We start from the raw sequence: 113,688 nt of genomic DNA on the forward strand, positions 1-113,688 counted from the left end.
CGACTCCAGGCGCTACGGAACCCTCTTCTCCTACGTCAAGTCCACTGTGGGCAAGCACGGAGTCTGTGTCGTGTTCGACAACAACACGAGCAGCGCGAAGAAGATGAAGCTGAAGCTCTGCCCCAACCTGACGGGGGCGACCTGCAAGGTCGACGAAGGCACCTTCAGTCAGTACGCGGGTCCCCTGAAGTACGAGAGCAGCAACGGCCTGCACGTGATGTGTTCCGAGGTCACGGCGCTCATGTGGGACTCCAACGGCAAGGCGATCATCGACCGGGTCCGGTCGGCCACGCTCTGCGACTGACGGCAGATCACGACAACCGCCTCCCGGGCGCCAGGCCGGCCTCCGGAAGGCAGTTCTCGGGGAGTGGATCAGCGCCCCCGGTCACGGGCATTTCTTCGCCGCCTGCAAACGCAGCTCATCGGACGCGTCGAAAACCGTTCCCGCCCGCGGTTTCTGCCCACACACCCGCCACTTCGCGGCCGGCTCGGGATCGATCACCCGGCCGGGATCGTCGGCCTCGACCACCTTGACGCGTTTCGGGTTGTATCCCGTCACCAACACCTCGACAAGGGATTCCTCCACCTGCTTCCCACCCAGATCAGGAACACGGGGAGCAGGGGCTTTGCCACCCAGTCGAGCTGGGCAGTTCTCCTTGTCCGGAACGGCATAGAGGTCCACTGCCTCCAGGTCGGGAACCTCTTTCTCGAAACACACGACGTACCCCTCGGCCGCGCCCGGGTAAATGTACCGACCGAGATTCGTCGCATCCTTGAGGGAGAAACCCTTCCCGGAATCGGCCGTCTCTTTCATAAAGGCCATCAGATCCGCCCTCCCAGGCACCGGATTCGCGCTCCCGGCCACCGGCGCCGATTTCCGGGTGCTGTCGGCCTTGCCAGGATCACCGCTGCCTCCACAGGCGGTGACCAGCACCGTTGATGCTGCGACCAAGGCAGCCCAGCCCGCACCCCGCACTCTCATCATGCCTTTCACCTAAACATTCGAGAGGCGGGAAAAACAACCCTCGACCCACCGGCGAGAAATGGAATATTCGATTCCATGATCACTTCTGTTACTGTCTCAACACCCAACATAAACAAGGGGGATCATCACGTGAGGTCACTCGCCCGTATAGCCGTTGTCGGCGTCGCCGCCGCGGTCGTCGCCGCCGCCACGTCCACGTCTGCCTTCGCCGAGGACGCGACGGTCAGCAGCGTCGGTCTCGACGCCAGGGCAGAGTTCGTGGCGAACGGAGACCACCTTTACATCAAGGACCTGCGAAAGGACGGGCATTCGGCGATCGGCATCATCGAGAGAGGCACCCAGTACTACTACTGGAACCGAGACGGAGTGGGCACCACCCGGCACGTGAACCTGGACCTGGAGGAGAACCGCGCCATTGCGCTCGGCGCCGTCATCGGCGACTGGTCGGGGACGCCCACCGGCGGGATCATCTGGTCCACCCTCAGCACGAGGACCATCTCGACCTCGTAGTCAGCAGGCGGTTCCGCTCGCGGACCAGAAGGGCGCCCGGTGGTCACCGGGCGCCCTTCGGCGTCTGCTACTCGTCCTCGCCCGGCTTGACCGGGTCGAGCGGATCCCGGCCGTCGCCCGGCGGGGTCGTCTGCGGGGCCGTGGGCGGGGTGAAGGTGGGCGGTGTCGTCGACGGACTCGGCGGCGGGGACGACGAAGGCTTCTCGGACGTCGGCGGCGGGGACGACGACGGCTCCTCGGTCGTCGGCTCCTGCGTCGGCTCCTTTGTCGGCGTCTGCGAGGGCGTCGGCGTCCACGTGGGCTGGACGGCCGCGCCCTGCTGGGTCTCCAGGTCGAACTTGGTGACGTCGCCCATCACACCGAAGGTGTACGCCGCCCAGATCTCCGCCGGGAAGCCACCACCGTTGACGCGGGGCTCGCCGCCCGCCTTGTACATCGGGACCTGGGCGTGGGTCTTGGCGTCCTCACCGAACAGGCCCACCGAGGTGACCAGGTTCGGCGTGTAGCCGGTGAACCAGGCCGACTTGTTGTTGTCGGAGGTACCCGTCTTGCCCGCCACCTGCTGGCCGTCGCGCCCGGGGTTGTTGGCCACGGACTTCTGGGCGGTGCCGTCGTCGACCACGCCGGTCAGCACGGAGGTGACGGAGTCGGCGGCCTCCCGGCTGATGACCTGGTCGCCGATCGGGTCGGGCAGGGTGACCGTCCGGTTCAGGTGCTCGGCCGACTTCACGAGGGCCGGGGTGACCTTTTTGCCGTGGTTGTCGAGGGTCGCGTAGACCCCGGCCATCTGCAGAGGGCTCGCGCCCATGCTGCCCAGCGTCTGGGCGGGCACGGCCTCCATGTCCTTGGTGTCCATCCCGAGCTTGCCGGCGACGTCCACCACGTCGGACATGCCGACGTCGACGCCCATCTGCGCGAAGACGGAGTTGACGGACTTGTTCATCGCCGTCTGGACGGAGATGGGACCGTAGTTCTTGTCGTCCTCGTTCTCGGGGGCGAAGCCGACCTTGCGGCCGTCCTCCACGACCGGGCGATTGCTCGTGCCGTCGTAGACGGTGCTCGCGGTGATCGGCTTGCCGTCCTGCGTCTTCGCCTGCTCCTCCAGTGCCGCGGCCAGGATGACCGGCTTGAAGGTGGAGGCCGGCTGGTAGTCGGTGCGGGTGGCGTTGTTCATGTAGTGCTTGAAGTAGTCCACTCCGCCGTACATCGCGACCACGGCGCCCGTCTTCGGGTTCACGGACGCGGCACCGGCCTGGACGTCCCCGTCGACCTTGCGCTTGTCGGGGTCGAGCCTGCTGGTCAGCTGCTGTTTGACGGACTTCTCCAGCGCCGCCTGCTTCTTCTTGTCGATGTTGAGCGTAACGGTCCAGCCGCCCCGGTCCACCAGCGCTTCCGCCTGCTTCGCATCCTCGGCGGTGCCCTGGGCGACCAGCTGCTTCTCCAGGACGGCGTTGGCGGCCTTCACCAGGTAGCCGGTCTGACCCCCCAGACTCGGGTCGGCCTTCGGCTTCTCGGGGGTCGGGAACGTCATGGCCTCCCGCTCGGACTTGCCGAGCCAGCCTTGCTGGACCATGTTGTCCAGGACGTAGTTCCAGCGGGCTTTCACCAGCTTCTTACCGGTGTCGGAGGCTATCGCCCAGTCGTACTGGTTCGGCGCCTGGAGGAGCGCGGCGAGGTAGGCCCCCTGCTCGACCGTCAGGTCCTTGGCGTCCACGCGGTAGTAAGCCTGCGCGGCGGCTTGGATGCCGTAGGCGCCACGGCCGTAGTAGCTGGTGTTGATGTAGCCGGCGAGGATGTAGTCCTTCGACTTCTCCCGGTCCAGCTTGAGCGAGATGACCAGTTCCTTCAGCTTGCGCGAGACGGTCTGTTCCTGCGTCAGGTAGTAGTTCTTGACGTACTGCTGAGTGATCGTGGAGCCGCCCTGCGCGCCCTTGCCGGCGACGGTGTTGAGGAGACCGCGGGCCGTGCCCTTCAGGTCGACACCGGCGTCCTTGTAGAAGGTCTTGTTCTCGGCGGCGACGAAGGTCTTCTGGACGGGCTTGGGCACCTCGGCCAGGCCCACGATCTCGCGGTTGCGGTCACCCGCGCGAGCCAGCAGCGAGCCGTCACTGTACTTGTAGACGTTGCTCTGCAACCTGGCGTCGGCGTTCCCCTTCGGGATGTCGATCACCATGTACAGCACGACGAAGGCGCCCATGCCGAGCAGGCACAGGCCGAGGAAGGTGCCGAGGATCTTCTTCCAGGTGAAGAGCCTGCGTATGCCGCTCTTCCCGGCCGTGGCCGATGAACGGCGGCTCTTGGGTGCCGCCCGGCGCCCACCGCGCTGTCTGGCGCGTCTCTCTTCCGCTCGCCCCATGGGTCCGATCCGCTCCGCTTCGTTCATGTGTGCTCATGCGTCACACAGGTTCGCCGCTCAGGTCAGCTCAGAAAGCTAACACCGGGAGATAAGAGATAGGGCTGCCGATCCGGCCCTTTGCGGACGTGACAATCAGCACCCATCCCAACGGAACCGACGTACGAGACACGCGGAGGGTTGCCAGGACGCGGTAAAGTGATATCACTTAGCTAGACAGAAGCTATGCAGGAGTGGCTTCGACGGAAGAACGGGGGACCACCCATGTCCACACACGACACGCAGGTCACGGCCGATGTGCCCGAGATGCCGGCGCCACGCGTGCGGGAGTTCACCGCGCACAGCATCGGCGGCGGCCTGGCCCTGCTGCTCGGCCTCCTCGGACTCCTGGCCGGCGCGGGACTGATCGCGCTCGCCCCCTCGGTGGAGGCGGGCGGCGCGAAGGCCGGGCTGATCATCGGCGGCATCCTGGTCGCGCTCGCGGCGTTCCTCGCCATGTGCGGGCTGAACATGGTGGCGCCGGGCGAGGCCCGGGTCGTCCAGCTCTTCGGCCGCTACCGCGGCACGATCCGGCAGGACGGACTGCGCTGGGTGAACCCCTTCACCTCCCGCACGAAGATCTCGACGCGCGTCCGCAACCACGAGACCGCCGTCCTGAAGGTCAACGACGCCTACGGCAACCCCATCGAACTCGCCGCGGTCGTGGTGTGGCGCGTCGAGGACACCGCCCAGGCCACCTTCGAGGTGGACGACTACATCGAGTTCGTCTCCACCCAGACCGAGGCGGCCGTGCGGCACATCGCCATCGAGTACCCCTACGACGCCCACGAGGAGGACGGCCTCTCGCTGCGCGGCAACGCCGAGGAGATCACCGAGAAGCTCGCGGTCGAGCTGCACGCGCGGGTGGAGGCGGCCGGGGTGCAGATCATCGAGTCCCGCTTCACGCACCTCGCCTACGCCCCCGAGATCGCCTCGGCGATGCTCCAGCGGCAGCAGGCCGGAGCGGTGGTCGCGGCGCGGCGGCAGATCGTGGACGGCGCGGTGGGCATGGTGGAGGCGGCGATCGCCCGGATCACCGAGCGCGACATCGTGGAGCTGGACTCCGAACGGAAGGCGGCGATGGTCTCCAACCTGATGGTGGTGCTGTGCGGCGACCGGGCCGCGCAGCCGGTCCTCAACACCGGGTCCCTCTACCAGTGACGGTCCCTCCTGAAGGCCAGGGACCGCAGCGCCGGCCGCAGCAGCAGCGCAAGCAGGTGCTGCTGCGGCTGGACCCGGCGGTGTACGAGGCGCTAGCGCGGTGGGCCGGGGACGAGCTGCGGTCGGCCAACGCCCAGATCGAGTTCCTGTTGCGGAAGGCGCTGGCCGAGGCGGGGCGGCTGCCGCGGGAGACCGGGCCGCTGCCCCGGCGGGGGCGGCCGCCCGGGGGGCCGGCCTCAGGGCCCCCGCCGGCCTGAACACCCTGACCGGACGGCTGTTGCGGAACCGTGACAACGCGTTCCGACCTGCACGGCCGCACCCCGTGCCAGGAGCTGCACACTCGGCGTATACATGCCGCGTATACACACCGTGTACAGTCCTGGCCATGTCCATCGGTCACACTCTCCTGGGACTCCTGGAGTCCGGCCCGCGTCACGGTTACGACCTGAAACGGGCCTTCGACGAGAAGTTCGGTCACGACCGGCCGCTGCACTACGGCCAGGTCTACTCGACGATGTCCCGCCTGCTGAAGAACGGGCTCGTCGAGGTCGACGGCATCGAGGCGGGCGACGGGCCCGAGCGCAAGCGGTACGCGATCACCGAGGCCGGCGTCACGGACGTCGCGCGCTGGCTCGCCACGCCCGAGAAGCCGGAGCCGTACCTCCAGTCGACCCTCTACACGAAGGTCGTCCTCGCCCTGCTCACCCACCGCGACGCCGGGGACATCCTCGACACGCAGCGCTCGGAGCACCTGCGCAGCATGCGGATCCTCACCGACCGCAAGCGCAAGGGTGATCTGGCCGACCAGCTCATCTGCGACCACGCGCTGTTCCACCTGGAGGCGGACCTGCGCTGGCTGGAGCTGGCCGCTGCCCGTCTGGACAAACTCCGTGAGGCGGTGACCCGGTGACGATTCCCGCTGGTTCGCTCCTCACCGCCCAGGACCTGCGCAAGGTGTACGGCCCGACGACCGCCCTCGACGGCGCCTGCTTCTCCATCCACCCGGGCGAGGTCGTCGCCGTGATGGGCCCGTCCGGGTCGGGCAAGTCGACCCTGCTGCACTGCCTGGCCGGGATCGTCATGCCCGACTCGGGCTCGATCACGTACAACGGGCGCGAGGTGACCGCGATGAGCGACGCCGAGCGCAGTGCGCTGCGGCGCTCCGAGTTCGGGTTCGTGTTCCAGTTCGGGCAGCTCGTACCGGAACTGACCTGCGTGGAGAACGTCGCGCTGCCGCTGCGGCTCAACGGCTCGTCCCGCAAGGAGGCCGAGCGGACCGCGCTGGCGTGGATGGAACGGCTGGAGGTCGACGACCTCCGCAAGAAGCGGCCCGGTGAGGTCTCCGGCGGTCAGGGGCAGCGGGTCGCCGTGGCCCGCTCGCTGGTGACGAACCCGCGAGTGGTCTTCGCCGACGAGCCGACCGGCGCGCTCGACTCGTTCAACGGCGAGCGCGTGATGGAGCTGCTCACGGACGCCGCCCGGTCGGCCAACACGGCCGTGGTGCTCGTCACCCACGAGGCGCGGGTGGCCGCGTACTCCGACCGCGAGATCGTCGTGCGGGACGGCAAGTCCCGTGACATGGAGCGCGTCGTATGAGCGTCAGGCAGTGGAGCCGGGACCTGGGCATGGGGGCCCGGTTCGCCCTCGCCGGCGGACGCGAGGGGTGGACCCGGGCGCTGCTCACGGCCGTCGGCGTCGGGCTCGGAGTGGCGCTGCTGCTGCTCACCACCGCCATCCCGGGCGCCCTGGCGGAACGGGACCGGCGCGAGGAGGCGCGCAGCGACCACACCTTCGGCCAGCAGGAGATACCGAAGGCCGACGACACCCTGATCGTCGTGGACTCGGACACCATCTTCCGGGACCGGGACGTGCGCGGGCGCATGCTGGAGCCCGAAGGCCCGAAGGCTCCGCTGCCCCCGGGGGTGTCGGCGTTCCCCGCGGACGGCGAGATGGTCGTCTCACCCGCGCTGAAGGAGCTGCTCGCCTCCCGCGACGGCAGGCTCCTGCGGGAGCGGCTGGACTACCGGATCACGGGCGCCATCGGCGAGCAGGGGCTGGTCGGCTCGCAGGAACTCGCCTACTACGCGGGCGGCAAGGGACTCGCGGAACGGCTGGAGGGCCCCGCCAGCGGGGCCCGGATCGACAGCTTCGGCAACCCGGACCTGGGGTCGCCCGACCCGTGGGACCCGGTCCTGCTCCTGCTCGTCCTGGTCGTCTTCGTGGTGCTGCTGATGCCGGTCGCCGTGTTCATCGCCGCGGCCGTGCGGTTCGGCGGCGAGCGGCGCGACCGCAGGCTCGCGGCGCTGCGGCTGGTCGGCTCCGACAGCCGGATGACCCGGCGGATCGCCGCCGGGGAGGCACTCGCCGGTTCCGTGCTGGGGCTCGTCCTCGGCACCGGGTTCTTCCTGCTCGGCCGGCAACTGGCGGCGTCCGTCGAGGTGTTCCGCGTCAGCGTGTTCCCGAGCTATCTGAATCCCTCTCCCCTGCTGGCCGTGCTGGTCGCGCTGGCGGTGCCGGCGGCCGCGGTCCTGGTGACGATCCTCGCGCTGCGGGGCGTGGTCATCGAGCCCCTCGGCGTGGTGCGCACGGCCAGGCCCGCGCGGCGCCGGCTGTGGTGGCGGCTGCTGCTGCCGCTGGGCGGACTGGCGCTGCTCTACCCGATGATGGGGCAGGGCGACGACGGCGGGAACTTCAACCAGTACCTGGTCGTCGGCGGCGTGATGCTGCTCCTGATCGGTGTCACGGCGCTGCTGCCCTGGGTCGTGGAGACGGTCGTCGCCCGGCTCGGTTCGGGCGGGGTTGCCTGGCAACTGGCTGTGCGCCGACTGCAGTTGAGCAGCGGTGTGGCGGCTCGCATGGTCAACGGCATCGCGGTGGCGGTGGCCGGGGCGATCGCGCTGCAGATGCTGTTCGCCGGGGTGGAAGGCAATTACACCAGGGCGTCGCAGTACGACGTCTCCCGGGCCCAGATGAGCGCGGACGTGCCGGAGGGCAGCGACGCCGCGCCGGTCGCCGCGCAGTACCGCGACACCGAAGGCGTACGCAAGGTCACCACCCTGTCGGACTTCCATCTCGGCGACCGGCGCGAGGCGGACGCCCTCATCCAGATCACCGTGGCCGACTGCGCGTCGCTGCGTGAAGTCGCAAAGCTCCCCGACTGCCGCGACGGTGACCTGTTCGCGGCCAAGGGCTCGGAGTACGACGGCGACAGCGAGCGCCTGGCCGTGCCCGGCACGCGCCTGTGGGCCGAATCGGAGGAATCCGGCCGCGCCGGCGACCGTACGGTCACCTGGACCGTTCCGCGGGGCATCCGGCAGGCCGAGTCCCGCGAGGACCCCACCGGATACGAGCGCGGCGGCCTCCTGATCACCCCCGGCGCGCTGCCCGGGAAGCTGAAGGCGCTCATGTCCACGCGGCTCTTCCTGAGCGTGGACCCCTCGGTGCCGGACGCCTACGACCACGTGCGCAACACGGCCGCGCGGCTCGATCCGACGTCCCAGCCGATGACCTGGCACAGCATCGAGAGCAACGACCGCTACGCCGCCATCCGCACCGGCCTGTCCGTCGGAGCCGCGTGTGTGCTGGCCCTGATCGGGGCGAGCCTGCTGGTCTCGCAGCTGGAGCAGTTGCGCGAGCGCCGCAAACTGCTGTCGTCCCTGGTCGCCTTCGGCACCCGGCGCCGCACCCTGGGCCTGTCGGTGCTGTGGCAGACGGCGATCCCGATCGGTCTCGGCCTGCTGCTCGCCGCGGCGGTGGGCATGGCCCTGGGCGCGGTCCTGCTGCGGATGACGAACACGTCGGTCCGGGTGGACTGGCCGAGCGTGCTGTCGGTGACCGGCATCGGCGCGGGCGTCGTCCTCGTGGTGACACTGCTGAGCCTGCCGCCGCTGCTGAAACTGATGCGGCCGGACGGGCTGCGGACGGAGTAGGTCCTCGTGCGGGGCGTCAGGCGTCCCGGTCGACGACCCGTACGGGCAGCGGCCGCAGCGCCTGGCGCAGGGCGGCCGCCAGCTCCTCGTACTCTCCGCCGCGTGCGGCCCCCGCGCGCATCGCCAGGGCGATCCGGCGGGTGGGGGCCGGGTCGGCGAAGTACCCGGTGAGGAGCTGGTTGCTGCGGGAGGTCTCGACCTTGAGGGCGGTGCTCGGCAGCAGGGTGACGCCGAGCCCGCCCGCGACGAGCTGCACCAGCGTGGACAGCCCCGCGGCGGTCGTGGTGACCGGCACGTCGTCGCGGCCGGCCTCCCGGCAGATGTCGAGGGCCTGGTCGCGCAGGCAGTGGCCCTCGTCCAGCAGGAGCAGGTTCAGCTCGCGCAGAGCCTGGCGCGGGATGCCCTCCCGGCCGCCGAGCCAGTGGTCGAGCGGGGTGACCAGCACGAAGTCCTCGTCGAACAGCGGCAGTTCGGTCACGCCCGGCACGCCCAGGGGCACGGCGAGCAGCAGGAGGTCGAGCCGGCCGCCGGCCAGGCCGTCGAGCAGGCTGGCGGTCTGCTCCTCGTGCACCTGGAGGTCGAGGTGCGGGTACCGCTCGTGGACGAGCCGCAGGACCGTCGGCAGCAGATAGGGCGCGACCGTCGGGATCACCCCGAGCCGCAGCACTCCGGTGAAGGGCGCCCGGACCGCCTCGGCCTCCTCCATGAGCGCTCCCACCTCCCCGAGAACCGCCTTGGCGCGGACGGCGATCCGCTCACCCTCGGGTGAGAGCAGCACTTTGCGCGTCGTACGCTCGAGGAGCGTCACTCCGAGTGTCTCCTCCAGGGCCGACACGGCGCCCGAGAGGGCGGGCTGGCTCATGCCGATCGCCGCGGCCGCGTCCCGGAAATGAAGGTGCTCGGCGACCGCCGCGAAGGCCCGGAGCTGGGCGAGGCTGGGCTGCCTGCGCTTATTACCGACCGTCACTGATAACTACCTCCGATCAACTCGACCGAGTGTAGCTATTTCCGTAATCAATCGAGCCTGTGCCAACATCAACACAGTCCAACCCATGGGAAACCCCCGCGATCCGGGAGTTTCTTCGCTGCAAGGAGTGTGTGTGCTCACCGTCGGTGACAAGTTCCCCGAGTTCGACCTGACCGCCTGCGTCTCGCTGGAGAAGGGCAAGGAGTTCCAGCAGATCAACCACAAGACCTACGAGGGTCAGTGGAAGGTCATCTTCGCGTGGCCCAAGGACTTCACCTTCGTGTGCCCGACCGAGATCGCCGCCTTCGGCAAGCTGAACGAGGAGTTCGCGGACCGCGACGCGCAGGTCCTCGGCTTCTCCGGCGACTCCGAGTTCGTCCACCACGCCTGGCGCAAGGACCACGACGACCTGCGCGACCTGCCGTTCCCGATGATGGCCGACTCCAAGCACGAGCTGATGCGCGACCTCGGCATCGAGGGCGAGGACGGCTTCGCCAAGCGCGCGGTGTTCATCGTGGACCAGAACAACGAGATCCAGTTCTCGATGGTGACCGCGGGCTCGGTCGGCCGTAACCCGAAGGAGGTCCTCCGGGTCCTGGACGCGCTCCAGACGGACGAGCTGTGCCCCTGCAACTGGTCGAAGGGCGACGAGACCCTCGACCCGGTCGCGCTGCTCTCCGGGGAGTGATCTGACATGTCGCTGGATGCCCTGAAGTCCGCCATACCGGACTACGCCAAGGACCTGAAGCTCAACCTGGGCTCGGTCATCGGCAACTCCGACCTGCCGGCCCAGCAGCTGTGGGGCACGGTGCTGGCGACGGCGATCGCCTCGCGCTCCCCGATCGTGCTGCGCGAGCTGGAGCCGGAGGCGAAGGCGAACCTGTCGCCGGAGGCGTACACGGCCGCCAAGGCCGCGGCCGCGGTGATGGCGATGAACAACGTCTTCTACCGCACCCGTCACCTCCTGTCGGACCACGAGTACGGCACCCTGCGCGCCGGCCTGCGGATGAACGTCATCGGCAACCCGGGCGTCGACAAGGTCGACTTCGAGCTGTGGTCCTTCGCCGTCTCGGCCATCAACGGCTGCGGCATGTGCCTGGACTCGCACGAGCAGGTCCTGCGCAAGGCGGGCCTGGACCGCGAGGTCGTCCAGGAAGCGTTCAAGATCGCCTCCGTGATCCAGGCGGTCGGCGTCACGCTGGACGCCGAGGCGGTCCTGGCCGAGTAACACCCGGCCGCACGTCGCATGGAACAGGGCCCCGTCCACCTGACCGGTGGGCGGGGCCCTTTCGGTGTCCCGCGCTCCTGGACTACTCCGGGGCGGAGGGCGTCTGCGGGGTCGGCTCCGCGCTCACCGCCGTGGCCCCGCGCGGCCGCACGGAGTGCCGGAGCGCCGACTTCTGCGAGTACGACCGCAGATACCCGGCGACCGTGTTCGTCACCGCCACCAGCGGCACGGCGACCACCGCGCCGCCGATCCCGGCCACCATTCCGCCGCACGCCACCGCCAGCACCACCGCCAGCGGATGCACCCGCACGGCACGCCCCAGGATGAACGGCTGGAGGATGTGGCCCTCGATCTGCTGCACCGCGAGCACCACGACCAGCGTCATGACGGCCGTGAACACCCCTTGGGTGACCAGCGCGACGACCACCGCCAGCGCCCCGGACACGACCGCACCCACCAGCGGGATGAAGGCGAACAGGAAGATGAACACCGCCAGCGGGACGGCCATCGGTACATCGAGGAAGTAGATGCCGAGGCCGATGAAGATCGCGTCGATCAGCGCGACGATCACCGTGCCCCGCACGTACGCCGTCAGCGTCCGCCACGCCGCCGGCCCGGCCCCGGCCACCCCGGGCCGCGCCGCCGCCGGCACCAGCTTCAGCGTCCACTCCCAGATCCGCTTGCCGTCGTAGAGCAGGAACAGCGTGCAGAAGACCGACAGCAGGATGCCGGTGAGCGCCTCGACGACGACCGTCACGCCCTCCAGGCCGGCGGAGGTGATCTGGTCGGTGTTCGCCCCGACCGCCTCGCGCAGGTTCGTGGCGATCTCGTTGATCTGCTTGTCCGTGACGTGGAAGGGGCTGTTCAGCAGCCAGTTCCGCAACTCGTCGATGCCGTCCTGGATCTGGCCCGAGAGGTCGTCGATGTTCTCCATGACCTGCCAGGTCACGAACCAGCCGATGAGGCCGATGACGACGAAGCCGAACAACGCCGTCAGCGCGGTCGCCGGCCCGCGGGGCACGCCGTGGCGCCGCAGCCGGGCCACCGTCGGCTGCAGGATCGCCGTGATGAGCAGCGCGATGACGAACGAGAGCACCACGAGCTGGACGGCGCTGATGACCCGCATCAGCACCCAGAGGGTGCCCGCGAGGACGAGGAGCCGCCAGCCGGCCTCGGCCGCGACCCGCACCCCCCACGGCACGGCCAGCGCGGGATCGGGGCGGGCGGCGACGTCGGGGGCGTAGTCCGGGGGCGGCGGCACGTGGTCACCGGCGAGCGTCCCCGGGTCGGGCTCGTCCTGCTCCCGTTCGGCCTCGGCGCGGCGTTCGTTGTACCGCTCGCTGATCTCGGTGAGCCCGGCACCGAGCCGGCCGAGCCACCCTGGCACTCGCGACATGATCCGTCCTTTTCCCCCGTCTTGGCGCACCACTCCCCCGGGGAGCCGTCCGTCCGACCGTACATGGCGCGAGCCCCGCACCGGACGACGGTGCGGGGCTCGCGCGAAGAACGGGTTCGGCCGTGGGCCGGCCGGCTCAGTACCAGTTGTTGGCCTGCCAGAACGACCAGGCCTCACAGGGGCTGCCGTAGCGGTCGTTCATGTAGTTCAGGCCCCACTTGATCTGGGTGGCCGGGTTGGTCCGCCAGTCGGCGCCCACGGACGACATCTTGGAACCGGGCAGCGCCTGGAACATGCCGTAGGCCCCGGAGGAGGGGTTGACCGCCTTGTAGTTCCAGTCGGACTCGTGGTCCACGATGTTGCTGAAGCACTGGAACTGGCCGGCCGGCACGATCTGCCGGGCCATCGCCTGGAGCTGCGCGATGCTGTAGGAGGTCGCGACGGGGAAGTCGGAGATGTCCTTGGAGCGGCTGGCGGCGGCTTCCTTGGCCTCCGCGCGCTCCTTGGCCTCCTTGGCCGCCTTCTCGGCGGCTTCCTTCTTCGCGATGGCCGTCTCGGCGGCGGCCTTGCGGGCGGCCTCCTCGGCGTCCTTCTTCGCGCTCGCGTCCGCCTGAATGGCCTGTGCGTCGGCCTGCTGCGTCAGCGACGCGGTCTGCACCTGGGCCTGCTGGCCCGCGGGGATGTCCGCGAGCAGCGTCGCGCCGCTTGCCGTCGCTTCGGCGTCGTTGTTCTGCGCGGTGCTGCCCGAGGCAACGCCGACGACGCTTCCGACAGCGGTGACCGCCGTGGCCGAAGCCACTGCGAATCCCCGGACCGAGATCCGGCTCACACGGTTTCCTTCCAGCATCGCCCGCTTCGGTGACCCTCGCGGACGCAATCGTGCCCCTGGCACTGGCCTCCCCAACTGCGGGGTCACGGGAGGCGCGGGCCCGGTGGGCAACTCCCCCGAGGGAAGCGCCGCGTGTAGCTCGGGCGGCATACGACATCGCTATGCAGTTGATGCTGATGCTTTTGTGGTGCCGTACCGCTGGGGGTACAGGTGTGTCGTATGCGGGGCCTGACAGGAGTGAGACTCTGCCGTAACCGGACGGGGCAAGGCAATTCCGAGTTGCGTGTGAAAGCTCACATCCCGTTTGACGCAGGAAATTCCACGGAACGGCCACACGCGAAGGCGCCGCCCGGCTAGGCTCTTGGCCTTTTCCGGACGGCGCCAACTATCGCATAACCGCCACTGTTTGGCGTGGTGCGGTCAGATGTGCCCGTCTTCGAGCATTTCGGTCACAAGGGCAGCGATCTGGGACCTCTCGGACCGCGCCAGGGTCACGTGCGCGAAGAGCGGATGCCCCTTCAGCTTCTCCACGACGGCGACGACGCCGTCGTACCGGCCGACCCTGAGGTTGTCCCGCTGGGCCACGTCATGGGTGAGAACCACCCGTGAATTGGCCCCGATCCGGGACAGAACGGTAAGAAGTACGTTCCGTTCCAGCGACTGGGCCTCGTCCACGATCACGAACGCGTCGTGCAGCGAGCGGCCACGGATGTGGGTGAGCGGCAGGACCTCCAGCATCCCGCGCGCGGTGACCTCCTCGATGACCTCGCGGGAGGTGACCGCCGACAGCGTGTCGAACACCGCCTGCGCCCAGGGGCTCATCTTCTCGGCCTCGGAACCCGGCAGATAGCCCAGCTCCTGCCCGCCCACCGCGTACAGCGGACGGAAGACCATCACCTTCTGGTGCTGCCGGCGCTCCAGGACCGCCTCCAGGCCCGCGCACAGCGCCAGCGCCGACTTGCCGGTGCCGGCCCGGCCGCCCATCGACACGATGCCCACGTCCGGGTCGAGCAGCAGGTCGAGTGCGATGCGCTGCTCGGCGCTGCGGCCCTTGATGCCGAACGCCTCGCGATCCCCGCGCACGACACGGATGTTGCCCTCGGGGGTGACCCGCCCGAGCGCCTTTCCCCGCTCCGACTGGATCATCAGGCCCGTGTGGACCGGCAGTTCGGCGGCCTCCGGGACGTAGACGTGCCCCTCCTCGAAGAGGATGTCCACCTGCTCGCCGGGCAGGGTCAGTTCGGACATTCCGGTCCAGCCGGAGGAGTCCGTGATGGCGAGCTCCGCGCGGTACTCCTCGGCGAGGAGTCCGACGGAGGACGCCTTGATCCTGAGCGGGAGGTCCTTGGACACGACGGTGACGTCGAAACCCTCGGCCTGCAGGTTGCGGGCGACCGCGAGGATGCGGGAGTCGTTGTCCCCCAGGCGGTAGCCGCTGGGCAGCACGCTGGGGTCCGAGTGGTTGAGCTCGACACGGACGGTCCCGCCCAGATCCCCGATCGGGATGGGGGCGTCGAGGCGGCCGTGCCTCACCCGGAACTCGTCGAGCAGGCGCAGGGCCTGCCGGGCGAAGTAACCGAGCTCGGGATGGTGCCGCTTGGCCTCCAGCTCCGTGACCACGACGATGGGGAGCACGACTTCATGCTCGTCGAAGCGGTTCAGGGCGTTCGGGTCGGCCAGCAGGACGCTGGTGTCGAGAACATAGGTGCGCCGGTCGGGCTTGTGGCGCTTTGTGCTGGTCACCACGGAAGGACGTACCCCCTCGGATGAGGTCGGGGAGCGACGGAGTGGAGCTGGACCGGTCGTCGGCCGCCCTGCGCGGGCCGAGAACCGGCCCTCCGCCTCTTCGTCCGTGCTGTGACCGCACGATCGGGCTGGTGCAAAGGGCCTCCCGGGCGGACGGCCCCGTGCCGTCCGCTGAGATCCGACACCCGTGGTTCGGGCGTCGACCTGTCTGGGTTATGCCCTCGAACGAGCGTCGCCATGCCACGGCATATGACGGCGAGCCGGTGAACTCCGTGTTACGCGCGTCCTCAAGGGGGTACCGGGAGGTGCCGTGACGTGGGACGTCCTGCGTCCGCGGTGCCCGGCAGCGGTACGTCAGCCGCCGTAGCGCCGGTGGCGGACGGCGTAGTCGCGCATGGCCCGCAGGAAGTCGACCTTGCGGAACGCCGGCCAGAAGACGTCACAGAAGTAGTACTCGGAGTGGGCGGTCTGCCAGAGCATGAATCCGGACAGCCGCTGCTCGCCGCTGGTGCGGATCACCAGGTCGGGGTCGGGCTGGTCGCTGGTGTAGAGGTGACGCCCGATCATGTCGGTGTCGACGGCGTCGGCGAGGTCCTCCATCGAGGTGCCCCGGTCCTTGGCGTCGAGCAGCATCGAGCGGACGGCGTCGGCGATCTCCTGCCGGCCGCCGTACCCGATGGCGACGTTGACCACTATGCCGTCGACGTGCGCGGTGGTCTCCTCGGCCTCCTTGAGGACCGTCTGCATCCCCGAGGGCAGCAGGTCGGGCGTGCCCACGTGGTGCACGCGCCAGCGGCCGTCGGCGGCCAGGGTGCGCACGACGTCCTCGATGATGCCGAGCAGGGGGACGAGTTCCTCCTGCGGCCGGTCGAAGTTGTCCGTGGACAGCAGCCAGAGGGTGACGACTTCGACGTCGGTCTCGGAGCACCAGCCGAGGAACTCCTCGATCTTCCCGGCACCGGCCCGGTGGCCGTCGACGGTGCTGGATCCGGCGGCCTTCGCCCAGCGCCGGTTGCCGTCCATGATGACGCCGATGTGCTTGGGCACCTGAGCGTGGTCCAGGTGACCTTCCACCCGGCGTGCGTACAGCCTGACCAGCAGGCCGCGCAGCTTGTCGCGCAGGTTCACGTGATCGTCAGCCCCTCCGTAAGGATCGGACAGGCCGCGGTGTGCGGCCCGGTCGTGGCCGCGGGCGGTCCCCGCCCGTGTGGCAGTCCCCGGAGGCGAAGCCTACCCCCGCTGTGGCGGTGGGCCGCCAATCGGGGCGGAATGAAAGGTTCCGGCCGGTGGTTCGAGCCGCCCGGCGGACCCAAGAAAAACGGGCCGGTCCGTGGGGGGGAGACGGACCGGCCCGAGGGGGGGGTTTCCACCATAACCCTTCGTAAGTGATGCTGCGCGCATCGGCGTGCCACAACTACTCTCCGGAGCCGTCCGGCGACGCGGCGATGACCGCGGAGGCCCTCGTTCAGGGCCCGTTCGTGGCCGAAACAGGGCGCATACGCAGGGGAATCGGGCGCCACGGGGGCAGGATCCGGAGGTTGTGCCGCACCTTGGGGCCACTCGGGTGGAATATCCCGGCATCCCCCCGACGGGTGACCCGGCCGCGAACGCCCGCTTGACCCGGAGTCGCCCCCCGGGTCGTCGCCGATTCGCGGCTTTGCCGTTCCTGCATCGCCGCTGCACAAGGCCCGGCGGGAGGCCTGGCACCGCGCAGCCCCCTCCACTGCGCGGTACCGCCCGCGCAGCTTTGCTCACGCGAATTGCCTGGCTCGAATCTACGCGAGTGGACGCCCGGAGGCGAGCCGCGGGCGATAACGATGTGAAAACCCTCGGCGGAAGATGCGCAAGTGCAGTGAGCGAAAGGGGTGACCCACGCCCACGCCCACGGCCGGGCGCGCGTCGGGTTACATCTAGGACAGGAACTGACCTCATTGCCGTCTAGCGTCGCACCATGACGACGAACGTGGGCATCACGTGGGACGCAGCGAGCGCACGCCGGGCGGAGCGGCAGTTCCTGGCCGGGCCGGCCGGGACCGGCACGCCGCTCGCCGAAGTGGCCGGCGCGATGCTGGGCGTGCACGCCCAGGTGCTCTCCGCGGCCGAGCTGTCGTTGGGGATGCGGGCGGGCGGGGTGACACGGGCGGACGTACGGTCCGCGCTCTGGGACGACCGGTCCCTGGTCAAGACGTACGGCCCGCGCGGCACGGTCCATCTCCTCCCGGCCCGGGAACTCCCCCTCTTCTCCGCCGCGTTGACGGCGGTGCCGGCCGGCCCGAGCCCGTTCCCGCCCGATGTGCGGCTCACCGAGGCGCAGGCCGCCCAGGTCGTGACGGCGATCGGCGAAGCGCTCGACGGCAGGTTCCTGACCCTCGACGAGCTGTCCGAGGAGGTCGTCGCCCGCACCGGACCGTGGGCCGGTGACCGGGTGATGCCGGCGTTCCAGGACCTGTGGCCGCGCTGGCGCCAGGTGATGCACCGGGCCGGCTGGGCGGGCACGCTGTGCTTCGGCCCCAACCGCGGCCGCAAGGCCACGTACACGCGCCCCGCCCCGGGGGACCGGACGGTGGGCGACGGGGAGGGCGACGCGTTGTCCGTGTTCGTCCGCCGCTATCTGCACGCGTACGGCCCGGCGACCCCGGCGCATTTCGCACGGTGGCTGGCTGCGCCGCCCGGCTGGGCCACGGCCCTGTTCGGTGAACTGGCCGCGGCGGGCCGTATCGAGGAGGTCCGCTTCGAGGGGACGCCGGCGTGGGTGGCGGCGGGCGACACCGGCTTCCCGGACGGCCCGGCGCGGGGTGTCCGCCTGCTCCCCTACTTCGACGCCTACGTCGTCGCCGGGCAGCCCCGCGAACGGCTGTTCCCCGGAGCGGCGTACCAGCGCGCCCTCGGGGGCGGACAGGCGGGCAACTACCCGGTGCTGCTCGTCGACGGTGTGGTGGCGGGGGTGTGGCACCAGCGGCGCCGGGGCCGTCGTACGACCGTCACGGTCGAGCCGCTCGTCCCACTGACGGCACGGCGGGAACGGGAGCTGGGCGAGCAGGTGGAGCGGGTGGGCGAGGTGCTGGAGGCGACGCCCGAGCTGGTGGTGGGAGAGGTGACGGTGGGCCCGCACGCGTGAGCACGGACCCGGGGTGCGTCAGCCCGGCTTACGCGCGTCGAAGAGGTGGCGGGTGCTGTGGGCGACGAAGGGGCCCTCGGCCCGGATGCGCTCGTGCAGCTCCCGCAGTCGCGGCTCGTACGCCTCGACGGTGAAGCCGGGGACCATCCAGACCACCTTGCGCAGGAAGTGCACGACCGCGCCGATGTCGTGGAACTCCACGCGCAGCCGCTCCGCCCGCAGCCCGACGACGTCTAGCCCGGCGGCCTCGGCGTCGGCCCGCTCCCGGTCGGGGTGGCGGGCACTGCGCACGCCCTCCGGCTGGGGTCCGAGGAAGTACTCGACGAGTTCGAAGACGCTGTTCGGCCCGATGTGCTGGGCGAAATACGTCCCGCCAGGCTGGAGGACGCGGGCGATCTCCTCCCAGCGCGGGCGGACGGGATGACGGCTGACGACCAGGTCGAAGGCGCCGTCGGCGAAAGGCAGCGGGTCGTCCTCGGCGGCGGCGACGACCGCGACGCCGCGCGGACGGAGCAGGGCGGTCGCCTTGGCGACGTTCGGGGGCCAGCCTTCGGTGGCGACGGTGAGGAGGGGCGGTTTCGGGGCGGTGGCGGCAGGGGCGGTGGCCTCGGTCGTGGACTGGGTGGAGGACTGGCCCGTCGTCGCGTCGGCGAGCCGGGAGAGGGCGAAGTCCAGCACCTCGCCGCCCCCGGTCTGCACATCGAGCACGGCACTCGCCCTGCCCAGCCGTCCGGCCATCGAGACGGCGTACCCCCAGGAGGGGCGTGCCTCGGTCGCCCGCCCTTCGAACCAGGAGAAGTCCCAGCCGTCCGTGGGAACGGAGGCGCCTTCGGCGACGAGGTCTTCGAAGGTGGCGGGGCGCGGGGGCCCGGGGTCGGGCAGGGACGTCACGTGGTGCTCCTTACGACAGGACGTGCTGGTTCCGGCGTGCTGGTGCTCACCGTGGCACGGAAACCAGGGGCCGCACTTCCTCGGCGGCGAACCGCACGAAGCCCTCCGGGTCGGGCTCGTCCGCCGTCGGTTGCAGTACGACGCTGTCGGCCCCGGCCTCGACCAGCCGCTCGACGGCCTTGGCGACGGCCCCGGCGTCCCCGGCGACGCCGAGGTCCGGAACGGCCTCGACCCCTTCGGCGGTGAGCTCCGCGCGCAGCCGGGCGGCGGCGTCGGGCCCGGTGGCGGTGAGGAGGTACACGACCAGACGATGGGGCCCTGCCTCACGGCCGGCCGCCGCGCGCCCCTCCTCGACGAGCCGCCGCGCCGTGCGCACGCCCTCGGCGTTCGTGGAGGCGGTGAGGATGGTCCCGTCGGCGGCCTCTCCCGTGAGCCGCAGGGACCGCGGCCCGGTGGCCCCGGCCAGCACCCCGCCGTGCGGGGCCTCGGGCGGCCAGTCCAGGGCGACGTCGTCGAGCTTGACGTACCGCCCGTCGACGGTGACGCGCTCGCCGCTCAGCAGAGCCCTGAGCGCGAGGAGATGCTCCCGCAGCAGTGTGACCGGCGACTCGACCCGGGCACCGACCTGCCCCATCCAGTCCTGCACGCCGTGTCCGACGCCGAGGATCGCGCGCCCCGGGAACATCCGGTGCAGCGAGGCCGCCTCCATGGCCGTGATGGCGACGTTCCGCAGCGGCACGGGCAGCAGCCCGACCCCGACCCGCACCCGCTCGGTCCACGCGAGGGCGGCTGCGGCGGTCGAGATCCCGCCCTCCCGGAAACAGTCCTCCCAGAGCCAGAGCTCTTCGAGCCCGGCGTCATCGGCCAGCCGGGCCACTGATCGGAGTCGTTCGGGGGCCAGTTGGGGGCGGAAGACTGCGCCTAGTGAGGTCATGGTGCTGTTCTTACCCGGGCCGGGCCGCGACGGACAACGCAATTCGCGTCGGCCGGGCGGGCGATCCCTCGCATGGTGGTCGTCCCGCCCGGCCGGGCCCCGCCCTCGCTCAGCGGTTGACGGCCTGGATCTCCTGCACGACCACGTCCTGGGTGGCGCCGAACGTGCCGTCCGGGAGGTCGCCGCCGGCGCCGCCGGAGCCGGTCCAGTCGATCTCCCAGGTGACGGTGCCGGTCACTTCGGGGCGTACCAGCTGGGGGCAGGGCCCAGGACGTGGACGAGGTGAGTATCAGGGCCGGCACTTCGCGCTCCCCCGCTGCGAGATCAGTCGCTCGGTCACCCATACGCCCTTGTCGTTCTTGCGCAGGGTGCCGGCGTATACGACATAGCTGTCCTTCGTCACCGGCGTGACATCAGTCTTTCCGGTCTTCAGGAACTTGTTGAACGCCTTGCTCTGGTCCTCGCAGTACACGAGTGCGGCCGTGCCGTCGTCCTTGATGGTCAGGCTCTCGTTGTAGTAGCGGGTCAGACCAGTCGTGCGCGCTTTGTGGTCGACGAACTCCTGAATGTACTTCTGGCTTTCGGCAGCGGCCGTGCCCTCCGAGTAGAAGCGGTAACCCTTGTCGAGAGGGTCCTGCTTGGCGATTGCCATGTCCACGGCCCTGATGCGCTGCTCGGCATCGTTGAGCACGGCGTCCTTCCGGGCGTCGCCGGTCTTCTTCCATTCGAACTCGTTGGTCACGTCCGACGGCAGGTCGATCTTCGGCCGCCCGGTCGTAGTCGGCTCGCTCGGTCCGGTTGAGGGCGACGCCTTGTCCCCGGTGTCGGCTCCCGCGACCTTGTCGTTGTCCTTGCCACCGGAGCTGTCGTCGCTCCCGCACGCGGACAGCGTCAGGGCCGCAGCGGCGGTCAGCGTGAGCGCTGCGAGGAGGGTGGGGCGGCGGGTCACGGTCGGCTCCCGGATCTCCTGGACGACGACATCTTGCTCCCCACCGAAAGATCCTTCTGGTAGGGGCTGCTCACCCGCCACACCTGTACCGGTCCAATGGATCTTCCAGGTGACCGTCGCCCTGAGCTGGTATGAGCCATCACCCGACGACCGTAGGTACTTCACGCCACAGGACGGTGTCTCATCGGCTTTTCCCTTGGTGTACGGCTCACCGATTCGGCCGTGCTCAATCTGACACACGCCTGAGGCGGGGTAGGTCTCCGCGTCCGTGGTGCCAGGTTCGATCTTCACCGATATCGGTTCGGCCGTTGTGGTCGCCTGGATGCCCAGGAGCGGAACGGAAGCCGTCACGGACACGGGCTTGAACTCCGCCGCATCCAGCCACGCCCAAGTAGGCAGATTCACCTTTGTGTTCGCCTGCGGGGCGAGATCCATTTCCGTGGAGGGAACGCGCACTTCGGCGTAGGCGAGCTGGGCGAGGACCTCAGTAGTGATGGCTTGGGGGATGTCGGCCGGCGGGTCGTCGTTCTCGTCCACCCAGAAGATGGGCTTGTCGCAGTCAAGCGCCCCCGGGTCCCCTTCCCGGCCCGGCGTGACGTAGAAATCCCACCAGTAGCCCTTGCCGGCCTTGTCCTTGTTGAAGTCTTTGTAGGGGTGCCCGTTGACGTAGCGATCGCGTTGCTTGGCATCCCACTCGTAGCCTGTCGAGCCGGCTTCCCATGTGGGCTCCAGGTACTTCTGCAGCTGCTCCGGCGTGTACTTCGGAGCGTAGTAACAAGCAGGCGGGGTCCAGGTCGTCGAAGACGTCACAGGGCCTGCCGACTCGCCTGAGCCGTTGTCAGAACGGTCGAAGACCACGACTCCTGCGGTGGACGACAGGGTGCCGCCGTCTGAGTTGCCGTCGACGTTCTTCTTCGGTGGAGGCACCTGGGATCCCCCACCAATGACGTTGTCCGCCCGTGCGGGGGCTCCACAGAGCAACATCGAACCGATCGCAGCGGACACGATCAGAGCCCGGGAAGCTGGCCTCAAGGCTGGCACCTGTCGCTCCCCCTCTGAGAAAGGATCTTCTCGATGACCCACACACCCTTGTCGTTCTTCTGCAGCAGGGTGTTGTAGAGCACGTAACTGTTCTTGGACACGGGGGTCTTGTTGATCTTCTTGTTCTTCAGGTACATGTCGTAGGCCTTGCTCTGGTCCTCGCAGTACACAAGCGACCCGCTGCCCTTACCCCTGACGCTGACGACGGGGTCGTAGAAGCGGTAGGCGCCCGTGACCCGTGCTTTGGCCTTGACATAGGCCTGGATGAACGTCTGCGTGCCTGCGGCGGCCTCGCCCTCGTAGTAATAGAGGTAAGGCTTGTCGAGCGCGTTCTGGTTCACGATCGCCAGGTCCACCGCCTTGATGGACTGCTCACTGTCAGCCAGGATCGCGTCCTTCTCCTTGTCCCCTGTCTTGGGCCAGTCGAAGGTGTAGGAGAGGTCTGAGGGCAGTTCGATGTCCGGCCGGCCGACGGAGTCCGCAGCGCTCGGAGAAGGGGAGGCGGACGCCTTGTCTCCGGTGTCGGCGCCCGCGATCTTGTCGTTGTCCTTGCCCTTGGGGCTGTCGTCGCTCCCGCACGCGGACAGCGTCAGGGCCGCAGCGGCGGTCAGCGTGAGCGCTGCGAGGAGGGTGGGGCGGCGGGTCACGGTCGGCTCCCGGCCGTAACGGTTGCATAACGCGTCAAGGAGCGGCACCAACGGCGTTGCCGCCAGGGGCGTTTCAGTCAGGAACGAGCAAAGGGCTTGGGTCCGTGGGCCCATGCGAGGGCCTGCCCTCTCCGGATACGTTCGGCCCGAGAGCCAGTATGGGCAGTGGCGCGGTCGGAGGGGGTCCGGATGGGGCGGCGTTGGCGGGACGGGCGTGGGGAGCTGGTCGTACAAGGGGAGGGCGGAGGGCCGTCCGTCGCGGTGCCGCTGGAGATCGCCACCTCCTACCGGGCCCGTACGAAGGGGCTGTTGGGGCGGGACTCCGTCGACGGTGCGATCCTGCTCTCCCCCGCCAACAGCGTGCACACCTTCCGTATGCGCATCCCCATCGATGTCGCCTACCTCGATCGCGGACTTCGCGTCATCGCCGTCCGCACCATGCGGCCGGGGCGGTTGGGGATGCCTCGGCTGCGGGCCCGGCACGTGCTGGAGGCCGGGGCCGGGGTGATGAATGAGTGGGGGGTTCGGAAAGGGGCCCGGGTGGAGGTCGTCGTGCCGGCGTAGGGAGCGCAGGACTTCGTTCCGGGGGCCGCCACGCTTCTACGGCAGGTCGCTCACCCGCACCTGCGGAAGTGCGGACACCGCTGAGCCGACCGCGTCGATCGTGTGCACGGGCGGTTCCTCGTCCGTCGAGTACAGCCGGGCGCGCACGGACCGCCCTGCCGAGGTCGCCAGCCAGTAGGCGGAGGGCGGGAGGTCTCTTTCGGCCGGGTAGAAGACGGGAACGCCCAGCGTCTCGGCCAGCCGGCGCGCGAGTTCCGGCTCCGTGGGCGTCTCGTCGACCAGGGCGTCCTCCACGTGGATGTCCAGGGACATCGACAGATCGCCGCGCAGCATGATGGAGCCGCACAGGACGGGCGCGGCCCAGTTCCGACCACTCTGGTCGCTGTCCCGGTCGGCCACGTCCACGTCGACGCCCTCGGTCCGCACCGCCTCCGTCAGGGTTTCGGTCAGCGATGCGGGCGGAACCGGCGGCCCGACCAGCAACAGGTCATAGTCCACTGGTTCCTTCGCTTCCCAGGTCGAAGAGCGTGTTCTGTGCCGCTTCCGCGTTCTCCCAATTGGCCGGCCCGCCCGGCTTCACCGACAGGCGCTCCAATGCCGCCCTGGCCTCCGGGCTCCCCATAGCGCCCAGCAATTCGACGGCCGGGTCTGCACCGATGTCCTCGATCACGCAACGCTCGGCCAGGTCCACCGCCCAGGGGGCGAAGCGCCCCGGATCAGGGTCGAGGGCCAGCCAGCGGAACACCGAGTCGGCGATGTCGTCCCGCAGCAGCGGGATCATGGCCAGCATCGCCGCTTCGACGTGCCGCACGACATGCCGGTGCAGCGGGTACGAATGCGGTCGGTCCCGCCACGCACGGACCAGCTCGTCCACGCCCGACCAGGTCACCTGGCTCGGACGCGGCATGCTCTCCCCGACGGCCTGATGGAATTCCTCCCACACGTGCCACAGCAGGCCGGGCGAGGGCGGCTGAGGCATCTGTGGGGCCAGGGCCTGATCCTCCAGGAGCACGGTCAGTACGTGCCGGGCTTCGGCCAACCGTTCGTCGGTCCGCGGCAGCTCCGCGACCCGCCTCCAGTCGCTCTCGTCCCAGGGCTGGGGCAGGGACCGCAGGGCGTGGGGCAGGACGTAGTCACCCTCCGGGTCGCTCCAACGCGCTACCTGCGGATCCCACATCTCCTCGGGATTCGGCTCCGTGCCTGACTCACTCATCCCCGCGTCCCACCAGCGTCTCGTCTCCGTCGTCTGCTCAGTCGATGCCCAGATAGCCCTTGGCGCTCTCCGGGTCCTTCATCCTGGACCAGTCCATCGTGCCGCTCGCGGTCCGTTCGTCGATGGCACGCTGCATCCTGCCGAGCTGGTCGGCGGACAGGCCTTGGCCCGCCACGGTCACGTCCACGTCGTTCTTCGCCATCTCACCGGCCGCCGTCCGGGTGTCCTTGGCCGGCTTGCCGTTCCTGGCGGGCTTGAACTCGCTGAAGATCGACGTCCAGCGGTCCGTCGTCTCGACCTCCACGGTGGCCTTCCGGCCGGGCTCCTTGCCCGCCCACTTCTTCAGCCGCTCGACCTGGTTGGCGAAGTCCGCCTTGCGCATGGCGGAGCCTGCGTTCTTGACCTCCTTGACGTGGACGGTGCCGCTCTTGTCCTTGTAGACCACGTCGGCGTCGGGAATCTCGTCGAGATTCACCTTCTCCCCGTTGCCCAGGTCGGCCTCCTTCCGGTTCATCTTGCCGCCGACACCGGCGTCCACCCGGGTGCCGGGGGCCGCGTCGTCGGCGGCGCGCCGTACAGCGTTCACCTCGGCACGGGCTTCCGCCAGCTTGTTGGCGTCCGGAGCGTTGACGACCTTGCCCTCCAGTGCCGCGGCGGCGTCGCCGTTGACGTTCTCGCGGCGCGCCAGGTCGGCGATCTCGTCGAGGGCGGCGGCCGCGTCCTCCTTGCCTATCTCGCCCTTGCCCGGCTCAGGGTGGTCCTTGGCCCGGTCGACGAGCCCGTCGATCTGGTCGTCGGGGACGGAGGAACCCCGCTCCCGCAGGGCGGCCTTCGCGGCCTCGGCGCGGGCCTCGAGCGTCTGCTGCTCCGCCGCGTCCGCCTGCTTCCGGGCCTCCTCGGCCTCCTGCTTGGCCTCCTCGTCGCAGCCGTCCTGAGCGAGGATGACGTACTTCGTGCCCTCGGCGCGTATGACGTGGGCACCCGAGGGTCCGGCGGCCAGGACCGTGGTCCCCGTGCCGGAGGAGCCGGTGAGGGGCGCCGGTTCATACGGGACGTCGCCGTACGGCGTCCTGCGGGCAGGGGAGGCGATGGTGCAGCCGGATTCGCGGGCCTTCTTCTCGGCCTCGTCCGCCGCCTCGTCGGCCTCCTTCGCGGCCTTCTCGGTGCCCTGGACGTCGCCTGCCTTGGCTGCCTTCCTGGCATCCTCCGCCGCGTCGGCCGCCTTCTCGCTGAGCTTGCCCAGCTTCCCGAGTTTGCCCAGCTTGCCGAGTTTTCCTACGACCTTCGCCTCGCCGTAGCCGGGGATGAAGAGGGAGCCGACGTTCCAGACGACCGTGGTGACGGCGCGCGTTTCGTTGCCCTTGTCCCACTGGTCGCGGACCTCGTCCCCGATGAACATGTCGTCGAGGATCTTGCCGCCCGAGTTCACGGTCGCGCCGCCCCAGTCGGTGAGCGCGTCGAGGTAGTCGCCCTTCCCCCACTTGTCGCCGGCGTCCTTGGCGTCCTGGGACCACTGGTCGGCTGTGACGCCGCCGTAGTCCTTCAGGCCGTCGAGGGTGTCGAGCGGGTTGGTGACCGTGTCCCAGATGCCCTTGAGGTCGCCGCCGACGCCGTCGACGACGAGGCCCTCGCCGACCTGCTTCAGCTGATCACCCGTGCAGCCGAAGAAGGCGCCGACGCCGCCGAAGCAGCCGTCGTCGTCCTTCTTCTCCTTCTCGTCGGCGTTCTCGTCACCGTCCGCCTGCGCGTCGGTCTTCTCGCCTTGGGTGTCCTCGGCATCGGCGGGGTCCCGCCGGGGAGGAGCGGGCTGGTCGGCGGGGCCGGCTGCGGTCGCGGTGTCCCCGGCTGCGGGGGCCGCGCATGCCGTGCCCGTGACCTTGCAGACGGCCGCCTGGAGACCGCCGTAGATCTGGGGGCCCAGGCCGCTGACGACGAGGGCCGCGATGACGGCGGCGACGACCGCGATGAGACCGGCGTACTCCACCGCCGTCTGCCCCTCGTCCCGGCGCCAGCGGATCATCCGGGGCAGGGAGAAGGGACGGCGTTCGGCGCGCTCCGTGTCGGGGAGGCGGTACCAGGCGCGGCTATCCTCGCGGGTGAGGAAGTAGAGGACCAACGCCGGGAGGAAGAGCTGGGTGTAGCCGCGGGGGGATCCGTCGGTGATGTTCGCGAACGCGCCGAGGATCAGCCACGTCTGTACGGCGATCAGGCCGGCCCGGGTGCGGGTCCCGCCCTGCCAGGTGCGGCGGGCGAGCCACCAGCCGAGGGCACCTGGGGCTGCCGCGTAGGCTGTCAGGGCGAGGAGTCGACCGTCGACGGCGTCGTACGAGGCCGCGGTGAGCAGCAGGCCGAGACCGCCGAGCACCGTGATCGCGAAGAGGGTGTGGACGAGGACCAGGGCCGTCGCGAGTGAGGCCGGTACCGGTCGGCGGCCGCCGTGGCCCGGTGGGTGCCACGCCGCTGCGGCCCCCGAGTTCGGTGGTTGCCCGGTCCAGGCCATGTCCCCGCCCCCTCCCTCGGTCTACGACACCGCCTGAGCGTAGGGAGGGACGGGCGGGGCGGGATGGGTCCCTGGCCCCAAAACAGGGCCCAAGTCAGCTCTCCGTACGCGGGAAGGAGACCTCGACCCGGCGGTTCTTCTTGCGGCCGGTTTCCGTGGAGTTGTCGGCGATGGGGTACTGCTCGCCGTAGCCGCGGACCTCGTAGGTGACGTTGGAGTCGGTCAGTTCCTGGTCGAGGACGTTCTGTACGGCGTCGGCGCGTTTGCGGGACAGGACGTCGCCGTGGGCGGACGAACCGAGGTTGTCGGTGAAGCCGAAGACACGGATCTTCGTCGCGTTCTGCGTCTTGATCTCCTCGGCGATCGCGGAGATACGGGCCTTCGCCTCGGCGCCGAGTTTCGCGCTGTCCTTGCCGAAGAGGACCTCGGCCTGGAGGGCGAACTTGACGTCCGCGTTGGTGTCTTCCCGGCGCTCGTCGCCGCTCTGGTCTTCGACGACCTGCTTGATGTCGAGGACTTTGGGTTCGGCGAGGGTGCCGCCCTCGGGCAGCTTGAGGTCGGGGTCGTTGGCGTCGACCTCGACGGGGGCGGAGGCGGAGGCCTCGGTGCCGGGCGGGACGCCGGGGGTTTCGTCGGCGTGGGCCGATACCGCCCCGTAGATGTTGGTGGCGACCATGAGGCCGGCGGCGGTGAGGACGAGGGCGAGGCGTGGAGTCGCCGTTCGGGTTCGGGTATGGGTCGTCATGTCCGGCCTCACCCGGAGACCTTGATGGTGCCGCTGGAGAACGTCGGGACCTGGAGTGTGACGTCGGTGGCGCTCGCGGGCGGGGAGGGGAACTGGATGAAGACAGGGATGGTCTGTCCGGATTCGATCGTGGTGAGACCCGTGGTGGTCAGCGGTCGTCCGTCGGTGTCGCGCAGCACGTAGTAGCGCTTCTTCCCCTTCGAGTCCACAAGCGTCGCGCCGCCGAGCGACGTGCCATGCTTCAGGATCTCGGTCTCGTCACCACGCAGTTCGGCAGGGATGGTCAGTGAACCGGAACCGTCGTTCTTAAACTGGCCGTTCACGGTGACAAATCCACCCGCGTCACGCTGCGCTGACGTGATCTGGAGGAGCAAACCGTCCTTCCCCTTGAGTTCCGCCAGCGGGGCCTCCGGCTTCCCCTCCTGAGCACTCGGCGCAGAGCCACGGTCCTTGGAAGCGGAGGCTGAGGTGTCAGGCTTCTTGTCGTCGCCGCCACCTCCACCGCCACAGCCGGCCATACCCAGGGCCAGCCCGGCCGCCAGGGTCAGCGTGACCGTCCTCCTGCGGGCCCTCTCAGTGATCCGCATGCTCATCTCTCCGCTTCCTTCATCACTCGTCGTTCGCTTCTCAGTCGGCCAGGTGGACGTCGAAAAGATCCTCGGGTTCCGGGAGCTCGGTGAGATCGTCCGGTTTCAGGTCCCAGTTCTTGCCGTCGCAGGTGAGGCGAGGGAGCACGTCGTCACCTGCATCCTCGGCAAGGGGCTTGAAGTCGCACAGGGGCTCAATGACGGCCTTGGCACTGGCCTTGGACCTCTTCTCCGCCGTGGCGGGGACGATGGACTCCCCCATGGGCTTCCGCGTCTGCACCGTGACCTCGTACCCCAGGGGCAATCCGGTGCCCGCGCACCCTTGGACATCGGCGTCGTTCTGGCCGGCGAGCTGGTAAGCGCGCGAGCACGGGTCGTTGGCCAGCGGTACGGCGCCGTCGAAGATGTCCTGCCACTTGGCGGGGTCGAGAACGGCCTCGACCCATTCGCCCGCAAGCTGATCCCGGGCGTCCTGGGCAGCAGCGAGTGCCGCAGCGTCGGCTGCCGTCTGGGCGCCACCCCTGTTCACTGTGGCCTGGCCGACCGCGAAGTAGGCGAGCGCAAGGAAGAGCAGACCCCCCACCACCGTGATGTAGATGGGGAAGGCCTGCCCTGCGTCGCCGTACCTGCGAGGTCGCGTCAATTCCCGACCCGGTTGATCAGGGTCGTGATCTTGTTGAGGATCGTCGTGCCGATGCTGGTACCCGTGATCGCCAACACGATCGCCACCACCACCGCGATGATGCCCAGGTACTCGACCGCCGTCTGCCCCTTGTCGCCCGCGCGGCGGCGCATCGCCTCGGCCGTCGTGTTCTTCCAGCCGTTCACGCGGACCTTGGTCGCGACGGCGGTCTTCAGCATCAGGTCGCTCATGGTGTTCCCCTCCGGTTGCGGCTGTGTCGCTTTCGACACGAGGAACGTACGGCGGAACGCCCTGTCCGCCAGAGGGCCCCTGGGCCCAATTCCGGGCCCAATCGGTGGGGCCCAGCCATCGGTTGTCCCCCCATCGCGTCACCGGAGGTCACCCCCGTCCCCGGGGTGCGTCCGGCGCCGTGCCGATCCACTTCGCGGCGGCCTCGGAGCGGCTGGTGCTGTGGAGCTTGGCGAAGATGCGGTTGATGTGGTTCTTGACGGTCTTCTCGCTGATGAAGCACGTGGCGGCGATCTGCTGGTTGTTCATGCCGGATGCGATGAGGTCCATGATCTCCGCCTCCCTCGTGCTCAGTTGGAACCGCGCCCTGTCGGGAGCGGCCGGACGGCCACTCGTCCACCCAGACGAAGACTGTCCCACATGCGGTTGCACTTGCGAAAGGTTTTCTGAGGAAGTGGGTGGGTCCGAGTGGGCGGGTGGACCGAAAGACCCTGTTCGAGCGGCATGTTGAGGTTGTCCATACGCCTGCGCGGAGGTGGAAATTCCGTATGCACTCGCACTCGACGACTGGCCGAGCCCTTCCGGCAGGGGCGGAGCCGGTGCCAGGTCCTGGCGGAGTTGGGCCAGCAGGGCGCCCGCCGCCGTGGGGGTGAAGTGGGCCCGGCCCTCCTTGATGTCCCGTACGGCATCGACCAGCTGGTCGGCCGTGAACTCGCCGTGGACCAGGTAGCCGCCCGCCCCCCGACGCAGGGCCTCCTGGACGATCTCCGACTCCCTGCTGTAGGTCAGCATCACCACGGGAGCGATCTGCACCAAGTACGGCAGCGCCGAGATGCCGTCCACGCCCGGCATGCGGACGTCGAGCAGGACGACGTCCGGGCGGTGCTGGTGGGCGGCCTCGTATGCCTGGCGGCCGTCGGCGGCCTCCGCCACGACCTCGATGTCCGGGCGGCCGGAGAGCAGGGCGGTGAGACCGGCGCGGACCACCGGGTTGTCGTCCGCCACGACGACCCGGAGGCGGCGGGCCGGCTGGGCCGGCGGCGGGAGCGGAAGGTCGGTGAACGGATGGTGCGGCGGCGGCTGCGGGGCGCCGGTGGAGTGGGGCGTCTGGTCCGGCATCGGGGGCCTCCTCTCGGGTCGTGGGGTCATGCGGTGGGGGTGGTCAGGGCGGCCAGGGGGAGTTCCAGGCGGACCTCCGTGCCCTGGGGGTGGCCGCCGCGGCCTATGCGGATGCGGGCGCCGACGGAGGCCGCGCGTTCGACCATGCCGACCAGGCCGAAGTGGCCCGCGCGCCGTAGTTGTTCGAGGCTGGTGCCGGGAGGCAGGCCGCGGCCGTCGTCGTGGACGCTGATGCGGAGCAGGTCGCCGTGGACCCCCGCGCTGACGTCGACGCGGGTGGGGTGGGCGTGGCGGTGGGCGTTCTCCATGGCTTCCGAGGCGATCGTGAGGAGCTGGCGCGCCACCGCCGGTGGGACGGGGGGAACGGCGTGGGCGCCGGTGGGGCGGTAGACCGCCGTCAGACCGGTGCGGGCGCTGAAGTCGCGGGTGCGGGCGGCCAGTTCGACCAGGACGTCCGTGGCGTGGGACGGGTCCGATTCGCGGCGCAGGTCGGCCAGGAGTTCGCGGGACTCGGCGGCGGCCCGGCGGGCCGAGCGGGCGACCAGTGCCGCCTGCTGTCGCATCAGGGCGGGGTCCATGCGGTCGGCGTTCGCCGAGGTGGTCAGGCCGTCCGCTGCCAGGGCCACGCCGTGCAGGGTCTTGGCGACCGAGTCGTGCATCTCGCGGGCCAGCCGGGCGCGTTCGGCGCTGACCGCCTCCGTCACGGCGAGTCGGGCCTGCACGGTGGTGAGGGCCTGGGTGGCCGCCCCGAAGCGGAGCATGAGGTTGCGCAGGCTGGAGCCGACGGCTCCGGCGATGACACAGAGGCCGGGCAGGAGGGCGGACTCGGTGATGCCGGGTGCCGGGTCCTCCTGTGCCGCGTGGATGAGGAGCAGCAGGAGCGCCTGGAGCGAGGCGAAGACAGCCGCCCCGCGCCAGCCGTAGACCAGACCGGCCAGGAGGGGGGTGCAGACGCTGACGTAGGCGAGGGTGCTGTCGGGGCCGGCCGCGATGAGGAGCAGGGCACCGAAGAGGGTGTCCGCGGCGAGGAGGGAGGGGTGGCGCAGCAGGAGCGGGCCGAAGCGTTCCCAGTCCCTGAAGAGGACGTAGGAGGTCATGAACGTGACGACCACGGCCGCGCCGACGAGGCGGGTGGGGAGCCCGTCGTTCGCGTTGACGAGGGCGGTGGGGGTGGCCAGGGCGATCATCGCAAGGCGGAAGCCGAAGACCTGGCGGCACATGGCTTGCAGGGCGTTGACCTGGATGTCGATCGCGGGACCCGTGGCGCCGGCCGGGCCCGTGGCAGGGACCGGGGCTTCGACCGGACCGCCCGTGCGGCCGTCGTCGTCGGGCGCGGGCGGCTCCTGCGGGGGCGCGACGTCGTCGGAGGCAGAGTGACCGTGAGCATGCCGCCGTGGACCGTCCGGCGCGGGCGGCTCCTGCGAAAGCGCGACGTCGTCGGAGGCAGAGTGACCGTGAGCGTGCCGCCGTGGACCGTCCGGCGCGGGCAGCTCCAGCGAAGGCGCGACGTCATCGAGGGCAGAGCGAGCGTGAGCGTGCCGGCGTGGGTCGTCTGCCGTCGGCATCGCCTCCGCCGCAGGGGCATTCGCCGCAGCGCCCCGGCCCGTCCCCGCCTGTCGGTGCCCGCCCCCCTTCATCTGCAGCGTCGGCCCTCCGGCCGCCTCCCACCCCGGTGGCAGCGCGGGCGTCACGGACGTCACCGGCACGTCCGGCGCGCCCGTGCGGACGTGCGCCGGCAGCACCGTCCCCGCCGGAGGCGTCGTGATCTCCGGCGTCTGCTCGGCGCGGCGACGGCGAAGGCGACGGCCCAGCAGCCCGGTGCGCTCCCCGGCCCGCTCCCCTGCCCGCTCCCCTGTCATCGACATGACGTCGCCTCCCCCCTACTTGCCCGTCACCGAGCCGAAGTCCGTGCCCGAGCCGAGGATCAGGCCCGCGCCGAGCAGCAGCATCGTGGCCGGGACCATGAAGGTCGTGATCATCATCGTGGCCTTGGGGACGGCCCGGGCCGCCTTGCGGCGGGCGTTCTGCGCGTCCGTGCGGCGCATGTCCTTGGCGAGGGACACCAGCGTGTCGACGATCGGCGCGCCCAGTTCCTCGCCCTGTTGCAGCGCCGTCACGAACATCGCCACCTGCTCGGAGTCGTTGCGGCGGCGCAGTTCCGCGAAGGCCTGGCGGCGGCTCATGCCGAGGTCCATCTGGCGCAGGGTGATGCGCAGTTCGTCGGCCCAGGGGCCCTCGTAGCGGGAGGCGACCCGGTCCAGCGCCTGGCGGAATCCGAGGCCGGCACTCACCACGACCGCCAGGACGTCCAGGAAGTCAGGCAGGGTCCGTTCGATGACGTCCTTGCGGATGCGGATCGCCGACCAGATGCCGACCTCCGTCCAGAACGCGCCGAAGGCCAGCAGGAGCAGGGCGACGAGCAGCTGGCCCCGCATGAGGAAGACCAGGAACCCCACGGCGCCCAGGAAGCCGTAGACCGCCCGCCGCGCCGCGTAGCGGTCGATGGTCAGGCCGCCGGGGTTGCCCGCGAGGTCGATCTTGCGGCGGTACTTGGCCACCTGCTTGGGGCCCATCAGCCGCAGCACCGCGGGCGCGTAGCGCATGCCCATGCGGTCGATGAGCGAGTCGACCGCGCCGGTGCGGGTGGAGCCGACCTCCAGGGCCAGGGCGAGGTCGCCGGGCAGCTTGGCCTCCGCCCGGTACATGCGGACGCCGGCGAAGACGCCCCAGACGCTGAGGCCCATCAGCAGGGCGAGGAGCAGTCCCATGGTTGCCTCCGGGCTCTCAGACGTCGATGCGGGACAGGCGGCGGATGAGGACGAAGCCGACGGCGTAGAGCGAGAAGGCGATGATGACCGCCCCCTGGCCGAAGGGGGAGCCGGTCATGCGGTCCAGGGCGCCGTCCTTGACCCCGTTCATGAGGAACAGGGAGCCGACGCCCAGCACCGGCACGGCGTAGGACGTCATGCTGACCTGGGAGAGCTGGGTGCGGACCTCGCGCCGGGTCTCCTTGCGTTCCTCCAGGGTCTCCGTGAGGTTGCGCAGGGCGCTCACCACCTGACCGCCGGCCCGGTTCGACAGGACCAGCGTGGTGACGAGGACGACCAGTTCGCGGGAGGGCAGGCGGTCGGCCAGTTCGCCCAGCGCGTCGTCCATCGAGGCCCCGACCGCCAGCTGGGCGGAGACCTTGCCGAGTTCCTCGCCCGCCGGGGCCTCCATCTCCTCCGCGGCCATGCCGATGGCCGTGCGCAGGGCGAGGCCGGCCTGGGTGGCGTTGGCGAGGATGCGGGCCATCTCGGGGAGCTGGTTGATGAACTTCTCGATGCGTTTCTGCCGCTGCCAGTTGAGGAACTGGACCGCCACCCCGATGCCCAGGAGGCCCGCCAGAGGGCCGAAGAACGGGGCCAGGGCCGCCTGGCCGATCAGCCACAGGCCCGCGACCGTGGCGAGCATGTAGACGAAGAACTCGCCGGGGGTGATGTCCAGGCCCGTCGCCGCCAGGCGCAGTTCCAGCTTCTTGCCGAGCTTGGTGCGCCGCAGACGGCGGTCGATCCCGCGGAAGTTGCGGCGCCGGCCGGCCACCGGGATCTGGCCGGTGGCGGACAGGCGGTCGACCAGTGCCTGCCGCTGTGCCTTGCCCATGGCGTAGGAGTGCAGGCCGACGACCGCGAGGACGCAGGTCAGCAGGGTGATGCCGGTGGTGAGCGTGATGAGCTGTTGCAGTTCCATCGGTCGGTCCTACCTGGCTTCTCGGGTGGCTAGCTGGTCCGCGGACCGGGCGATGCCGAACGCCTGCGGGAGGGGCTGGCTCGCCATGTAGAGGCGGTCGGCGGTGCGGCGCGGGAGGGGGTAGTACTCGAAGGCCCCGTGGATACGGCCGTCGGAGGTCATCGGCCGGGCGTTGAAGCGGGCGACGCTGACCAGCCGGTACGGGTCGCTGCCGTGGCTGTCCATCAGGGCGATCTCGGTGATGCGGCGGGCGCCGTCGGCGAACCTCGTCAGCTGCACGATGACGTCGACCGCGCTGTTGATCTGGTCGTGCAGCGCCACGAAGGGGATCTCCACGTCCGACATGGACGCCAGGGTCTGCAGCCGCATCAGCGCGTCCTCGGCGCTGTTGGCGTGGACGGTGGCGAGGGAGCCGTCGTGGCCGGTCGACATCGCCTGGAGCATGTCGAGGGACTCGCCGCCGCGGACCTCACCGACGACGATCCGGTCGGGGCGCATGCGCAGCGAGTTGCGGACGAGGTCGCGGATCGTGACCTGGCCCTTGCCCTCGACGTTCGGGGGCCGCGACTCCAGGCGGATCACGTGGGGCTGCTGGAGCTGGAGTTCGGCGGAGTCCTCGATGGTGATGATGCGTTCGCCCTGGGGGATGAGGCCCGACAGGGCGTTCAGCAGGGTCGTCTTTCCGGTGCCGGTCGCACCCGAGACGATGATGTTGAACTTCGCCTGCACCAGGCCCGCCAGCAGGTACAGCATGGGTTCGTCGAGCGAGCCGAGGCCGATCAGTTCCTGGAGCGTGAAGGAGCGCGGGAAGCGGCGGATGGTGAGGGTGGCGCCCGTCAGGGACAGTGGCGGGATGATGACGTTGACGCGCTCGCCGGAGGGCAGGCGGGCGTCGACCATCGGGTTCGACTCGTCGACGCGGCGGTTGACCGTCGAGACGATCCGCTCGATGGTCTGCATCAGCTGGTCGTTGGAGGCGAAGCGCAACGGCAGTTGCTCGACCCGGCCGCCGCGCTCCACGAAGATCGCGTCCGGGCCGTTGACCATGATCTCGGTGATGGACGCGTCCTCCAGGAGCGGCTCCAGGATGCCGAGGCCGAGTGCCTCGTCGACCACCCTGCGGATCAGCTGCGAACGCTCCACCGTCGACAGGACCGGGCCCTCACGGCTGATGATGTGCCCGAGCACGCGCTCCAGCCGTGCCCTGCGCTCGGCGGCGGCCAGGGAACTCATCTCCGCGAGGTCGATCTCCTCCAGGAGCTTGGCCCGGTAGGAGGCGACCATGTGGCCGTCCTCGCCCCGGTTGCCGTTCTCCTCGGGGGTGTTGATGCGTGCTCGCAGGCTCATGAGTGCGGTGCTCCTAGCTCGGTGCTCAGTGGTCGAGCGGCATCGTCGCGGTCTTGACGGCCGGGTCGAAGTTCCAGCCCGGCACGAGGGACGGGATTTCCACCGTGGCGGTGATGGTGACCTCGTCCGCGCCGTAGGAGGGGACGCAGCCCATGACATTCAGCCAACTGCTCACCGCCGCCCGGCAGTCCGCCTCGTACGGTCCTTCCAGCGACGCGCTGCGCGCCCCGGTCCTGGCCGCCGTGCCGGCTTGCTGGGCCGTGTAGGCGATCAGGCCGAGCTGGACGGCCGCCAGGGCGACGAGCAGCAGGATCGGCAGGAAGCCGATGTACTCGATGGCGACCTGGCCGCGGTCGCGGTGCTTGCGGGCACGGGTCATCTCAGTCCGCCTCCTCGACCGCGCCGGCGTGGCCCCGGACCGGGAACGGGAACGACAGCGTGCCCGGGAAGAGGATCGGGACCTCCAGCCTGACGTCGGCCGTCACATAGCCGGAGCCCGAGCAGGTCACCTCGGCACCGGAGCGCCACGCGTCCGACAGGTGCTTGAGCCCGGCCGCCTCGCACGCGCCCTGCCGCGCCCCCGGCTCCGCCGCCGTCGCCTGCCGTACCGCCTCGTCCGCGGCGTTGCCCGCGAGCGTGAAGGTGTAGCCGACGAGGACGACCTGCCACAGCGCGATCAGCGTGACGATGATCGTCGGGGTCATGCCGAGGAACTCGATGGTGACCTGGCCCCGGTCCCGTAAGGCCGGCGGCGCGAGAGCGGAGCGCACGCTCATGACTCCCTCCTGCGCCGGAAGCTCACCGGCCCGCGGCCCGCCTTGTGGGCGCCGTCCGCCGCTTTGACCAGCCCCAGCTCCCCCGCCAGCCCCCACAGGGCCTGCTTAACCGAGCTCTTGTTCTCCAGTTCGTGGATGCGGCCCGCGTCCACGACGCTCTGCAGTTCCTTGAAGTTGGCGGGGACGACGGTGGCCGCGACGGCCGTGCCGGTGATCTTCTGGATCAGGGGCGGCTGGATCTCCGTGGCGCGGCTGTGCCGGTTGACGACGACGGTCGTCTCCTCGGCCTTGCGGATCTGCAACCGGTCCCACATCCGCACGGCTCGTTTGGCGCCCCGTACGGCGACCACGTCCGGCGTGGTGATCAGCAGGGCCCGGTCGGCCATCTCCACGGCCGCCGCGCCGGCGCCGCCGAGCTGGGCGCCGCAGTCGATGACGACGACCTCGTAGCGGGAGCGCAGGGCGCTGACGATCTGCCGGGCGGCGCGGTCGGTGACGTCCTCGCCGCGTTCCCCTTCGGCGGGGGCGAGCAGGAGGGCGAGTCCGGTGTCGTGCCGGAAGACGGCGTCGGCCAGGACGCGCGGGGAGATGTCGGTGATGGCGGCCAGGTCGACGACCGAGCGGCGGAACTGGACGTCCAGGTAGGAGGCGATGTCGCCGGTCTGGAGGTCCATGTCGACCAGGGCGGTGCTGCGGCCGGAGGCCTGGGCGGCCAGGGCCAGCTGGATGGCGGTCAGGGTCGTTCCGGTGCCGCCCTTCGCGCCGCTGACCGTGACGACGGTGCCGCCGACGCCGGTGAACACGTCGCCGCCGGCGCCCAGGTGCCGTCGTACGCCGACGGACCACTGGGCGACCGCCTGGACGCGGCTGGCGAGTTCCTCGTAGCTGAGCGGCAGGGCGACCAGGCCGCGGGCGCCGTAGTCCATGGCGGCCTGGAAGAGGCCGGGGCTCGCGTCGGAGGTGACGAGGATGACGCCGACGGCCGGGAAGCGCAGGGCCACTTCGCGGATCAGCTCCAGCGCGGGGACCGGGCCGATCCGCTCGTGGACGATCACGACCTCCGGCAGCTCGTCGACCGACTCGGCGGCCAGCCGCGCGAGGGTGTCGATGAGCTGGGTGGAGTCGACCACGGGGGCGACGGGCTCGGCGTCCGGCAGCTGGCTGAGCAGCGTCGTGACGGACCGGACCGCGTCCGCGTCACCGACTGCCGGGAGGATCCTCGTGGGCATGGCAGCCTCTCACTTGTCCTTCGCGAGTTCGTACGTCCGGTCCCGCTCGGGGACAGTGGTGTCGCTGCCGGGCGCGACGAGGGCGAGCCGGACCCGCTTGGCGAACGACTCGGCGTAGGTGATGCGCTGGGCGTCGAGGGCGGACAGCGCGAAGGTGATCGGGACGGCGTCGGTGGGCTGCTGGGTGCGGTTGCCCTCGTCGGGCTTGAGCGCGGTCAGTTCGCCGACGTCGAGGACCTTGGCGTTGGTGACGATGATCTTCGACTGGTCGGGGTCGCCCTCGCGCGCGCCCTCGAAGGTGGCGTAGACGTTGACCGCGGCGCCGGGCGTGATCTTGCCGGCCACGCCGGTCGCCGAGTCGATCATGATGGCGACCTCCTGCTGGCCGGGCTGGAGGGCCGGCTGGCGGACGATCATGTCGGACTGGAGAAGGGAGCCCGCTTCCAGCGTGGTCACGGCGATCTTGCCCTGGATCTCCCGCAGGTCGGTGACCGCGTTGTCGGACAGCCACCGTTCGGGCATCTTGATCTTCTCGAACTGGCCCGTGCTGAGGGTGGTGTAGGGCGGCACGTCGGATTTCAGCCGGTAGGCGGTGACCTCGGGGCCGACTTTCGACTTCACGTCACTGATGACGGAGAGCACGCCGGCGAAGGCGCCGAGGGCGCAGACGACCGACAGGAGCAGGAGAATCACGCCGCGGCGCTGACGGGAGTTCATGAACCGGACAACCTCGTTGGGGATATCGGTCGGGCGGGATCGGAACAGTGCTGACGAGCGGTGTCAGGCCTCACCCGACGGCCGTCCGGTTCTCCAGCTGCTTGCGCGGCGGGCCGTCGTGGACGGGGGGCGTGGCCGAGCAGAACACGCACCGGTCGCCGATGACGTCGATGCCGCACCAGTGGCACTGGCTGCGCCGGACGGAGGTGACCAGCTGGTAGAGGACGGACAGGTCGGGCAGGTAGCTGCAGAACTCGACGAGCTTGCCGGTGCCCCACCAGGCGGGCGACTCGGCCGGCAGCTGGGTCTCGCGCAGCCCCTGCACCTTCCAGGAGGGGGCGAGGGTGGTGGTGACCCAGTCGGACGGGAGCTGGCCCTTGGCGAGCAGCATCCAGGTGCCGAACTCGGGGCCGGGGAGCCCGGCTTCGGGGGTGATCCGGACGAGGTGCGGTTCGGGGTGGGCCAGGACGCCGAACTGGCTGCCGGGCATCCAGGACTTGGCGTGCGACTTCAGGCCGACGGGGACGCGGTCGAGTCGGGCCACGGAGCCCAGCAGCGCGCCGGCGTGGATGTAGTGGACGAGCAGCCGGCCGGCCGAGGCGAGCACGCCGGGGCTGATGTCACAGGAGGCGAGCTGCCGTAACTGGCGGGCCAGGACGGCCAGTCCGAGGGGCGGCAGTTCCGGCCGGAACAGGGCGATCCGGTCGCTCTCCATGAGGGAGCGCAGGGTGTGCAGCCGCCGCTGCACCGCGGTGGGCGCGGCCGGTGAGCAGACCACGATCACATGGCCGTGGTGCTCGACCAGGGCCTGCATCTCGGCCAGGACCTGCTCCAGGGGGCGTCGTTCGACGTCCCGCAGCACGACGGCGGGCAGGGTGCGTTCGTCCTGTGGTGGCAGCGCCATGTCGGCGCTGGTCACGGCAATGGCAGTTGGCACGCGCAGCTCCCCGTTTCCCCATGCCCGTCGGAACGCCGCGTGTCACTCCGGCGCACCGTGTCGACTTCACTGCGTGACTACCTCAGCACTGTAACCACGGCTCTGTGACCGGAGAACAGCGTTTGTGTAGCTGGGGAGCAACTGTCGTTGCACAAGATGCGTCAAAACGGGGCAGGTTGAGCATCTTGCCGGTCGCGAGGGCGGTCCCGGGAGGCCCGGGGAGGTCCCGGGCGGTGGGCCCAGCGGGCCCAGTGTTGACGGTGGGCCTTCGTTTGGGCCCTGAGGCCCACGCCTGACGCGGCGTCGCCTCCCTACGCTCGCCGTCCCACAGGCACGTGGACCGGGCGAGGAGGGATGCCGTGTGACGGACGGGGGCGGCATACGGGCGTACGGACACCGACCGGTCTTCGACGACCGGGGGGCGACCGGCACCGAGTACCTCGGGATGGTCGTCGTCAGCGCGGCGGTCGTCCTGGCGCTCTCGGCGACCGGAGTCGGGCAGCTGGTCTACGACAGGATCGCCACGCAGGTCTGCCGGGTGGCCGGCGGCGGCGACTGCGGGACGGGCGGGCCCGGGCCGGACAAGCCGCTCACCGACACGGACTTCGAACCGGCGCTGTGCCAGGTCTCGTCCGTCACCGACAAGGCGGGCTCCAAGGCGAAGATCTTCTTCTGGGAGATCGGCAAGGAGTACGGCTTCCAGGAGCAGCACCTGAAGGCGAAGACGGACGTCAACGGCGACGGCAAGGTCGACGACAGCGACCAGTTGGTCTACCTGACTTTCACGGACGCGTCCTCGGTCGCCGCGAAGAAGGACTTCAAGCCGGGCATGAAGGTCGGCAAGTTCGGCGCCGACAAGGTGGAGCTGGGGCTCGGCATCAAGGTGACCAACGGCGACACCTGGGTGTTCCAGAGCCCGGAGGAGGCCCAGCGCTTCCGGGACGACGTGGAGAAGCTCCAGATGTACGAGATGCGGCGCACCATGCCGGGCGGCGCGGAGGCGAGCGTCGGCGACAGCATCCTCTACCTCTTCGGCACGGGACCCCTCAAGGACGAGGAGGACACCCAGAACCGGATCAAGGAGCACCTCGGCGACAACCGGAAGATCACCTACGGCAAGGTGGGCCTGGAGGCATCGGCGTCGGCGGGCCTGAAGATCTCGGCGGGCGACGAGAAGAAGCTGAGCGCCGCGCTCGGCGGCACCTTCAAGTACTCCCCCGAGGTCACCTGGACCGACAACGCCTACAAGAACACCAAGTCGTACACGTACTCCTCGTCCATCGAGTACGGCTCCAAGGTGGGGTACGAGGCGGGCCCGCTCAGCGGCGAGTACGCGGCGAACACCACGCAGACCGGCACCATCACGGTCACCTACGACAAGAAGACCGGGAAGCTGGTCCGCGTCGACATGACCCGCACCGTCGAGGAGGGCGGCCAGAAGGACGGCGCCAAGGCCGGGGGCGACAACGGGCAGAAGGACGGCGACAAGCGGGGCGGGAACGCCGGCGTGAAGGGCACCGACTCGCAGACCGGCATCGAGATCGTCACCAACACCCTGACCTTCGACCCGGGTCCGGCCGGGGACCGGGACCGGGCGGTCGCCGAGCGGTGGCTGGACAGCAGCAACGAGCAGGTCGCCACACCCTTCCAGTACATGTTCTCCGACCACGCGCCCACGGCCCGGCCGGGCGCCGACGACCCCTTCGGGCAGCTGATGTTCGACCGGGGCAAGTCGAGCCGGATGACGTACACGGGCGATGTGAACGCGGCCGAGTACGGCTTCGAGTTGAATCTGGGGCTCAGTCTGGGCATGACGATCAGCACGGAGAAGAAGGCGGAGACCCTGACCGACGCCCGGTTCCTGGGGGCGCCCCGCGGGGACGGCCGTTCCTATCTTCCCTACAGCTACTGTGCGAACTGACGAGACGGGAGCCCCTGCCGATGAAGACCCGCCGTGCCCGCCTGGCCGCCGCCCTGCTGACGACCGCCCTGGCCCTGACCGGCTGCGGCGGCACCGACTCCGGCGCGGGCTCGGTGCCCGAGGGCTGGGGGACGCTGAAGACGAAGGGTGTCGACGTGTCGTACCCGAAGGGCTACAAAGAGCAGAGCGCTGCCGAACGAGGCAAGCACAACGCCGCGGCGGCGGTGCGCACGGAGGGCGGGAAGAAGGTCTCGGTCATCACCGTGCAGCTCGCCTTCACCGAGGCGAACTCGGCCGAGCAGGCCGCGATCGCCGCCGAGGCGGGCATCCAGCTGGGTGCGAAGGTCGAGGGCCAGAAGGACGTCGACCTGGCCGGTGCGGACGGGGCGAAGCGGATCGACTTCTCCTTCAAGGCGACCGGCGAGGACGGCGGGCCGGCGGCGGGCACCCCGGTCGAGGGCGTGATCCTGGCGGGCCTGGACTCGGCCGACACGGCCTTCGCGATCCGGATCGACGCACAGCGCGGGTCGCTGCCGGACGCGGACCTGGACCGGATCATCGACTCGGTCGAGGTGCACTAGCCGTGGAGGTGCCGGGCGCCGGATACGTCGTACTCGCCCTGCTGGTGGCGTTGTTCGGGACCCTGTCATGGAGGTACACGCGGCGGCTGGTGACGGTCGCGCGGGTGCTGCGGCGCGGGGTCCGGGCCGGGGGCGAGTGCGTCCGGGTGGAGACCGAGCCCTACGGCCGCTCCGACGCCCGGCGGCACTTCTTCGCCTTCCGTACGTCCGACGGCGCCAGGATCGAGTTCGAGGACCTGGCGGGCCTGTCGACGACGGAGGGCAGCGCGGTCACCGTCACCTACGACCCCCGCGATCCCGAGGGCACGGCGACGGTGGCGGGCCGGGGCAGCTGGTCCCCGGTGCTCCAGGCGCTGGCCCTGGCCGCGGGCTGCGGCACGGCCACGGCCGGTTTCGCGATCCTGCTCTTCTTCGAGATCACCGGGGGCAATCGATGACGCTCGTGCGCTGCTGGGCCGTCGGCATCGTGGTGCTGGTCCTCACCGAGTACGTCCAGATGACGTTGATCCACGACCCGTTGGTCGGCCCGGACGGGGTCGGCTCGTTCGGTGCCGCGCTGGCGCTGGTGCACCTGCCGAACCTGGTGTGTGTCGTGCTGGCGACCTGGGCGGCAGCGCGGGTGCATCCGGAGCCGTGGCGGGAAACGCCGGTGCGGCACCTGGCGGCGGCGTGCGCGGCTCCGGCGGCGGCACAGGTGCTGCTGCTGGCGTTGCGCCCGGACGTGCTGGACCCGGCGGGTGCGGCGTTGTGGATGTCCACGGGCGTGCTGCTGGCGGGATGCGCGGTAGGGCTGCTGCTCGAACGGTTGGTCTGGACCTCTTGACAGCCTCTTTGGTCTGGACCATTTTCTTGTCATGTCCCCACACAGACGATCCCTGCGGTTCTGGTCGGGTGCCGTCACGGCTGCCCTGGCCCTCACTCTCACGACCGTCGGCCAGGCGAACGCCGCCGACGTCAACAACGCCAGGAACGCCGGCTTCGAGGCGGGCCTGAGCGACTGGACCTGCTCGGCGGGCAGCGGCACGACGGTCTCCTCCCCGGTGCGCACCGGCACGGCCGCGCTGCGGGCGACCCCCGCCGGCCAGGACAACGCCCGGTGCACCCAGACCGTGCGGGTGCAGCCCAACTCGACCTACGACCTGGGCGCCTGGGTGCGCGGCGGTTACGCCTATCTGGGCGTGACCGGCACCGGCACGACGGACGTGTCCACCTGGACGCCCGACTCCACCTCCTGGAAGCAGCTGTCGACGACGTTCCGGACCGGCGCGTCGACGACCTCGGTGACGGTGTACACGCACGGCTGGTACGGCCAGGCCGCCTACTACGCCGACGACGTGTCGGTGGTCGGCCCCGACGGGGGCGGCGGCACCGACCCGGGCCCCACGGTCCCGGCCGCGCCGAGCGGACTGCGCGTCTCCGGCACGACGTCCTCGTCCGTCTCGCTCGCCTGGACCCCCGTCTCCGGCGCCACGGGCTACACCGTCCACCGCGACGGCACGAAGGTCACGGCGGTCTCCGGCACCTCGGCCACGGTGACCGGCCTCGCCGCCTCCACGTCGTACTCCTTCCAGGTCACGGCGACGAACGCGGCGGGTGAGTCGCCGAAGTCGGCGGCGGTGACGGGGACCACGAACAACACGTCCGGTCCTGGCCCCGCCCTCCCCAAGCACGCGGTGACCGGCTACTGGCAGAACTTCAACAACGGCGCGGCGGTCCAGAAGATCTCGGACGTGCCGTCCCACTACGACATCATCGCGGTGGCCTTCGCGGACGCCACGGGCACGCCGGGCGCGGTGTCCTTCACCCTCGACTCGGCCGGGCTGAACGGCTACACCGTCGACCGGTTCAAGGCCGATGTGAAGGCCAAGCAGGCGGCCGGCAAGAAGGTCATCATCTCGGTCGGCGGCGAGCGCGGCACGGTCACCGTCAACGACGCGGCCTCCGCGACGAACTTCGCCAACAGCGTCTGGTCCGTGATGCAGGAGTACGGCTTCGACGGCGTCGACATCGACCTGGAGAACGGCCTCAACTCGACCTACATGACGCAGGCCCTGCGCGCCCTGTCCGCGAAGGCGGGCCCGTCGCTGATCATCACGATGGCGCCGCAGACCATCGACATGCAGTCGACGTCGAACTCCTACTTCCAGACCGCGCTGAACATCAAGGACATCCTCACCGTCGTCAACATGCAGTACTACAACAGCGGTTCCATGCTCGGCTGCGACGGCAAGGTGTACAGCCAGGGCACGGTCGACTTCCTGACGGCCCTGGCCTGCATCCAGCTGGAGAACGGCCTCGCCCCCTCCCAGGTCGGGCTCGGCCTGCCCGCCTCCACCCGGGCGGCGGGCGGCGGCTACGTGTCGCCGACCGTGGTCAACAACGCCCTGGACTGTCTGACCAGGGCCACCGACTGCGGCAGCTTCAAGCCGCCGCGGACCTACCCGGCCCTGCGGGGCGCGATGACCTGGTCGACCAACTGGGACGCCACCTCCGGCAACGCGTGGTCCAACGCCGTGGGACCGCACGTGGACGCGCTGCCGTAGCCGGCGTCCCCTCGCCCTAGAAGAACTCCCCCCACGGCTGGTCCCAGATCTGCTTGACGCACAGGATCAGGAACAGCAGCCCCGCGACGGCGAGCATCACGTTGCTCACCGGGCCGTTGCGCCACTCGCGGGGCGTGCGGGGGGAGTTCAGGAGCCAGATCAGGGTGCCGGCGAGGAAGGGCAGGAAGGCCGCGCCGAGCACGCCGTAGATGATGATCAGACGGAACGGCTGGCCCTCGAAGAGCAGGATCATCGGCGGGAAGGTCAGCCAGAGCAGGTAGGCGCGGAACGGCCAGGAGCGCTCCCGCTCGCCCGAGGCGACTTCCTCGCCCTTGGCCTGGCCCCGGCCCGACAGACGGGCCACGAAGTCGGCGAACATCAGGCTCACGCCGTGCCAGACACCGATCAGCGAGGTGAAGGACGTGGCGAAGAAGCCGATCAGGAAGAACTTGGCGGTGGCCGAGCCGTACTCCTTCTCCAGGATGTCACCCAGCTGGATCAGACCCTTGTCGCCGCTGGCGATGGCGACGTTCGCCGAGTGCAGCAGCTCCGCGCCGACGAACAGCATGGCGATGACGAAGATGCCGGTCGTGGCGTAGGCGACGCGGTTGTCCAGCCGCATGACCTTCATCCAGCCGGTGTCGGTCCAGCCCTTGGCATTCACCCAGTAGCCGTACGCCGCGAGTGTGATCGTGCCGCCCACACCGCCGATCAGGCCCAGCGTGTTGAGGATCGAGTCCTTCTCGTCCGGGAGGACCGGCAGCAGCCCGGCGAAGGCGTCAGGGATGTTCGGCGTGACCCGGATCGCCAGGTACACCGTCACCACGAACATGACGCCCACCAGGACCGTCATGACCTTCTCGAACACCGCGTACTTGTTGAACCAGACGAAGACCAGCCCGACCAGACCGCAGGCGATGCCCCACCACTTGAGGTCCATCACGTCGGGGAACAGCGCCTGCAGCGGCAGCGCGCTCGACGACATCGCCGCCGCGCCGTAGACGAAGCCCCAGACGACGACGTAGACCGCGAAGAACCATGTCGTCCAGCGGCCGAGGCTCGCCCAGCCGTCGAACAGGGTGCGGCCCGTGGACAGATGCCAGCGGCCCGCCGCCTCGGCCAGGGAGATCTTCACCAGGCAGCCGATGACCGCTGCCCACAGGAGGGTGTAGCCGAAATTGCTGCCCGCGATCAGCGTGGCGACCAGGTCACCGGCGCCGACACCGGTCGCCGCGACGACGATGCCCGGGCCGATGTATTTCCAACTCGTTTTCCTCGGTCGGGGTTGCTGCGTACCGGTGTGCTCCGTGGTGTCGGCCATGCAGATCAAGAAACCGCAAAGGGCCTCAGCCGACAAGAGGGCATGAGTGGCCCCGCCTCAGGGGCGCGGGGAACTGCGCGACCAACCACACTCGACCCGCGGCCCGGAGCCGGACCAAGGCGGCAGGGCATACCGCCAAGGCCCGGCCCAGCGGCAGCGTCACGGCTGTCGCCGACCACAGCCGTCCGCCCCGCACGTGCCGAGCTCGAACCACACGGTCTTGCCCGGCCCGTCCCGGTGGCAGCCCCAGCGCTGGGCGAGCGCGTCCACCAGGAACATTCCACGGCCGCTCTCCCCGGCGGCGCCCGCGTCCAGCACCCGCGGCACGCGGCGCTCGCCGTCGGCGACCTCGCAGCGCAGCACGCCGTGCGCGGCGAAGAGCGTGAGCCGGAAGCGGCTCCCGGCGTGCACCAGGGCGTTCGTGGCCAGTTCCCCGACGAGCAGTTCGGCCACGTCCGCGACCTCACCGCGCTCGGCGAGCCCCCACCCCTCCAACTGCCTGCGGACCTCCGCGCGTGCCTCGCGCACGGCGGTGGGCCGGGGTGCGTACTCGACCCGCAGATGGCCTGCTCCCAGCGGTGGTTGCGGGAACGGGCCGTAGCGGGCGTCGGGGTCGGGGAGGTGCCGCCCGGAGAGTTGCAGCATGGGTCCAGGGTGGTCCCCGGGGGCGGTCCGGCGCAGGGGGAGGACTACCCGATCCCCTACCTGCTTGTGCAGGTGGAAGCCCCCTGGGGGCTATGCGTACTGGAGGCGGACGGTGGCTCCTCCGGCGTCGTCGCGGATGTCGACGTACGCGCAGACCTGACGCGCGTACCACAGCCCCGGGGCCGGTTCGGGGCCGGCGGCCGGCGGGACGAAGCCGGCGAGCGGGTCGTCGAGGCGCCGGGCCGAGCGCAGTTCGCAGACGCAGGCGGGGGCCTCGCCCCACAGCAGGGCGGCACCACCGAGGGGCGCGAGGGCCGCCGCGGTCTCCGCCACGGCGGCGGCGAACAGCTCGGCGTCGGCGGCGGGCAGCCCCCGGCCCACCGCCCAGCTCTGCACGGCCGCGGCGTGCGGCTCCGCGAGGGACCGCGCCCCGGCCGGGGGCAACGGCAGGGGCACGCCGTCGAGTTCGGCCGCGAGGCGCAGCGGGTCCTCGTACACCTCGGTGTCCGGGTGGGTGCGGCGGGCCGCGGCGATGACGGCGGGCCCGGCGGTGCGGGTGTCGTAGGCGCACAGGGCGGTCGTGGCCATGGGGGCGAAGAGGAGGTTGGCGAGGGCCTCGTAACGGATCCACTCGGTGGTCTCGCGGGCCGAGCGGCCCGCCCGGCCGCTCCAGTCGGGCTCCATGACGAGGTGGATACGGCCGCCGGGTCCGGCGTGCGCGCCCAGGTACGCGGCGGCCTGCGCCACGGCGTTGGCGGCGGAGCCGGTGTACCAGTCGGTGTGCGGGATGCAGGTGACGTCCTTCGCGTCGAGGCCGAGGGCGTCTCGCAGGAGGTCCAGGTTGCGCGGGGCGGCGATGGCCACCGGCGGCGGTTCGCCGGAGGTGCCGAGGGCTTCGCCGAGGAAGGGCAGGGCGGCGGTGACGAACGCGTCGTCGGAGTCGAAGACGGCCATGCGGTGGTCGAACGGGCTGGGGTGTCCGGTGGTCATGTGATCCCCTCGGGTGGGTGGGTGTGCGGTGGCGGGGTCGTCAGCGCTGGGCCGTCATCCAGGCCGCGATCTGGCTGCGGTTGCTGAAGCCGAGCTTGCCGAGGATGCGTTCCACATGGCCTTCGGCGGTGCGGCGGGCGATCACCAGACGGTCGGCGATCTGCTGGTTGGCGAGCCCCTCGGCGACGAGCCGGGCGACCTCGGTCTCGCGGCGGGTCAGCGGGACCGCGGTGTCCTCGTGCGGCGTCGGGTCGGCGGCCTCCGCGCCGGGCGGGCGGCCCGGCTCCTGGAGCACGTGCCCGGCCAGCTCCCGCAGACCGAGCGCCCCGCCCCGCCGGTGGGTCCGTTCGAACACCTCGCGCCCGAGGGCCAGGACCGCCCGCTCCTCGCTGTCCCGGCGGACGGAGTCGAGGGTGTGGGAGCCCCAGCGGCCGGTGTCGATGTCGGCCCAGACGCGGTCGGCCCCGCCCAGGAGCAGCGCGGCGTCCTCGGGGGCGCCGCGCCGGGCCGCGATCGACGCGAGCAGGTCGAGGGTGAGGGCGATGCCGATGACGTCGTGGACGGCGAGTTTCAGCCGCAGCGCCTCGCGGGCGTGCCGCTGCGCCCGGGGCCAGTCGCCGAGGACGGTGTGGGCGAGGGCGAGCATGCGCAGCACGTAGGAGCGGACCCACTGCTCGCCGTGCCGCTCGCACAGCCGCAGGGCCTGCTCGCAGACCTCGACCGCCCGCTCGGCCTCGCCCAGGAAGCCCAGCGCGCAGGCGAGTTCGACCTGGTCGAGGCCGACGAGGCTGAGGTGCTGGCCGGGCACGGGGCCGCGGGCGACGGTGGCTTCGAAGTGCCGCAGCGCTCCGGGCAGGTCGTCGCCGAACAGCCGGATGACGCCGATGACGTACTCGGCGTGCGCGGCCTCGGCGCTGTCGCCGAGGGCTTGGGCGAGAGCGAGGGCGTCGGCGGCGTGGCGGCGGCCCCGGGGGAAGTCCCGGGTGGCGGCGGCCAGCAGGCCGGCGACCCAGAGGCCGCGGGCCCGTTCCCGGGTCGGTCCGGGGGCGGCGGCCAGGGCCCGGTCGAGCCAGTACAGGCCTTCGCGGGAGGCGCCGCAGGCGTGCCAGTGGAACCAGAGTGTGCCGGCCAGGCGCAGGCCGGCGAGGGCCTCGCCGGGGGCGGTGAGGCTGAAGTCGAGGGCGGCGCGCAGATTGTCCCGGTCGGCGCGCAGCAGGGCGGCGGTCTCCGGCTGTCCGGGGCCGAACCAGCCGCGCTCGTACTGCTCGGCCCGCCGCGCCATCCAGTCGCGCTGCCGCCGCCGGGCGGCCTCCTCCTGCCCGGCGTCCCGCCGCAACTGCTCAAGACCGTACTGCCGCAGGGTGTCGAGCAGCCGGTACCGCACGCCGCCGGGTCCGGTCTCCCGGCAGAGCACGGACTTGTCCACGAGCCCGGCGACGGCTTCGAGGACGTCGTCCCGGCGCAGGCCGGTGGGGTGGCCCGGGAGCCCCGTGGGCGATGCCACGGGCCGGGCGGGTGTGTCGGAGCCGTCCGGGCACCGGTCCGGCAGGGCGGGCACGGCAGCGCGCCGGAGCGCGACGAGCTGCCCCCGGCCCTGCGGAACCGGGACAACACCCTCCGGACAGCGGGTGCTCTCCAAAGGCCGGGCGCCCTCCGGACGGGGCGCACCGTCCGCAGGCCGGGCACCAACCGGACGCCGGGTGCTCTCCGGAGGCCGGGCACCGTCCCGACACGGGAGACCATCCGCAGGCGGGGCACCAACCGGGCACCCCGCCCCGTCCGGATGCCGGCTGCTTTCCGGGGCAGTGGCGCCCGCGCAGACCGCTTCCGCCGTCTCCAGGTCGAAGCTGCCCGCCAGGACCGACAGCCGGGCCCACACGGTCTGCTCGGGGAGGGTGCACAGGTCGTGGCTCCAGGCGACCGCCGCGCGCAGGGTCTGGTGGCGGGGCAGGGCGGCGGGGCTGCCGGTGGTGAGCAAGCGGTAGCGGTCGTCGAGGCGGTCCAGGAGCTGGTCGACGTCGAGGACGCGCATGCGGACGGCGGCGAGTTCGATGGCGAGGGGCAGGCCGTCCAGGCGGTGGCACAGCCGGGCGACGGAGGCGCGGTTGGCGGGGGTGAGGCGGAAGCCGGGGACGACGGCGGCGGCCCGGTCGGCGAAGAGCATCAGGGCCGGGTAGCCCTGGGCGGCGGACAGGTCGCCGTCCGGGTCCGGCACCGGCAGCGGCCGTACCTCCATGAGGTGCTCCTCGGTGAGGCCGAGCCGGTGCCGGCTGGTGGCGAGGATCCGGACGCCCTCGGTGCCGCGCAGCAGGGCCGCAGCCAGTCGCGCGCACGCGCCCGCCAGGTGCTCGCAGTTGTCGACGACGAGGAGCAGCCGCCGGTCCCGCACCTGTTCGACGAGGGCGTCCAGGGGCGGCTGGGCGGAGCGGTCGTGGAGGCCCAGCGCGTCGGCGACGGCGAGCGGGACGAGGGCCGGGTCGTGCACTCCGGACAGGTGCACGAAGCGCACGCCGTCCGGGAAGGCGCGCTGCACCCGGGCCGCGATGCGTGCGGCGAGCCGGGTCTTGCCGACGCCGCCCGGTCCGGTCAGCGTCACCAGCCGTGCGCGGGCCAGCAGTTCGCGGCCCTGGGTCAGTTCGCCACGCCGGTCGACGAAGCTGGTCGTCTCGGCCGGAAGGTGGTGGTCCCGTCGTGGCGCTGATCCGCCCATGATCAGCCAGTCCTTCGAGGGGTGGGGGTCCGGGGACACCGGGCACTCCGGCTCCCCTTGCGCGGACCCCCACCCTCTCCCGGTGCGTACATACATGCACGCCAGGGCCACACCTGTGGGTGTACTTCCGCCGGGACACCTCGACCGGGGTGCCGCACGCGTACACTGCGCGGCCGCTTTCAGTCTTGACCTGGTCATGCCATTGGCAGAACGATGTGCGCCACCCGCACCACGTACGTCGCACGGAACAACCCCACCTCCCACAAGGAGATTTCATGCGACTTCGCATACGAGGCTCCGGTGCCCGCACCGGCAGACGCACCGCCGCCCTGGCCGGCCTCCTCGCCCTCGCCCTCGCGGCGCCCCTGTCCGCGACGTCGGGCGACGCCACCGCCGACAGCGCCCGCAAGCCGGCCGCTTCCGCCGACGACGTCCGGCAGTACGAGATCCATCTGCACTCGACGGCCAAGGACCGCACGGCACTTCAGCGGGCGGGCGTGACCGTGGACGAGGTCCACGGACACGGCGTGGTGGTCTCCGGCCGCGCCGGCCAGATCAAGAAGCTGCGCACGCTGGGCTACGAGGTCACCCGGCTCGGCGCGGTGCCCGACCGGTCCGCCGGCGAGGACGACGTCCGGCTCCTCGACTTCCCGTCGGCCGACTCGAAGTACCACAACTACGCGGAGATGACGAACGAGATCAACTCGATCGTCTCGGCCAACCCGTCCATCGCGAGCCAGCGCGTGATCGGCAAGTCGTACCAGGGCCGGAACATCGTCGCCATCAAGATCAGCGACAACGTCGGCGCCGACGAGTCCGAGCCGGAGGTGCTGTTCACGCACCACCAGCACGCCCGCGAGCACCTGACCGTCGAGATGGCGCTCTACCTGCTGCGCGAGCTGACCTCCGACTACGGTTCCGACTCACGCGTCACGAACATGGTGAACAACCGCGAGATCTGGATCGTGCCGGACATCAACCCGGACGGCGGCGAGTACGACATCGCCACCGGCTCGTACCGCTCATGGCGCAAGAACCGGCAGCCCAACTCCGGTTCCTCGTACGTCGGTACGGACCTGAACCGCAACTGGAACTACCGCTGGGGCTGCTGCGGCGGCTCCTCCGGGTCGACCTCCTCGGACACCTACCGGGGGACCTCGGCGGAGTCCGCGCCCGAGGTGAAGGTCGTCGCCGACTTCGTGCGCAGCCGGGTCGTGGGCGGCAAGCAGCAGATCAGGGCGGGCGTGGACTTCCACACCTACAGCGAGCTGGTGCTGTGGCCGTTCGGCTACACGTACTCCGACACGACGACCGGGATGACCGCGGACGACCACGCGGCGTTCAAGACGGTCGGCCAGAAGATGGCCGCGAGCAACGGGTACACGGCGGAGCAGTCCAGCGACCTGTACATCACGGACGGGTCGATCGACGACTACCTCTGGGGTGCGCACAAGATCTTCGGCTACACCTTCGAGATGTACCCCCGCTCCGGTGGGGGTGGGTTCTACCCGCCCGACGAGGTGATCGAGCGGGAGACCTCCCGTAACCGCGACGCGGTGCTGCAACTGCTGGAGAACGCGGACTGTATGTACCGGTCCATCGGAAAGGAAGCGCAGTACTGCGGTTAGCCCGCGGCCTGCTCTTCCTTTTCCTCGCCCTTTTCCTCGTCCTCTTCCTCGAAGTAGGCGTCCAGGACGGCGTCCAGCTGCGCGTCCCACTCCTGGAAGCGGCTCCTGGCCGGCGCCTCGATCTCGATCGGGTACCAGCGCCGGTCAGGGGTGTGGACGGTGACGGTGTACCGCTTGCCGAAGCGGGCGGTCTCCGTCTCGACCGCGCCGATCTCGTCCCAGCGGAACTCGCACTCCTGGTCGTCCAGGGACAGGCGGACGCCTCTGTGGTCGGCGACCATCCTGGCGCGGCGGTCGGACGCCTCGAAGACGGGGCCGTCGGCGTCGGCTTCGGTGTCCTCCTCCGGCTCGGAGGGGGACACCCCGGCCGGCTCCTCCGACTCGGCGGCGGGCTCTTCGGCGTCCTCGGCGTCCGCGACCTCAGGCTCCTTCTCCGGCCCGTCCTCCTCCGTCCGTCCGGACGCGGGTGACGTGAGCCCGGGGATGAAGGCCGGGTCGAATCCGGCGCCTTCCAGGGGCTGGCTGCTCGAACCTATGCGCTGCTCCACAGGGGAGCAGTATGGTCGAGAAACCTGTGCGGCACACAGTCGACCCCGACTTCGTTATCAGACGCCTACACGAACAGGCTCAATACCGCCGCCACCGCGAACCCCGCCACCGACAGCACGCTCTCCAGCACGGTCCAGGTCTTGAGGGTGTCCCGTTCGCTGATGCCGAAGTACTTGGCGACCATCCAGAAGCCGCCGTCGTTGACGTGCGAGGCGAAGATGGAGCCGGCCGAGATGGCCATGATGACCAGGGCGACGAAGGCCTGGGAGTGGTCGCCCTCGGAGAGCAGCGGGGCGACGATGCCGGCCGTGGTGACGATGGCGACCGTCGCCGAGCCCTGGGCGACCCGCAGGACCACCGAGATCAGGTAGGAGAGCACGAGCACCGGCAGGCCCACGTCGTCGAACGTGTCCGAGAGGGCCTGGGCGACGCCGCTGGCCTTGAGGACCGCGCCGAAGACACCGCCCGCGCCGACCACCAGCAGGATGTTGCCGACCGGCTTGAGGGACGCGGTCGACACCGTCTCCAGGGACTTGCGGGACCAGCCGCGGCGGATGCCCAGCAGGTAGTACGCGAGGAAAAGGGCGATCGTCAGCGCCACGAACGGGTTGCCGAAGAACTCGATCACCGAGCGCAGCGATGGGGGTACCCCCTGCTCGGAGCTTGTCGGAGAGCCTGGGGGAGGGTCGAGGGCGATCGAGGAGAAGGTCGCCGCGAGGATGAGCACCAGCGGCGTGCCGATGATGGCGAGGACCGTGCCGAGGGACACCGGCTGCTCGCTGGGCGCGACACCGGCGGCCCGCTGCTCGTCGACGACCGCCTGCTTCGCCTCCTCCGCCGCCTCGACCATGTCCTGGGGCACGGGGACGAAGATGCGGCGGCCGATCCACGCCGAGTAGGCCCACGCGGCCACCACGGCGGGCAGACCGCAGACGATGCCCATGAGGATGACCCACCCGAGGTCCACCTTGAGGAGACCGGCCGCGGCGACCGGGCCGGGGTGCGGCGGCAGGAAGGCGTGGGTGACGGAGAGGCCCGCGAGCAGGGGCAGGCAGTACAGCAGGATCGACTTGCCGGAGCGCTTGGCGGCGGCGTAGACGATCGGGGCCAGGACGAAGATGCCGACGTCGAAGAAGACCGGGATGCCGAAGATCAGGCCGGTCAGGCCCATGGCCAGGGGCGCGCGCTTCTCGCCGAACAGTCCGAGCAGACGCTTCGCCAGCACCTCGGCCCCGCCGCTGACTTCGAGGATCGCGCCGAGCATGGTGCCCAGGCCGATGATGATCGCGACATGGCCGAGGATGCCGCCCATGCCCGACTCGATGGTGGAGACGGCGTCCGACTTCTGGACCGTGCCGAAGAGTTCGGTGACGGACAGCCCGGCGGCGAGGCCGACGGCTATGGAGACCGCCAGCAGGGCGACGAACGGCTGGAGTCTGGCCTTGATGATGAGGAACAGCAGCAGCAGGATGCCGAGCGCTGCGGTGAGCAGGAGTCCGGCGGTGCCGTCGACCAGGAGGAGGAGTCCTCCGGTGTGGGGTGGGGTCTCGGCAGGGGCGGACGCGGCGAGCGGATGGGACATTCGGGGGTCCTCTACGTAAATGCATGCGGCTTCTGGGTAGGGGGGAGCACGGCGCGGCGCGTGGAGCGGCGCCGCGCCTCGACAACGCGGGGTGGGGGTGGGTCAGCCGAGGACGGCCAGGGCGTCGATCTCGACGAGGAGGCCCGCGGGGAGACCGACGTAGACGGTCGTGCGCGCGGCGGGCGGCTGGGTCAGGCCCTGCTCTTCGAAGTACGCGTTGTAGATCTCGTTCATCTCGGCGAAGTGGGCCACGTCCGTCAGGTAGACGCGGATCATCATCACGTCGTCCCAGGAGGCGCCGCCCTCTTCGAGGATGGCCTTGACGTTGGCCAGCGTCTGGAGGGTCTGCTCGCGCAGGGTCGGCCCGGCGGGGGTGGGCGCCTTGCCCTCCTCGGCGGGCAGGAAGCCGACCTGGCCGGCGACCTGGAGGATGTTGCCCTTCTTCACACCGTGGGAGAACTTCGCCGGCGGGGTGGTGTGGGTCTTCGGGGTGAGCGCGGTCTTGTCCGTCATACGGTGCCCTTCACTGGTGTTCTGCCGGAGTACTCCCCGCTGATGGCGTCCGCCGTACGGCGCACCAGCGGCAGGAGGGTGAGGAGTTCGTCGGCGGTGACGACGACGTTCGGCGCGGAGACCGACATCGCGGCGACGACCCGGCCGTCGGCGCCGCGGACGGGCGCCGCGACGCAGTTGATGGACTCCTCGTGGCCGCCGAGGTCGGTGGCCCAGCCCTGTTCGCGCACCTTCTCCAGCTCCCGCAGGAACGCGCCGGCGTTGGGTGTCGAACGGGACGTGTAAGTGGGGTAGTCGAGCTTCTCCGCGACCGCCCGCCGCTCGTGCTCGGGCAGGTCGGCCAGCAGCAGCTTGGCGACCGCGGCGACGGTGATGGCGACGGGCTTGCCGATGCGGGAGTACATCCGCACGGGGTAGCGGCTCTCGACCTTGTCGATGTAGAGGACCTCGTTCTCCTCGTACACGGCGAGGTGCACGGTGTGCCCGCAGGTCTCGTTGAGGCGGACCAGGTGGGGATGGGCGATCTCGCGGACGTCGAGGTTCTCCATCGCCTCCTGGGCGAGGGCGAAGAGCCGGGCGCCGAGGCGGTAGCGCTGGTCGGACTGGCGGTAGACGAGCCCGTGCTCGTGCAGGGTGCGCAGCAGGCGCAGCGCCGTGGACTTGTGGACGCCGAGGCGGTCGGCGACCTGCCCCAGGTCGGCGGGGCCCTCGGCGAGCAGCGGCAGGATGCTGAGCGCGCGGTCGACGGTCTGGCTCATGGCGTACGTACCTCCTCGGCGGCCCGCTGTGTCTCCTCGGTCCAGCCCGGGCCGAGTCGCAGTCTCCCCCATGCCGCGTCGTCCAGGGCGACGAGCCGGTCGGCGTGGTCCCGGGCGGGCGGTGAGGCGAGGTCGCCGGGCACGGTCAGCGCGGCGGCGGCCATGAGGTGACCGTGCCGCAGCCGGTCCCGTACGGGCAGCGCGCGCAGGGTGGCGGAGAGGAACCCGGCGGCGAAGGCGTCCCCGGCACCGACGGCGGCGACGACGTCGACCCGGGGTGCCGGGACGAAGGTGACGTCCCGGCGCTCGAAGACGGTGGCTCCGGCGGCGCCCTGCTTGACGACCAGCACCTCGGGTTCGGGGAGGGCGGCGCGGACGGCGTCGGGGCTGTGCAGTCCCCAGGCCTCGTCCTGCCCGACGAACACCAGGTCCGCGCCCCGGGCGAGGTCGCGCAGCACCGCAGGGGCGTCCGTGTCGCGCCACAGGCCGGGACGGTGGTTGACATCGAAGGAGACCAGGGGCCGGCCGGGGCGGCGGGCGGTCAGGGCGCGCATCAGACCGAGGCAGTCCGGGGACAGGGCGGCGGTGATCCCGGAGAGGTGCAGCACGCGCCCGGAGCGCACCGCCGCCGGGTCCACCGTGTCGGCGGACATCGCCGAGGCGGCCGATCCGGCCCGGTAGTAGGCCACCTCGTGGGCGTCGCCGGCCCGGTCCCCCGCCGTGCGGAAGTAGATGCCGGTCGGACGCGTCGGATCGCGCCGTACGGACGCGACGTCGACGCCGTAGGACCCGATCTCCTCGACGAGGTGGTCGCCGAAGCCGTCGGCGCCGACCGCGCTGACCCACCGCACGGAGTGCCCCGCCGCCGCCAGCACGCACGCCACGTTCGACTCCGCCCCGCCGATCCCCCGCTCGAAGGACGGCACGTCGGCGAGGCGTCCCGGCCGGGAGGGCAGGAACGTGACCATGGACTCGCCGAGCGCGACGACGTCCACGACGTCGGGGGCGTTGCAGGGTCCGGTGGGGGTCACGATGCTCGTAGCTCCTCGGCGCTTCGGTGGGTGGCGGTTTCATTGACCGGCGGTGGCCGAGATGTTAGACAGCGTTGAGCGACATACGCAATGAAGGTTGCAAGCACTGCAACACCGCTGATCAGGAGGCTCCATGCCAGCCGACACCGCCGCCGAGTCCCTCGCACGGCTCGCCGCCGAGCGCGTCGACCACCGCTTCAAGGGCCTCCCGCCGGACGCCGACGGGCTGACCGTCGCCGAGCTGGCCGGCCAGCGCCGCAACCTCTTCACCGGCGGCTTCGCGACGCCCGTGCTCGCGCTGTCCGCCGAGCGCCTGGAGCACAACCTGAAGCTGATGGAGACGTACGCGGCCCGGCACGGGCTGGCCTTCGCGCCGCACGGCAAGACCTCGATGGCCCCGCAGCTGTTCCAGCGGCAGATCGAGCACGGGGCGTGGGGCATCACGCTGGCCGTGCCGCACCAGGTGCGGGTGGCGCGGGCCTTCGGGACGCGGCGCGTGTTCCTCGCCAACGAACTGGTCGACGCGGCGGCCCTGCGCTGGATCGCGGCCGAGCTGGACGCCGACCCGCGGTTCGAGCTGGTCTGCTACGTCGACTCGGTGCGCGGGGTCGAGCTGATGGACGCCGCCCTGCGGGGTGCCACGCGCCCGGTGGACGTCGTGGTCGAGCTCGCCGCCGGGGAGGGCGCCCGGACCGGGGTGCGGACGGAGGCGGAGTGCGCGGCGGTCGCCGACGCCGTGGCCGCCAAGCGGACGCTGCGGCTGGTCGGCGTCGCGGGTTACGAGGGCGAGGTGCCCAAGGCCGACACCGAGCGGGTGACGGCGTGGCTGCGGCGGCTGGTCGCGCTCGCCGCCGACTTCGACGAGGCCGGGCGGTTCGCCGGCCTGGACGAGATCATCGTCAGCGCGGGCGGCAGCGCCTGGTTCGACGCGGTCGCCGAGGTCTTCGGGGAGATCCCCGAACTGTCCCTTCCCGTACTGAAGCTGCTGCGCTCGGGCGCGTACGTCTCGCACGACGACGGCCACTACCGCAAGCTGACCCCGTTCAACCGGGTCCCCGAGGAGGGCGCCCTGGAGCCGGCGTTCCGGCTGTGGACGCAGGTGGTGTCACGGCCGTCGGCCGAGCAGGCCTTCGTCAACGCGGGCAAGCGGGACGCGGCCTACGACCTCGACCTGCCCTTCGCGCAGGTGATCCGCCGGGACGGCGCCGAGCGCCCGGCCACCGGCGTGTCCGTGACGGCCCTGTCCGACCAGCACGCCTGGCTCGCCACCACGCCGGAGGCGGATCTGCAGGTCGGCGACTGGGTCGGGCTCGGGCTGTCCCACCCGTGCACCTCGTTCGACAAGTGGCAGCTGATCCCCGTCGCCGAGGCCGACGGCACGGTCGTCGACTACGTCCGCACGTTCTTCTAGGAGGCCGTCAGCGATGGAAGAACTCGTCATCCGGGACGCCGACGTCGTCGACGGCTCCGGCTCGGACTCCTACCGGGCCGATGTCGTGGTCGACGGCGGCCGGATCGTGGGAATCGTCAAGGAGGCCGCGGCGGCCGGCTGCCAGCGGCCGAAGGCGCGCCGGGAGCTGGACGCCGAGGGCCTGGTCCTCTCCCCCGGTTTCGTCGACATGCACGCCCACAGCGACCTGGCGCTGCTGCGCGACCCCGACCACAGCGCCAAGGCCGCGCAGGGCGTCACCCTGGAGGTCATCGGCCAGGACGGCCTGTCGTACGCGCCGGTCGACGACCGCACGCTCGGCGAGGTGCGGCGGGCCATCGCCGGGTGGAACGGCCCGGGTGACGACATCGACTTCGACTGGCGGTCGGTCGGCGAGTACCTGGACCGGCTGGACCGCGGGATCGCGGTGAACGCGGCCTACCTGATCCCGCAGGGCACGGTCCGGGCGCTCGCCGTCGGCTGGGAGGACCGCCCGGCCACACCGCGGGAGCTGGACCGCATGCGGCAGGTGGTGGCCGAGGGCATGGAGCAGGGCGCCGTCGGCATGTCCTCGGGACTGACGTACACCCCGGGCATGTACGCGCGGGACGCCGAACTGACCGAACTGTGCCGGGTGGTGGCGTCGTACGGCGGCTACTACTGCCCGCACCACCGCTCCTACGGCGCCGGGGCGCTCCAGGCGTACGAGGAGATGGTGGCGCTCACCCGGGAGGCGGGCTGCTCCCTCCATCTCGCCCACGCGACCATGAACTTCGGTGTGAACAAGGGCCGGGCACCCGAGCTGCTGGCCCTGCTGGACGAGGCGCTCGCGGCCGGGTCCGACATCAGCCTCGACACGTACCCGTACACACCGGGCTGCACGACGCTGGCGGCCGTGCTGCCGAGCTGGGCGAGCGAGGGCGGCCCGGAGGAGACCCTCCGGCGGCTGGCGGACCCCGGCATCGCGGAACGCGTCCGCCACGACCTGGAGGTCACCGGCTCGGACGGCTGCCACGGCGTGCCCGTCGAGTGGGACACGATCGAGATCTCGGGCGTGGGCGACCCGGCCCTGGCCGATTTCGTCGGCCGGACGGTCCAGGAGTCGGCGGACCGGCGGGGCGAGGCTCCCTGGGAGACCGCGCGCGGCCTGCTGCTGGCCGACCGGCTGGCCCCGACGATCCTCCAGCACGTGGGCCACGAGGAGAACGTCCGGGAGATCATGCGCCACCCGGTGCACACCGGCGGTTCGGACGGCATCCTCCAGGGCGCGAAACCCCACCCGCGCGCCTACGGCACCTTCCCGCGCTACCTCGGGCACTACGTCAGGGAGTTGGGGGTGCTGTCGCTGGAGGAGTGCGTCGCGCACCTCACGTCCCGCCCGGCGGCCCGGCTGAGGCTGGCGGACCGGGGGCTGGTCCGCGAGGGATACGTGGCCGACCTGGTCCTGTTCGACCCGGCGACGGTGGCGGCGGGCTCCACCTTCGCGCAGCCGCGCACGCTCCCGACGGGCATCCCCCACGTCCTGGTCGACGGCCGGTTCGTGATCGAGGACGGCCGGCGCACCGACGTGCTGGCGGGCCGGGCGGTCCGCAGGACTCCTCCCGCGTGACCGCCCGGCCGGCACCCTGCCCGCCTTACGGCTTGGGCAGGGTGCAGCCGCTCGCACTCAGGTCGAGCTTGCTGTCGATCCCGACGCAGGCCGGGATCCCGTAGGTCTGCTGGGCGTAGTTGATGCCCTTGCGGACGGTCACGGTGCCGTTCGCGTCGACCTCGCAGGGGTTGTTCACCGTGCAGCGCTCACCGTCCTCGTTGCCGGTGTTGTTGATGGCGACGACCTTGTTGGTGGCCTGGTCGACGACGGGCGAGCCGGACGTACCGCCGATGGTGTTGCAGGCGGAGGTGTAACGGACCGAGTCCTTCCAGGTCCAGTCGCCCTCCTTCAGGGTGGGTACGAACCCGTCGATGGTGCAGCTGTAGATGCGCTTCCAGTAGCCGGAGGGGATGCCGATGGCGGTGCCGGCGACCGGGTGACTGTCGCTCAGCGTCAGCGCGTTGATGTTGTACGAGCTCTTGATCTGCCCGTACGTGGTGGTCAGCTGGTACAGCGCGACGTCCGTGTCGGTCATCGTGCCGTAGGCCAGCTTGGCGGCGCGCAGGGTGGCGACGCGCGAGCCGGAGGCGTTGAGCAGGCTGAAGGTGCGGCTGGACGCCTTGTCGACGAGGACCTCGCCGGGGCCGGGGAACCCGGACTCCAGGCAGTGGCCGTTGGTCATCACGAGCGCCGGGTCGTTGTCCTCGGCGTCCGGCATGCGGACGACGGAGCCGGAGCAGTTGCTGAGCGCGACGGTGCCGGCGAAGTTCACGGCCTTGGCCTGAGGGCCGCGGAGCCCGGACAGCGTCTGCTCCACGGACGTGACCACGCCGGAGACGGCGGAGGTGGCCGAGCCCGTGTCCGCGGCCTTGCCGACGCCCGTGGGGGCGGCATCGGCAGCGGTCGCGGGGGCCGCGCCGGCCCCGGCTATCGCCAGGGCGCAGAACGCGGCGGCGAGAGGTTTTCTCATGGGGGGTCCCCTCTTGCGACGGAGGCGACCGGAAATCCTCCGGCCGCCTGCACGATTGTCATGTGCATTGTGATCGCGCAAAGGGGGGCGGCACAAGAACCTGTTCCACAACCGGAATCCCGGCGTCCTGTCCGACCCTACTCAACCGCCCTCACGGGCCGGTCACTTGGGTCCCTTGGTGCCGCCAGGACCGTGTCCGGGTTTCCCGTCGGGCCTGCCGGGGGCAGAGGCCGTGGGGGTGGGGGTGGTGCCAGTGGGGGCGGTGTCCGTCGGGGCACCGCTCGTGGGGCCGGGGGCCGGGGGCGGGGCGCTGCCCGTGCCGGACGCGGAGGGGGTCCGGCCCGCTTCGGAGGACGGCGACGCGGACGCCGGGCCGGACGGCTCGTCAGAACCACCCGGCCCGGCGACGAGTGGAGCGTCGGAGGCCTCGGCCGGACGCGACGCCCCGCTCTCCGCCGTCGGCGACTCCCCCGCCGTCGGGCCCGTGCGGCCGCCCTCGCCGTCCCGCGTCCCGCCGGAAGGCGACCCCGAGAGGGCGAACCCGGCGATCAGGGCGACCGCCGACGCGGCGCCCACGGCACCGGCGGCGACCGCCGCGCGGCGCGCGAGCCGGGGAGCCGGCCTGCGCCGGGCCCGGTGTCCCCCACCGGCCCGGCCCCGCCCCGGCACCACGGGCAGCTCGCGTGTGTCACCGGCGCCGTCCGCGCCGCCCAGGCCGGCGGGGGGCGGGCCGCCGGGGTACGCCCGTGTGGCGCCCGCACCGTCGGCGGGGTGCGCACCGGGGCGGGAACCGCCCGGGTGGCCGACACTGCCGTCCCTCGTGTCGTACACGTCCTGCCATCCGTGCGCCGCCGCCGGATCCGCGTACGCGTCGTAGACGGGGGGCGCGGCGGCTTGCGGCAGGTACACGTTCGGCGCGCCCTGCTGCTCGCGACCGGTCACTCCGTCGGCGTAATCGAATGGCTTGAACATGGCGGCGAATTCTAGGGACCGAAGGTGCTGGTGGGACAGCGTGCGGCGATATCGCCCCAAATAGCCGCGTCTCACGTGGCGGAAAACACGACCCGGCAGCCATTACCGGGCCGTAAGCTCCCACACATGCAGGTGATCCAGTCGACCAAGCTCGCCAACGTCTGTTACGAGATCCGGGGCCCGGTTCTCGAGGAGGCGATGCGCCTGGAAGCAGCAGGGCACCGCATCCTCAAGCTGAACACCGGCAACCCGGCAGCGTTCGGCTTCGAGTGCCCGCCGGAGATCCTGGAGGACGTCCTCCGGAACGTGTCGTCGGCACACGGCTACGGAGACGCCAAGGGCCTGCTGGCCGCACGCCGGGCCGTCGTGATGCACAACCAGACCCTCGGCATCGAGACCGACGTCGAGCACGTCTTCATCGGCAACGGCGTCTCCGAGCTGATCGTGATGGCGATGCAGGGCCTGCTGGACGACGGCGACGAGGTCCTCGTGCCCGCGCCCGACTACCCGCTGTGGACCGCCGCCGTCTCCCTGTCCGGCGGCACCGCCGTGCACTACCGCTGCGACGAGCAGGCCGACTGGATGCCGGACCTCGCCGACATCGAGCGCAAGGTCACCGACCGCACCAAGGCGCTCGTGATCATCAACCCCAACAACCCGACGGGGGCCGTCTACGACGAGGCGATGATCAAGGGTCTGACCGACATCGCCCGCCGGCACAACCTGCTCGTCTGCTCCGACGAGATCTACGACAAGATCCTCTACGACGGGGCCACGCACACCCCGACCGCCGCCGTCGCCCCCGATCTGCTCACCCTCACCTTCAACGGCATGTCGAAGGCCTACCGGGTCGCCGGCTACCGGGTCGGCTGGATGTCGATCTCCGGGCCGCGCGCCCACGCCGACTCCTACATCGAGGGCCTGACGATCCTGGCGAACATGCGCCTGTGCGCGAACATGCCCGGGCAGCACGGAGTCGTCGCGGCGCTCAGCGGACGCCAGACGATCAACGACCTGGTACTGCCGGGCGGACGCCTGCGCGAGCAGCGGGACACGGCGTACGAGCTGCTGACCCAGATCCCCGGCGTGACCTGCGTGAAGCCCAAGGGGGCGCTGTACCTCTTCCCGCACCTCGACCCCAAGGTCTTCAAGATCAAGGACGACCGCCGCATGGTCCTGGACCTGCTCCGGCGCGAGAAGATCATGGTCGTCCAGGGCACGGGCTTCAACTGGCCGGAGCCGGACCACTTCCGGGTGGTGACCCTGCCGACGGTGGGAGACCTGACCGACGCCATAGGGCGGATCGGCCACTTCCTGGACGGCTACAGCCAGGCCTGATCCCGCCCGGCCGCGCCACACCGACTGCCCGCTCACGCTATGTGTGCGGGCAGTCCGGTTTTGTGAAGAACTCAACTTTAGACGAAATCTAAGCTAGGATGGTTTCCTGTAAGAACTCAGGAGGCCTTCCCATGTACGAACCGATCCGTACCAAGTCGGTCCACAGCACGGTGGACGGCCCCAACCCCGACTTCCCCCACCGCTCCCGCGAGGAAGAGCTGGACATCCAGCTCGCGGGCCACCTCGCCGCCCTGCTCGCGGTCACGGACGAGCTGCGCGCGACGGAGCCCTCGGCCGACCTGGACACGGCGGCGGAGCGGCTGGCGGAGCAGGTGGGCCGGCTGCGCGGCGGGCGCACCCCCGTGCGGGCGGCGACGAGCGGCCGACGCGAACGCGGCACCGCAGCCCTGCACCGGCGGGCGCACGCCCTGGCGGGCCGCGCGCTGGTCGTCGCCGCCTCCCGGGCCGACACAGCGGCCGCGATCCTGGCCGCCGAGCGGATGGACGCCCACTCGGCGGCTCTGGAGCCGCGCGAACTCGCGTCCCGCTGAGCCCTTCGGGGCTCCCTCACACGGCCCCGGTCCGCGCGCACCCGCAGCGACGCGCGGACCGGGAGCCACTAACCACTCCGTGAGGGCCATCGGGCACCCCCGCCCGATGGCCCTCACGCCTGTTGCGCACCAGCACCCGATCGCACCGGCTGTCGGCCGCCGGCGATGGGTATCGGTCAACGTACCCCTTACAAGTCGGGATAGAACCGCGCATTCCGCCAAGCCACACGGCAGTTGAGGTCGTATCGCCCTGGTTTGGTGCGAGGAAGCGGCGGGGCTGATTCCAGCCCGCATGCGAAGGGCCTTCAGGGGCACGCCGTCTCGAATTGTGCGCTTCTTGTGACAACTTGTGTGGCTCAGGTGACCGAATGGGTCACCGGTTCTGACTGTCTGTCTGACTTCCGTGGGGGAAGCTGATGCATTCACGTGCGCAGAGCACGTCCCTGTGGCGTGCCCGAAGAACACACAGAACCGCTCTCCTGTCCGCGCTCACGACCGCCGCCGTGGTGCTGTCGGCGGCACCGGGGCTGGCGGCGACGCCCAAGCCGGACTTACCGGAGCCGGAGAGTCCGTGGACGCGGCCGACGAAGGTGGAGGCTCCCGCGACTCCGGCCGGATCGGTCAAGGCACCGGAATCGCAGGCGGAGGCCGAGCCGTCGGCCGAGGTCGCCGCTTGGCGGGCGGCACAGCGGGCCCGTACTGCGGGCGGCAAGGCCGGCTCCGAGCGTGCGGCGGCCGCCGCCGAAGCCATCCCGTTCGTACCCGAAGGGCAGGGCCAGGTGCCCTGGCACCGGATCATCGACACCCGCCTGAACGACGCGCTCGTGGCGCGGGTGAACCTGTCCAACGGCAATCTGATGCTCGCCGCGACCGACTTCGACATCGCCGGCGTCGGTCGGAAGCTGCAGCTGACGCGGACGTACAACTCCCTGGAGGCGCCCTGGGGGAAGGTGTCGCAGCGTTGGTGGCAGGCGTACGAACGCTATCTCCAGTTCGGTGACGGGCAAGTGATCGTCTACGACGCCACCGGCGACGCCTTGCGCTTCAAGGAGACGTCCACCGGTGGCTACACCACGCCGACGGGCTACTCCAAGGACCTGAAGAAGAACGCGGACGGCACCTACACCCTGACCGACCGCAAGTCGGGCTCGAAGGACACCTTCGACGAGCATGGCACGCTGACGAAGGTCACGGACAAGAACGACGGCACGATCACGGTCGCCCAGCACGACGAGGGCGGCGAGCACAAGGGCTTCAAGCTGACCGAGACCCGCTCGGGCCGGTCGATCGATCTGGTGAAGACGAACGCCAGTCAGTGGCAGGCCAAGGACCACACGGGTCGCACGGCGGTGTTCGACCTGGACCCGGCGGGCAACCTGGCGAAGGTCACCGACACCGACGGCAAGGCCACGGCCTACGCGTACGACTCCTCGCGCCGCCTGACGAAGGTGACCACGCCCGAGGGCACCGTCACCCTGTTCACCTACGACGACCACAGCCGCGTCACCTCCATGCAGCGTGCCACCGAGGTGACCAGCGGCGGCCACATCGGTCCGACCTGGCGCTACGACTACACGGCCGCCACCCCGTCTGAAGCGGGTACGACGACGGTCACCGACCCCGAGGGCGACGAGACGCAGCACGCCCACAACGCGGACGGCGAGGTCACCAAGGTCACCGACCCTCTGAACCACTCCCGGCACGCCAAGTACACCAACCACCTGCTGCAGACCGCGATCGACGCCATGGGCACGGGAGCGGACGGCACCGGCGGCAACACCACCACCTACGGCTGGGACGGCCGCAACAACGCCGTCTCCCAGAAGCTCCCGCTCGGTGCGACGGCGTCCGTGACGGCCTACCAGACCGTCGCCGGCACGGACCTGCCCAACGACTTCACCAGCGCGGACGGCCGCAAGGACACCTTCAAGTACGACACCAACGGCAACACGATGTCGGTCACCACGTCCGGCACCGCCGGCGGCACCCGCGAGTACACCTACAACAAGGACACCCCGACCTGCGGCGGCTTCGAGGGCCAGCGCTGCACCGCCAAGGACGCACGCGGCAAGGTCACCTCCTTCGAGTACGACACCAAGGGCAACCTCAAGAAGGTGACCCCGCCCGCCCCGCTGGGCACGACGACCTACACCTACGACGCGCTCGGCCGGGTGGAGACCGTCACCGACGGACGCGGCATCAAGACCGTCTACGTCTACGACAACCGCGACCGCGTGACGAAGGTGTCCTCCACCAACGCCACGGTCACCTACGCCTACGACGGCGACGGCAACGTCAGGACCCGCTCGGACGCCTCCGGCACCACGGGCTGGACCTACGACAAGCTCAACCGCGAGAGCGTCCGCACCCTGCAGAACGGCGCCCAGACGGCGCTGGCCTACACCCCGGGCGGCGAGGTCGACCACTACATCGACCCGACCGGCAAGACCGACTACACCTGGGACAAGGCCGGCCGCCTGGACTACCTGACCGCCCCGGACGGCAAGAAGACCGACTTCGACTACGACGACAACGACAAGCGCACCAAGACCGTCTACCCCGGCGGCACGACGCAGTCGGTGACGATCGACGACAACGGCCGCCCCGAGGCCATCAAGACCACCTCGGGCACGACCACGCTGATCGACCTGACCTACGGCTACAAGAACTCCGCGGGCAAGGACACCACGAAGATCCGCACCCGCACCGACAACCTCACCAAGTACAAGACCACCTACGACTACGACTCCCAGGACCGCCTCCGCTACGCCCTGGAAGCCGACTCCGCGGGTGCCCGCAAGGCGTCGTGGCTCTACTGCTGGGACAAGGCCGGCAACCTCACCAGCCAGGACGGCACCAAGAACGCCTGCCCCGGCGGCACCACCTACACCTACGACGACGCCTCCGAGCTGACCGGCAAGAACGGCTCCACCACGGGCTGGTCCTACGACAAGATCGGCAACGAGACGGCGGGCGCGAGCACCACGGCTCGCACGAACGAGACGTGGACGGACTACAGCCAGCTCTCCGCCATCACCGCGGGCGGCAAGAACTACGACCTGGTCCACGCCGGCACGGACAACTCCGAGCGCACCAAGCTGGGTTCGACCTGGTTCCACCACACCGCGTTGGGCCTGGCCTCCACGACGACGAACGGCGTGGACACCGGATTCATCCGCGAACCGGCGGGCACCTTGAACTCCATGACGACTGGGGGGAAGTCCTACTACTACCTCACCGACGCCACGGGCAACGTCCTCGGCCTGGTCGACGACACGGGCAAGCGCACGCACACCTACGCCTACGGCCCCACGGGCCTGCCCCGCGGCACCACCACCGAGGCAGTCCCCCAGCCGCACCGCTACGCGGGCACGTACCTGGATCCGACCGGCCTCTACAAGATGGGCCACCGCTACTACGACCCGTCCCTCGGCCGCTTCACCCAGCCGGACCCGTCGGGGCAGGAGAGCAACCCCTACCTGTACGCCGCCGGCGACTTCATCAACAACACCGACCCCACAGGACTTTTCAGCCTCTCCGACGCTCTCGATACAGGGGAGAAGATCTTCAGCGCTGCCACCGGGTGTCTTGCCGGGATCGGCGCTGCGGGTGAAACCGGAATCCTCACAGCGGCGACGGGCTTCTTCGGAGCGCCAGGTGGCGTGGCGGCCGGGGCCCTCGCCTGTGGCGTGGGTGCAGGGTCAGCTTTGATCGGGGCAGACATCATCTCCTATGGGTGACAAGCGCATGAGAGGAATCAGGCACTGAGGCAACGAGAACAACAGGAAGCGTCGTCGAGTGATGGATCCGTCTCCGGACAGTCGACGACGGCGCTTCCTGCCCAGTCCGTCCGTCACGGAACGTAGAAGAGAAGGGTGCGATTTCCATGAGCCCGGCCACAAAGTTGACACTGTTCGTAGTAATCGGCACCGCCTTCGGACTGTTCTGCATCATCCTGGGCGTTCTCAATCAAAACTATGTACTCGTGGGAGCTGGAGTTCTTGCCGCTCTCGGAGGGCTGGCCCTCACCACCATGGCCTTTGCCCGCCGAAGGCAAAGTAGGTAAGAGCGCAGTCGATGGATTTCTCCGGCCCGCTAAGCTCGCACTCACCCTTCTTGACGGCCAGCGGTAACTACGTGGACAAGGTGCAGCGTTGCCCGAGTGCTGATCATCGAGGGTGTAGCCCTTTTGATCGTCAGCAGCTTGGTCTGGCTGGTCGGGCGACGCCGAACTTAGGCGACGACTTCGTCGTGGCCTCGACGGAATTGTGTGTCGAGGCCATAGTGGTGGGGCGCTGCCACACGGCGCAGCCACCTGATGCGCAGCATTGAGGAGTGAAATAGCGCTGGACAGCAAGTCCCAGAGCACGCTGGTAATCGGCCTCATTATCCTGATCCTTACAGGCCCATTCGTAATATCTCGGGTGGACTGGGGCACGGCAGACATACTCTGGCTCGTCGTATGGGGTGGAGTTGTCGGAGTGCTCGCCCACCCCGTCGCCGTCCTGTGGAATCGCCACACCACCAACCGACGAGGACCGACCAGCTGACACGAGCGAGTGTGAGCGGCGACAGCAGCGAAGGGCGGCGGTCTCGGCTGGGAAGGGGCGTTGGGATGAGAAGGAGGGACGTGTCGATGGGCGATGCGATCAGTGCAGTGCGAATTTTCTCGGCGGTTCTCTTATTCGGCGGAATATGTGCGTGCATGTCTGGAACACTTACTGGCGACACCGTGCCTATCGTGCTCGGAGTGATCGCAGCAGCAGGCGGAATAATTCTGACGGTCCTCGCCCTCCTGGCCCATCGAAAGACCCGTTCCTGACAGGGTGATTTGAAATTCGAGACGGCGGAGCGCGAGCATTACCGCCGGCACGAACGAGACGTGGACCGACTACGGCCAGTTCTCCGCCATCACCGCAGGCGGCATGGGCGGCGAGCTCGTCCGCGGCCCCCGGGTCGAGGCCCGGGCGGACCACTCCGAGCGCACCGCGCTGGGTTCGATGTGGTTTGGACACTGGAATCATCCGCGAACCGGACGGCCCCGCAACCCCCTTGCCTAAAGAGAGCAGGGTTCTTGAAGTGAATGGAAAACGAAAGCTGAAGATCTTCGTCGCTGTCAGCGGCGTGGTGTCAGTCGCCGCTCTTGTTCAAGGGTTTCTCACTGACGGATCCGGAAAAGTAACACTCATTGCGCTGGGCGCTCTGGGGATCGTTGGCATCGGAATGCTCACGTATGCCATGCAGGACCGAACGGGACGGAGACGGAATGGATAGGACCCACCCACCCTCCTGACCGCCGGATTCGTCGGCGAACCGGCGGGCACGTTGAACTCCGAGATGACGAGGGGGAAAGGCCCGCCACGCGGAGAGTCTTCCTTCTCACCCTGGCAGCTCTGGGGGTGGCGTCGCTCCTCATATGAACGATCGGGATCCGCAGCAAGGCCAGGGGAAACAGCTGATGCCCGTCAGCCAGGCCAAAAAGCTGACGCTGTTCGTGGTCATCGGCGGCGCATTCGGACTGTTCTGCCTCGTCCTGGGCGCTCGCGAACAGAACCCTGTGCTCATGGGTGCCGGAGCACTTGCCGGTCTCGGCGGGCTGGCGTTGGCCTTCATGACCATGGCACGCCGGAGACCGAAGAGATGAAGCCACCGACTCCGCCCTTCGCGGAGCCGATGGAGTCACGCAGCAGGTGCCGACTTGAGGGACGTGACGAAAGACGTCCAGGCCGGGGCCGTGATGGTGAGGACCGGGCCGTGGGGAGCCTTGGAGTCACGGACGGGGACGACGGCGGTGTGGGCGTCACAGACCTCGAGGCAGTTGCCGCCGTCCCCGTTGCTGTAGGTGCTCTTGCGCCAGACCGCTGTGCTCAAGTCACGTGCTTTTTTCGCCATTTCGGTCATCCTCAGCCGCTTGCTCGATCAGGGCGAGGGACGCCTCCGGGGGCAGTGCGGCGGCCCTCAGCCGATCGTATGCCTTGCGGTACTGCTTCACGAGAGCCGGATCGTCGATGGTGTCCCCGCTGTACTGCGCCTCCGTGTAAACCAAGGGTGGGGCGTCCGGGAAGGTCATGACCATGGCCGAGCCCAGCATCAGCGGATGCGCCCCGCAGTTCCACGGAAGGATCTGGGGAACGATCCGGCGGCGTCGCGCGAGTTCCGCGATGCGCTCCCACTGTGCGGCGCTCCGCTCCGGCGGCAGGATCGGTTGCCGCAGCAGCGACTCCGGCAGGATCACCCAGTACTCCGGGGTCTTGTGGTCGTCCTCGAGCAGCCGGGCCCGCGCCAGCCTGGCGGTCACCTTCTCCTCCACGTCCTCGTCCGGTGCCAGGGGATGAGCGGATCGGGTCACCGCCCGCGCATACGCCTCCGTCTGCAACAACCCCGGCACCAGCGTCGGGCACCACTCCTCGATGGTCTCCGCGTGCTGCTCCGCCTCCAGCACCCGCTCGAAGTAGCTCGCGTGCCCCCGTCGTTTCGCGCGTCGCACGTCCTCGCAACGCCGCCTGAAGAAACCGTCCGTGCCGAGCATCCTGTCCACGTGCTCGGCGAGTTCCGCCGGCATCCGGCGCGTGCCCCGCTCGATCTCGCTGAGGTGGCTCGGGCCGTAGAAGCTGCCCTCGACGAGTTGCTGGAGGGTGAGGCCCGCCTCCTCCCGTTTCCAGCGCAACTCACTGCCGTAGAAGGTCGGGACGCCCGTCGAACCGTCGATGTCCTTGCGCTGACCCATCGTTCACCGTCCTTGGTGTGCCGTTACCGCCCGCTACCGCACCCCGCACCGCGTACGCGCAGTTCAGGCGCGGGATGCTGATGGACTGTCACGCTACGGCGGGCGGCGGCAGAGTGTGAGGGGTTCGTCACACAGCGCACTGGAAGGTGTGAACCCCCATGCACAGCCCCGCCGAAGCCGACGCCTGCGTCGAGGAGTTGCGAGCCGCGCTCGCCGCGCACGGCATCACCCTGCCGTCCCTCGGACTCGATCTACCGGCTCTCGCCTCCCGGCCCGCGCGGCCGCTGATCACGCTCGGTGCCTGCAATCTCCTCACCGCGCAGGCCCTGACCGCAGCTCTCCGGCGGGGTACCGCGTGATGCGGCCCGTGATGACGCTGGAGTTGCTCGCGGCCTCCAGCGAGGTGTCCTGCGTACGGCGGGCGCTGCGCTCGTACGGGACCGACGTGCAGCTGTGCGCGAGCGAGCTCGTCACGAACGTGGTCCGGCACGTCGGGGAGGCCGTCCCCGTCACGGTGCGGGTGTGGCGCGAGGAAGGCGGGCGGATCCGGTTGGGGGTCAGCGATCCCGACCCCCGGGTGTTGCCCGTTCTGGTCGCGGGCGTCGGCACCGAAGCCGAGTCGGGGCGCGGGCTGGCACTGGTGGACGCACTGGCCGTGCGGTGGGGCGTGGAGCAGGAGGCCGCTCGTAAGACCGTGTGGTGCGAGCTGTACACCGATACCCCGAAAACGCCCGAGCGCCCCGGTCGACGTAGGCCGTCAGCCGGGGCGCTCGGTCAGTCATCGGCACGTTCGTGAGCCCACCTGGGGGCCGTGCCGAAGCGGGCGGGAGGGGGCCGGTCGCCGCCGGTTTCCGTCGGGGCGGACGGAGGACGCGGTGACCGGCCCCGGACCCCGCACGCCGTTGTACGGGTCCCGCCAGTCGGTTCCGCGGCCGGCCGTGACGATGTTGCTGGTCAGGGCACTCTCGGTTCCGGCCGGCCGCGGAGTTCGGGGGTGGGCTCAGCCCAGGCGCTGCACCAGCGCGCGGTACTGGTCCCACAGTTCCTTCGGCGTGTGATCGCCGAAGGTGTTGAGGTGCTCGGGGACCAGGGCGGCCTCCTCGCGCCAGACCTCCTTGTCGACCGTGAGCAGGAACTCCAGGTCGGACTCGGCCAGCTCCAGGCCGTCGGTGTCGAGGGCCTCCTTGGTCGGCAGGACGCCGATGGGGGTCTCGACGCCCTCGGCGGTGCCGTCCAGGCGCTCCACGATCCACTTCAGGACGCGGCTGTTCTCACCGAAGCCGGGCCAGACGAACTTGCCCTCGTCGTCCTTGCGGAACCAGTTGACGTAGTAGATCTTCGGCAGCTTGGACTGGTCCTTGTCCTTGGCCACGTCGACCCAGTGGGCCATGTAGTCGCCCATGTTGTAACCGCAGAACGGCAGCATCGCGAACGGGTCGCGGCGCAGCTCGCCGACCTTGCCCTCGGCGGCGGCGGTCTTCTCGGAGGCCACGTTGGCGCCGAGGAACACACCGTGGTTCCAGTCGAAGGACTCCGTCACCAGCGGCACGGCGGTGGCGCGGCGGCCACCGAAGAGGATCGCCGAGATCGGCACGCCCTTGGGGTCCTCCCACTCCGGCGCGATGATCGGGCACTGCGAGGCCGGGACGGTGAAGCGGGCGTTGGGATGCGCGGCCGGGACACCCGACTCGGGCGTCCAGTCGTTGCCCTTCCAGTCCGTCAGGTGGGCCGGGGTCTCCTCCGTCATGCCCTCCCACCACACGTCGTTGTCGTCGGTGAGGGCGACGTTGGTGAAGACGGAGTTGCCCCAGAGCGTCTTCATCGCGTTGGCGTTGGTGTGCTCACCGGTGCCGGGGGCGACGCCGAAGAAGCCGGCCTCGGGGTTGATGGCGTAGAGGCGGCCGTCCTCGCCGAAGCGCATCCAGGCGATGTCGTCACCGATGGTCTCGACCGTCCAGCCGGGGATGGTCGGCTCCAGCATGGCGAGGTTGGTCTTGCCGCAGGCGCTCGGGAAGGCGGCGGCGACGTACTTGGCCTCGCCGCGCGGCGGGGTCAGCTTGAGGACGAGCATGTGCTCGGCGAGCCAGCCCTCGTCACGGGCCATGACGGAGGCGATGCGCAGGGCGTAGCACTTCTTGCCGAGCAGGGCGTTGCCGCCGTAGCCCGAGCCGTAGGACCAGATCTCGCGGTCCTCGGGGAAGTGCGAGATGTACTTGGTCTGGTTGCAGGGCCAGGGGACGTCCGCCTGGCCGGGCTCCAGCGGGGCGCCCAGGGTGTGCACGGCCTTGACGAAGAAGCCGTCGGAGCCGAGCTCGTCGAGGACGGCCTGGCCCATGCGGGTCATGGTTCGCATCGAGACGGCGACGTACGCCGAGTCGGTGATCTCCACGCCGAGCGCGGACAGGGGCGAGCCGAGCGGGCCCATGCAGAAGGGCACGACGTACATGGTGCGGCCACGCATCGAGCCGCGGAACAGGCCGCCCTGGCCTCCGGCGCCCTGGAAGATCTCCCGCATCTCGGCGGGAGCCTTCCAGTGGTTGGTCGGGCCGGCGTCCGCCTCCTTCTCGGAGCAGATGAACGTCCGGTCCTCGACGCGGGCGACGTCGGTGGGGTCGGAGGCGGCGTAGTAGGAGTGGGGGCGCTTGATCGGGTCGAGTTTGCGGAAGGTGCCCTTCTCGACGAGCTCCTCGCACAGTCGCTCGTACTCGGCCTCGGAGCCGTCACACCAGACCACGTTGTCCGGCTGCGTCAGTTCAGCGATCTCGTTGACCCACGAGATCAGCTCCTGATGGGTGGTGGGGACGGTGGGAGCCGCGATATCGCGCGCCACGATTGCTCCTAAATGAGGGATTTTTTGTGATGTGGAGGCCCCGTGGGGGCTGCGACCCGGATGCTTCGGTGGATCTTGGCGCTCATCCGGTGCCGACCGCACTCATTTGATCATCCGACGTACGCGCCCATCTGTCCAGAGGAGCGCACAGGTGAGCAACGTGAGGCTCGCCACGGTTTCCGCGCGTCGCTTTACGTGCACGTTGCGTTCACATGGCAGTCCGTTTGCGTGACCATCGCCGGGACGCGGTGAGAGGATGGCCACTCTTCACCGGTCAATCGGCGGCCCCTACGCGCCACTTACGGTTCCGTAGCTACCATTCGGCCATGACTGCGTTCGTCCCCGACGCGCCCACGGACTCGGCGGCCGACGGCCACGGTCCGAAGGCGCTCTCCCTGCCGCATCCGGTCAAGCCGAAGCTGCGCGGCTGGCTGCACCTGGGCATGTTCCCGGCCGTTCTGGTCGCGGGCCTGGTGCTGACCGCGCTCGCCGACTCCTCCAGAGGGCGCATCGCCTGCGGGATCTTCGCACTGACGGCCTGCCTGCTGTTCGGTGTGAGCGCGCTGTACCACCGGGGCAACTGGAGTCCGCGCATGGACGGCGTCCTGCGCCGGCTGGACCACGCCAACATCTTCCTGATCATCGCGGGCACCTACACGCCGCTGACCCTGCTGCTCCTGCCCGGCGCCAAGGGCCGGTGGCTGCTGTGGGGCATCTGGGCCGCGGCCGTGGCCGGCATCCTCTTCCGGGTCTTCTGGGTCGGCGCCCCGCGCTGGCTCTACACGCCCTGCTACATCGCCATGGGCTGGGCGGCCGTCTTCTACCTGCCGGACTTCATGCGGACCGGCGGCATCGCCGTCCTCGTCCTGGTCATCGTCGGCGGCCTGCTCTACAGCGCGGGCGGCGTGGTCTACGGCATCAAGAAGCCGAACCCGTCACCGCGCTGGTTCGGCTTCCACGAGGTGTTCCACTCGTTCACCCTGGCGGCCTTCATCGCGCACTACGTGGGGATCTCGCTGGTGGCGTACCAGCACGGATAGGGCCGTGAAGTGACAGTGACTCGCGTCTGAGAGCTACTGTCACTTCATGGATACCGTCACCAACCCGGCCGACCGCCCTCCCCTGGGGCTGCGGGAGCGGAAGAAGATCAAGACCCGCCAGGCCATCCGCACCGCGACGTACGCGCTGATCGAGGAGCAGGGCTACGACGCCACGACGATCGAGCAGATCGCGGACCGCGCCGAGGTGTCGCCGTCGACCGTCTTCCGGTACTTCCCGACCAAGGAGGACATCGTCGTCACCGACGAGTGGGAGCCGGTGGTGATGGCGCAGCTGCGGGCCCGGCCGCGGGACGAGTCGTGGGCGGACGTCCTGCGGCACGTGATGCGCACGGCGCTCGACCTGAGCCTCGCCGAGGAGCCCGAGGTGACGCGGCTGCGGACCCGGCTCGGGGTCGAGGTCCCGGCCGTCCGCGCCCGCATGATGGAGAGCATGGCGGCGACCGGCCGGCTGCTCCGCGAGGCCCTCGCCGAACGCTCCGGTCTCGCCCCCGACAGCCTGGAGCTCCGGGTCTTCGCCATGTCGGTGATGGGCGGGCTGATGGAGGTCTCCCAGTACTGGGCGGAGACCGGCCACCGGGACGACATCCGGGACCTCGTCGACCGCGCCCTGGACGTCATGGAGCACGGCCTGCCGAGCGGAAAACCCTGAGGCCGCTGTCCGCCGCCGTGACATCCTGACCTGGTGAACGGTCCCGAGATCCACGTCGAGTTCGCCCCCGAGCTGCACGTCTTCGTCCCCCGGGCCCGCCGGGACGGCACGGTGCGGGCCGCCACCGACGGCGCCGCCGGCCTCGGCCACGTCATCGAGTCGCTGGGCGTTCCGCTGACCGAGGTCGGCGCGCTGCTCGTGGACGGCCGCGAGGTGCAGGTCTCGCACGTCCCGGCGGCCGGGGAGACGGTGACCGTACGGACCGTCGCGCGCCCCCAGCGGATCCCGGGCGCTCCCCTGCGCTTCCTCCTCGACGTCCACCTCGGCACGCTGGCCCGCCGGCTGCGGCTGCTCGGCGTGGACACGGCCTACGAGTCGACCGACATCGGCGACCCGGCGCTGGCCGCTCGCTCGGCGGCGGAGCAGCGGGTGATGCTGAGCCGCGACCGGGGGCTGCTGCGGCGGCGTGAGCTGTGGGCGGGGGCGTTCGTGTACAGCACGCGGCCGGAGGAGCAGCTGCGGGACGTACTGGACCGGTTCGAGCCCGAGTTGCTTCCCTGGACGCGGTGCACCGCCTGCAACGGGATGCTGCGCAAGGCCTCCAAGGAGGAGGTGGCGGACCAGTTGCAGCAGGGCACGCACCGGTCGTACGACGTGTTCGCGCGGTGCGGTGCGTGTGGGCGGGCGTACTGGAAGGGTGCGCATCACGAGCAGTTGGAGGCCATCGTGGAGCGGGCGCTGTCGCTCCGCGGGCAGCGCCGTTGATTCCCGAGCGCCGCGGGGAACCGCGGGGCCGTCGTGGCCGGTCGCCCAGTTCCCCGCGCCCCTGAAGGGACGTGTCTCTCCTAGCGCCTGGTCAGGTCCCCCTTGCCGCAGGCGATGCCGTCACCGTTGCGGTCCAGGTTCAGCGGGTCGTCCTTGCCGTTGACCTTCAGGCGGCCGTAGTCGTTCGCCTTGAGCCACGTGCAGCGGGCGGCCGTCGTCTTCTTCACCTCCGCCGGGAAGTCCGTCGGCACGCAGACGTTGATCGAGCCGTAGTGGCGGTCGCAGCCGGAGACCGTCGGGCCGACCTTCTGCGACACCCGCTTCTTGCCGGGCCCCGTGACCTTGCCCTTCGGTGCGTCGGCGAAGTCGTGGACGTGGGCCGAGGCGTCGGTCGCCTTCAGGGCCTGCGGGCCCTGAAGGTGCACCCACTTCGCCACCGACGGCACCCCGTTCGCGTCCATCGCGAAGAGCATGTACCAGCCGGGCGGGGCCAGGTTGGGGTTGCTCGTGACGTTCAGGTCGACGTTGTCGCCGTCCACGGACAGCGGCAGGTCCACGAACCGCTGGTTCGGGTCGGAGGAGTGCGTGACGGCGGCCGGGCGGATCAGCTGGGCCTTGGCGACGGGCCGGTCGACGGTGATCCGCTGGGTGTCGCCGTAGTTCCACTCGGTGTCGATGACGGACGTGATCTGCGGGCGCGGGCCCTTGAACAGGTAGGGCGGGCTGTAGACCGACACGTCGTGGTTCCAGGTGCCGTTGCCCGGGTTGTCGCCGGTGGTCATCACGCGGCCGTCGGGGAGCAGGAACGCCGAGGAGTGGTAGCCGCGCGCCTCGGGGTCGACGGCCACCGGGTCGAACGTCTCCGACGCGGGGTCGAAGATCGACGTCTCGTACACCGGGTTGGCGCGGTTGTGCAGCGCGCCGCCCGTCTCCAGCACCTTGCCGTCGGGCAGGAGCACCGCGGAGACGTACATCTTGCCCTGGTTGCCGGTCTGCGGGACGGGGCCGTTGCCGAGGTCGACCGTGCCCTGCGGGATCGGCGGCCCGGCCACGTACGACGGGTTCGGCTGCTTGAGGTCGATGATGTCGGTCAGGCGGTTCGCCTCCGGGTTGGAGTCGATGTTGCCGCCGCCGAGGGTGAGGACCTTCTGGTCCTGCGCCGGGGGCAGCAGCACGCTGGCCGACTGGTCGCGCTCGTCCTTGTTCCGCAGGCCGGGCACCTGGGTGGTGGTGTTGGCGTCGTAGTCGTAGATCGCGGAGCCGGTGCCGGGGATGTTGTTGCCGAAGACGTGGCTGCCCGAGTAGAAGAGGCGGCCGTCCTGCATAAGGATCATCGACGGGTACAGGCCCCAGTACGACCAGGTCTGGTTGACCTTCCACAGCGGCTGCCACTGCTGCTCGGCCTCGGAGAACAGCTCGGCGGTGACCGAGCCGGTGGAGTCCTCGCGCAGGCCGCCGAAGGAGATGACGTCGCCGTTGCCGAGGACCGTCGCCGACGGGTACCAGTGGCCGTCGTTCATGTCGTTGGTCTTGGTGTAGGTCTCGGTCTCCGGGTCGAAGATGTACGAGTCCTTGTAGCCCTGGTAGCCGACGCGGCCGTCGGCTGTCGGGTAGCCCTTGTTGCCGCTCATGACCAGCACCCGGCCGTCCTGGAGCTGGACGTGCCCGGCGCAGAACATGTCCTTGGGCGTGGGGATGACCTTGTAGGAGCCGTTCGCCGGGTCGTAGACCGCCGAGGTGAAGGTGCCGGCCTCGAACATCGACTCGTCGTTGCCTGAGCCCGCGATCAGCAGCACCTTGCCGCCCGGCAGGACGACGGAGTGCATGGAGCGGACCGGGTTCTGCGTGGGCAGCACGTCCCACTTGCCGTTCGCGCACTGCTCCGCCGTGCCGGTGCACTCGGGCGGCAGGACCGGGTCGGGCACCTGGTCCATGGTGTAGTCGTCGGTGGTGGCGGAGCCGGTGCCGTAGACGGAGACGCCCCAGGAGATGCGGTCCGTGCCGGCCGGGACCTCGGGGGTGCGGACCGTGGCCTCGGTCCAGCCACCCGCCATGTCCAGTGTCTTGAGGTCGGTCCAGTACTGCCAGCCGGCCGTGGTGTCGTGCCGGAAGAGCGTGATCGCCGCGTCGGGCGTGGTCGTCTTGTACCAGAGACCGAGGTCGTACTGCTTGCCCGGCGTCACCACCGGCGCGCACGCGGCGGACTCGGTGATCAGCGCCTTGCGGTCGCCGTCGACGCGGCGGGTCAGCTCGACCTTCATGGCCTTGGAGCCGGTGTGAGCGTCGGACGTGGTGGTGAAGGTGAAGTCGTTGTCGCCCCAGCCGGACTTCTCCCAGCAGTACGGCATGTCGCCGGTGCCGGCGGTCTCGAAGCCGGGGTTCTTGATGAGGTTGGCGGCGGAGGCGGACTGGGGTGCGGTCAGCAGCAGGCCTGCGGTGAGGCCCGCCACCGCCAGGAACGCGGTACTTCTACGACGTCTGTTCACACGGCTCTCCTTGCTGTGCGGTGCTCCCGCGACCGGGCTTCTCGCGTCCCCGGCGCGGCAGGTAGACCAGCGCTTCGGTCCCGGCGAAGCGCAGGACGAACGTCGTCACCAGCGCGAGCGCGGTGGCCGACAGCACGCCCAGGTGCAGCTGGTGCACGAACAGGGCGATCAGCGGGATGCGCAGCACCAGATCGGCGTTGGCGAGCAGCGCGAAGCGCCCGGCCCGGTCCCACCACCGGCGGTGCCGGCGGCGCTCGCGGAACAGCAGGTGCTCGATGAGCACGAAGTTCCAGGCGACACCCAGCTGGTTGGCGAGGATCTCCGCCGGTACGTAGTGCATACCGGCGGCGGTCAGCGCCCACAGGCCCAGCAGGTTCGGCACGAAGCCCGTCAGCCCGATCAGGCCGAACCCGATCATCCGCGCGACCGGCGAGGCGGCGCGCAGCCCGGCCAGGTGGCGCAGGAAGCGCAGGCCCTCCTGCGCGGTCGACTTGGACTCCCCGGCGAACCGGTCCTGGAAGACGAAGGGCACCTCGGTGACCCTGCGCGGGCGGCTGCGGACGGCGAGTTCCAGGAGGATCTTGTAGCCGAGCGGCTGGAGGACCTCCGCGGTGACCGCGCTGCGGCGGATCGCGAAGAAGCCGCTCATCGGGTCGCTGATGCCGTGCAGCCGGCGCGGGAAGAGCGCCTTGGTCAGCCAGGTCGCCCCGCGGGAGACGGCCACCCGGTAGCTGCCCGCGAGTCCGGCCCGGCTGCCGCCCTTGATGTACCGGGAGGCCACGACCAGCCCGGCGTTCGCCCGCTCACCGGTGGCGACGAGGTCGGGCACGAGGGACGGCGGGTGCTGGCAGTCGCCGTCCATGACGACGATCCAGTCGGACGTGGCCGCCTTCAGGCCCTCGACGACCGCTCCGCCGAGCCCGCCCACCGGCTTCTCGCGGTGCAGCACGGTCACCGGGAACGGGCAGTCCTGCGCCGCCTTCTCGATGACCTCGGGCGTGTCGTCGGTGGAGTCGTCCACGAAGACGACCTCGCAGGGCAGCCGGGCCGGGACGGCCTCGGTGATCTGGCGCAGCAGCTGCCGCACGTTCGCCGACTCGTTGAACGTCGGGACGACGATGGTGACGGCGCCCGGTTCGGGGATCTCGGCGGTCTCCACCACCTCGCCGGGGACGGTGTACTCCTGGCTCATCGCGCGCCTCCGGCGGTGGTCTGGATCTGGCGGATCTCGATGCGGTCCTCGCCGGTGCCGAAGGTGGCGACCGGTTCGGAGTGCTCCATGGCGGCCTTGACGTTGGGCAGGTCGGCCGCGTCCCGCCGTACGGTGGGCGAGGCGACGACGTAGTCCAGGTCCTTCCAGCCGCGCGGCATCGTCTTCGTCACCGCCGGGTCCAGGTCGGCCTTGTAGAACCAGATGACGCCGAGCCCGGGCCGGTAGCCCCGGTGCACCAGGTCCAGCCAGAGGGCGTCGTCCACCAGCACCCGGGTGCGCTCCGGGTCCTCCACCTCCGTGGCCAGCCACTTGGAGGCGGCCTTGTAGGGGGCGTTGGCGTCGGTGGTGACGGCCGTGTGCGCACCGTCGTACCAGCGGGGCACCACGTAGGCGCCGGCGGCCAGGGCGAGGACGGCGGCGAGCGCGTACCGGCTCACACTGACGTACCGTTTCTCCGCCTCGGAGCGCCAGCGGCTCAGCACCGCGTGGGCGACGGAGGCGGTCCCTCCGGCGAGGACCAGCGCGAGGAACGGCAGCGCCTGGATGACGTACATCGCGGGCAGGTAGCCGTTCGGGCGCAGGGCCAGCGCGGCGAAGATCGCCACGGCCAGGGCCGGTCCGGCCAGGGCCCGGGCGGTGACCGACCAGCGCCAGGTGAGGAGCAGGAGCAGGGCGCCCGCGAGACCGCCGAGGGGCAGGATCTTGTCGTAGTACAGCCACGACTGGAGCACACCCCAGGAGCCGGAGCCCTGGTCCAGGATGAAGCCCGAACCGGGTCGGGTCATCTGGTACTTGACGCCGTCCCAGAGGGACACGTGCCCGGCGCCGGGCAGCAGCTCGCCCTTGAGGAGGGCGAACAGCGGGTAGGAGAAGCCGATCAGGGCGCAGGCCGTGACGGCTCCGGTGATCGCGAACTTGCGGGTGTCCCGGTGGCTGTGGCGCCACATGGTGAGGAACAGGGCGGGCAGGACGACGAGCATCGTCTCCTTGGTGAGGACGGCCGTCGCGGCCGCTATCCCTGCGCCGAAGTGGTGCCACAGGTGGCGGCTCGGGGACGCGGCCAGGGTGAAGGCCAGCAGCGTCCACATCACCGCGAGGTTGTCGAGGAAGATCTCCCGCTGGAGGACGACCGACAGCGGGGAGAGCCCGAAGAACACCATGCCGAGGGCGGCCGCCCAGCGGGGCAGCGCGAGGCGCCGGCCCAGCACGTAGACGAGGACCGCGCTGATGCCGCTGATCACCAGCATCGCGGCGCGCATGGTGCCCACCGTCATCGACTCGGGGCTGATCAGCGCGGGGATCCACGTCAGTACGGCGATCTGGATCCAGCCGAGCGGCGGATGGTCGTACCAGTAGGTGTAGTGGGCCAGGCCGTTGCCCTGCTGGACCGACCAGGCCTGGGCGAGATAGGTGCCCTCGTCGTCGCTGAGGGCCGGGTAGTCGGCGATGTTCCAGCCCTGCACGACGAGGATCGCCAGGAGGAGGACGCCGCAGAGGAGCAGGTCGGGCCGGGAGGAGCGCAGCCGGCTCGGCGGCTCCGGTCTGCGGTGCGTACCGGTGCGGGGCGCAGGCCGGCGCTGCGCGGGGACCTTGGCTGTGGTCACCGCGGGAAGGGTGGAGGTCACGCGGGAACGTCCTCTCGGGTCACGCCGTGCCGGCTCACGGCCGTCTCGTCGAGGTGGGCCCCGACATGGCTGGTCAGCTCCCAGTCGTTGCGGCCGCGCTGCTCACGCCAGACGGCCCGCACGGCCGCTCCGGCGAGCAGGACCTGGTAGAAGGGGCCGCCGAGGATCAGCTTCAGGTAGTGCGCGAAGCGGACGCGCAGCCCGTACTGCTTGCCGAAGTCGTGCAGTCCGACGACCTCGAAGACGAAGGTGACCAGGGCGGTGACGGCCGGCAGGAAGGTGATGAAGGCGATGGCGACGGGCACGTCGAGGAACAGGGCGATCGCGACGTTCAGCGGGATGATCAGGCCGGTGAAGGCCTGCATGAACGGCGTCATCAAGGTGTAGCGGGCGAGCAGCCGCTGCCCGAGGGTGGGCAGTTGCTTCCAGTCCTTCTTCCGGTACACCTGGAGGAACCCCTGGTTCCAGCGGGTGCGCTGCTTCAGCAGGGACATCAGCGAGCCCGGGGTCTCCTCGCGGGTCACCATGTCGGAGTCGTAGGCGACGACGACCTTCTTGCCGACGCTCGACAGGCGTACGCCCAGGTCGCAGTCCTCGGCGAGGCAGTTCGGGTCCCAGCCGTCGGCGTCCCTCAGGACGCCCGTGCGGACGAAGACGGTGTTGCCGCCGAGCGGAATGAAACCTTTCTGCGCATGCAGGTGGAGCCGCGAGCGGAACCAGAAGAAGTACTCCAGGCAGTTGCGCAGGCTGTACCAGCTGGAGTGGAAGTTGATCAGCTGCACCCCGCCCTGGACGACGTCCGCGCCGGTGGTGCGGAAGGCGTGGTCGACGTGCGCGAGGAGCTCGGGGTGGACCTGGTCCTCCGCGTCGAACACGCCGACGACGTCGCCGCGGCAGTGCGGCAGCGCCGTGTTCATGGCCTTCGGCTTGTTCTTCTTCTCGTGCGTGTCGACGACGACCCGGACCCGTGTGTCACGCGCCGCGGCCTGCTCGGCCACGGCGGTGGTCTCCGGGTCGTCGTGCCCGACGATCACGATGATCTCGAAGTCGGTGTGGCTCGACTCCAGCAGCCGCTGGATCGTGTGGTCCAGCACCGCCTGTTCGTGCCGGGCGGGCAGCAGCAGCGAGAAGGAGACGTGCTCGTCCCCGTCCGGACTGCTGAACCGGGTGGAGGCGAGCACTTCCGGCGTGCGCCAGGCGTGCATCTGCCACCACAGCGTGAACGCCGCCATCCAGAACAGGGCCAGTGAAACGGCAGCGATGAAGACAGACGTCAGCAAACAGATCCCCCCAGATCCCAGAGCCCCCGGTCGTGACGGTGTGCCGGTGCGGCCCCTCCCGTCACGTCACTGTGCAGAGATTAGGGGGGAACTGTGAAGCCTGGGGGCTGTTCAGATAAAGAGCGTGTTTCCGTTGATTCCCGACTTCAGTCGCTCAGCACCGCACGCAACCAGTCAACTTCCGTTGTCGGCGCGTCACATGTGAAGTTACGGCAGACATAGGCCGCCGGTTCACCGCCGACCAGCGGACGGCCGCTGAGCAGCGGGAACTCCTCGCTCTCCGGCACACCGACGGCCACGACGGCACCCGGCGCGGTCCCCAGAAGTGCCGTGCGGTGCAGGGACCTCGTGCCCTCGTCGCCGAGCGACGGACCCACGACCGCGACTTCCCGCGGACCGTCCAGCACAGCCTCCGCGACCGCGAGCCCCCAGCCGATGAAGCGCGGCACCCGCGGCCCGAGCGCCTTGACGACACCGAGGGCCTTCTCCGCGGCCGTGCGGTGCGGCTCGGAGCCGGTGTGCGCGGCGTACCCCAGCAGGGCACCGGCCGCCGCGCTCCAGCCGGACGGCGCGGCGTTGTCGGTCGGATCCTGCGGACGGCGGATCAGCCGCTCGGCGTCGGCCGCCGTGTCGTACAGCGACCCCGACTCCGGGTCGGTGAAGCGGGCCAGGACGTGGTCGACGAGGAACCCGGCGAACTCCAGCCAGACACCCTCCCCGGTGACGGACGCGAGCGCGAGGAAACCCTCCGCCACATCCGCGTAGTCCTCCAGGACACCCGCGTTGGCGCCGGCATGGCCGTCCTTGCTGGTGCGGGTGAGCCGGGCCTGCTCGTCCAGGTGCAGCCGGACCAGGAGGTCGGCCGCGGCGACGGCGGCCTCCACCAGGTCGGGCCGGTCGAAGTAGGCGCCCGTCTCGGCCAGCGCGGCGATCGCGAGGCCGTTCCAGGCGGCAACGACCTTGTCGTCCCGGCCGGGCGCGGGCCGCTCCGACCGCGCCGCCAGCAGCCGCTCCCGGATGGAGGCGACCTTTCCCGCGTCGACGAAGCCGTCCCGCACGGGCAGTTGGAGGACGGACGCGCCCTCCTCGAAGGTCCCCTCCTCGGTCACCCCGAAGACCTGCGCGGCGAGGTCGGTGTCCTGCTCGCCGAGGACCTCCCGCAACTGCTCCGGAGTCCACACGTAGTACGCGCCCTCGACGTGCTTCCCAGTGCCGTCGTCGCTGTCGGCGTCCAGCGCGGAGGCGAACCCGCCCTCGTTCGTGCGCAGTTCGCGCACCATGAAGTCGGCCGTCTCCAGGGCGACGCGGCGCGCGAGCTCCGAGCCGGTGGCCCGCCAGAGATGCGCGTACACCCGGCACAGCAGGGCGTTGTCGTACAGCATCTTCTCGAAGTGCGGCACGACCCAGTCACGGTCGACCGAGTAGCGGGCGAAGCCGCCCCCGAGCTGGTCGTAGATCCCGCCCCGCGCCATCCGCTCGCAGGTGTCGCTCGCCATCTGGAGCGCACCCTCGGCGCCGGTCCGCGCATGGTGCCTCAGCAGGAACTCCAGCACCATGGAGGGCGGGAACTTCGGCGCCCCGCCGAATCCGCCGCGCTGCGGGTCGTACTCCCGGGTCAGCCCGAGCAGCGCCTGCGCGAGCTCCTCCTCACCGGGGGTCTGCGCGTCGCCGTAGGAGATCTCCCGCCCGGCCAGGTCCCGGACGATCTTCCCGGCGACCTCGGTCACCTCGTCCCGCCGCTCGTCCCACGCCTGGTGCACCCCCTGGAGCACCTGCCGGAAGGACGGCATGCCCTGACGGGGAGCGGGCGGGAAGTACGTACCGAAGTAGAACGGCTCGGCGTCCGGAGTGAGAAAGACGGTCATGGGCCAGCCGCCCTGCCCGGTCGCGGCCTGCACGGCTTCCATGTAGACGGCGTCCACGTCGGGGCGTTCTTCGCGGTCGACCTTCACGCTCACGTAGTGCGCGTTGAGGTACTCGGCGGTCTCCTGGTCCTCGAAGGACTCGTGAGCCATGACGTGGCACCAGTGACAGCTGCTGTATCCGATGCTGAGCAGAACGGGCACGTTCCGCTTCCGCGCCTCTTCGAAGGCCTCTGCCGACCAGGGCCACCAGTCGACGGGATTGTCGGCGTGCTGGAGCAGGTACGGGGACGTCTCATGAGCCAGTCGGTTCGGCATGCTTCCATCCTGCCTCAGGATGGCCGCCCGGCCGCGGAACGCAGTCCCTCGCGCGAGCTCGCAGCCCGTGGATCACCGCACCGCATCCGTTGATCGTCGCCCCCTCGCGCTCGCGCCTCCCACCAAGGACACTCTGAGGCAAAGGAGTTGCCGCCAGAGGGGGACGTGACATGCGGGACGCTCATCGGGCGGAGGCCGAGCGGTTGTTGGTGCGGGCCGTGGAGGAGGAGGTGCGGCGCACGGGCGGGCGCAGTGACGGGAAAGTGCTGCTCGCGCGGGCGCGCGGGGCGCTCGACACGATGGCGCGGAGTGCGGGTGAGGAGTACGAGGCCTATACGCGCGCCCTGGACGAGGCGGCGGCCGGTCAGCTGACCTTCGGGCAGCGTTACGCCCGGGAGGGGGCCGGGACGCCGTTGCTGGTGGCCGGGGTCGCTGCGGTCGCGGCCGTCGTCGCCGACCTGTCGCTGGGCACAGGGGCAGGGACGGCCGTCGGGGCGGGTGTGACGGTGGGTGTCGTGGGGGCCGCGGCGACGGTGGTGAAGGTGGTCGGGTCGCATCTGCCGGCCGCGCACCGCCGTGCCGGTGCCGTGAGCCAGCCGGGCGGCCCGGAGCAGTTGCGGCTGCAGTGGCTGACGGCGCTGGAGGTGCGGGGCATCCGGCCGTTCCTGGACCAGCAGCGGGTACTCGCGGCCTCGACGGGGCCGAAGAAAACGAGCGGCCCGCGGCTGCGGGGCGCGGACAAGAGCGCTGCGGCGCGCGGGCGCAATGTGCTGGAGCAGTCCTTCGCGCAGCTCCCCGAACCGGCGGAGCCGTTCGCGGGGCGGCGGCAGGAGCTGGCGCAGATCCGGCAGTGGGTGCAGGCGGCCCGGGCGAGCACGGAGACGCAGCCGACGGTGGTGGTGCTGCACGGCACGCCCGGCAGCGGCCGTACGACGCTCGCGGTGCACGCGACGCACGATCTGAGGGACTACTTCCGCGGTGCCTGTGTCGTCGACCTGCGCGCGGACGGGCCGGGCGAGTCCCCGCTGTCCACCCGTGACGCGCTGCTGCATCTGCTGAACCGGCTCGGCGCGCCCCGCGAGCAGCTGCTGTTCCGCGAGCGGTCCTCGCCCGACCAGCAGGTCAAGCGGCTGAGCGAGCTGTATCACCAGCATCTGACGGGGCTGCCGGTCACGGTCGTCCTCGACGACGCCGCGGACGCGGTGCAGGTCCGTGCCCTGGTCCCGGAGCGGTCCGACAGTCTGGTGCTGGTGACCGCGCGGGGCCCGCTGGAGCTGGAGGGCCTGCCCGCGCGGGTGCATCAGCTTGCGGTGGCGCCGCTGGACGCGGCGGGTGCGGAGGAGCTGCTGGGGGCGGCGGCGCAGGACCGTTCCGGGCCGTACGACGCGGAGTCCGCGGACCGGGTCCGGGAGCTGTGCGGTGGGCTGCCGCTGGCGCTGCGTATCGCCGGCTCGTGCCTCGGTCCGCGCTCGCCGCGGGCGCTGGCCACGGACCTCGACGCGTACGGCCCGGTCGAGCCGGTCGAACGCGCCCTGTGGCTGCGCTACACCGACCAGTCGGAGACCGTACGGCGGTTGCTGCGCCGGCTGGCCCTGGCCGGGCGGGCCTCGCTGGGGGCCGCGGCGGCCGCCGCGCTGCTGGCGACGGACGAGGCGGAGGCGAAGCGTCATCTGCAGGTGCTGACCCGGGCCGGTCTGATCGACCACGTCCGGGGCGACCGCTACCGGCTGCACGACCTGGTGCGTTCCTTCGCCCGGGCCCGCCTGCTCGACGAGGAGGAGCCGGCCGAGCGCACCGCTGCGCAGGAGCGGCTGATCGTGAACTACGCCGAGCTGGCCGACTCGGTGCTGCGGATGGTTGACGGCAACATGTCGACCCGGACGAACCGTTTCAGCCCGTACGGCTTCACCTCGCTGGACGAGGCGCTGCGCTGGCTGGACGACGAGTCGAGCTTCATCACGGCGGCACTGCGGCACGCCGAGGGGGTGGACCAGGCGGCGGTGCTGAACCTGCTGGGCGCGCTGTGCGACTACTGCCTGCTGCGGGGCGACCTGTACCGGCTGGGTGAGATCAGCGAGCTGACGCAGGCGGTGGACGAGGGGCTGCTGGTCCGCTCGGTGCAGTGGCGTACGGGTATCGCGGCCCGGCAGCTGGGCGAACTGGACAAGGCCCGCACCACCCTCGCCTCGGTCGTGGACCTCTACCGGGAGGCCCATCACGACGCGGGTGCGGCCCGCGCGCTGTGCTCCCTCGGCATCACGCTGCACCACCAGGGCAATCTGACGGAGGCGTCGGAGAAGCTCCGCGAGGCGCTTGCCCTCCAGGCCTCGCCCGCGCTGGCGGTGGACCGGGCATGGACGATGCACGCGCTCGCGGCGGTGGAGCGGGACCGGGCCCGGCTGGCGGAGGCGCTGGAGCTGCTGACCGAGTCGTTGGTCCTGCACCGGCGGGGCGAGTCCGTGCACGGCCAGGCGTGGGCGCATTTCCAGCTGGGTCAGCTGGGGCTGCGCATGGGCGACGTCCCGCGGGCCGAGGCGGAACTGCGGGCGGCCCTGGAGCTGTACGGGCGGACGCGTGACGCGCGTGGTGAGGCATGGGCCCTGACGCAGCTGGCCCGTGCGCTGCTGGTCGCCGGGGACGCGTCCCCGGCGGTGGAGGAGCTGCGCGGGGCGGCGGCCCGGCACCGCGACAACGAGGATGCCCGCGGCGAGGCCTGGACCCTGTACTACCTGGGCCAGGCCCTGGAGGAGACGGGAGATCTCGATCAGGCGGTCCGCGAGCTGGAGCGCGCCCGCACGATGTTCTCCCGCATGCGGGACGTCTACGGTCTGGCCTGCGCCCGTCACCACTCGGCGCGCGTCACCCGCGACCAGCGGGCGGCCCAGACGGGCTCGCTGCGCAACTCGGGCTTCGCCCGCCAGCTCCTCGTCGACGCCCGGGCCGACTTCCAGCGCATCGGCGTCGCCCACGGCGAGGCCTGGACGTGCCTGGAGCTGGTGGTCGTGGACGCGGGCAATGCCCGCACGCAGCAGGCACTGGCCCTGTGCGACGAGGCGGTGGAGCTCTTCGCGTCCTACGGCGACCGCCGGGGCGAGGACTGGGCCCGCTTCCTGCGCTGCACCCTGCTGCCGTATGCGGCCCCGGGCGGCATGGAGGTGGGCACGGCGGTGGCCCAGGAGGAGCTGGCGCAGCTGTCCCGCGCGACCCACGGGCTGCGCGACCGGAAGCTGGACGACTACCTCGACGCGTACCAGCTGCTGCTGGAGCGGGGCGTGACCCTGGAGGCGGGCTGGCAGGCCTGGCGCCTCGGCATGGTGCCGGACCGGCATGCGCGGGAGGTGATGGGGGTGGCGGTGGAGTCGAAGGCGTAGGCCACGGGCCGAGCGGGGGCCGGGACGCGCGGTCGCCCCTGTCGGCGGCATGCGTCGGGACGGCGGGTAGCGCCGATGACGCCGACGGGGACGCGCCGGGCGCCCCCGGCGAGCGCTACGGGCGACGCGCTCCCCCTGGGCACTCCTTGATGCGCACGACTTGATGCGCGCAAGGCGACGGGTGTGCGGGTGGAGCGGAGAGCGAAAGCCTTGGGACGGGTACAGGGGGTGCTCCTGGCCAGGGCGAGGCGCCCCTGGGCTGCGCTGCTGCTGCGCGAGGCACCCTCCGGCGGCACGCCTCGACACGCGCGAGGCGACGGGTGGAGTCGACGGCCCGGCCGCGCGCGGCCGGGCCCCCCTTCCGGCGACGCTCCCCGGGCCGGAAACGCGCCGGGTGACCGTCGACGCGTTTCCGGGATGCGCGCCACGCACCCGTCGGCGGCGTTCGGTGCCGGCCACCGACGGGTGGTGTCCCCTGGGTGGGGCGTCAGCTTTGCTTCTTGGCGCCCTGGCTCGACGGCTCCGCTTCCGCGGCCTCCGCGTCCGCGTCCGCCGGGGACTGCTCCGGCTGCTCCGCCTTCGGGTCCGGGACCTGGGTGAAGTCGACCCGGTTCATGTGCCGGCTCATGGACTTCATCAGGGCCCACACCGCCAGGGCCATCGCCGCGAAGACGATGAAGCCGAGGACGCCGGGGGTGACCTTGTCCTCGTCGACCTCCTTGGCGAAGGAGACGAGGTGCGTCATTGCCAGGCTTGCGCTTGCGCTCATGTCAGGCATTGTCGCGGATGCCCGCGAAGAGGTCGTCCTCGGGGAGGGAGGTATCGACGAGCGCCTTCGCCAGCTCGTACTCCTCCGTCGGCCAGACCTCCTTCTGGATCTCCATCGGCACCTTGAACCAACCGCCGTCCGGGTCGATCTGCGTGGCGTGGGCGATCAGCGCCTTGTCGCGGATCTCGTAGAACTCGGCGCACGGGATGTGCGTGGTGAGCGTGCGCTGCTTCATGCCGAACTCCTCCCAGCGCTTGAGCCAGTCCCCGTAGGGGGACTCCAGGCCGCGGTCGAGCATCGCCTGGTGCAGGGCCTCGGTGCGCGGGCGGTTGAAGCCCTGGTTGTAGTAGAGCTTCTGCGGCTGGTAGGCGGGGCCGTACTCCGCCTCCGGGTACTTCTCGGTGTCCGCGGCCGACTCGAACGCCACCATGGAGATCTTGTGGGTCATGATGTGGTCGGGGTGCGGGTAACCGCCGTTCTCGTCGTAGGTGGTGATCACCTGCGGGCGGAAGGCACGGATCTTGCGCACCAGCTCCCCGGCCGCGTGGTCCACGTCCTCCAGGGCGAAGCAGCCCTCCGGCAGCGGCGGCAGCGGGTCGCCCTCGGGCAGGCCCGAGTCGACGAAGCCGAGCCATTCCTGCTTGACGCCCAGGATCTCCCGGGCCTCGTCCATCTCCTTCTTGCGCACCTCGTGGATGTGCTCCTCGATGTACGCGTCGCCCTGGAGCTTGGGATTGAGGATGGAGCCGCGTTCCCCGCCCGTGCAGGTCACGACCAGCACGTCCACCCCCTCGGACACGTACTTCGCCATGGTCGCAGCGCCCTTGCTCGACTCGTCGTCGGGGTGGGCGTGAACGGCCATCAGTCGCAACTGGTCAGTCAAGACTCAATCCTCAGTAAGTCGGCGCCCTGTGTGCGTCGGCGCAATCAGCGGCTTCTATAGTGACCGAATCGGGGGGCGAATAATTCCGGGGCCCGGTGCCGGCGCCCCTTCCGGGACCTCCGTCCCGGCCCTGCCAGGAGGACGATCATGAGTACGGCGAGCACGCGACTGCCCGAGGGCCGATACGGCCGTTCCTCGGACGAGCGCACCGACCGTACGCTCAAGGTCGTGGGCGCCGTCCTGGCGGTGGCGCTGCTGGGGCTCTTCGGCTGGTTCGGCTACCACTACGTCGTCAAGAGCGAGATCAGCGCCGAGGTGATCAGCTTCGAGCCGGGCGAGAAGTCCGTGCAGGTGCACCTGGAGGTCCGCAAGGACGCCGGTGCCAAGGGCTACTGCACCGTGCGCTCACAGGCCGAGGACGGGGCCGAGGTGGGCCGGGCCGACTTCCGCTTCGACGGGGACGAGACCCGCATCGACAAGGTCGTCACGCTCCGTACGACCTCCCCCGGGACCACGGCCGAGCTGCTGGGCTGCCACACCGGCTGACGCCGACCGGGCATCACCTGGAATACGTAGCGCCTGACCTGCATTGACGTGAATCTGGTGGCTTATGTCCTCCCTCTTTGGTCCCTGAATTGTTAGGCTCGTGGTTTCGCCCTTCCGTGAAGGAACATTCTTCTGGGTAGGGCGATGCTTTGTATTCCCAGTACCTACGAGGAGCACCTGTGACCCAGACCAGCGAGAACGTCACCTGGCTGACCCAGGAGGCGTACAACAAGCTCAAGGCTGAGCTTGAGCACCTTACTGGTCCCGCGCGGGCGGAGATCTCCGCGAAGATCGCCGCTGCTCGCGAAGAGGGCGACCTGCGTGAGAACGGCGGGTACCACGCGGCCAAGGAGGAGCAGGGCAAGCAGGAGCTCCGTGTGCGCCAGCTCACCCAGCTCCTCGAGAATGCCAAGGTGGGCGAGGCGCCCGCGGCGGACGGTGCGGTGGCGCCCGGCATGGTCGTCACGATCGCGTTCGACGGCGACGAGGACGACACGCTGACGTTCCTGCTCGCCTCCCGCGAGTACGCGAGCTCCGACATCGAGACGTACTCGCCGCAGTCCCCGCTGGGCACCGGCGTGATCGGCCACAAGGTCGGCGAGGACGCGGAGTACGAGCTGCCGAACGGCAAGAAGGCCCTGGTGAAGATCCTGAAGGCCGAGCCGTACGAGGGCTGACCGACCGCGGTCCGGGCCCTGATCTGCCCCCGGCGCCAGAGCGGCACCGGGGGCATCGTCATGCCGTCGCCGAGCGGTACTTGCGCACCGCCAGGGTCCGGAAGACCACCAGGATCAGGATCGAGTAGATCAGCGAGGCCCACACGGGGTGCTGCATGGGCCAGGCGTCCGACGTCGACTGGCCCGGGTTGGCGAAGAGGACCCGGCATGCCTGGACCGTGGCGCTGAAGGGGTTCCACTCGGCGATGTGGCGCAGCCACGGGGTCATGTGGCTGGTGTCCACGAACGCGTTCGAGATGAAGGTGACTGGGAAGAGCCAGATCAGGCCGCTGGACGTGGCCGCCTCGGGGGTCCGGACGGACATGCCGATCAGGGCGCCGATCCAGGTGAACGCGTAGCCGAGCAGGAGCAGCAGGCCGAAGGCCGCGAGGACCTTGGCGGCGTTGGTGCTGCCGTCCGAGCCGACGCGCCAGCCGACCAGGAGGGCGACCACGGCGAGGACCACGAGGGTCAGGGCCGTCTGCACGGAGTCGGCGAGGGTACGGCCGGTGAGCACCGCGCCGCGTGCCATGGGCAGGGAGCGGAAGCGGTCGATGAGGCCCTTGTGCATGTCGTCGGCGATGCCGGCGCCGGAGCTGGCGGTGGCGAAGGTGACGGTCTGCGCGAAGATGCCGGCCATCAGGAAGTTCTTGTAGTCGGCGGCGCTGGTGCTGTTGCCGATCTGCATGGAGCCGCCGAAGACGTAGGTGAACAGCACCACGAACATGATCGGCTGGATCAGACCGTAGATGATCATCTCGGGGATCCGGGACATGCGGATCAGGTTCCGCTTGGCGACGACCATCGAGTCGCGGATCGACTGGCTGACCGGGTTCGCGGCCGGCGCGACCCGCACGGTGTCGGTGACGGCGCTCACTGGGCGGCCTCCTTGTCGTTCTCCTGGTCCTTGATCTCGGCGACGTGTCCCGTGAGGGACAGGAAGACGTCGTCGAGGGTGGGCCTGCGCAGGCCGATGTCGTCGATCTCGATGCCCCGGGTGTCCAGCTCGCGGATGACCTCGGCGAGGAGCTTGGCGCCGCCGGTCACGGGGGCGGTGAGCTTGCGCATGTGCTCCTCGACCGTCGTCTCGCCCTTGCCGAAGCCGGCGAGGACCTCGGCGGCGGTCTGGATGTGCTCGCGTTCGTGCACGACGACCTCGACGCGCTCGCCGCCGGTGCGGGCCTTGAGCTGGTCGGAGGTGCCCTGGGCGATGACCTTGCCGTGGTCGACCACGGCGATGTCGTGCGCCAGGTGGTCGGCCTCCTCCAGGTACTGGGTGGTGAGCAGCAGCGTCGTGCCTCCGGAGACCAGTTGCTTGATGACCTCCCACAGCTGCTGGCGGTTGCGGGGGTCGAGGCCGGTCGTCGGCTCGTCCATGAACATCACGGGCGGCGAGACGACCAGGGCCGCTGCGAGGTCGAGGCGGCGGCGCATGCCTCCGGAGTAGGTCTTGGTGGGGCGGTCGGCGGCGTCGGTGAGGTGGAACTGCTCCAGCAGTTCGGCCGCGCGCTCCTTCGCCGCCTTGGCCCGCATCTGGTAGAGCTGGCCGACCATCTGGAGGTTCTCCCGGCCGGTCAGGTATTCGTCGACGGCCGCGAACTGGCCGGACAGGCCGATGGAGCGGCGGACCGCGTCGGGCTGTTTGAGCACGTCGATGCCTGCGACGACCGCTCGCCCGCTGTCGGGGCGCAGCAGGGTGGTCAGGCAGCGGACGGTGGTGGTCTTGCCCGCGCCGTTCGGCCCGAGCAGGCCGAGGACCGTGCCCTCCGGCACGTCGAGGTCGACGCCGTCCAAGGCTTTGACGTCACCGAAGGTCTTCACCAGACCTTCGGCGTAGATGGCGCCTGGCATATGAGTCTCCACGTCTTCGGGGATGACCGGACAGACGTCCGGTGAGGCTTCGCACTGACACACCATAACGCGATGTATCGCGTGTCACAATGCGTTTTTCCTCGTTGCATTGCGTGAGGCGAAAGGATCTTGACCGGCTCGGGAGCCGGTGCCGGCCGAGGCCGATGGCCCTGTGATCAGCCGATGACCGTGTAGCCGGCCTCGCGCAGCGCCTGGCCCACCTCGGCGCAGTGCGCCGGGCCCTTCGTCTCCAAGTGCAGCTCGACCTCCGCCTCCGTGAGCCCGAGCCGCGGGTCGGTTCGCACATGACTCACATCGAGGACGTTAGCGTCGACCACTGACAACGCGCCCAGAAGTGTGGCAAGGGCACCGGGCCGGTCCGTCAGCCGCAGCCGGACCGCCAGGTAGCGGCCCTGCGCGGCCATGCCGTGCCGCAGCACCCGCTCCATCAGCACCGGGTCGACGTTGCCGCCGGACAGCACCGCGACGACCGGGCCCTCGAACGCGCCGGGCTCGCTCAGCAGCGCCGCGACCGGGCTCGCCCCGGCCGGCTCCACCACCAGCTTGGCCCGCTCCAGGCACAGCAGCAGCGCGGCGGACAGCTCGTCCTCGCTGACCGTGCGCACCTCGTCGACCAGCTCGCCGACGATCCCGAACGGCACGTCGCCCGGCCGCCCGACCTTGATGCCGTCGGCCATCGTCGCCGGGTTCTCGACCGCCACCGGCCGGCCCGCCGCCAGCGAGGGCGGGTAGGCCGCCGCGCCCGCCGCCTGCACGCCCACGACCCGCACGTCCGGCCGCAGGGACTTCACCGCCACCGCGATCCCGGCGGCCAGCCCGCCCCCGCCGATGCCGACCAGGATCGTGCGCGCCTCCGGGCACTGCTCCAGGATCTCCAGGCCCACCGTGCCCTGGCCCGCGATGATGTCGGGGTGGTCGAAGGGGTGGATGAACACCGCGCCGGTCTCGGCCGCGTACTCCTGCGCCGCGGCCAGCGTCTCGTCGACGACCTGGCCGTGCAGCCGCACCTCGGCCCCGTAGTCCCGGGTGGCGCTGACCTTGGGCAGCGGGGCGCCCTTCGGCATGAACACCGTGGAGCGCACACCGAGCAGGGCGGAGGCGAGGGCGACGCCCTGCGCGTGGTTGCCCGCGCTCGCGGCGACGACACCGGCGGCACGCTCCTCCGGCAGCAGACCGGCGATCCGCACGTACGCGCCGCGCAGCTTGAACGAGCCCGTCCGCTGGAGGTTCTCGCACTTGAGGTGGACCGGCGCACCGACCATCTGGGACAGGTGCCTGCTGCCTTCCATCGCGGTCACCCGCGCCACACCCGAGAGCATCTTCTGCGCGCCGCGCACGTCGTCGAGGGTGACGGGCCGAAAGGAGTCAGCCGTGCTGTAGCTCATGACTCCAGCATCGCAGTTCACAGGCGGGAACGACCGTTGTGACCAACCTCCGAGACCCGCTTTGCGCAGCCCCGGTACGGCCCGCCTTCCGGCCGCGTACCCTGTCCCCCAATCTGCCAGCCCTCCACGAAGTGAGCCCCCGGCCATGCCCACAACACCTGAAATGTCGATGGACATGACGACCGTCGGTGACACCGGTCTTCTCGACACGCTGCAGCACGAGGTGGCGCTGTTCGCCCGCCGTGCCGAACAGACCCGGCTCGGCGGGGTCGGGCAGGTGCGCAACTCCATGGACCGCGCCGCCTATCTGCTGCTCAACCGCCTCGACAAGGAAGGCCCGATGGGCGTCAAGGCGCTCGCCGCGAGCATGGGGATCGACTCGTCGACGGTCACCCGGCAGGTGGCACCGCTCGTCGACACCGGTCTGGTCAAGCGCACCTCGCACCCCGAGGACGGGCGCGCGGTGGTGCTGCAGCTGTCCCCGCGCGGCCAGGCCCGCCTGGAGGAAGTGCGTTCCTCCCGACGGCAGTTGATGGCCGAGCTGACCCACGACTGGCAGCCCGAGGAGCGCGAGGCGTTCTGCGACCTCCTCACGCGCTTCAACAGCGCCCTGTCCTCCCGGATGGCGGCCCAGGGGGTGCCGGGACCGGAGGCGGACCCGGCGTCCTGAACGCCCTGCCGCGCGGGGCACCGCGTACGACGGCCGGGCCGCCACGCGCGCGTGGCACCGTCCGGGCCGTGCGCGGCTCTTGACCTCGGGGCCGTCCCTGGCCTGATATGAGACCGGGCCCCCGTCGCGTGCGGCCGGGTGCCCGCATCCTCAGGGTCGCCGTCAGGCGGGAGGCGCGGTGCTGGAGCGGCATGCGTCCCGGGCAACCCGTCGCGCCCGGGAGTTCGAGGCGTTCGTCGCGGGCGCGGCCGGGCGGCTGCTGCACGCCGCCACGCTGCTCACCGCGGAGGCCCCGGACGACAACCCTCGCGCGCGGCGTCTTCTGACGCTGTCACTGGCCCACACGTTCGCGAGCTGGGACCGGCTGCGCGGCGAGGACCCCTACGACCGCACCCGCTCGCACCTCGCCGTCCGCTTCGCGCGCGGGGCGTGGCACCACCACGGCGGGCTCGGCCGCTCCCGCCCGGACCCCGCGAGCCCCCTGGCCCCGCTGACCCCGCAGGAACGGCTGGTCCTGGTCCTCCGGCTGTACGAAGGTGTCGCCGAGGAGCAGACAGCGGCCCTGCTGGGCCTGTCCCCGGAGCGCGTACGGGCGATCTGCCACCGGGCCACATCGACCCTGCTGCACCGGCCGCGGGGCCCGGCGCCCGCGGTGACGGCCACCAAGGCGGTGCCGTCGTGAGCCCGGACCACGACCGGAGGGCGACATGAGCGGCAACGACCGCGAGGCGGCCGTACGACGGCTCCTGGAGCAGGCGCCACGCTCCCTGCCGCCCGAGATCCACACGGAGGCGGTGCGCCGCGGCGGCCGCATGCTGCGGCGCCGGACGCTCGCCCGCCGCGCCCTGTGGCTGCTGCTGCTCGCGGCGAGCCTGGCGTTCACCGTGTGGGCGCTGACGGCCCGCCCGTGGGTGGAGCCGCCGTCCGAGACGACTCCACCCCTGAGCGGCTGGTGACCCGGTGAGGGGGCCGGTCTAGCCGAGCGCCTGCTGGAGGTCCTCCAGCAGGTCCTCGGCGTTCTCGATGCCCACGGACAGGCGCACCAGGTCGCCGGGGACCTCCAGGGCCGAGCCGGCCACGGACGCGTGCGTCATGCGGCCGGGGTGCTCGATCAGCGACTCGACGCCGCCCAGGGACTCGCCCAGCGTGAAGATCTTCGCCCGGTTGCACACCTCGACGGCCGCCTCCTCGCCGCCCTCGACACGGAAGGAGACCATGCCGCCGAACGTCTTCATCTGCTTGGCGGCGACCTCGTGCCCCGGGTGCTCCGGCAGCCCCGGGTACAGCACGCTGCTCACGCGCGCGTGCCGGGTGAGCATGTCGGCGATCTTGGCCGCGTTCTCGCTGTGCCGGTCCATGCGCACGGACAGGGTCTTGGTGCCGCGCAGCACCAGCCAGGAGTCGAAGGGCCCGGCGACCGCTCCCATCGCGTTCTGGTGGAAGGCCAGTTCCTCGCCCAGGCCGGCGTCGGCGGTGATCAGGGCGCCGCCCACGACGTCGGAGTGACCGCCCATGTACTTGGTCAGCGAGTGCACGACGATGTCCGCGCCCAGCGCCAGCGGCTGCTGGAGGTAGGGCGTGGCGAAGGTGTTGTCGACGACGAGGCGGGCGCCCGCGTCCCGGGCGACCTGGGCGACGGCGGCGATGTCGGTGATGCCGAGCAGCGGGTTGGAGGGGGTCTCCACCCAGACGACCTTGGTCTTCGGGGTGACGGCGGCCCGCACCGCGGCCGGGTCGCTCGTGTCGGCGACCGACCACTCCACGCCCCAGCGGGCGACGACCTTGGCGAACAGACGGAACGTGCCGCCGTACGCGTCGTTCGGGATGACCACGTGGTCGCCCGGGCTGAGCAGCGTACGCAGCAGGCAGTCCTCGGCCGCCAGCCCGGACGCGAACGCGAGACCGCGGCGGCCGCCTTCCAGGGCGGCGAGGTTCTCCTCCAGCGCGGTCCTGGTGGGATTGGCGCTGCGGCTGTACTCGTAGCCGCCGCGCAGGCCGCCGACGCCGTCCTGCTTGTAGGTCGAGACCTGGTAGATCGGCGGGACGACCGCGCCCGTCAGGGGGTCGGCGGTGTTGCCCGCGTGGATCGCGAGCGTCTCGAAGTGCTGACTGATGTGCCTGTCGCTCATGAGCACCGAGGGTAGTGCGCCGCGGCGAAGAGTGCCGGGGGGTCCGGGCGGGGCGGGGTTTTCCACAGGTTCGGGGAGCAGGTTGGCCAATTGTCGGCGCGGTCTGGTTCGCTTGTTGCATGGAGATTCTCTGGGTCCTGATCGCGCTGGTCATGCTGGGCTTCGTGCTGCTCCCCTTCCTGCGGCGCAGGCGCGGTGGTGCGATAGGGCTGGTCTCCCCCGACCACCCGGACGCGGCCGACCCGGCGAACTACGGCTTCGTCCGCGAGGAGGAGCTCGACATCCGCATGCCCGGCCCCGACCAGGACCTGCTGGACGTCCTGGACGTGGTCCAGCGCACGCAGGACTACCGCGCCGCGCAGCAGCTCCTGGCGGGCACCGAGACGGAGGGCGAGCGGCGCTGGCAGCGCGTGCAGGCCTTCGCGGGCGCCGCCTCCCTGGAGCTCTCGCGGCGGCCCGGCGGGGTGAGCGAGGCGCCGGGCGGGCAGTGGCTGCGCGTGTGGCGGGCCGAGGCGCCCAAGGACGCGGGCGGCGCGGCGGTGCACGCCGAGTTCCTGGTGCAGCAGGCCTGGCGTACGGCCACACCCGGGACGGACGAGTTCCGGATCATCATGGAGGAGGCGAGGACGGCGTGCGGTGACGCGGCGCTGCTCGCCCCCGGCGACCCGATCCCCTACATCGTCGAGCTGTCGGTGGCCCGCGGTCTCGGCTACTCCCAGAAGGACTTCGAGCAGATCTGGCTGAAGATCCTGGACCGCGCCCCGGCCCACATGGGGGCGCACCTGGCCGCGCTGCACTACTGGTGCGAGAAGTGGCACGGCTCCCGTGCGGAGGCCTACTCGTTCGCCGAGGCCGCGGCGGCCCGGGCGCCCCAGGGCTCCCTCCTCTCGGCGATGCCCCTCTTCGCGGTGTTCGAGCACCTCCCCGAGGTGACCCTCGTCGCGAGTTTCTGGCAGAGCGAGGTCGTCACGAAGGCGGTCCACGGCGCGCTGCACGCGGTGCACTCGGCCCGCCCGGACGACCCGATGCTGGCGCACGTACGGCACATGCTGGTGTTCTTCCTGGTCCGCAGCGAGCGCTGGTCGGAGGCGATGAACCAGCTGGTCCACATCGACGGCCACGTGGGCGCCCTGCCCTGGACGCTGTCCGCCGACCCGGCGGCGGAGTTCGCGGTGTACCGCGCGCTGGCGGTGGCGGGCTACGAGGCGAACGGCGGCAGCCCCGCGAGCCTGCCGCACTGACGCCCGCCCGCGCGGTCTCACCACGGAATTCCGGGAGGTCCCGGCTCGTTGCAGAGGGCGTCGCCCCGATTGGAGACCGCATGTTCGCGCACCGCCGCACGCCCCACCTGCCGACCCCCGAGCAGGCGCTGCCCGGCCGCCCGGAGCCGGCGTACACGGTCCCCGACCGCCACACCGTCCTCGGCAACCCGCTGCTCGGCCCCTACCCCGGGGGCCTGGAGACCGCCGACTTCGGCCTGGGCTGCTTCTGGGGCGCCGAGCGCACGTTCTGGCAGCTCCCGGCCGGTGTGTGGACGACGCTCGTCGGCTACCAGGGCGGCCACACCGAGAACCCCACGTACGAGGAGGTCTGCTCGGGCCTGACCGGCCACACGGAGGTCGTGCGCGTGGTCTTCGACCCGGCACTGATCTCGTACGAGCGTCTCCTCAGGACGTTCTGGGAGTCCCACGACCCCACGCAGGGCTTCCGCCAGGGCAACGACGTGGGCACGCAGTACCGCTCGGCGGTCTACACCCACACCCCCGAGCAGGAGGCCACCGCCAAGTCCTCCCGCGAGGCGTACCAGAAGGTCCTCACCTCCTCCGGCTACGGCGGCATCACCACGGAGATCGTCCCGGCGCAGGGCCGCCCCTTCTACCCGGCGGAGGGCTACCACCAGCAGTACCTGGACAAGAACCCGGCGGGGTACTGCGGCATCGGCGGTACGGGTGTGTCCTGCCCGATCGGGGTGGCCAAGGCCGGTGACTGACCCCTCGGGCGTCGCTGTGTCCTGCGGCGGGGGCTGACGGCGCGCCCGCTTCCGAGGGGCGCGGCTGCTGCGGGCGTGCTCGCAGCCAATAGGGTGCCTGCGTGACTGCGCCTCTGAGTTCCGACAGATCCCGTGCCGCGCTGCGGATATCCGCGCGGGTGTCCGGTGAGTTTCTGCTGGTGTTGGCCGGGCTGGCCGTGACCCTGTGGCTGCTGGGCCGGATGTGGTCGGTGGTGTGGCCGCTCGTGGTCGGGCTGCTGCTGACCACGCTGACCTGGCCCGCGGCCCGGTTCCTGCGCCGCCGGGGGTGGCCGCCCGCGCTGGCCGCCTCGGTCGTGACCGTGCTGTTCCTGCTGGTCGCGGCCGGTGTCGTCGCACTGATCGCCGTGCCGGTGGCGTCCCAGTCCGGGGAGCTGACCGACGGTGTCGTGGAGGGCATCCAGCGGCTGCGCGAGTGGGCCGCCGGGCCGCCGCTGAACATCGGCGACGCGCAGATCAACAAGGCCTTCGACAGTGCGGTCGCGCGGGCCCAGGAGGGCGTCGGCAGCATGGTGGGCGCGGTCGTCACGGGCGTGAGCACCGTGGTCAACGGTGTCGTCACCGCCGTCCTCGCGCTGTTCCTGATGTTCTTCTTCCTCAAGGACGGCCCGCGGTTCCTGCCCTGGCTGTCCCGTCAGCTGCCCGGCCGGCTCGCCACCGACGTCCCGACCGTGTTCGACCGTGGCTGGGCCACCCTGGGCTCCTTCGTGCGGTCCCAGGCGGCCGTCGGCCTGCTCGACGCCGTGCTGATCGGCCTGGGCCTGTGGATCCTGGGCGTTCCGCTGGTGCTCCCGCTGGCCGTGCTGACCTTCGTCTCCGCGTTCGTGCCGATCATCGGCGCCCTGTTCGCCGGGTTCGTCGCGGTGCTCATCGCGCTGGTCTCCAACGGCCTGACGGACGCGCTGATCGTGCTGGCGATCATCGTCGTCGTGCAGCAGCTGGAGGGCAACGTCTTCCAGCCCATGATCCAGAGCCGCGGCCTGGGCCTGCACGCGGCCGTCGTGCTGCTGGCGGTGACCCTGGGCGGCAGCCTGGCCGGCATCGTCGGCAGCCTGCTCGCCGTCCCGATCGCCGCGCTGATCGCGGTGGTCTGGAACTACGTACGGGAGCAACTGGTCGATCCGGCGGACGATACGGACGACACGGGCGCCGGCGAGCCGGACGCCGACGCCGCCGTCCCGTCCTGAGGGGGCGTAGCCGGGGCCGGTGACCCGGGGCCGGTGACGGGGGCCTGTGGCCGCAGCCCATCACCGGACCGGCCGAAGCGCCCGTCACCGGACCGGCCGCCATCCGTCACCGGGGAGCCGGTGACCGGGGCGGCCCGGCCGGTAACCGCTGCCGGTGGCCGGTAGGCCGGACGCGCGAACGGCCCCGCCCAGGTCGCGGGGCCGCCCCCCGCTTGCGAGTCTGCAGGCGAGAGGAGTGCCGCCCATGGTGCCTGCCGCCGCGTCACCCGTACGTCTGGAAGCGTCCGTCGATCCCCGGCTGTCCCGATGGCTGTGGCTGGTGAAGTGGCTGCTCGCCATCCCGCACTACGTCGTGCTGTTCTTCCTGTGGATCGCGTTCGCGGTCGTGACCGTGATCGCGTTCTTCGCCATCCTGTTCACCGGCCGCTACCCCCGCTCCCTCTTCGACTTCAGCGTCGGCGTGCTGCGCTGGAACTGGCGGGTCGGCTACTACGCGCACACCGCGCTCGGCACCGACCGGTACCCGCCGTTCACCCTCGCCGACGTGCCCGACTACCCGGCGCGCTTCGACGTCGTCTACCCGGAGCGGCTGTCGCGCGGACTGGTGCTGGTGAAGTGGTGGCTGCTGGCGATCCCGCAGTACATCGCCGTCGGGATCATCGCCGGTGGCGGCTGGGGCTGGGGCGGCGAGGAGGGGGACGGCTGGCGGGGCGGCGGGCTGCTGCCGTACCTCTCCCTGGTGGCCGTGGTCATCCTGCTGTTCACCGCCCGCTACCCGCGGCACCTCTTCGACTTCCTGCTCGGCCTGGCCCGCTGGACGGCGCGGGTCGCGGCCTACGCCGCGCTGCTGACGGACCAGTACCCGCCGTTCCGGCTCGACATGGGCGGGCAGGAACCCGCACCGGCGTCACCACCGGCCGCGCCACCGGGCTCCCCGCTGACCAAGGCCTGACCCCGCCCCGCGAAGGGCGCGAATTCACAGCGGAAGCGCTTCCTCCCGCCCTACGCTCCGTCGCATGGTTCTGAGACGAGCGTTACAGCTGATCATGGTCATCGCTCTGGCCCTCGCGGGGGCGGTCCAGGGCGGAGCGGGCACCGCACGGGCGGAGGAGGACGGCACGGCGACCGGGCGGCAACTGCTGTTCTACAACCACGCCTACGGCGTGCTCGACCGGGAGACCGCGGACGCCATCGAGCACTCCTCCTATCTGCGGGACTTCGCCGCCTTCCAGGTCCGCACCACGACCGGCGCCGGCGGGCAGACCTGGACCGGCCGCTATCTGACGGGGCGCGAGACCTACCTGGAGTTGTTCGGGGTGGGTGACCTGCCCGGCAAGGACGGCACCCTCGGCGCCACCGGCATGGGCGTGTCCACCGAGCGCGCCGGTGACCTGCCGACGGTGACCGAGCGGCTGCGGAAGGCCGGGATCACCGACCCGGTCGAGTTCCGGCAGACCCGCGACTTCGGCGACGGTGTCCCCGTGCCCTGGTTCGACGCCCTCTTCACCACCGGCGAGTACGACCTGTTCGGCGCCTGGGGGATGGAATACCGGCCGGAGTACTTCGCCGACCCGCGCGGCAACACCGAGCCCGCCGCCCACCCCGGTGACGTGGGCCGGGAGCGCTACCTGCCCGACACCTACCGCGACCGCCTGATGCAGGACGTGACCGGGATCCGGCTCGCGGTGACCGCACGGGACCTCGACAACACGGTGCCGTTGCTGAAGGCCGGCGGTTTCACGGTCCGGTCCCTGCCGGGCGGGGGCGTCGTCGCGAAGGGCGGCGGCACCACGATCCGCTTCGACTCCGTGCCCGTGGAGCGGGCGGGCCTCAAGCAGGTCGAGATGTCACTGAACCAGCCGGTGGCGTACCGGCACGTGGAGCGGATCGGCCACTCGTCCCTCGTGGTCGGCCCGGGGTCACGCGCGGTGTGGACCTTCGGGGAGCTGGAACCGCCCGGCACAGCGGGGCAGGGGTCCTAGCCCAGCCTCTCTGCGAGGTACTCCTCCCACGTCCGCTTCCCCGTCTCGGCTCCGGCCGGCGTCAGGTTCGCCCCCGCCCGGTACGCCCGCCCCGCCTTGCCGGGGATGCGCACCGGCAGCATGGGGCGGCGCCTGCCGCGCAGGGCGAGGTAGGGGCGGGCCAGGGCGGCGAGGTCGTGGACGTCCGGCCCGGCCAGGTCCGAGACCAGGCCGGACGGGGTGCCGAGGGCCAGTTCCGCGAGGCGGGCGGCGACCTCGCGCGAGTCGACCGGCTGGAGCCGAAGGCCGCCGGGGACCGCGAACACCGGCAGCTTCGCCATCTTCTCGACCATGGTGAACGCGAGGTCGTGGAACTGAGCCGCGCGCAGGGTCGTCCACGGGATGCCCGACCGGCGACGGCCCGCTCCGACTCCAGCTTCGTCCGCATCCAGGCCAGCGGCACCCGGTCGGCGCCGATGACGGAGATGTAGAGCAGGTGCCGTACGCCGGCCCGGGCAGCGGCGCGTACCAGCGTGCGGGTCGCCTCGTCGTCGCCCTTGGGGCCGCCCGCCAGGTGCAGCACGGTCTCCGCTCCGTCGACGGCGGCCTCGACGCCCTCGCCCTTCAGCAGGTCGCCGGTGACGTACGCGATGCCGTCCGCGGCGGGGCGTGCGCGCCGGGTGAGGATCCGCACGTCGTGGCCGGAGGCGCGCAGCAGCGGGACGACGTGACCGCCCAGGGTGCCCGTGCCGCCGGTGACCAGGATCGGTGATGACATGACTGCTCCCCAGCTCGTTCGCCGTGTGGTGTCGCCTTTCGCCGGTATGACGTGCGGCGGCACGACGATGTGACGCGCTGGGCGCGGGGAACCCCACGACGGCTCAGCCGCCGCTGCCGTAAGGCCTCGTGATGATCTCCAGGCGGTGGCCGTCGGGGTCGTCGAAGTAGGTCCCGCGGCCGCCGTCGTTGTGGTTGATCTCGCCGGGACGGCTGTGGAACGGGTCCGCCCAGTACGTCAGACCGGCTTCCCGGATGCGGCCGAAGATCTCGTCGAACTCCTCCTCCGAGACGAGGAAGGCATAGTGCTGCGGCGTGATGGCGCCGGGGCTGTCCATGAAGTCGAGGGTCACGCCGTTGGAGATCTCGACCGGGAGGAACGGGCCGTAGGGCGGACTCACGTCGAGCCCCAGGAGGTCGGCGAGGAACCGGGCCGAGGCGCGCTTGTCGTGGGCGGCGACGATGGTGTGGTTCAGCTGCACGGTCATGGTGGGCCTCCCCTGACGTACCTGGCGGACCCCCTGGTGCCCTCCCCCGCGAGTACCCGCGCACTCCCCCGCGTGTACCCACGCATCACCCCACATGTACCCCGCGTGCGCCCCGTCCTGCATCACGAACGCCCTGAGGGCCCCGGCGCGCGGCCGGGGCCCTCAGGGCTGTCTCACAGGAGTAGGAGAGTAAAGGGTCAGATCGTCGCGGTGTCGATCACGAACCGGTAGCGCACATCGCTGGCCTGGACCCGCTCGTACGCCTCGTTGATCTGGTCACCGCGGATCAGCTCGATCTCGGCGCCGAGGCCGTGCTCGGCGCAGAAGTCCAGCATCTCCTGGGTCTCCGCGATACCGCCGATCATGGAACCGGCGAGGGTCTTGCCGCCGCCGATCACCGAGAAGAGGTTGAGGGAGATCGGCTCCTCGGGGGCGCCGACGTTGGCCAGCGTGCCCTCGGTCTTCAGCAGGGACAGGTAGGCGTTGAAGTCCAGCGGGGCGGAGACCGTGGACACGATCAGGTCGAACGTGCCGGCCAGCTCTTCGAAGGTCTTCGGGTCGCTGGTGGCGTAGTAGTGGGCCGCGCCCAGTCGCAGGCCGTCCTCCTGCTTGCGCAGGGACTGCGACAGCACGGTCACCTCGGCGCCGAGGGCGTTGGCGATCTTGACGCCCATGTGGCCGAGGCCGCCCAGGCCGACGATCGCGACCTTCTTGCCGGGGCCGGCGCCGAAGCGCTTGAGCGGGGAGTACAGGGTGATGCCGGCGCACAGCAGCGGGGCCGCGACGTCGAGCGACAGGCCGTCGGGGATGCGCACGACGAAGTTCTCGTCGACGACGACGCTGCGCGAGTAGCCGCCGTAGGTGGGCTCGCCGTCGTGGCCGATGCCGTTGTACGTCGGGACGTTGCCCTTGACGCAGTACTGCTCGCGCCCGGCCTTGCAGTTCTCGCACTCGCGGCAGGAGTCGACCATGCAGCCGACGCCCACGCGGTCGCCGACGGCGAACTTCGTGACGCCCGGGCCGACCTCGGTGACGACACCGGCTATCTCGTGGCCGGGGACCATCGGGAAGATCGCCTCGCCCCAGCCCTCCTGGGCCTGGTGGATGTCCGAGTGGCAGATGCCGGCGAACTTGATGTCGATCAGGACGTCGAACTCGCGGACCTCGCGGCGCTCGATGGTGGTGCGCTCCAGCGGAGCCTTGGGAGCGGGAGCGGCGTACGCAGCAACAGTGGTCATGCCGGGGGTTCTCCTAGCGGGGTTGTGTGCCCGGCTGCCTTCTGGATCTTCTGACCGGGCACGATCACCAGCGTGCCCGGTCCGCGAGTGTCCACCCAGACCACGCTTTTGCGTACGCACACGGTGCGTACCACTGGCGGGGTCAGGCTCGTGTGCGTACGACCGTGAATACTGGACGGCATGGACGAACAGCCCGAACCCGCACAGACGGCCGGCGGCGGCCTGGACCGGCGCGCCGAGCTCAGCGAGTTCCTGCGCACCCGGCGGGCCCGGCTGAAGCCCGAGGACGTCGGGCTGCCCGACTTCGGGCGGCGCCGGGTGCCCGGGCTGCGCCGCGAGGAGCTGGCGCAGCTGGCCGGGGTGTCCGTGGCGTACTACACGCGGCTGGAGCAGGGCAACGGCCGCAACGTCTCGGCGGAGGTGCTGGACGCGATCGCGCGCGCCCTGCGGCTGAGCGACGCCGAGCACGCGCACCTGATGCATCTGGCGAAGCCGAAGCAGCACAAGAAGAAGCCGGCGGCCCGCAGCCAGCAGGTGCGGCCGGCGCTGCGGCATCTGCTGGACTCGATCGAGAGTGTCCCGGCGTACGTCGTGGGGCGCCGCTCGCACGTCCTGGCCTGGAACCGGATGGCCGCGGCCCTCTTCGGCGACTGGGCGGAGCTGCCGGCCCAGGAGCGGAACTGGGCGCGGATGGTGTTCCTGCGGCCCGAGTACCGCGAGCTGTTCGTCGAATGGGAGCAGAAGGCGGCCGACATCGTCGGCTACCTGCGCATGGACGCGGGCTGCCACCCGGACGACCCGCAACTGTCCGCGCTGGTGGGTGAGCTGTCGGTGAAGAGCGAGGAGTTCCGCCGCCTGTGGGCCGCCCACGACGTCAAGGAGAAGAGCTACGGCGTCAAGCGCATGCGCCATCCCCTGGTCGGCGACCTGACCTTGTCCTTCGAGACGTTCCGCCTCGTCGACGACGGCGAGCAGTCCCTGATCACGTATCACGCGGAACCGGGCACCCCGTCGGCGGAGGCGCTGCGCCTGCTGGCGAGCTGGGGGGCGGACGCGACCCGCTCCGGCTCGATTGCGTCGGCGCCGTCGGACTGACGCGGCAGGCCCGCCGGGAGCCGAAGCTCCCGACGGGCCCGTCGACGTGCCTGTGCTACTGCTTGTCTGGCACGCGGTCTACTTGCCGAAGTACGCGTTGTAGATCGAGATCGTCGACTTGTTGCCCTTCTTGTCGGCGATCTTGGCGTGGAAGGAGATGGCCTTCCCCTTCGCCGGGTTCTTGACGCTCACCTTGCCGTCCTTGACGGTGAGCTTCTTCCAGGTCTTGCCGTAGTCGTACGACGCGTACACCGACAGCGACTTCAGGTTGCTGCCCTTGGCCGCGCCCTCGACGATGACCGGGATCTTGACGGTCTTGTCGGCCGGGGCCTTGCTGTCCAGACCCGTGGCCGCGAGGAAGCGGGCGGTGGAGACGGGCAGCTTCACGGGCCCGTCACCGGACGGCTTCTTGGAACGGAACGTGAAGCCGGCGTCGATGCGGGTGGAGGCCGCCGCGACCTTGACGCTGCGCTTGACCGACGTCGTCAGCTTGTACTCGGCGTCGCCGGACGGGACCTTGAACTCCTCTCCGAACAACGGGTCGGTGTTGGAGCCGATCTTGGTGCCGTTGCGGTAGAGATTCGTGGCGACGGACGTGTAGTCGGAGGAGCCTGCGTGGCCGGCGCCGTCGGCGAACAGCGGCAGCGAGCCGTAGAGGGCGTTGCTCCTGCGGAAGACGCCGAAGTCGCCGTTCAGGCGCGGGCCGAACACCGCCGTGTTGAAGGTCTCCGTGTACTTCTGGCCGGCCTTGTACGTCTTCGGGTCGATCGTGTAGCCGGCCTCGGGGATCGGGTCGCCGTTCGCGTCCGTGCCCTTGTACTGCGTGAAGTCGAACGCCCACTGGATCTTGTCCGAGGTCGACAGGTACATCGTGCGGGTGCTCGGCAGCTTCTGCTGCACAGGGACAGCGAAGAACTGGGTCTCGGGAAGCAGGCCAAGGGTGAACAGGTCGCCGGTCTTGCCGGACGCGGCCGCACCCATGTTGTGCTTCACCGTGGCGAGTTCACTCGCCTTGAAGTGCCGGACCTTGTCGCCCTGGATCTTCTTGACCTTGGCGGAGGTGGCGACGTCGTACTCGGCGTTGTCACCCTTGGTCCACTGCCCGCTCCAGTTCTGGGTCAGCCCGGAGACCTCCGGTCCCAGATGGGCCATCCGCAGGTCGGCGAACGAGTTGGCACCGACCCCGAAACCCGTGCCCGCCTGCTCGTAGGAGTAGTCGATCATCGCGGACAGCGGCTTGGCCTGTGCGTCCGGGACCCTGATGTCGGCCGGCTTGGCCGTGCGGGCGTCGATGGTCACCGTGGTGTTCTTGGTGACGGCCAGCTTCGGCTGGACCAGCCAGTCGAGACCGCCCGCGAACGACTCCGCGTCCTCGGCGATCAGGCCGTTCAGCACATACGTGCCCGCGGGAAGGCGCAGAGTGACGGAGCCCGACGGCGCATCCGGCACCGTGTAGTAGCGCTCCTTCCCCAGGCCCGCGTAGCCCGCGATCTCGGTGCTGTAGCCGGGCGTCGGCTTGCCGTCCCTGCCGATGTGCTTGACGGTGACGTCGTACGACTCGATCTCCCGCTGCACCGCCGCCGCCGTGCGGACGGTCTGGCCGCCGCCCGTGGCCGTCACGTACGCCGAGTACGCGCCGTCGACCGTGCCGCCCAGCTTGGTGTTGACGGTGAACGGCACGGAGGCCTTGCCGCCGGCCGGGACCGTCACCGAGGTGGCGCCGAGTGTGAAGAAGCCGGCCGGGGCGGCCTGGCCCTTCGGGTTGGTGGCCGTCGACGCCAGCTTCAGCGTGACGTCCTTCGTCCCGAGGTTGCGGTACGTCAGCTCCTTGGTGACCGGCTTGTCGTCGGTGTGCGGCCACTGCTGCACGCCGAAGCTCACCGAGGCCGGCTCGGCGATCACGGTCTGCTTGATGGCCTGGTCGACCTGGATGCGGCCCGAACCCTGCTGGAACGGGGTGTACTTGCCGCCCTTGGTGGAGCCGGTGAGGGCGCCCTTCAGGCGGTCGCCCGTCCAGTCCGGGTGCTGCTGCTTGAGGATCGCCGCCGCGCCCGCGACATGCGGGGTCGCCATCGACGTACCGGAGATCGACATGTAGCCGGCCGGCTTCTCGCCGACCTCCTGGGCTATCTGGTTGCCCGGGGCGGAGGCCGCCGTGATGTCCACGCCGGGCGCGGTGACGTCGGGCTTGAGGGCGCCGTCCATGCCGGGGCCGCGGCTGGAGAAGTCGGCGAGCTTGTCCTTGTCGTCGACCGCGCCGACGGTGAGGGCCGCGGCGGCGCTGCCCGGGGAGCCGATGGTCTGCTCGCCGAAGTCGCCCTCGTTGCCGGCCGCGATGGCGAACAGGACGCCCTTCTCGTCGGACAGCTTGTTCACCGCCGCTTCCAGCGGGTCGATCGCGGGCGTGTCGCCGCCGCCCAGACTCATGTTGACGACGTCGGCGCCCTCGGCGACGGCCCACTCCATGCCGGCGAGGATCTCGGAGTCGCTGCCGAATCCGCCGTCGTCGAGGACCTTGCCGTTGAGGATCTTCGCACCGGGCGCGACGCCCTTGTACTTCCCGCCGGACTTCTTGCCGGTGCCCGCCGCGATGGAGGCGACGTGCGTGCCGTGGCCGACCTTGTCGGTGGCGTCGGGCGAGGTGGTGAAGTTCTTGGCGCCGACCACCTGACCCTTGAGGTCGTCGTGGGTGGCGTCCACGCCGGTGTCCAGGACGGCGATCTTGACGCCCTTGCCGTCGTAGCCGGCCGCCCACGCCTTGGGGGTGCCGATCTGGGGGACGGACTTGTCGAGGCTGGCCTTGCGGACGCCGTCGAGCCAGACGTGCGCGATGCCGGAGGCGGTCTTCTCGCCGTTGGTGACGGCGTCCCAGAGCTCGGGCGTCTCCGCCTGGGGAGTCTGCACCGCGTCCGCGTTCACGGACTTCAGCGTGTGGCGCAGGGTGCCGGCCTCGCGGACGTCGGCCTTGGTGGACGCGGCGCTGCCCCGGTAGCCGACGATGACCTTCAGGCCCTTCTTCTGGGCCTTCCGGGTCGTGGACTTGTTGAGCTCGGTGACGTCGAAGAGCCGCTGGTCGAGCTTGCCGGTGGCGACCAGGCGGGCCGCGTCGACCGGGATGACGAGGGTGTGGCCGTCGACCTTGCGGATCTGGACGGGCACGTTCTCGCGGCCCTTGGCGCGCTCCAGGCCGATGACACGGCCCTTGGCGTCCAGGACGACGCGGTCGCCGGTGATCAGTGTGACGCGGTGCTTGGCGGTAAGAGACGCCGGCTTGGCGGACGCCGCCGCCTGCTCGCCGTTGGCCGACGCCGGGCTGGTCATACCCGCCGCCAGGGCCACGGCCGCCGCTGTCGCGACCGTAGCCGCGCACGCCCTTTTCACTTGTCTGCGCAAGTTTCCCCCTTGCAGAAGAACCGGGTGAATTCCCCGTTCACCCGGCCGGGGGTGGTCTCGTACGCATGGCCGTACACCCCCCGGAACAGGAAGTATGCCGAGGGGTGATCAGGTGCTCAATAGATGAGAAGGAGGTAAGAAATCCGTCGGCCGACTGTTACACGGCCGTCGGAACTCCGTTACACGTCGGCGGGATTACGCACGCGTGTTCTCCTTTACGCTGATCCGGCCCTCGCGGATCGTCGCCAGGCGCGGGGCCTTCCGCGCAATCACCGAGTCATGGGTGACCATCACGAAGGTGAGACCGAGTTCCTCCCACATGCGTTCGAGGACGTCCATGATCTCGTCGCGCATCGATTCGTCGAGATTTCCGGTGGGTTCGTCCGCGAGGAGCACCTTCGGCTGTTTCACTAGGGCCCGGGCGATGGCCACGCGTTGCTGCTGACCGCCGGACATCTCGCCGGGCAGATGCGCGCGGCGCTCGCCGAGGCCGACCGACTTCAGTGCCTCGGCGGCCTGTTCGCGTCGCTGTTTCGGCTTCATGCCGAGGGGGACGAGGGCGGTCTCCACGTTTTCCTGCGCGGTGAGCGTCGGGATGAGGTTGAAGGCCTGGAAGACGAAGCCGATGCTCTCGCTTCTCACCCGGGTCAGTCTCGCCTCCGGCAGTGCGGCGAGGTCGGTGCCGTCGAGGACGATCTCGCCGGAGGTGGGCCGGTCGAGGCCGCCGAGCATCTGGAGCAGCGTGGACTTTCCACCGCCGGTGGGGCCCTGGATGACCAGACGGTCGCCGTCGGGAATGGTGAGGTCGATGCCGTCGAGGGCATGGACGGTGTCTTTGGCTCGGGTGTAGTGCTTGGTGACGGCTCTTAGTTCGTACATGACTCGGGCTCCTTGGATCGTCTTCGGGTGCGGACCGTGGGGGGCTGGTCGCGCTCACACGGCGGTGCCGCATATCGACACAGCCCCGCGCCCCTGAAGGGCCACTACGCGACTCGGCGCAGTGCATCCGCTGGTCGGAGTCGCGAAGCCCGCCAGCCTCCGAAAGCACCGGCGATCAGCCCGCCCGCAACGGCGAGCCCCACCGCGAGCGCGATCGTCGTCAGGCCGACCGGAGCGGTGAGGGCGACGTCGAGGGTCCTGCCCGCCGCCTCACGGCCCGGGCCCCCGAAACCGCCTCGCAAGCCCTCGCCGCCGCCCCCGCCCAACTGCGCCTGCAACGTGGGACTCACGGCCGTCACGGCGTACGCCCCCGCCAGCCCCAGCGCGATGCCCAGCGCACCGCCCACCAGGCCGTTGACCACCGCCTCCCCGACCACTTGCCGCGTCACCCGGCCCGACTTCCAGCCCAGTGCCTTGAGCGTGCCGAACTCGCGGACCCGGCGGGAGACCGCCGAGGACGTCAGCAGCCCCGCCACCAGGAACGCGGCGGCGAGCACCACGATCGACAGCCACTTACCGACGCTCGCGGCGAGGGAGGAGGCCGTGGACAGGGAGCCGGAGACGGTGTCGGCGAGGTCGGCGGAGGTGGTGACCGTGGTGCCCGGAACGTCCTTCCGGATCTCCGACTTGACGCTGTCGATCCGCTGCGAGTCGGTGGCCTTGACGTAGATGGTGGTGACCTTGTCCTTGGCGCCGGCCAGGGTCTGGGCCTGCTTCAGCGGGACGTAGAGGTCGGCGGCCGCGTCCCCGCTGTCGGCCGTGGCGATGCCGACCACCTTGAACCCGGTGCCCTTGACCGTGACCGTGGAGCCGGTCTTGAGCTTCTTCTCCTTGGCGTACGCCGCATCCGCCACAGCGACCTTGGCGTCCGTCTCGCTCCTCGTGAACGAACGGCCGCTGGTGATCTTCGAGGAGGTCAGCGGGCCGAGGGCCGGCTTGGTGACGTCGGTGCCGTAGACGGAGTAGCTGTTGACGTCGAAGTCGGCGCCGCCGCCCTCGACCCGGCCCTGCGGTGAGGGCTGGGCCCCGCCCCGGCCGAAGCCCTGCCCTCCGCCGCCCTCACCCTGCTCGAACCGGCCCCGGGTGAACGCGCCGCTGACCTTGACGACTTCGAGGCTCAGCCCGCCCACCGCGTCCGCGACGCCGCTCTGCGCGTCGACCCTGCCCACGGTCGAACCGGCGAGGGTCTGGAAGCCGCGCACCATGACCCGGTCGCTGCTCTGCTCGCCGCCCGACCCGTCGTCCTGGGCGTCGAAGCGGAAGCGCGGCCGCTGTGCGTCGCTCCCGGCCGGTGCCGCGGCCTTGGTGACGGTCATGTCCGTGCCCAGCCCGTACAGCGACTGGAGCACCCCTTCCTGCGCCCGGCCCATACCGGCGGACACGGACGAGACGACGATGACCAGCGCGATGCCCAGCGCCAGTCCGGAGGCGACGACGAGGGCCGCCTTTCTGCGGCGGCGCAGCTCGCGCCTCAGATAGGTGAAGAACATGGCTGCAAGCTAGGGACGGTCTGTGATGAGGACTTGAGCCGTGCCTAAGAGGTGGATGAGAAGAGACGAAAAGGCCGCCGCCCACCCCTGGCGAGGGGTGGGCGGCGGCCTTTCCGTCAGCGGAGCCGGCGAACTGTCAGACCGCCGAACCGGCCTTCCAGTCGGCCCAGTTCATGTTCCAGCCGTTGAGGCCGTTGTCCGGCGCGATGGTCTTGTCGCCGGTGTTCTCGACGACCACCACGTCACCGAGCATCGAGTTCTTGAAGAACCACGCACCGGGGGTGTTCGGGTCGTCGGCACCCTTGGCGTCCTGCAGACCGACGCAGCCGTGGCTGGTGTTGACGCTGCCGAAGATGGACTTCGCGCCCCAGTAGTTGCCGTGGATGAACGTGCCGGAGCTGGAGAGGCGGATGGCGTGCGGCACGTCCTTGATGTCGTACTCGCCCTTGCCGTCGTCGTCCGTGAAGCCCACGGTCGCGCCGTTCATGCGCGTCTCCTTGAACTTCTCGGACATCACCATGATGCCCTCGTAGGTCTTGTTCTCAGGAGAGCCGGCGGAGATCGGGATCGTGCGGACGGTCTTGCCGTCCTGCGTGATCTTCATCTGCTTGGTCTTCGCGTCGACGTACGAGACCTGGTTGCGGCCGATCTTGAAGGTGACCGTCTTCTGCTGGACACCGAAGACGCCCTTGGCTCCCTCGACGCCGTCGAGCGCGAGCTTCAGCGTGACGGTGGAGCCTTCCTTCCAGTAGTCCTCGGGCCGGCAGTCCATGCGGTTGGCGTTGAACCAGTGGCAGGCGACCTCCTGGCCGCTGGTCGTGCTGACCTTGATGCCCTTCTGGACCGCGGCCTTGTTGGTGATCGCCTTGTCGAAGTTGATCGAGACCGGCATGCCGACGCCGACGGTGGTGCCGTCGTCCGGCGTGAAGTTGCCGATGAAACTGTTGGCCGGGGAGACCGTGGTGAACGAGGCGTTCTCGTGGGCGACGCGTCCGTCGGAGTCCTTCGCCTCGGCCGCCAGCTTGTAGGTGGTGGACCGCTCCAGCTGGGTGGTGGGCTTCCAGCTCTTCTTGTCGGCGGATATCTGGCCGCTGACCTCGGTGCCCTCCGACGTCGTCATCTTCACGTTCGTGAGCGTGCCCTTGCTCACGGTCACGGCGGCGGAGTTGTTGATGGAGGCGTTGTCCGAGCCGTCCTCGGGCGTGATCTTGATCTGGGCCTCGGAGGTCTTCTTCGCCGCTGCCTCGTCGACCTTCGACTGGGAGCTGTCGCCGCCGTCGCCCCCGGAGGCGCTGTCGTCGCCTCCGGAACACGCGGAGAGCATCAGCACTCCGCCGAGCAGTGCGGACGCGACCGTCAGGCCCTTGCGCCGCTTACTGACCGTCATCACACGCTTCTCCATCGTTGCCGATTTCCCCAGAATCCCGAGTGTCCCCGTCACAACTGAGTGCCCCCGCCGCCACTCGTGAGTCCTCGTCCCGAACTTTCAACGCTACGGCCGGTTCCTCCGGTTCCCCATGTCGCGCAGGTGTGGGGATCACCACGTCCGTGACGGACGGTGCCGGCGATACGGGTGCGGTCGGTGCGCCGCTTGAGACGCGAAGACCCCGGGCGGCGGTTGCCGCCCGGGGTCACGCATTTTCCCGGACGCTCAGCCGTCGCTGTCGTCGCCATCATCCTCGTCGAGGTCCCAGTCGGGCGAATCGGGGTCGTAGTCGATCCGCTCGCTGCTCCAGGAGGCCTGCTGGAGCTCCACGCCCGGCACCTCGCTGACCAGGTCGAACGGGTCCACGAGGTAGGCCAGGGCCTCCGCGGTGTCTTCCGTCACAGCGCCCTCGGTGTGGGCCCGTTCCGACGTCGGCATCTCTGCCTCGTCGGCGATCTTGCGCAGCGCCGACTTGGTGACCGCGTCCGCGTCGTCGACCTCGAGGACGAGTTCCACTCGAAGCCGTACAAAACGTGATGTCTCTGGAGTGCTCATGGCGCGAGCGTACGTCCAGGTCCTCCCGTGACTTTCCCGTGACCCGCGACTTTCACTAACATCGGCCCACACGGCCAATTCGCCAGCGCCACAAGGGGATCGATATTCCGTGTCATCCGCTCGCCGATCGTTGCTGACCGCCACCGCCGCGGCGTCCCTGCTGGGCGCCCTGTGGTTCGTCCCGTCCGCGAACGCGACGTCGGACTCCCCGGTGAGAGACGCAGTCTCGGCGAGTCCGTCGCCGCAGGTCACAGAGCAGGCGCGGATCGCCGCCACGACCGCGGACGCCTCCGTCGGCGGTGCCCGGCTCGCCGACACCGGCAGCTTCGACAGCACGCCGTACGTGATCGGCGGGACCTTCTGCCTCACGCTGGGCGCCGGGTTCGTCGTGTACTCGGTGCGCCGTGAACGCCTCGGTTTCTGACGGCGGTTGACGCGGGACCCCGCCTGACGGCAGGGCCCCGCCCGCCCTGACCGCAGGGCGCTCTGCGGCCCTACCGGAGCGGCCCGGTGACCTTCTCGACCGCGGCCAGCAGCCGTCCGTCGCGCACGAACGCGTCCGCCGCGGCGAGGTCGGGCGCGAGGAACCGGTCCGGCCCAGGTCCCTGAACTCCCGCTTCCCGTACGGCGTCGATGACCGCCCGCGACGCGGGCGCCGGGGTCAGTCCCTCGCGCAGCTCGACGGCGCGCGTGGCGGCGTAGAGCTCGATGGCGAGGACGCGCGTGAGGTTGTCGACGGCCGTGCGCAGCTTGCGCGCCGCCGACCAGCCCATCGAGACGTGGTCCTCCTGCATGGCGGAGGACGGGATCGAGTCGGCGGATGCCGGTACGGCGAGCCGCTTCAGCTCGCTCACCAGCGCGGCCTGCGTGTACTGAGCGATCATCAGGCCCGAGTCCACACCGGCGTCGTCGGCGAGGAAGGGCGGCAGGCCGTGGCTCCGGTTCTTGTCGAGCAGCCGGTCGGTGCGCCGCTCGGCGATGGAGCCGAGGTCGGCGGCGGCGATGGCGAGGAAGTCCAGGACGTAGGCGACGGGCGCCCCGTGGAAGTTGCCGTTGGACTCGACGCGTCCGTCGGGCAGGACGACGGGGTTGTCCACGGCGGAGGCCAGCTCGCGGTCGGCGACCAGCCGGGCGTGGGTCATGGTGTCCCGGCCGGCACCGGCGACCTGCGGGGCGCAGCGCACCGAGTAGGCGTCCTGGACGCGCGGAGCGTCGTCCTGGTGGTGCCCGGTCAGGCCCGAGCCCTTCAGCACGGCCGCCATGTTGGCGGCGC

General features: G+C 70.5%; 102 protein-coding genes and 2 pseudogenes (2 of these 104 cut by a window edge). 41 read left to right on the plus strand and 63 right to left on the minus strand.

Annotated features, from left to right (window positions below; genetic code table 11):
* A protein-coding gene (locus OO68_RS25170; protein ID WP_033311191.1) for a hypothetical protein crosses the window boundary here: on the plus strand, positions 1 to 304 show its 3' portion. Its footprint begins 251 nt before the window's first position; the window shows 304 of its 555 coding nt (coding positions 252-555); the start codon falls outside the window, past its left edge; its stop codon occupies positions 302 to 304.
* Between the two features lie 81 nt (positions 305 to 385).
* On the opposite strand, the gene OO68_RS25175 is transcribed toward OO68_RS25170, so the two are convergent.
* Positions 386 to 994 carry a hypothetical protein gene (locus OO68_RS25175; RefSeq protein WP_157852750.1) on the minus strand — a complete coding sequence of 203 codons (609 nt, stop codon included), beginning with the start codon at positions 992 to 994 and terminating at the stop codon, positions 386 to 388.
* Positions 995 to 1,114: 120 nt separating this feature from the next.
* Here OO68_RS25175 and OO68_RS25180 point away from each other — a divergent pair, with 120 nt between their 5' ends.
* Positions 1,115 to 1,495, plus strand: a complete 381-nt coding sequence (locus OO68_RS25180; protein WP_033311195.1) for a hypothetical protein — start codon at positions 1,115 to 1,117, stop codon at positions 1,493 to 1,495.
* A 67-nt stretch (positions 1,496 to 1,562) separates the two neighbouring features.
* On the opposite strand, the gene OO68_RS25185 is transcribed toward OO68_RS25180, so the two are convergent.
* Complete coding sequence (locus tag OO68_RS25185) at positions 1,563 to 3,851, minus strand: transglycosylase domain-containing protein (protein ID WP_033311602.1); 2,289 nt, start codon at positions 3,849 to 3,851, stop codon at positions 1,563 to 1,565.
* 261 nt (positions 3,852 to 4,112) lie between these two features.
* Between OO68_RS25185 and OO68_RS25190 the strand changes: the two genes are divergently transcribed.
* The 5 genes from OO68_RS25190 (at position 4,113) to OO68_RS25210 (ending at position 8,977) form a co-directional block, all read left to right on the plus strand.
* Entirely contained in the window at positions 4,113 to 5,048 is a 936-nt protein-coding gene (locus OO68_RS25190; RefSeq protein ID WP_033311197.1) for an SPFH domain-containing protein, read from the plus strand.
* Entirely contained in the window at positions 5,045 to 5,305 is a 261-nt protein-coding gene (locus OO68_RS25195) for a type II toxin-antitoxin system antitoxin (protein ID WP_033311199.1), read from the plus strand. The genes OO68_RS25190 and OO68_RS25195 overlap by 4 nt, the downstream gene beginning before the upstream one ends.
* Before the next feature lie 128 nt (positions 5,306 to 5,433).
* A complete protein-coding gene (locus OO68_RS25200) occupies positions 5,434 to 5,958 on the plus strand; it encodes a PadR family transcriptional regulator (protein WP_033311201.1) in 525 nt (174 codons plus the stop codon).
* Complete coding sequence (locus OO68_RS25205) at positions 5,955 to 6,644, plus strand: ABC transporter ATP-binding protein (protein WP_033311202.1); 690 nt, start codon at positions 5,955 to 5,957, stop codon at positions 6,642 to 6,644. The genes OO68_RS25200 and OO68_RS25205 overlap by 4 nt, the downstream gene beginning before the upstream one ends.
* A complete protein-coding gene (locus OO68_RS25210) occupies positions 6,641 to 8,977 on the plus strand; it encodes an ABC transporter permease (RefSeq protein WP_033311205.1) in 2,337 nt (778 codons plus the stop codon). The genes OO68_RS25205 and OO68_RS25210 overlap by 4 nt, the downstream gene beginning before the upstream one ends.
* Before the next feature lie 16 nt (positions 8,978 to 8,993).
* On the opposite strand, the gene OO68_RS25215 is transcribed toward OO68_RS25210, so the two are convergent.
* Positions 8,994 to 9,944, minus strand: a complete 951-nt coding sequence (locus OO68_RS25215; protein ID WP_033311206.1) for a LysR substrate-binding domain-containing protein — start codon at positions 9,942 to 9,944, stop codon at positions 8,994 to 8,996.
* 133 nt (positions 9,945 to 10,077) lie between these two features.
* Between OO68_RS25215 and OO68_RS25220 the strand changes: the two genes are divergently transcribed.
* Both OO68_RS25220 and OO68_RS25225 read left to right on the plus strand, forming a co-directional pair.
* Positions 10,078 to 10,632, plus strand: coding sequence for a peroxiredoxin (locus OO68_RS25220; RefSeq protein ID WP_031132607.1), 555 nt, complete (start codon positions 10,078 to 10,080; stop codon positions 10,630 to 10,632).
* 6 nt (positions 10,633 to 10,638) lie between these two features.
* Positions 10,639 to 11,172: an alkyl hydroperoxide reductase gene (locus OO68_RS25225; RefSeq protein WP_033311207.1), complete on the plus strand. Its 534-nt coding sequence runs from the start codon at positions 10,639 to 10,641 to the stop codon at positions 11,170 to 11,172.
* Positions 11,173 to 11,254: 82 nt separating this feature from the next.
* Here the strand turns inward: OO68_RS25225 and OO68_RS25230 are convergent, their stop codons facing one another.
* The 4 genes from OO68_RS25230 to OO68_RS25245 all read right to left on the minus strand — a co-directional run bounded on the left by OO68_RS25230 (position 11,255) and on the right by OO68_RS25245 (position 16,271).
* Positions 11,255 to 12,568 (minus strand): AI-2E family transporter, encoded by a 1,314-nt coding sequence (locus OO68_RS25230; RefSeq protein WP_033311210.1) that lies wholly within the window; start codon positions 12,566 to 12,568, stop codon positions 11,255 to 11,257.
* Between the two features lie 136 nt (positions 12,569 to 12,704).
* A complete protein-coding gene (locus OO68_RS25235) occupies positions 12,705 to 13,397 on the minus strand; it encodes an aggregation-promoting factor C-terminal-like domain-containing protein (RefSeq protein WP_191846221.1) in 693 nt (230 codons plus the stop codon).
* 420 nt (positions 13,398 to 13,817) lie between these two features.
* Positions 13,818 to 15,143 carry an RNA 5'-3' helicase PhoH2 gene (gene phoH2, locus OO68_RS25240; RefSeq protein ID WP_033311212.1) on the minus strand — a complete coding sequence of 442 codons (1,326 nt, stop codon included), beginning with the start codon at positions 15,141 to 15,143 and terminating at the stop codon, positions 13,818 to 13,820.
* A 354-nt stretch (positions 15,144 to 15,497) separates the two neighbouring features.
* Complete coding sequence (locus OO68_RS25245) at positions 15,498 to 16,271, minus strand: isoprenyl transferase (RefSeq protein ID WP_033311213.1); 774 nt, start codon at positions 16,269 to 16,271, stop codon at positions 15,498 to 15,500.
* 823 nt (positions 16,272 to 17,094) lie between these two features.
* Between OO68_RS25245 and OO68_RS25250 the strand changes: the two genes are divergently transcribed.
* Positions 17,095 to 18,261: a winged helix DNA-binding domain-containing protein gene (locus OO68_RS25250; RefSeq protein WP_033311215.1), complete on the plus strand. Its 1,167-nt coding sequence runs from the start codon at positions 17,095 to 17,097 to the stop codon at positions 18,259 to 18,261.
* 18 nt (positions 18,262 to 18,279) lie between these two features.
* On the opposite strand, the gene OO68_RS25255 is transcribed toward OO68_RS25250, so the two are convergent.
* The 5 genes and pseudogenes from OO68_RS25255 to OO68_RS25270 all read right to left on the minus strand — a co-directional run bounded on the left by OO68_RS25255 (position 18,280) and on the right by OO68_RS25270 (position 22,723).
* On the minus strand, positions 18,280 to 19,152 hold the full coding sequence (locus OO68_RS25255) for a methyltransferase domain-containing protein (protein WP_245237141.1): 873 nt from the start codon (positions 19,150 to 19,152) through the stop codon (positions 18,280 to 18,282).
* A 46-nt stretch (positions 19,153 to 19,198) separates the two neighbouring features.
* Positions 19,199 to 20,086, minus strand: coding sequence for an LLM class flavin-dependent oxidoreductase (locus tag OO68_RS25260; RefSeq protein ID WP_033311221.1), 888 nt, complete (start codon positions 20,084 to 20,086; stop codon positions 19,199 to 19,201).
* A gap of 109 nt (positions 20,087 to 20,195) precedes the next feature.
* On the minus strand, positions 20,196 to 20,324 hold the full coding sequence (locus OO68_RS48325) for a hypothetical protein (protein ID WP_280922534.1): 129 nt from the start codon (positions 20,322 to 20,324) through the stop codon (positions 20,196 to 20,198).
* Between the two features lie 720 nt (positions 20,325 to 21,044).
* Positions 21,045 to 22,019: pseudogene (locus tag OO68_RS25265) on the minus strand (hypothetical protein); the annotation flags it as partial.
* A gap of 44 nt (positions 22,020 to 22,063) precedes the next feature.
* Positions 22,064 to 22,723 carry a hypothetical protein gene (locus OO68_RS25270; RefSeq protein ID WP_106974411.1) on the minus strand — a complete coding sequence of 220 codons (660 nt, stop codon included), beginning with the start codon at positions 22,721 to 22,723 and terminating at the stop codon, positions 22,064 to 22,066.
* A 189-nt stretch (positions 22,724 to 22,912) separates the two neighbouring features.
* On the opposite strand from OO68_RS25270, the gene OO68_RS25275 reads away from it, so the two are divergent.
* Positions 22,913 to 23,287, plus strand: a complete 375-nt coding sequence (locus OO68_RS25275; protein ID WP_033311609.1) for a DUF192 domain-containing protein — start codon at positions 22,913 to 22,915, stop codon at positions 23,285 to 23,287.
* Positions 23,288 to 23,323: 36 nt separating this feature from the next.
* Here the strand turns inward: OO68_RS25275 and OO68_RS25280 are convergent, their stop codons facing one another.
* The 17 genes from OO68_RS25280 to OO68_RS25360 form a co-directional block, all read right to left on the minus strand.
* Positions 23,324 to 23,785 carry a hypothetical protein gene (locus tag OO68_RS25280; protein ID WP_033311223.1) on the minus strand — a complete coding sequence of 154 codons (462 nt, stop codon included), beginning with the start codon at positions 23,783 to 23,785 and terminating at the stop codon, positions 23,324 to 23,326.
* A complete protein-coding gene (locus OO68_RS25285; RefSeq protein WP_033311224.1) occupies positions 23,775 to 24,500 on the minus strand; it encodes a hypothetical protein in 726 nt (241 codons plus the stop codon). The genes OO68_RS25280 and OO68_RS25285 overlap by 11 nt, the downstream gene beginning before the upstream one ends.
* A 37-nt stretch (positions 24,501 to 24,537) precedes the next feature.
* A complete protein-coding gene (locus OO68_RS47190) occupies positions 24,538 to 27,000 on the minus strand; it encodes a hypothetical protein (RefSeq protein WP_051814798.1) in 2,463 nt (820 codons plus the stop codon).
* 94 nt (positions 27,001 to 27,094) lie between these two features.
* Entirely contained in the window at positions 27,095 to 27,745 is a 651-nt protein-coding gene (locus OO68_RS25295; RefSeq protein WP_033311226.1) for an OmpA family protein, read from the minus strand.
* Between the two features lie 8 nt (positions 27,746 to 27,753).
* A complete protein-coding gene (locus tag OO68_RS25300; RefSeq protein WP_033311228.1) occupies positions 27,754 to 28,338 on the minus strand; it encodes a hypothetical protein in 585 nt (194 codons plus the stop codon).
* 34 nt (positions 28,339 to 28,372) lie between these two features.
* A complete protein-coding gene (locus tag OO68_RS25305) occupies positions 28,373 to 28,975 on the minus strand; it encodes a pilus assembly protein TadG-related protein (RefSeq protein WP_033311229.1) in 603 nt (200 codons plus the stop codon).
* The gene (locus tag OO68_RS25310) at positions 28,972 to 29,205 is read right to left on the minus strand and encodes a Flp family type IVb pilin (protein ID WP_051814799.1); all 234 of its coding nucleotides are present in this window, start codon (positions 29,203 to 29,205) and stop codon (positions 28,972 to 28,974) included. Before OO68_RS25310 ends, OO68_RS25305 begins: the two co-directional genes overlap by 4 nt.
* Before the next feature lie 148 nt (positions 29,206 to 29,353).
* Positions 29,354 to 30,322 (minus strand): response regulator transcription factor, encoded by a 969-nt coding sequence (locus OO68_RS42430; protein ID WP_051814800.1) that lies wholly within the window; start codon positions 30,320 to 30,322, stop codon positions 29,354 to 29,356.
* 26 nt (positions 30,323 to 30,348) lie between these two features.
* On the minus strand, positions 30,349 to 32,187 hold the full coding sequence (locus OO68_RS48755) for a DUF8745 domain-containing protein (protein WP_403550317.1): 1,839 nt from the start codon (positions 32,185 to 32,187) through the stop codon (positions 30,349 to 30,351).
* A gap of 15 nt (positions 32,188 to 32,202) precedes the next feature.
* Complete coding sequence (locus OO68_RS25325) at positions 32,203 to 33,090, minus strand: DUF5936 domain-containing protein (RefSeq protein WP_033311231.1); 888 nt, start codon at positions 33,088 to 33,090, stop codon at positions 32,203 to 32,205.
* Between the two features lie 16 nt (positions 33,091 to 33,106).
* Complete coding sequence (locus OO68_RS25330) at positions 33,107 to 34,051, minus strand: type II secretion system F family protein (RefSeq protein ID WP_033311233.1); 945 nt, start codon at positions 34,049 to 34,051, stop codon at positions 33,107 to 33,109.
* A 9-nt stretch (positions 34,052 to 34,060) separates the two neighbouring features.
* Positions 34,061 to 35,398: a TadA family conjugal transfer-associated ATPase gene (locus OO68_RS25335; RefSeq protein WP_033311235.1), complete on the minus strand. Its 1,338-nt coding sequence runs from the start codon at positions 35,396 to 35,398 to the stop codon at positions 34,061 to 34,063.
* A 25-nt stretch (positions 35,399 to 35,423) separates the two neighbouring features.
* A complete protein-coding gene (locus OO68_RS25340; RefSeq protein ID WP_033311237.1) occupies positions 35,424 to 35,777 on the minus strand; it encodes a TadE/TadG family type IV pilus assembly protein in 354 nt (117 codons plus the stop codon).
* A gap of 1 nt (position 35,778) precedes the next feature.
* Positions 35,779 to 36,174, minus strand: a complete 396-nt coding sequence (locus OO68_RS25345) for a pilus assembly protein (protein ID WP_033311239.1) — start codon at positions 36,172 to 36,174, stop codon at positions 35,779 to 35,781.
* Positions 36,171 to 37,403 (minus strand): CpaE/TadZ family protein, encoded by a 1,233-nt coding sequence (locus tag OO68_RS25350; protein ID WP_033311241.1) that lies wholly within the window; start codon positions 37,401 to 37,403, stop codon positions 36,171 to 36,173. Before OO68_RS25350 ends, OO68_RS25345 begins: the two co-directional genes overlap by 4 nt.
* 9 nt (positions 37,404 to 37,412) lie before the next feature.
* Positions 37,413 to 38,120, minus strand: coding sequence for a Flp pilus assembly protein CpaB (cpaB, locus tag OO68_RS25355; protein ID WP_033311243.1), 708 nt, complete (start codon positions 38,118 to 38,120; stop codon positions 37,413 to 37,415).
* A 70-nt stretch (positions 38,121 to 38,190) separates the two neighbouring features.
* Positions 38,191 to 39,024, minus strand: coding sequence for a hypothetical protein (locus OO68_RS25360; RefSeq protein ID WP_078625465.1), 834 nt, complete (start codon positions 39,022 to 39,024; stop codon positions 38,191 to 38,193).
* A 394-nt stretch (positions 39,025 to 39,418) separates the two neighbouring features.
* Here OO68_RS25360 and OO68_RS25365 point away from each other — a divergent pair, with 394 nt between their 5' ends.
* From OO68_RS25365 to OO68_RS25385, 5 genes are read left to right on the plus strand one after another with little or no spacing between them, the layout of a single operon-like run.
* A complete protein-coding gene (locus OO68_RS25365) occupies positions 39,419 to 40,978 on the plus strand; it encodes a hypothetical protein (RefSeq protein WP_033311245.1) in 1,560 nt (519 codons plus the stop codon).
* A 20-nt stretch (positions 40,979 to 40,998) separates the two neighbouring features.
* Positions 40,999 to 41,559: a hypothetical protein gene (locus tag OO68_RS25370; RefSeq protein ID WP_033311246.1), complete on the plus strand. Its 561-nt coding sequence runs from the start codon at positions 40,999 to 41,001 to the stop codon at positions 41,557 to 41,559.
* Between the two features lie 2 nt (positions 41,560 to 41,561).
* A complete protein-coding gene (locus OO68_RS25375) occupies positions 41,562 to 41,996 on the plus strand; it encodes a DUF3592 domain-containing protein (protein WP_033311247.1) in 435 nt (144 codons plus the stop codon).
* Positions 41,993 to 42,382, plus strand: a complete 390-nt coding sequence (locus OO68_RS25380; protein WP_051814801.1) for a hypothetical protein — start codon at positions 41,993 to 41,995, stop codon at positions 42,380 to 42,382. The genes OO68_RS25375 and OO68_RS25380 overlap by 4 nt, the downstream gene beginning before the upstream one ends.
* Before the next feature lie 31 nt (positions 42,383 to 42,413).
* Complete coding sequence (locus OO68_RS25385) at positions 42,414 to 44,102, plus strand: chitinase (RefSeq protein WP_033311248.1); 1,689 nt, start codon at positions 42,414 to 42,416, stop codon at positions 44,100 to 44,102.
* Positions 44,103 to 44,118: 16 nt separating this feature from the next.
* Here the strand turns inward: OO68_RS25385 and OO68_RS25390 are convergent, their stop codons facing one another.
* The 4 genes from OO68_RS25390 to OO68_RS25405 form a co-directional block, all read right to left on the minus strand.
* Positions 44,119 to 45,423: an Nramp family divalent metal transporter gene (locus tag OO68_RS25390; RefSeq protein ID WP_033311250.1), complete on the minus strand. Its 1,305-nt coding sequence runs from the start codon at positions 45,421 to 45,423 to the stop codon at positions 44,119 to 44,121.
* Between the two features lie 159 nt (positions 45,424 to 45,582).
* Positions 45,583 to 46,068: an ATP-binding protein gene (locus OO68_RS25395; protein ID WP_078625442.1), complete on the minus strand. Its 486-nt coding sequence runs from the start codon at positions 46,066 to 46,068 to the stop codon at positions 45,583 to 45,585.
* Positions 46,069 to 46,158: 90 nt separating this feature from the next.
* The gene (locus OO68_RS25400) at positions 46,159 to 47,058 is read right to left on the minus strand and encodes an MEDS domain-containing protein (protein ID WP_033311252.1); all 900 of its coding nucleotides are present in this window, start codon (positions 47,056 to 47,058) and stop codon (positions 46,159 to 46,161) included.
* A gap of 40 nt (positions 47,059 to 47,098) precedes the next feature.
* Entirely contained in the window at positions 47,099 to 49,768 is a 2,670-nt protein-coding gene (locus tag OO68_RS25405; protein ID WP_033311619.1) for an ATP-binding protein, read from the minus strand.
* 275 nt (positions 49,769 to 50,043) lie between these two features.
* On the opposite strand from OO68_RS25405, the gene OO68_RS25410 reads away from it, so the two are divergent.
* On the plus strand, positions 50,044 to 51,396 hold the full coding sequence (locus tag OO68_RS25410) for a M14 family metallopeptidase (protein ID WP_033311254.1): 1,353 nt from the start codon (positions 50,044 to 50,046) through the stop codon (positions 51,394 to 51,396).
* Here the strand turns inward: OO68_RS25410 and OO68_RS25415 are convergent.
* From OO68_RS25415 to OO68_RS25435, 5 genes are all read right to left on the minus strand, one after another.
* Complete coding sequence (locus tag OO68_RS25415; protein ID WP_033311255.1) at positions 51,393 to 51,944, minus strand: hypothetical protein; 552 nt, start codon at positions 51,942 to 51,944, stop codon at positions 51,393 to 51,395. The two genes, OO68_RS25410 and OO68_RS25415, sit on opposite strands and share 4 nt — an antisense overlap.
* Positions 51,945 to 52,009: 65 nt before the next feature.
* Positions 52,010 to 53,527 carry a GntP family permease gene (locus OO68_RS25420; protein ID WP_033311257.1) on the minus strand — a complete coding sequence of 506 codons (1,518 nt, stop codon included), beginning with the start codon at positions 53,525 to 53,527 and terminating at the stop codon, positions 52,010 to 52,012.
* Between the two features lie 102 nt (positions 53,528 to 53,629).
* Complete coding sequence (locus OO68_RS25425) at positions 53,630 to 54,040, minus strand: RidA family protein (RefSeq protein ID WP_033311259.1); 411 nt, start codon at positions 54,038 to 54,040, stop codon at positions 53,630 to 53,632.
* A complete protein-coding gene (locus OO68_RS25430; protein WP_033311261.1) occupies positions 54,037 to 54,798 on the minus strand; it encodes an IclR family transcriptional regulator in 762 nt (253 codons plus the stop codon). Before OO68_RS25430 ends, OO68_RS25425 begins: the two co-directional genes overlap by 4 nt.
* A complete protein-coding gene (locus tag OO68_RS25435) occupies positions 54,795 to 55,829 on the minus strand; it encodes a sugar kinase (protein ID WP_033311264.1) in 1,035 nt (344 codons plus the stop codon). The genes OO68_RS25430 and OO68_RS25435 overlap by 4 nt, the downstream gene beginning before the upstream one ends.
* A gap of 133 nt (positions 55,830 to 55,962) precedes the next feature.
* Between OO68_RS25435 and OO68_RS25440 the strand changes: the two genes are divergently transcribed.
* The gene (locus OO68_RS25440) at positions 55,963 to 57,240 is read left to right on the plus strand and encodes an amino acid deaminase (protein ID WP_033311266.1); all 1,278 of its coding nucleotides are present in this window, start codon (positions 55,963 to 55,965) and stop codon (positions 57,238 to 57,240) included.
* A gap of 13 nt (positions 57,241 to 57,253) precedes the next feature.
* Positions 57,254 to 58,867 (plus strand): N-acyl-D-amino-acid deacylase family protein, encoded by a 1,614-nt coding sequence (locus OO68_RS25445; protein ID WP_033311268.1) that lies wholly within the window; start codon positions 57,254 to 57,256, stop codon positions 58,865 to 58,867.
* 25 nt (positions 58,868 to 58,892) lie between these two features.
* Here OO68_RS25445 and OO68_RS25450 read toward each other — a convergent pair whose 3' ends face one another.
* Positions 58,893 to 59,819 carry a S1 family peptidase gene (locus tag OO68_RS25450; RefSeq protein WP_033311269.1) on the minus strand — a complete coding sequence of 309 codons (927 nt, stop codon included), beginning with the start codon at positions 59,817 to 59,819 and terminating at the stop codon, positions 58,893 to 58,895.
* A 162-nt stretch (positions 59,820 to 59,981) separates the two neighbouring features.
* Complete coding sequence (locus tag OO68_RS25455) at positions 59,982 to 60,791, minus strand: hypothetical protein (protein WP_051814802.1); 810 nt, start codon at positions 60,789 to 60,791, stop codon at positions 59,982 to 59,984.
* Positions 60,792 to 60,917: 126 nt separating this feature from the next.
* Here OO68_RS25455 and OO68_RS25460 point away from each other — a divergent pair, with 126 nt between their 5' ends.
* The 4 genes from OO68_RS25460 (at position 60,918) to OO68_RS25475 (ending at position 68,324) form a co-directional block, all read left to right on the plus strand.
* Positions 60,918 to 62,129, plus strand: a complete 1,212-nt coding sequence (locus OO68_RS25460; protein WP_033311273.1) for a pyridoxal phosphate-dependent aminotransferase — start codon at positions 60,918 to 60,920, stop codon at positions 62,127 to 62,129.
* Between the two features lie 131 nt (positions 62,130 to 62,260).
* Positions 62,261 to 62,680, plus strand: a complete 420-nt coding sequence (locus OO68_RS25465; RefSeq protein WP_033311274.1) for an SCO4983 family protein — start codon at positions 62,261 to 62,263, stop codon at positions 62,678 to 62,680.
* A 509-nt stretch (positions 62,681 to 63,189) separates the two neighbouring features.
* Positions 63,190 to 66,420 (plus strand): RHS repeat-associated core domain-containing protein, encoded by a 3,231-nt coding sequence (locus OO68_RS25470; RefSeq protein ID WP_403551816.1) that lies wholly within the window; start codon positions 63,190 to 63,192, stop codon positions 66,418 to 66,420.
* Positions 66,421 to 68,096: 1,676 nt separating this feature from the next.
* Positions 68,097 to 68,324, plus strand: a complete 228-nt coding sequence (locus OO68_RS25475) for a hypothetical protein (RefSeq protein WP_157852751.1) — start codon at positions 68,097 to 68,099, stop codon at positions 68,322 to 68,324.
* 35 nt (positions 68,325 to 68,359) lie between these two features.
* Here OO68_RS25475 and OO68_RS25480 read toward each other — a convergent pair whose 3' ends face one another.
* Together OO68_RS25480 and OO68_RS25485 are read right to left on the minus strand one after the other, a co-directional pair.
* Positions 68,360 to 68,551 carry a DUF397 domain-containing protein gene (locus OO68_RS25480; RefSeq protein WP_033311277.1) on the minus strand — a complete coding sequence of 64 codons (192 nt, stop codon included), beginning with the start codon at positions 68,549 to 68,551 and terminating at the stop codon, positions 68,360 to 68,362.
* A 1-nt stretch (position 68,552) separates the two neighbouring features.
* Positions 68,553 to 69,407, minus strand: a complete 855-nt coding sequence (locus OO68_RS25485; RefSeq protein WP_033311279.1) for a helix-turn-helix domain-containing protein — start codon at positions 69,405 to 69,407, stop codon at positions 68,553 to 68,555.
* Positions 69,408 to 69,565: 158 nt separating this feature from the next.
* On the opposite strand from OO68_RS25485, the gene OO68_RS25490 reads away from it, so the two are divergent.
* Positions 69,566 to 69,766 carry a hypothetical protein gene (locus tag OO68_RS25490; RefSeq protein ID WP_033311281.1) on the plus strand — a complete coding sequence of 67 codons (201 nt, stop codon included), beginning with the start codon at positions 69,566 to 69,568 and terminating at the stop codon, positions 69,764 to 69,766.
* On the plus strand, positions 69,766 to 70,203 hold the full coding sequence (locus OO68_RS25495) for an ATP-binding protein (protein ID WP_106974413.1): 438 nt from the start codon (positions 69,766 to 69,768) through the stop codon (positions 70,201 to 70,203). Before OO68_RS25490 ends, OO68_RS25495 begins: the two co-directional genes overlap by 1 nt.
* Before the next feature lie 204 nt (positions 70,204 to 70,407).
* Here OO68_RS25495 and OO68_RS25500 read toward each other — a convergent pair whose 3' ends face one another.
* A complete protein-coding gene (locus OO68_RS25500) occupies positions 70,408 to 72,237 on the minus strand; it encodes a phosphoenolpyruvate carboxykinase (GTP) (protein WP_033311283.1) in 1,830 nt (609 codons plus the stop codon).
* Positions 72,238 to 72,563: 326 nt separating this feature from the next.
* On the opposite strand from OO68_RS25500, the gene trhA reads away from it, so the two are divergent.
* Genes trhA through OO68_RS25515 form a run of 3 tightly spaced genes read left to right on the plus strand, consistent with a single transcriptional unit; the run spans position 72,564 to position 74,712 of the window.
* Entirely contained in the window at positions 72,564 to 73,277 is a 714-nt protein-coding gene (gene trhA, locus OO68_RS25505; protein ID WP_033311285.1) for a PAQR family membrane homeostasis protein TrhA, read from the plus strand.
* 46 nt (positions 73,278 to 73,323) lie between these two features.
* Positions 73,324 to 73,947 (plus strand): TetR/AcrR family transcriptional regulator, encoded by a 624-nt coding sequence (locus OO68_RS25510; RefSeq protein WP_033311287.1) that lies wholly within the window; start codon positions 73,324 to 73,326, stop codon positions 73,945 to 73,947.
* Between the two features lie 33 nt (positions 73,948 to 73,980).
* Positions 73,981 to 74,712 (plus strand): Mut7-C RNAse domain-containing protein, encoded by a 732-nt coding sequence (locus OO68_RS25515; protein WP_033311288.1) that lies wholly within the window; start codon positions 73,981 to 73,983, stop codon positions 74,710 to 74,712.
* A gap of 80 nt (positions 74,713 to 74,792) precedes the next feature.
* Here OO68_RS25515 and OO68_RS25520 read toward each other — a convergent pair whose 3' ends face one another.
* From OO68_RS25520 to OO68_RS25540, 5 genes are all read right to left on the minus strand, one after another.
* Positions 74,793 to 77,198, minus strand: a complete 2,406-nt coding sequence (locus tag OO68_RS25520; RefSeq protein ID WP_033311290.1) for a galactose oxidase family protein — start codon at positions 77,196 to 77,198, stop codon at positions 74,793 to 74,795.
* Positions 77,182 to 78,390 (minus strand): glycosyltransferase, encoded by a 1,209-nt coding sequence (locus OO68_RS25525; RefSeq protein WP_033311292.1) that lies wholly within the window; start codon positions 78,388 to 78,390, stop codon positions 77,182 to 77,184. Before OO68_RS25525 ends, OO68_RS25520 begins: the two co-directional genes overlap by 17 nt.
* A complete protein-coding gene (locus OO68_RS25530; RefSeq protein WP_033311294.1) occupies positions 78,387 to 80,036 on the minus strand; it encodes an ArnT family glycosyltransferase in 1,650 nt (549 codons plus the stop codon). Before OO68_RS25530 ends, OO68_RS25525 begins: the two co-directional genes overlap by 4 nt.
* Positions 80,033 to 81,316, minus strand: coding sequence for a glycosyltransferase (locus tag OO68_RS25535; protein WP_033311295.1), 1,284 nt, complete (start codon positions 81,314 to 81,316; stop codon positions 80,033 to 80,035). Before OO68_RS25535 ends, OO68_RS25530 begins: the two co-directional genes overlap by 4 nt.
* Positions 81,317 to 81,462: 146 nt before the next feature.
* The gene (locus OO68_RS25540) at positions 81,463 to 83,496 is read right to left on the minus strand and encodes a thioredoxin domain-containing protein (protein ID WP_033311297.1); all 2,034 of its coding nucleotides are present in this window, start codon (positions 83,494 to 83,496) and stop codon (positions 81,463 to 81,465) included.
* 170 nt (positions 83,497 to 83,666) lie between these two features.
* Between OO68_RS25540 and OO68_RS25545 the strand changes: the two genes are divergently transcribed.
* Positions 83,667 to 86,867 carry a tetratricopeptide repeat protein gene (locus tag OO68_RS25545; protein ID WP_033311298.1) on the plus strand — a complete coding sequence of 1,067 codons (3,201 nt, stop codon included), beginning with the start codon at positions 83,667 to 83,669 and terminating at the stop codon, positions 86,865 to 86,867.
* Between the two features lie 487 nt (positions 86,868 to 87,354).
* On the opposite strand, the gene OO68_RS25550 is transcribed toward OO68_RS25545, so the two are convergent.
* Both OO68_RS25550 and mca read right to left on the minus strand, forming a co-directional pair.
* The gene (locus OO68_RS25550; protein WP_078625445.1) at positions 87,355 to 87,645 is read right to left on the minus strand and encodes a hypothetical protein; all 291 of its coding nucleotides are present in this window, start codon (positions 87,643 to 87,645) and stop codon (positions 87,355 to 87,357) included.
* The gene (gene mca / locus OO68_RS25555; RefSeq protein WP_033311300.1) at positions 87,638 to 88,519 is read right to left on the minus strand and encodes a mycothiol conjugate amidase Mca; all 882 of its coding nucleotides are present in this window, start codon (positions 88,517 to 88,519) and stop codon (positions 87,638 to 87,640) included. Before mca ends, OO68_RS25550 begins: the two co-directional genes overlap by 8 nt.
* A 147-nt stretch (positions 88,520 to 88,666) precedes the next feature.
* On the opposite strand from mca, the gene OO68_RS25560 reads away from it, so the two are divergent.
* Positions 88,667 to 89,065 carry a DUF4307 domain-containing protein gene (locus tag OO68_RS25560; protein ID WP_033311301.1) on the plus strand — a complete coding sequence of 133 codons (399 nt, stop codon included), beginning with the start codon at positions 88,667 to 88,669 and terminating at the stop codon, positions 89,063 to 89,065.
* 179 nt (positions 89,066 to 89,244) lie between these two features.
* Entirely contained in the window at positions 89,245 to 89,742 is a 498-nt protein-coding gene (gene greA, locus OO68_RS25565) for a transcription elongation factor GreA (RefSeq protein WP_031104770.1), read from the plus strand.
* Between the two features lie 58 nt (positions 89,743 to 89,800).
* Here greA and OO68_RS25570 read toward each other — a convergent pair whose 3' ends face one another.
* The 3 genes from OO68_RS25570 to ilvA all read right to left on the minus strand — a co-directional run bounded on the left by OO68_RS25570 (position 89,801) and on the right by ilvA (position 93,038).
* A complete protein-coding gene (locus tag OO68_RS25570) occupies positions 89,801 to 90,658 on the minus strand; it encodes an ABC transporter permease (protein ID WP_033311302.1) in 858 nt (285 codons plus the stop codon).
* Entirely contained in the window at positions 90,655 to 91,632 is a 978-nt protein-coding gene (locus tag OO68_RS25575; RefSeq protein WP_033311303.1) for a daunorubicin resistance protein DrrA family ABC transporter ATP-binding protein, read from the minus strand. Before OO68_RS25575 ends, OO68_RS25570 begins: the two co-directional genes overlap by 4 nt.
* Positions 91,633 to 91,808: 176 nt before the next feature.
* Entirely contained in the window at positions 91,809 to 93,038 is a 1,230-nt protein-coding gene (gene ilvA / locus OO68_RS25580) for a threonine ammonia-lyase (RefSeq protein WP_033311305.1), read from the minus strand.
* Positions 93,039 to 93,201: 163 nt separating this feature from the next.
* Here ilvA and OO68_RS25585 point away from each other — a divergent pair, with 163 nt between their 5' ends.
* From OO68_RS25585 to OO68_RS25595, 3 genes are all read left to right on the plus strand, one after another.
* Positions 93,202 to 93,708, plus strand: a complete 507-nt coding sequence (locus tag OO68_RS25585; protein WP_174569459.1) for a MarR family winged helix-turn-helix transcriptional regulator — start codon at positions 93,202 to 93,204, stop codon at positions 93,706 to 93,708.
* A gap of 178 nt (positions 93,709 to 93,886) precedes the next feature.
* Positions 93,887 to 94,390, plus strand: coding sequence for a sigma factor-like helix-turn-helix DNA-binding protein (locus OO68_RS25590; protein WP_033311306.1), 504 nt, complete (start codon positions 93,887 to 93,889; stop codon positions 94,388 to 94,390).
* Positions 94,391 to 94,415: 25 nt separating this feature from the next.
* Complete coding sequence (locus OO68_RS25595) at positions 94,416 to 94,664, plus strand: hypothetical protein (RefSeq protein ID WP_033311307.1); 249 nt, start codon at positions 94,416 to 94,418, stop codon at positions 94,662 to 94,664.
* Between the two features lie 18 nt (positions 94,665 to 94,682).
* Here the strand turns inward: OO68_RS25595 and OO68_RS25600 are convergent, their stop codons facing one another.
* Positions 94,683 to 95,837 carry a cystathionine gamma-synthase gene (locus OO68_RS25600; RefSeq protein ID WP_033311308.1) on the minus strand — a complete coding sequence of 385 codons (1,155 nt, stop codon included), beginning with the start codon at positions 95,835 to 95,837 and terminating at the stop codon, positions 94,683 to 94,685.
* A 119-nt stretch (positions 95,838 to 95,956) separates the two neighbouring features.
* Between OO68_RS25600 and OO68_RS25605 the strand changes: the two genes are divergently transcribed.
* The 5 genes from OO68_RS25605 (at position 95,957) to OO68_RS25625 (ending at position 101,035) form a co-directional block, all read left to right on the plus strand.
* The gene (locus tag OO68_RS25605) at positions 95,957 to 97,078 is read left to right on the plus strand and encodes a hypothetical protein (protein ID WP_033311309.1); all 1,122 of its coding nucleotides are present in this window, start codon (positions 95,957 to 95,959) and stop codon (positions 97,076 to 97,078) included.
* 80 nt (positions 97,079 to 97,158) lie between these two features.
* The gene (gene msrA, locus OO68_RS25610; RefSeq protein ID WP_033311310.1) at positions 97,159 to 97,827 is read left to right on the plus strand and encodes a peptide-methionine (S)-S-oxide reductase MsrA; all 669 of its coding nucleotides are present in this window, start codon (positions 97,159 to 97,161) and stop codon (positions 97,825 to 97,827) included.
* 101 nt (positions 97,828 to 97,928) lie between these two features.
* Entirely contained in the window at positions 97,929 to 99,053 is a 1,125-nt protein-coding gene (locus OO68_RS25615) for an AI-2E family transporter (protein WP_051814803.1), read from the plus strand.
* A gap of 244 nt (positions 99,054 to 99,297) precedes the next feature.
* Positions 99,298 to 100,005, plus strand: a complete 708-nt coding sequence (locus tag OO68_RS25620; protein ID WP_033311311.1) for a DUF4389 domain-containing protein — start codon at positions 99,298 to 99,300, stop codon at positions 100,003 to 100,005.
* Between the two features lie 88 nt (positions 100,006 to 100,093).
* On the plus strand, positions 100,094 to 101,035 hold the full coding sequence (locus tag OO68_RS25625; RefSeq protein ID WP_033311629.1) for a DUF5829 family protein: 942 nt from the start codon (positions 100,094 to 100,096) through the stop codon (positions 101,033 to 101,035).
* Here the strand turns inward: OO68_RS25625 and OO68_RS42435 are convergent.
* The 3 genes and pseudogenes from OO68_RS42435 to OO68_RS25640 form a co-directional block, all read right to left on the minus strand.
* Positions 101,032 to 101,792: pseudogene (locus OO68_RS42435) on the minus strand (SDR family oxidoreductase). The gene OO68_RS25625 and the pseudogene OO68_RS42435 sit on opposite strands and share 4 nt — an antisense overlap.
* A gap of 103 nt (positions 101,793 to 101,895) precedes the next feature.
* Positions 101,896 to 102,279: a VOC family protein gene (locus OO68_RS25635; RefSeq protein ID WP_033311312.1), complete on the minus strand. Its 384-nt coding sequence runs from the start codon at positions 102,277 to 102,279 to the stop codon at positions 101,896 to 101,898.
* A gap of 197 nt (positions 102,280 to 102,476) precedes the next feature.
* Positions 102,477 to 103,517 (minus strand): NAD(P)-dependent alcohol dehydrogenase, encoded by a 1,041-nt coding sequence (locus OO68_RS25640; protein ID WP_033311313.1) that lies wholly within the window; start codon positions 103,515 to 103,517, stop codon positions 102,477 to 102,479.
* A 180-nt stretch (positions 103,518 to 103,697) separates the two neighbouring features.
* On the opposite strand from OO68_RS25640, the gene OO68_RS25645 reads away from it, so the two are divergent.
* A complete protein-coding gene (locus OO68_RS25645) occupies positions 103,698 to 104,612 on the plus strand; it encodes a helix-turn-helix domain-containing protein (RefSeq protein ID WP_033311315.1) in 915 nt (304 codons plus the stop codon).
* 78 nt (positions 104,613 to 104,690) lie between these two features.
* Here OO68_RS25645 and OO68_RS25650 read toward each other — a convergent pair whose 3' ends face one another.
* The 5 genes from OO68_RS25650 to OO68_RS25670 all read right to left on the minus strand — a co-directional run bounded on the left by OO68_RS25650 (position 104,691) and on the right by OO68_RS25670 (position 112,415).
* On the minus strand, positions 104,691 to 107,933 hold the full coding sequence (locus tag OO68_RS25650; protein ID WP_051814804.1) for a S8 family peptidase: 3,243 nt from the start codon (positions 107,931 to 107,933) through the stop codon (positions 104,691 to 104,693).
* Between the two features lie 267 nt (positions 107,934 to 108,200).
* Entirely contained in the window at positions 108,201 to 108,884 is a 684-nt protein-coding gene (locus OO68_RS25655; RefSeq protein ID WP_033311319.1) for an ABC transporter ATP-binding protein, read from the minus strand.
* 104 nt (positions 108,885 to 108,988) lie between these two features.
* The gene (locus OO68_RS25660) at positions 108,989 to 110,434 is read right to left on the minus strand and encodes an ABC transporter permease (RefSeq protein WP_033311320.1); all 1,446 of its coding nucleotides are present in this window, start codon (positions 110,432 to 110,434) and stop codon (positions 108,989 to 108,991) included.
* Positions 110,435 to 110,570: 136 nt separating this feature from the next.
* The gene (locus OO68_RS25665) at positions 110,571 to 111,821 is read right to left on the minus strand and encodes a L,D-transpeptidase (RefSeq protein WP_033311631.1); all 1,251 of its coding nucleotides are present in this window, start codon (positions 111,819 to 111,821) and stop codon (positions 110,571 to 110,573) included.
* Between the two features lie 264 nt (positions 111,822 to 112,085).
* Positions 112,086 to 112,415: a hypothetical protein gene (locus OO68_RS25670; RefSeq protein ID WP_033311322.1), complete on the minus strand. Its 330-nt coding sequence runs from the start codon at positions 112,413 to 112,415 to the stop codon at positions 112,086 to 112,088.
* Positions 112,416 to 112,524: 109 nt separating this feature from the next.
* On the opposite strand from OO68_RS25670, the gene OO68_RS25675 reads away from it, so the two are divergent.
* Entirely contained in the window at positions 112,525 to 112,839 is a 315-nt protein-coding gene (locus OO68_RS25675; protein WP_209442618.1) for a hypothetical protein, read from the plus strand.
* A 70-nt stretch (positions 112,840 to 112,909) separates the two neighbouring features.
* On the opposite strand, the gene hutH is transcribed toward OO68_RS25675, so the two are convergent.
* Positions 112,910 to 113,688, minus strand: the 3' portion of a protein-coding gene (gene hutH / locus OO68_RS25680; RefSeq protein WP_033311326.1) for a histidine ammonia-lyase. It continues 760 nt past the right edge of the window; the window shows 779 of its 1,539 coding nt (coding positions 761-1,539); its start codon lies beyond the right edge, outside the window; its stop codon occupies positions 112,910 to 112,912.

The sequence above is a fragment of the Streptomyces iakyrus genome (genome assembly GCF_000717055.1).
Taxonomy (GTDB): domain Bacteria; phylum Actinomycetota; class Actinomycetes; order Streptomycetales; family Streptomycetaceae; genus Streptomyces; species Streptomyces iakyrus.

Excerpts from the sequence above, each read along its gene's own strand:
- OO68_RS25185 (WP_033311602.1), bottom strand. The coding sequence starts at position 3,851 with ATGGGGCGAGCGGAAGAGAGACGCGCCAGACAGCGCGGTGGGCGCCGG.
- OO68_RS25190 (WP_033311197.1), top strand. The coding sequence starts at position 4,113 with ATGTCCACACACGACACGCAGGTCACGGCCGATGTGCCCGAGATGCCG.
- OO68_RS25200 (WP_033311201.1), top strand. The coding sequence starts at position 5,434 with ATGTCCATCGGTCACACTCTCCTGGGACTCCTGGAGTCCGGCCCGCGT.
- OO68_RS25210 (WP_033311205.1), top strand. The coding sequence starts at position 6,641 with ATGAGCGTCAGGCAGTGGAGCCGGGACCTGGGCATGGGGGCCCGGTTC.
- OO68_RS25225 (WP_033311207.1), top strand. The coding sequence starts at position 10,639 with ATGTCGCTGGATGCCCTGAAGTCCGCCATACCGGACTACGCCAAGGAC.
- OO68_RS25230 (WP_033311210.1), bottom strand. The coding sequence starts at position 12,568 with ATGTCGCGAGTGCCAGGGTGGCTCGGCCGGCTCGGTGCCGGGCTCACC.
- OO68_RS25250 (WP_033311215.1), top strand. The coding sequence starts at position 17,095 with ATGACGACGAACGTGGGCATCACGTGGGACGCAGCGAGCGCACGCCGG.
- OO68_RS25260 (WP_033311221.1), bottom strand. The coding sequence starts at position 20,086 with ATGACCTCACTAGGCGCAGTCTTCCGCCCCCAACTGGCCCCCGAACGA.
- OO68_RS25275 (WP_033311609.1), top strand. The coding sequence starts at position 22,913 with ATGGGGCGGCGTTGGCGGGACGGGCGTGGGGAGCTGGTCGTACAAGGG.
- OO68_RS25285 (WP_033311224.1), bottom strand. The coding sequence starts at position 24,500 with ATGAGTGAGTCAGGCACGGAGCCGAATCCCGAGGAGATGTGGGATCCG.
- OO68_RS47190 (WP_051814798.1), bottom strand. The coding sequence starts at position 27,000 with ATGGCCTGGACCGGGCAACCACCGAACTCGGGGGCCGCAGCGGCGTGG.
- OO68_RS25295 (WP_033311226.1), bottom strand. The coding sequence starts at position 27,745 with ATGACGACCCATACCCGAACCCGAACGGCGACTCCACGCCTCGCCCTC.
- OO68_RS25300 (WP_033311228.1), bottom strand. The coding sequence starts at position 28,338 with ATGAGCATGCGGATCACTGAGAGGGCCCGCAGGAGGACGGTCACGCTG.
- OO68_RS25310 (WP_051814799.1), bottom strand. The coding sequence starts at position 29,205 with ATGAGCGACCTGATGCTGAAGACCGCCGTCGCGACCAAGGTCCGCGTG.
- OO68_RS42430 (WP_051814800.1), bottom strand. The coding sequence starts at position 30,322 with ATGCCGGACCAGACGCCCCACTCCACCGGCGCCCCGCAGCCGCCGCCG.
- OO68_RS48755 (WP_403550317.1), bottom strand. The coding sequence starts at position 32,187 with ATGTCGATGACAGGGGAGCGGGCAGGGGAGCGGGCCGGGGAGCGCACC.
- OO68_RS25325 (WP_033311231.1), bottom strand. The coding sequence starts at position 33,090 with ATGGGACTGCTCCTCGCCCTGCTGATGGGCCTCAGCGTCTGGGGCGTC.
- OO68_RS25330 (WP_033311233.1), bottom strand. The coding sequence starts at position 34,051 with ATGGAACTGCAACAGCTCATCACGCTCACCACCGGCATCACCCTGCTG.
- OO68_RS25335 (WP_033311235.1), bottom strand. The coding sequence starts at position 35,398 with ATGAGCCTGCGAGCACGCATCAACACCCCCGAGGAGAACGGCAACCGG.
- OO68_RS25340 (WP_033311237.1), bottom strand. The coding sequence starts at position 35,777 with ATGACCCGTGCCCGCAAGCACCGCGACCGCGGCCAGGTCGCCATCGAG.
- OO68_RS25345 (WP_033311239.1), bottom strand. The coding sequence starts at position 36,174 with ATGAGCGTGCGCTCCGCTCTCGCGCCGCCGGCCTTACGGGACCGGGGC.
- OO68_RS25350 (WP_033311241.1), bottom strand. The coding sequence starts at position 37,403 with ATGCCCACGAGGATCCTCCCGGCAGTCGGTGACGCGGACGCGGTCCGG.
- cpaB (WP_033311243.1), bottom strand. The coding sequence starts at position 38,120 with ATGAACTCCCGTCAGCGCCGCGGCGTGATTCTCCTGCTCCTGTCGGTC.
- OO68_RS25360 (WP_078625465.1), bottom strand. The coding sequence starts at position 39,024 with ATGGCGCTGCCACCACAGGACGAACGCACCCTGCCCGCCGTCGTGCTG.
- OO68_RS25370 (WP_033311246.1), top strand. The coding sequence starts at position 40,999 with ATGAAGACCCGCCGTGCCCGCCTGGCCGCCGCCCTGCTGACGACCGCC.
- OO68_RS25380 (WP_051814801.1), top strand. The coding sequence starts at position 41,993 with ATGACGCTCGTGCGCTGCTGGGCCGTCGGCATCGTGGTGCTGGTCCTC.
- OO68_RS25385 (WP_033311248.1), top strand. The coding sequence starts at position 42,414 with ATGTCCCCACACAGACGATCCCTGCGGTTCTGGTCGGGTGCCGTCACG.
- OO68_RS25390 (WP_033311250.1), bottom strand. The coding sequence starts at position 45,423 with ATGGCCGACACCACGGAGCACACCGGTACGCAGCAACCCCGACCGAGG.
- OO68_RS25395 (WP_078625442.1), bottom strand. The coding sequence starts at position 46,068 with ATGCTGCAACTCTCCGGGCGGCACCTCCCCGACCCCGACGCCCGCTAC.
- OO68_RS25400 (WP_033311252.1), bottom strand. The coding sequence starts at position 47,058 with ATGACCACCGGACACCCCAGCCCGTTCGACCACCGCATGGCCGTCTTC.
- OO68_RS25405 (WP_033311619.1), bottom strand. The coding sequence starts at position 49,768 with ATGGGCGGATCAGCGCCACGACGGGACCACCACCTTCCGGCCGAGACG.
- OO68_RS25410 (WP_033311254.1), top strand. The coding sequence starts at position 50,044 with ATGCGACTTCGCATACGAGGCTCCGGTGCCCGCACCGGCAGACGCACC.
- OO68_RS25420 (WP_033311257.1), bottom strand. The coding sequence starts at position 53,527 with ATGTCCCATCCGCTCGCCGCGTCCGCCCCTGCCGAGACCCCACCCCAC.
- OO68_RS25425 (WP_033311259.1), bottom strand. The coding sequence starts at position 54,040 with ATGACGGACAAGACCGCGCTCACCCCGAAGACCCACACCACCCCGCCG.
- OO68_RS25430 (WP_033311261.1), bottom strand. The coding sequence starts at position 54,798 with ATGAGCCAGACCGTCGACCGCGCGCTCAGCATCCTGCCGCTGCTCGCC.
- OO68_RS25440 (WP_033311266.1), top strand. The coding sequence starts at position 55,963 with ATGCCAGCCGACACCGCCGCCGAGTCCCTCGCACGGCTCGCCGCCGAG.
- OO68_RS25445 (WP_033311268.1), top strand. The coding sequence starts at position 57,254 with ATGGAAGAACTCGTCATCCGGGACGCCGACGTCGTCGACGGCTCCGGC.
- OO68_RS25450 (WP_033311269.1), bottom strand. The coding sequence starts at position 59,819 with ATGAGAAAACCTCTCGCCGCCGCGTTCTGCGCCCTGGCGATAGCCGGG.
- OO68_RS25455 (WP_051814802.1), bottom strand. The coding sequence starts at position 60,791 with ATGTTCAAGCCATTCGATTACGCCGACGGAGTGACCGGTCGCGAGCAG.
- OO68_RS25460 (WP_033311273.1), top strand. The coding sequence starts at position 60,918 with ATGCAGGTGATCCAGTCGACCAAGCTCGCCAACGTCTGTTACGAGATC.
- OO68_RS25465 (WP_033311274.1), top strand. The coding sequence starts at position 62,261 with ATGTACGAACCGATCCGTACCAAGTCGGTCCACAGCACGGTGGACGGC.
- OO68_RS25475 (WP_157852751.1), top strand. The coding sequence starts at position 68,097 with ATGAACGATCGGGATCCGCAGCAAGGCCAGGGGAAACAGCTGATGCCC.
- OO68_RS25485 (WP_033311279.1), bottom strand. The coding sequence starts at position 69,407 with ATGGGTCAGCGCAAGGACATCGACGGTTCGACGGGCGTCCCGACCTTC.
- OO68_RS25490 (WP_033311281.1), top strand. The coding sequence starts at position 69,566 with ATGCACAGCCCCGCCGAAGCCGACGCCTGCGTCGAGGAGTTGCGAGCC.
- OO68_RS25495 (WP_106974413.1), top strand. The coding sequence starts at position 69,766 with ATGCGGCCCGTGATGACGCTGGAGTTGCTCGCGGCCTCCAGCGAGGTG.
- trhA (WP_033311285.1), top strand. The coding sequence starts at position 72,564 with ATGACTGCGTTCGTCCCCGACGCGCCCACGGACTCGGCGGCCGACGGC.
- OO68_RS25510 (WP_033311287.1), top strand. The coding sequence starts at position 73,324 with ATGGATACCGTCACCAACCCGGCCGACCGCCCTCCCCTGGGGCTGCGG.
- OO68_RS25525 (WP_033311292.1), bottom strand. The coding sequence starts at position 78,390 with ATGAGCCAGGAGTACACCGTCCCCGGCGAGGTGGTGGAGACCGCCGAG.
- OO68_RS25540 (WP_033311297.1), bottom strand. The coding sequence starts at position 83,496 with ATGCCGAACCGACTGGCTCATGAGACGTCCCCGTACCTGCTCCAGCAC.
- OO68_RS25545 (WP_033311298.1), top strand. The coding sequence starts at position 83,667 with ATGCGGGACGCTCATCGGGCGGAGGCCGAGCGGTTGTTGGTGCGGGCC.
- OO68_RS25550 (WP_078625445.1), bottom strand. The coding sequence starts at position 87,645 with ATGCCTGACATGAGCGCAAGCGCAAGCCTGGCAATGACGCACCTCGTC.
- OO68_RS25560 (WP_033311301.1), top strand. The coding sequence starts at position 88,667 with ATGAGTACGGCGAGCACGCGACTGCCCGAGGGCCGATACGGCCGTTCC.
- OO68_RS25575 (WP_033311303.1), bottom strand. The coding sequence starts at position 91,632 with ATGCCAGGCGCCATCTACGCCGAAGGTCTGGTGAAGACCTTCGGTGAC.
- ilvA (WP_033311305.1), bottom strand. The coding sequence starts at position 93,038 with ATGAGCTACAGCACGGCTGACTCCTTTCGGCCCGTCACCCTCGACGAC.
- OO68_RS25585 (WP_174569459.1), top strand. The coding sequence starts at position 93,202 with ATGTCGATGGACATGACGACCGTCGGTGACACCGGTCTTCTCGACACG.
- OO68_RS25595 (WP_033311307.1), top strand. The coding sequence starts at position 94,416 with ATGAGCGGCAACGACCGCGAGGCGGCCGTACGACGGCTCCTGGAGCAG.
- OO68_RS25600 (WP_033311308.1), bottom strand. The coding sequence starts at position 95,837 with ATGAGCGACAGGCACATCAGTCAGCACTTCGAGACGCTCGCGATCCAC.
- OO68_RS25605 (WP_033311309.1), top strand. The coding sequence starts at position 95,957 with ATGGAGATTCTCTGGGTCCTGATCGCGCTGGTCATGCTGGGCTTCGTG.
- msrA (WP_033311310.1), top strand. The coding sequence starts at position 97,159 with ATGTTCGCGCACCGCCGCACGCCCCACCTGCCGACCCCCGAGCAGGCG.
- OO68_RS25620 (WP_033311311.1), top strand. The coding sequence starts at position 99,298 with ATGGTGCCTGCCGCCGCGTCACCCGTACGTCTGGAAGCGTCCGTCGAT.
- OO68_RS25635 (WP_033311312.1), bottom strand. The coding sequence starts at position 102,279 with ATGACCGTGCAGCTGAACCACACCATCGTCGCCGCCCACGACAAGCGC.
- OO68_RS25640 (WP_033311313.1), bottom strand. The coding sequence starts at position 103,517 with ATGACCACTGTTGCTGCGTACGCCGCTCCCGCTCCCAAGGCTCCGCTG.
- OO68_RS25645 (WP_033311315.1), top strand. The coding sequence starts at position 103,698 with ATGGACGAACAGCCCGAACCCGCACAGACGGCCGGCGGCGGCCTGGAC.
- OO68_RS25650 (WP_051814804.1), bottom strand. The coding sequence starts at position 107,933 with ATGACCAGCCCGGCGTCGGCCAACGGCGAGCAGGCGGCGGCGTCCGCC.
- OO68_RS25655 (WP_033311319.1), bottom strand. The coding sequence starts at position 108,884 with ATGTACGAACTAAGAGCCGTCACCAAGCACTACACCCGAGCCAAAGAC.
- OO68_RS25660 (WP_033311320.1), bottom strand. The coding sequence starts at position 110,434 with ATGTTCTTCACCTATCTGAGGCGCGAGCTGCGCCGCCGCAGAAAGGCG.
- OO68_RS25665 (WP_033311631.1), bottom strand. The coding sequence starts at position 111,821 with ATGACGGTCAGTAAGCGGCGCAAGGGCCTGACGGTCGCGTCCGCACTG.
- OO68_RS25670 (WP_033311322.1), bottom strand. The coding sequence starts at position 112,415 with ATGAGCACTCCAGAGACATCACGTTTTGTACGGCTTCGAGTGGAACTC.